The sequence below is a fragment of the Desulfovibrio sp. X2 genome, from assembly GCF_000422205.1.
In the GTDB taxonomy this organism is placed as follows: Bacteria; Desulfobacterota; Desulfovibrionia; order Desulfovibrionales; family Desulfovibrionaceae; genus Alkalidesulfovibrio.
Window position 1 is genome coordinate 1 of record NZ_ATHV01000015.1, and the last position, 115,343, is coordinate 115,343.

86 protein-coding genes, 1 tRNA gene, 2 pseudogenes and 1 CRISPR repeat array are annotated in these 115,343 nt (G+C 65.7%); of the genes and pseudogenes, 40 read left to right on the plus strand and 49 right to left on the minus strand.

Going from position 1 to position 115,343, the window contains the following annotated elements:
• Positions 1-220 precede the first annotated feature (220 nt).
• From DSX2_RS05440 to DSX2_RS05470, 7 genes are all read right to left on the minus strand, one after another.
• On the minus strand, positions 221-1,201 hold the full coding sequence (locus tag DSX2_RS05440; protein WP_020880154.1) for a D-glycerate dehydrogenase: 981 nt from the start codon (positions 1,199-1,201) through the stop codon (positions 221-223).
• A 53-nt stretch (positions 1,202-1,254) separates the two neighbouring features.
• On the minus strand, positions 1,255-2,385 hold the full coding sequence (locus tag DSX2_RS05445; RefSeq protein ID WP_020880155.1) for an ABC transporter permease: 1,131 nt from the start codon (positions 2,383-2,385) through the stop codon (positions 1,255-1,257).
• Positions 2,385-3,512, minus strand: coding sequence for an ABC transporter permease (locus DSX2_RS05450; RefSeq protein WP_020880156.1), 1,128 nt, complete (start codon positions 3,510-3,512; stop codon positions 2,385-2,387). Before DSX2_RS05450 ends, DSX2_RS05445 begins: the two co-directional genes overlap by 1 nt.
• Positions 3,509-5,311, minus strand: coding sequence for an ATP-binding cassette domain-containing protein (locus DSX2_RS05455; RefSeq protein ID WP_020880157.1), 1,803 nt, complete (start codon positions 5,309-5,311; stop codon positions 3,509-3,511). Before DSX2_RS05455 ends, DSX2_RS05450 begins: the two co-directional genes overlap by 4 nt.
• On the minus strand, positions 5,308-6,459 hold the full coding sequence (hlyD, locus tag DSX2_RS05460; protein WP_020880158.1) for a secretion protein HlyD: 1,152 nt from the start codon (positions 6,457-6,459) through the stop codon (positions 5,308-5,310). Before hlyD ends, DSX2_RS05455 begins: the two co-directional genes overlap by 4 nt.
• Complete coding sequence (locus DSX2_RS05465; RefSeq protein WP_020880159.1) at positions 6,456-7,286, minus strand: CerR family C-terminal domain-containing protein; 831 nt, start codon at positions 7,284-7,286, stop codon at positions 6,456-6,458. Before DSX2_RS05465 ends, hlyD begins: the two co-directional genes overlap by 4 nt.
• A gap of 302 nt (positions 7,287-7,588) precedes the next feature.
• Complete coding sequence (locus tag DSX2_RS05470) at positions 7,589-8,506, minus strand: LysR substrate-binding domain-containing protein (RefSeq protein ID WP_201764403.1); 918 nt, start codon at positions 8,504-8,506, stop codon at positions 7,589-7,591.
• A gap of 111 nt (positions 8,507-8,617) precedes the next feature.
• On the opposite strand from DSX2_RS05470, the gene DSX2_RS05475 reads away from it, so the two are divergent.
• Together DSX2_RS05475 and DSX2_RS05480 are read left to right on the plus strand one after the other, a co-directional pair.
• On the plus strand, positions 8,618-9,781 hold the full coding sequence (locus DSX2_RS05475) for an alanine racemase (RefSeq protein ID WP_020880161.1): 1,164 nt from the start codon (positions 8,618-8,620) through the stop codon (positions 9,779-9,781).
• Positions 9,757-10,752, plus strand: a complete 996-nt coding sequence (locus DSX2_RS05480) for an ornithine cyclodeaminase family protein (protein ID WP_236615086.1) — start codon at positions 9,757-9,759, stop codon at positions 10,750-10,752. The genes DSX2_RS05475 and DSX2_RS05480 overlap by 25 nt, the downstream gene beginning before the upstream one ends.
• A 148-nt stretch (positions 10,753-10,900) precedes the next feature.
• On the opposite strand, the gene DSX2_RS05485 is transcribed toward DSX2_RS05480, so the two are convergent.
• A complete protein-coding gene (locus DSX2_RS05485) occupies positions 10,901-11,983 on the minus strand; it encodes an OmpA family protein (RefSeq protein ID WP_020880163.1) in 1,083 nt (360 codons plus the stop codon).
• Between the two features lie 106 nt (positions 11,984-12,089).
• Entirely contained in the window at positions 12,090-13,604 is a 1,515-nt protein-coding gene (locus tag DSX2_RS05490) for an SDR family oxidoreductase (RefSeq protein ID WP_035040910.1), read from the minus strand.
• Positions 13,605-14,065: 461 nt separating this feature from the next.
• Between DSX2_RS05490 and DSX2_RS05495 the strand changes: the two genes are divergently transcribed.
• The 9 genes and pseudogenes from DSX2_RS05495 to DSX2_RS18230 all read left to right on the plus strand — a co-directional run bounded on the left by DSX2_RS05495 (position 14,066) and on the right by DSX2_RS18230 (position 26,040).
• Positions 14,066-14,142, plus strand: a tRNA-Pro gene (locus tag DSX2_RS05495).
• 1,057 nt (positions 14,143-15,199) lie between these two features.
• A pseudogene (locus DSX2_RS18685) lies at positions 15,200-15,364 on the plus strand (type II toxin-antitoxin system RelE/ParE family toxin); the annotation flags it as partial.
• A gap of 11 nt (positions 15,365-15,375) precedes the next feature.
• Positions 15,376-15,675, plus strand: coding sequence for a HigA family addiction module antitoxin (locus tag DSX2_RS05505; RefSeq protein WP_020880166.1), 300 nt, complete (start codon positions 15,376-15,378; stop codon positions 15,673-15,675).
• Between the two features lie 272 nt (positions 15,676-15,947).
• Entirely contained in the window at positions 15,948-18,713 is a 2,766-nt protein-coding gene (locus DSX2_RS05510; protein WP_035040913.1) for a DEAD/DEAH box helicase family protein, read from the plus strand.
• A gap of 11 nt (positions 18,714-18,724) precedes the next feature.
• Positions 18,725-20,479 carry a restriction endonuclease subunit S gene (locus DSX2_RS17940; RefSeq protein WP_020880168.1) on the plus strand — a complete coding sequence of 585 codons (1,755 nt, stop codon included), beginning with the start codon at positions 18,725-18,727 and terminating at the stop codon, positions 20,477-20,479.
• Positions 20,480-20,482: 3 nt separating this feature from the next.
• On the plus strand, positions 20,483-22,066 hold the full coding sequence (locus DSX2_RS17945; protein WP_020880169.1) for an AAA family ATPase: 1,584 nt from the start codon (positions 20,483-20,485) through the stop codon (positions 22,064-22,066).
• A 1-nt stretch (position 22,067) separates the two neighbouring features.
• Positions 22,068-22,883, plus strand: a complete 816-nt coding sequence (locus DSX2_RS17950) for a hypothetical protein (protein ID WP_020880170.1) — start codon at positions 22,068-22,070, stop codon at positions 22,881-22,883.
• Between the two features lie 14 nt (positions 22,884-22,897).
• The gene (locus tag DSX2_RS05525) at positions 22,898-24,376 is read left to right on the plus strand and encodes a class I SAM-dependent DNA methyltransferase (protein ID WP_020880171.1); all 1,479 of its coding nucleotides are present in this window, start codon (positions 22,898-22,900) and stop codon (positions 24,374-24,376) included.
• Between the two features lie 311 nt (positions 24,377-24,687).
• Entirely contained in the window at positions 24,688-26,040 is a 1,353-nt protein-coding gene (locus DSX2_RS18230) for a hypothetical protein (RefSeq protein WP_020880172.1), read from the plus strand.
• Positions 26,041-26,573: 533 nt separating this feature from the next.
• Here the strand turns inward: DSX2_RS18230 and DSX2_RS05530 are convergent.
• Entirely contained in the window at positions 26,574-27,767 is a 1,194-nt protein-coding gene (locus tag DSX2_RS05530; RefSeq protein WP_020880173.1) for a site-specific integrase, read from the minus strand.
• Positions 27,760-28,119: a helix-turn-helix domain-containing protein gene (locus DSX2_RS18935; protein ID WP_084486481.1), complete on the minus strand. Its 360-nt coding sequence runs from the start codon at positions 28,117-28,119 to the stop codon at positions 27,760-27,762. The genes DSX2_RS05530 and DSX2_RS18935 overlap by 8 nt, the downstream gene beginning before the upstream one ends.
• Positions 28,120-28,853: 734 nt before the next feature.
• Here DSX2_RS18935 and secF point away from each other — a divergent pair.
• A complete protein-coding gene (gene secF / locus DSX2_RS17960; protein ID WP_020880174.1) occupies positions 28,854-31,274 on the plus strand; it encodes a protein translocase subunit SecF in 2,421 nt (806 codons plus the stop codon).
• A gap of 521 nt (positions 31,275-31,795) precedes the next feature.
• On the opposite strand, the gene DSX2_RS05550 is transcribed toward secF, so the two are convergent.
• Together DSX2_RS05550 and DSX2_RS05555 are read right to left on the minus strand one after the other, a co-directional pair.
• The gene (locus DSX2_RS05550) at positions 31,796-33,169 is read right to left on the minus strand and encodes a HAMP domain-containing sensor histidine kinase (protein WP_020880175.1); all 1,374 of its coding nucleotides are present in this window, start codon (positions 33,167-33,169) and stop codon (positions 31,796-31,798) included.
• Positions 33,156-33,833, minus strand: a complete 678-nt coding sequence (locus DSX2_RS05555) for a response regulator transcription factor (RefSeq protein WP_020880176.1) — start codon at positions 33,831-33,833, stop codon at positions 33,156-33,158. Before DSX2_RS05555 ends, DSX2_RS05550 begins: the two co-directional genes overlap by 14 nt.
• A 308-nt stretch (positions 33,834-34,141) precedes the next feature.
• Between DSX2_RS05555 and DSX2_RS05560 the strand changes: the two genes are divergently transcribed.
• On the plus strand, positions 34,142-34,552 hold the full coding sequence (locus DSX2_RS05560; protein ID WP_020880177.1) for a hypothetical protein: 411 nt from the start codon (positions 34,142-34,144) through the stop codon (positions 34,550-34,552).
• A gap of 80 nt (positions 34,553-34,632) precedes the next feature.
• Here DSX2_RS05560 and DSX2_RS05565 read toward each other — a convergent pair whose 3' ends face one another.
• The gene (locus DSX2_RS05565; RefSeq protein ID WP_020880178.1) at positions 34,633-35,295 is read right to left on the minus strand and encodes a hypothetical protein; all 663 of its coding nucleotides are present in this window, start codon (positions 35,293-35,295) and stop codon (positions 34,633-34,635) included.
• Between the two features lie 993 nt (positions 35,296-36,288).
• Between DSX2_RS05565 and DSX2_RS18235 the strand changes: the two genes are divergently transcribed.
• Entirely contained in the window at positions 36,289-36,720 is a 432-nt protein-coding gene (locus DSX2_RS18235; RefSeq protein ID WP_152512851.1) for a hypothetical protein, read from the plus strand.
• Here DSX2_RS18235 and DSX2_RS05570 read toward each other — a convergent pair.
• On the minus strand, positions 36,699-37,439 hold the full coding sequence (locus DSX2_RS05570; RefSeq protein WP_152512852.1) for a site-specific DNA-methyltransferase: 741 nt from the start codon (positions 37,437-37,439) through the stop codon (positions 36,699-36,701). The two genes, DSX2_RS18235 and DSX2_RS05570, sit on opposite strands and share 22 nt — an antisense overlap.
• Positions 37,436-37,915: a helix-turn-helix domain-containing protein gene (locus DSX2_RS05575; RefSeq protein WP_020880180.1), complete on the minus strand. Its 480-nt coding sequence runs from the start codon at positions 37,913-37,915 to the stop codon at positions 37,436-37,438. The genes DSX2_RS05570 and DSX2_RS05575 overlap by 4 nt, the downstream gene beginning before the upstream one ends.
• Positions 37,916-38,088: 173 nt before the next feature.
• Between DSX2_RS05575 and DSX2_RS05580 the strand changes: the two genes are divergently transcribed.
• The 12 genes and pseudogenes from DSX2_RS05580 (at position 38,089) to cas2 (ending at position 54,470) form a co-directional block, all read left to right on the plus strand.
• A complete protein-coding gene (locus tag DSX2_RS05580) occupies positions 38,089-39,285 on the plus strand; it encodes a Fic family protein (protein ID WP_020880181.1) in 1,197 nt (398 codons plus the stop codon).
• 377 nt (positions 39,286-39,662) lie between these two features.
• The gene (locus DSX2_RS05585; protein ID WP_020880182.1) at positions 39,663-41,378 is read left to right on the plus strand and encodes a hypothetical protein; all 1,716 of its coding nucleotides are present in this window, start codon (positions 39,663-39,665) and stop codon (positions 41,376-41,378) included.
• Positions 41,379-41,394: 16 nt separating this feature from the next.
• Entirely contained in the window at positions 41,395-42,162 is a 768-nt protein-coding gene (locus DSX2_RS05590; RefSeq protein WP_020880183.1) for an OmpA family protein, read from the plus strand.
• Positions 42,163-42,172: 10 nt separating this feature from the next.
• Positions 42,173-43,537, plus strand: a complete 1,365-nt coding sequence (locus tag DSX2_RS05595; RefSeq protein WP_020880184.1) for an EH signature domain-containing protein — start codon at positions 42,173-42,175, stop codon at positions 43,535-43,537.
• Positions 43,538-43,563: 26 nt separating this feature from the next.
• Positions 43,564-46,452 carry a DEAD/DEAH box helicase gene (locus DSX2_RS05600; RefSeq protein WP_020880185.1) on the plus strand — a complete coding sequence of 963 codons (2,889 nt, stop codon included), beginning with the start codon at positions 43,564-43,566 and terminating at the stop codon, positions 46,450-46,452.
• Between the two features lie 163 nt (positions 46,453-46,615).
• Positions 46,616-48,907 (plus strand): CRISPR-associated endonuclease Cas3'', encoded by a 2,292-nt coding sequence (locus DSX2_RS05605; protein ID WP_020880186.1) that lies wholly within the window; start codon positions 46,616-46,618, stop codon positions 48,905-48,907.
• A gap of 96 nt (positions 48,908-49,003) precedes the next feature.
• On the plus strand, positions 49,004-49,714 hold the full coding sequence (gene cas5c, locus DSX2_RS05610) for a type I-C CRISPR-associated protein Cas5c (protein WP_020880187.1): 711 nt from the start codon (positions 49,004-49,006) through the stop codon (positions 49,712-49,714).
• Positions 49,696-51,624 (plus strand): type I-C CRISPR-associated protein Cas8c/Csd1, encoded by a 1,929-nt coding sequence (gene cas8c, locus DSX2_RS05615; RefSeq protein WP_020880188.1) that lies wholly within the window; start codon positions 49,696-49,698, stop codon positions 51,622-51,624. The genes cas5c and cas8c overlap by 19 nt, the downstream gene beginning before the upstream one ends.
• 25 nt (positions 51,625-51,649) lie before the next feature.
• A complete protein-coding gene (cas7c, locus tag DSX2_RS05620) occupies positions 51,650-52,567 on the plus strand; it encodes a type I-C CRISPR-associated protein Cas7/Csd2 (protein ID WP_020880189.1) in 918 nt (305 codons plus the stop codon).
• Between the two features lie 2 nt (positions 52,568-52,569).
• Entirely contained in the window at positions 52,570-53,232 is a 663-nt protein-coding gene (gene cas4, locus DSX2_RS05625; protein ID WP_020880190.1) for a CRISPR-associated protein Cas4, read from the plus strand.
• A gap of 71 nt (positions 53,233-53,303) precedes the next feature.
• A pseudogene (gene cas1, locus DSX2_RS05630) lies at positions 53,304-54,177 on the plus strand (CRISPR-associated endonuclease Cas1).
• A gap of 2 nt (positions 54,178-54,179) precedes the next feature.
• Positions 54,180-54,470 (plus strand): CRISPR-associated endonuclease Cas2, encoded by a 291-nt coding sequence (gene cas2 / locus DSX2_RS05635; protein ID WP_020880192.1) that lies wholly within the window; start codon positions 54,180-54,182, stop codon positions 54,468-54,470.
• A gap of 183 nt (positions 54,471-54,653) precedes the next feature.
• A CRISPR array of direct repeats spans positions 54,654-58,637; the repeat unit is 32 nt; unit sequence GTCGCCCCTCGCACAGGGGCGTGGATTGAAAC.
• A gap of 95 nt (positions 58,638-58,732) precedes the next feature.
• Here the strand turns inward: cas2 and DSX2_RS05640 are convergent.
• From DSX2_RS05640 to DSX2_RS18540, 10 genes are all read right to left on the minus strand, one after another.
• A complete protein-coding gene (locus DSX2_RS05640; RefSeq protein WP_020880193.1) occupies positions 58,733-59,869 on the minus strand; it encodes a Fic family protein in 1,137 nt (378 codons plus the stop codon).
• Between the two features lie 166 nt (positions 59,870-60,035).
• Complete coding sequence (locus tag DSX2_RS05645; RefSeq protein ID WP_020880194.1) at positions 60,036-60,266, minus strand: hypothetical protein; 231 nt, start codon at positions 60,264-60,266, stop codon at positions 60,036-60,038.
• A gap of 378 nt (positions 60,267-60,644) precedes the next feature.
• Positions 60,645-61,151, minus strand: a complete 507-nt coding sequence (locus DSX2_RS05650; RefSeq protein WP_035040927.1) for a hypothetical protein — start codon at positions 61,149-61,151, stop codon at positions 60,645-60,647.
• 334 nt (positions 61,152-61,485) lie between these two features.
• Entirely contained in the window at positions 61,486-62,181 is a 696-nt protein-coding gene (locus DSX2_RS05655) for a response regulator (protein ID WP_020880196.1), read from the minus strand.
• A complete protein-coding gene (locus tag DSX2_RS05660) occupies positions 62,178-64,922 on the minus strand; it encodes a sensor histidine kinase KdpD (protein ID WP_020880197.1) in 2,745 nt (914 codons plus the stop codon). Before DSX2_RS05660 ends, DSX2_RS05655 begins: the two co-directional genes overlap by 4 nt.
• Positions 64,923-64,974: 52 nt before the next feature.
• Positions 64,975-65,607, minus strand: a complete 633-nt coding sequence (kdpC, locus tag DSX2_RS05665; protein ID WP_020880198.1) for a potassium-transporting ATPase subunit KdpC — start codon at positions 65,605-65,607, stop codon at positions 64,975-64,977.
• Positions 65,608-65,635: 28 nt separating this feature from the next.
• Entirely contained in the window at positions 65,636-67,720 is a 2,085-nt protein-coding gene (gene kdpB / locus DSX2_RS05670; protein ID WP_020880199.1) for a potassium-transporting ATPase subunit KdpB, read from the minus strand.
• Positions 67,721-67,739: 19 nt separating this feature from the next.
• On the minus strand, positions 67,740-69,500 hold the full coding sequence (kdpA, locus tag DSX2_RS05675; protein WP_020880200.1) for a potassium-transporting ATPase subunit KdpA: 1,761 nt from the start codon (positions 69,498-69,500) through the stop codon (positions 67,740-67,742).
• Positions 69,497-69,580 carry a K(+)-transporting ATPase subunit F gene (gene kdpF / locus DSX2_RS17965; RefSeq protein ID WP_369095336.1) on the minus strand — a complete coding sequence of 28 codons (84 nt, stop codon included), beginning with the start codon at positions 69,578-69,580 and terminating at the stop codon, positions 69,497-69,499. Before kdpF ends, kdpA begins: the two co-directional genes overlap by 4 nt.
• Positions 69,581-69,591: 11 nt before the next feature.
• Entirely contained in the window at positions 69,592-69,729 is a 138-nt protein-coding gene (locus tag DSX2_RS18540; RefSeq protein WP_172640010.1) for a hypothetical protein, read from the minus strand.
• A gap of 859 nt (positions 69,730-70,588) precedes the next feature.
• On the opposite strand from DSX2_RS18540, the gene DSX2_RS05680 reads away from it, so the two are divergent.
• Positions 70,589-70,921, plus strand: a complete 333-nt coding sequence (locus DSX2_RS05680; RefSeq protein ID WP_020880202.1) for a TIGR03905 family TSCPD domain-containing protein — start codon at positions 70,589-70,591, stop codon at positions 70,919-70,921.
• Between the two features lie 18 nt (positions 70,922-70,939).
• Positions 70,940-71,149, plus strand: a complete 210-nt coding sequence (locus DSX2_RS17970; RefSeq protein WP_084486487.1) for an ATP-binding protein — start codon at positions 70,940-70,942, stop codon at positions 71,147-71,149.
• A gap of 589 nt (positions 71,150-71,738) precedes the next feature.
• Here the strand turns inward: DSX2_RS17970 and DSX2_RS05685 are convergent.
• Together DSX2_RS05685 and DSX2_RS17475 are read right to left on the minus strand one after the other, a co-directional pair.
• Positions 71,739-72,872 carry a DUF362 domain-containing protein gene (locus DSX2_RS05685; RefSeq protein ID WP_020880203.1) on the minus strand — a complete coding sequence of 378 codons (1,134 nt, stop codon included), beginning with the start codon at positions 72,870-72,872 and terminating at the stop codon, positions 71,739-71,741.
• A gap of 600 nt (positions 72,873-73,472) precedes the next feature.
• Positions 73,473-73,805, minus strand: a complete 333-nt coding sequence (locus tag DSX2_RS17475) for a putative quinol monooxygenase (RefSeq protein WP_020880204.1) — start codon at positions 73,803-73,805, stop codon at positions 73,473-73,475.
• Positions 73,806-74,224: 419 nt separating this feature from the next.
• On the opposite strand from DSX2_RS17475, the gene DSX2_RS05695 reads away from it, so the two are divergent.
• Positions 74,225-78,412, plus strand: a complete 4,188-nt coding sequence (locus DSX2_RS05695; RefSeq protein ID WP_020880205.1) for a DUF748 domain-containing protein — start codon at positions 74,225-74,227, stop codon at positions 78,410-78,412.
• 136 nt (positions 78,413-78,548) lie between these two features.
• On the opposite strand, the gene ablB is transcribed toward DSX2_RS05695, so the two are convergent.
• The 15 genes from ablB to DSX2_RS18545 form a co-directional block, all read right to left on the minus strand.
• The gene (ablB, locus tag DSX2_RS05700) at positions 78,549-79,460 is read right to left on the minus strand and encodes a putative beta-lysine N-acetyltransferase (RefSeq protein ID WP_020880206.1); all 912 of its coding nucleotides are present in this window, start codon (positions 79,458-79,460) and stop codon (positions 78,549-78,551) included.
• On the minus strand, positions 79,447-80,760 hold the full coding sequence (ablA, locus tag DSX2_RS05705) for a lysine 2,3-aminomutase (protein WP_020880207.1): 1,314 nt from the start codon (positions 80,758-80,760) through the stop codon (positions 79,447-79,449). The genes ablB and ablA overlap by 14 nt, the downstream gene beginning before the upstream one ends.
• A 20-nt stretch (positions 80,761-80,780) precedes the next feature.
• Positions 80,781-80,978 carry an ABC transporter-like protein gene (locus tag DSX2_RS05710; RefSeq protein ID WP_020880208.1) on the minus strand — a complete coding sequence of 66 codons (198 nt, stop codon included), beginning with the start codon at positions 80,976-80,978 and terminating at the stop codon, positions 80,781-80,783.
• Positions 80,979-81,287: 309 nt separating this feature from the next.
• Positions 81,288-82,490 (minus strand): LuxR C-terminal-related transcriptional regulator, encoded by a 1,203-nt coding sequence (locus DSX2_RS05715; protein ID WP_020880209.1) that lies wholly within the window; start codon positions 82,488-82,490, stop codon positions 81,288-81,290.
• A 283-nt stretch (positions 82,491-82,773) separates the two neighbouring features.
• Positions 82,774-83,253, minus strand: a complete 480-nt coding sequence (locus DSX2_RS05720) for an asparaginase domain-containing protein (RefSeq protein ID WP_020880210.1) — start codon at positions 83,251-83,253, stop codon at positions 82,774-82,776.
• The gene (locus DSX2_RS05725; protein WP_020880211.1) at positions 83,250-84,860 is read right to left on the minus strand and encodes an aspartate ammonia-lyase; all 1,611 of its coding nucleotides are present in this window, start codon (positions 84,858-84,860) and stop codon (positions 83,250-83,252) included. Before DSX2_RS05725 ends, DSX2_RS05720 begins: the two co-directional genes overlap by 4 nt.
• A 3-nt stretch (positions 84,861-84,863) precedes the next feature.
• Positions 84,864-85,568 carry an ABC transporter ATP-binding protein gene (locus DSX2_RS05730; protein WP_020880212.1) on the minus strand — a complete coding sequence of 235 codons (705 nt, stop codon included), beginning with the start codon at positions 85,566-85,568 and terminating at the stop codon, positions 84,864-84,866.
• Positions 85,561-86,343: an ABC transporter ATP-binding protein gene (locus DSX2_RS05735; RefSeq protein ID WP_020880213.1), complete on the minus strand. Its 783-nt coding sequence runs from the start codon at positions 86,341-86,343 to the stop codon at positions 85,561-85,563. The genes DSX2_RS05730 and DSX2_RS05735 overlap by 8 nt, the downstream gene beginning before the upstream one ends.
• A complete protein-coding gene (locus tag DSX2_RS05740; protein ID WP_020880214.1) occupies positions 86,344-87,408 on the minus strand; it encodes a branched-chain amino acid ABC transporter permease in 1,065 nt (354 codons plus the stop codon).
• Positions 87,408-88,301 (minus strand): branched-chain amino acid ABC transporter permease, encoded by an 894-nt coding sequence (locus DSX2_RS05745; protein ID WP_020880215.1) that lies wholly within the window; start codon positions 88,299-88,301, stop codon positions 87,408-87,410. The genes DSX2_RS05740 and DSX2_RS05745 overlap by 1 nt, the downstream gene beginning before the upstream one ends.
• 123 nt (positions 88,302-88,424) lie before the next feature.
• Entirely contained in the window at positions 88,425-89,558 is a 1,134-nt protein-coding gene (locus DSX2_RS05750) for an ABC transporter substrate-binding protein (protein ID WP_020880216.1), read from the minus strand.
• Between the two features lie 193 nt (positions 89,559-89,751).
• Positions 89,752-90,519 carry an IclR family transcriptional regulator gene (locus DSX2_RS05755; RefSeq protein ID WP_020880217.1) on the minus strand — a complete coding sequence of 256 codons (768 nt, stop codon included), beginning with the start codon at positions 90,517-90,519 and terminating at the stop codon, positions 89,752-89,754.
• A gap of 570 nt (positions 90,520-91,089) precedes the next feature.
• Entirely contained in the window at positions 91,090-92,097 is a 1,008-nt protein-coding gene (locus tag DSX2_RS05760) for an alpha-ketoacid dehydrogenase subunit beta (RefSeq protein WP_020880218.1), read from the minus strand.
• 3 nt (positions 92,098-92,100) lie between these two features.
• The gene (locus DSX2_RS05765) at positions 92,101-93,123 is read right to left on the minus strand and encodes a thiamine pyrophosphate-dependent dehydrogenase E1 component subunit alpha (protein WP_020880219.1); all 1,023 of its coding nucleotides are present in this window, start codon (positions 93,121-93,123) and stop codon (positions 92,101-92,103) included.
• Positions 93,124-93,451: 328 nt separating this feature from the next.
• On the minus strand, positions 93,452-93,916 hold the full coding sequence (locus DSX2_RS18545) for an iron-sulfur cluster assembly scaffold protein (protein ID WP_020880220.1): 465 nt from the start codon (positions 93,914-93,916) through the stop codon (positions 93,452-93,454).
• A 397-nt stretch (positions 93,917-94,313) separates the two neighbouring features.
• On the opposite strand from DSX2_RS18545, the gene DSX2_RS05775 reads away from it, so the two are divergent.
• Together DSX2_RS05775 and DSX2_RS05780 are read left to right on the plus strand one after the other, a co-directional pair.
• On the plus strand, positions 94,314-96,038 hold the full coding sequence (locus DSX2_RS05775; protein ID WP_020880221.1) for an FAD-dependent oxidoreductase: 1,725 nt from the start codon (positions 94,314-94,316) through the stop codon (positions 96,036-96,038).
• 94 nt (positions 96,039-96,132) lie between these two features.
• Positions 96,133-96,486: a DsrE family protein gene (locus DSX2_RS05780; RefSeq protein WP_020880222.1), complete on the plus strand. Its 354-nt coding sequence runs from the start codon at positions 96,133-96,135 to the stop codon at positions 96,484-96,486.
• Positions 96,487-96,679: 193 nt separating this feature from the next.
• Here DSX2_RS05780 and DSX2_RS17980 read toward each other — a convergent pair whose 3' ends face one another.
• The 3 genes from DSX2_RS17980 to DSX2_RS05785 form a co-directional block, all read right to left on the minus strand.
• The gene (locus DSX2_RS17980) at positions 96,680-97,684 is read right to left on the minus strand and encodes a DUF1848 domain-containing protein (protein WP_020880223.1); all 1,005 of its coding nucleotides are present in this window, start codon (positions 97,682-97,684) and stop codon (positions 96,680-96,682) included.
• Positions 97,685-98,593, minus strand: coding sequence for a hypothetical protein (locus DSX2_RS18240; RefSeq protein WP_020880224.1), 909 nt, complete (start codon positions 98,591-98,593; stop codon positions 97,685-97,687).
• Positions 98,594-99,190: 597 nt separating this feature from the next.
• Complete coding sequence (locus tag DSX2_RS05785; protein WP_020880225.1) at positions 99,191-100,645, minus strand: catalase; 1,455 nt, start codon at positions 100,643-100,645, stop codon at positions 99,191-99,193.
• 355 nt (positions 100,646-101,000) lie between these two features.
• On the opposite strand from DSX2_RS05785, the gene DSX2_RS05790 reads away from it, so the two are divergent.
• Positions 101,001-101,993 (plus strand): aldo/keto reductase, encoded by a 993-nt coding sequence (locus tag DSX2_RS05790; protein ID WP_020880226.1) that lies wholly within the window; start codon positions 101,001-101,003, stop codon positions 101,991-101,993.
• Between the two features lie 87 nt (positions 101,994-102,080).
• On the opposite strand, the gene DSX2_RS05795 is transcribed toward DSX2_RS05790, so the two are convergent.
• Positions 102,081-102,638 carry a cysteine hydrolase family protein gene (locus DSX2_RS05795; RefSeq protein WP_020880227.1) on the minus strand — a complete coding sequence of 186 codons (558 nt, stop codon included), beginning with the start codon at positions 102,636-102,638 and terminating at the stop codon, positions 102,081-102,083.
• A 186-nt stretch (positions 102,639-102,824) separates the two neighbouring features.
• Here DSX2_RS05795 and fumC point away from each other — a divergent pair, with 186 nt between their 5' ends.
• Positions 102,825-104,231, plus strand: a complete 1,407-nt coding sequence (gene fumC, locus DSX2_RS05800) for a class II fumarate hydratase (RefSeq protein ID WP_020880228.1) — start codon at positions 102,825-102,827, stop codon at positions 104,229-104,231.
• A 616-nt stretch (positions 104,232-104,847) separates the two neighbouring features.
• Here fumC and DSX2_RS05805 read toward each other — a convergent pair.
• Positions 104,848-105,972, minus strand: a complete 1,125-nt coding sequence (locus DSX2_RS05805; RefSeq protein ID WP_035040934.1) for an NADH:flavin oxidoreductase — start codon at positions 105,970-105,972, stop codon at positions 104,848-104,850.
• A gap of 221 nt (positions 105,973-106,193) precedes the next feature.
• Here DSX2_RS05805 and DSX2_RS05810 point away from each other — a divergent pair, with 221 nt between their 5' ends.
• Together DSX2_RS05810 and DSX2_RS05815 are read left to right on the plus strand one after the other, a co-directional pair.
• Positions 106,194-106,532: a carboxymuconolactone decarboxylase family protein gene (locus DSX2_RS05810; protein WP_020880230.1), complete on the plus strand. Its 339-nt coding sequence runs from the start codon at positions 106,194-106,196 to the stop codon at positions 106,530-106,532.
• 268 nt (positions 106,533-106,800) lie between these two features.
• Positions 106,801-109,869 carry a response regulator gene (locus DSX2_RS05815; RefSeq protein WP_020880231.1) on the plus strand — a complete coding sequence of 1,023 codons (3,069 nt, stop codon included), beginning with the start codon at positions 106,801-106,803 and terminating at the stop codon, positions 109,867-109,869.
• Positions 109,870-109,933: 64 nt separating this feature from the next.
• Here the strand turns inward: DSX2_RS05815 and DSX2_RS05820 are convergent, their stop codons facing one another.
• A complete protein-coding gene (locus DSX2_RS05820) occupies positions 109,934-110,452 on the minus strand; it encodes a PocR ligand-binding domain-containing protein (protein ID WP_020880232.1) in 519 nt (172 codons plus the stop codon).
• A gap of 478 nt (positions 110,453-110,930) precedes the next feature.
• Between DSX2_RS05820 and DSX2_RS18550 the strand changes: the two genes are divergently transcribed.
• Genes DSX2_RS18550 through tmcA form a run of 5 tightly spaced genes read left to right on the plus strand, consistent with a single transcriptional unit; the run spans position 110,931 to position 115,213 of the window.
• Entirely contained in the window at positions 110,931-111,419 is a 489-nt protein-coding gene (locus DSX2_RS18550) for a sulfur transferase domain-containing protein (RefSeq protein WP_020880233.1), read from the plus strand.
• Positions 111,420-111,444: 25 nt separating this feature from the next.
• The gene (gene tmcD / locus DSX2_RS05830; RefSeq protein ID WP_020880234.1) at positions 111,445-112,707 is read left to right on the plus strand and encodes an electron transfer complex subunit TmcD; all 1,263 of its coding nucleotides are present in this window, start codon (positions 111,445-111,447) and stop codon (positions 112,705-112,707) included.
• Between the two features lie 8 nt (positions 112,708-112,715).
• A complete protein-coding gene (gene tmcC, locus DSX2_RS05835) occupies positions 112,716-113,375 on the plus strand; it encodes a TmcC family electron transfer complex membrane anchor subunit (protein WP_020880235.1) in 660 nt (219 codons plus the stop codon).
• A gap of 30 nt (positions 113,376-113,405) precedes the next feature.
• Positions 113,406-114,806 (plus strand): electron transfer complex ferredoxin TmcB, encoded by a 1,401-nt coding sequence (gene tmcB, locus DSX2_RS05840; protein WP_020880236.1) that lies wholly within the window; start codon positions 113,406-113,408, stop codon positions 114,804-114,806.
• Complete coding sequence (gene tmcA / locus DSX2_RS05845) at positions 114,803-115,213, plus strand: acidic tetraheme cytochrome c3 TmcA (protein ID WP_020880237.1); 411 nt, start codon at positions 114,803-114,805, stop codon at positions 115,211-115,213. The genes tmcB and tmcA overlap by 4 nt, the downstream gene beginning before the upstream one ends.
• Positions 115,214-115,343: the final 130 nt, after the last annotated feature.

Here is a 115,343-nt window from a genome sequence, read left to right on the forward strand (position 1 = left end):
CGGAAGACGAAAAAACGGCCCGGTCTTCCGACCGAGCCGACATGCACGACAGGCCTCATGCCTTCCGCCTGCACAGCCCTCCACGCCCAGACCGCCCGTGTCCTTCGCCCGGGCGTGCCGCATGCGGAGCGGGTCCAGGCTCAGCCTGGCGCGGAGGGTGCAGGGAGGGCGCGCAGCCCTCCCTGCCCGCCGGAGGCATCTTCTCTCGTCAGCCTTTCCCTTATTTCTTCAGTACATCGGGATTCAGGCAGGTCGGCGGGGTGTCGCCCTCGAGCATGGCGATGAGGTTCCTGGCGGCCAGCTCGGCCATGCCGTCGCGCGAGGAGCGGGTGGCGGAGCCGATGTGGGGCAGGAGCACGGCATTGGGCAGGGCGGCGAGGCCCTCGGCCATCTTGGGCTCGAACTCGTAGACGTCGAGGCCCGCGCCGCCGATCTGTCCGTCGGTGAGGGCCGCGACGAGGGCGGCCTCGTCGATGACGGGCCCTCGGCCGGTGTTGACGAGGACGGCTGTGGGCTTCATGCGCGCGAAGGCCTGGGCATTGAAGAGGTGGCGCGTGTTGGGGGTCAGGGGGGCGTGGATGCTGATGAAGTCGGACTCGGCCAGGAGCTCGTCGAAGGGGACGCGGCGGGCGCCGAGTTCCTGTTCCAGGGCATCGTTTCGGCGCGAGGAGGAGGTGTAGAGGACCTTCATGTCGAAGCCGCGCGACATGCGGGCCATGGCCGTGCCGATGCGGCCGGAGCCGACGATGCCGAGCGTCTTGCCGGTGACGTCCGCGCCGATGAACTGCAGGGGGCCCCAGCCCGGCCAGCGGCCCGAGCGCATGACGGCGTCGGACTCCACCACGCGGCGGGCCACGGCGAAGAGCAGGCCCCAGGCGAGTTCGGCCGTGGCCAGGGTCAGCACGTCCGGGGTGTTGGACACGGGGATGCCGCGGCGCGTGGCCTCGGCCACGTCGATGTTGTCGAAGCCCACGGCGTAGTTGGCGTAGCCCTTGAGGTTTCGCGCGGCGTCGAAGAATGCGGCGTCTATCCTGTCCGTGAGCAGGCCGAGCACGCCGTCGGCTGTGGCCGCGTTCCTGTGCAGCTCGTCGCGGGAAAGGGGCCGGTCCTCGGGGTTGACCACGAGCTCGGCGTGGTGGGCGAGGAGGTCGAGCCCGGCTTCGGGGATGCGGCGGGTGACGTAGACTTTGGGCTTGGCCATGGGGATCTCCTTGTGGGCGGTGTGCGTGCACGAGGATACCCCGAACGGGCCGCTTATTCCAGCTTGCGGCTGAAGAACCAGCCCGCCAGGGAGAGGGTGGCCAGGGCGATGACGAGGAGCGGCCAGAGGGTGTCGAAGACCATGGAAAGCGGCATGGCCTTCAGGAGGATGCCGCGCACGGCCACGAGGAAGTGGCGCATGGGGTTGGCCAGGGAGATGATCTGCAGGAAGTGGGGCATGGTCTCGATGGGCGTGGCGAAGCCGGAGAGGAGCGAGGCCGGGACCATGAAGGTGAAGGTGCCGAGGATGGCCTGCTGCTGGGTGTTGCACAGGGAGGAGATGAACAGGCCGAAGCCGACCACGGAGAACATGTACAGGAAGAGGCTGACGGCCAGGACGATGATGGAGCCGTGGAACGGGATGCGGAAGAGGAGGATGGCCACGGCCACGATGAGGAAGCCCTCCAGCAGCCCCATGATCATGGCCGGGATGGTCTTTCCGGCCAGGATCTCCAGCGGGTGCAGGGGAGTGACCAGGAGCTGGTCGAAGGTGCCGAGCTCCCGCTCGCGCGCCACGGACAGCGAGGTGACCATGAGGCCCACGACCATGGCCAGCATGCCGATGAGGTTCGGCACGGTGAACCACAGGTAGTCCAGGTTCGGGTTGAACCAGTTGCGGGCCACCAGCTCGGCGGGCGGGCCGCGCAGATTGTAGGTCGAGGCGTAGTCGGCGTTGTACTGCTCCACGATGCGCGAGGCGTAGCCCTGGATGATCTGTGAGGTGTTGCTGCGCCTGCCGTCCAAGAGGAGCTGCACCGCCGCCTGCGGGTGCACGGGGGTGGCGCGCCGGAACTGGGCCACGTCGCGCGAGAAGTTCTGGTTGATGACCAGCACGGCCATGGCGGTCTCGTCTTCCAGGGCCGGGGCCACCTGCTCCTGGCCGTGCAGGGTGATGATCTTGGTGAAGTAGGGCGCGGCGGCGAAGCGCTGCACGAGCTCCACGGCGGCCTGCCCGCCGTCCTTGTCGAGCACGGCCAGGGAGACGTTCTTGACCTCCAGCGTGGCGGCGAAGGCGAAGATGGTGAGCTGCAGCAGCGGCGGCATGATGAGGGCCATGCGGCTCTTCTTGTCGCGCAGGACCGCCAGCAGCTCCTTGATGACCAGGGCTTTCACGCGGCCGAACATCAGGCGATCCTCTTGGCGGTCTTGAGCGTGGAGAGGAAGAGGAAGATGAAGGCGATTATGGCCATGCCCGCCATGTTGGGCAGGAGCAGGGGCCAGGCGTCGCCGACCAGGAAGAGGGTCTTCAGGCACGAGACGTAGTAGCGGGCCGAGATGGCGTAGGAGAGCATGCGGATGGGCGCGGGCATGCCCGCGGTCTCGAAGACGTAGCCCGAGAGGAAGTAGGCGGGCAGGAACGCGGCCAGGATGGAGGTCTGCGCGGCCACGAACTGGTTGCGCGCGGCCGAGGAGATGAACAGGCCCATGCCCAGGGCGGAGACGAGGAAGACCGCCGAGACGGCGGAGAGCGCCAGGATGGAGCCGCGGAACGGGATGTGGAAGACGAGGAGGGTGATGAGCAGGCAGATGAAGAGCGCGGCCATGCCCAGGACGAAGTAGGGCACGAGCTTCCCGGCCAGCATCTCGAAGCGGCCCACGGGCGTGGCCATCATGGCCTCCATGGTGCCGCGCTCCCACTCGCGGGCCACGACCAGGGCGGTGAGCATGGCGCCGATGAGGGTCAGGTTGATGGCCATGCCGCCCGGCAGCAGGCTGTTGAGGCTCAGGAGCTCCTGGTTGAACCACATGCGCGGCGTGAGCTCCACGGGCTGCTGGAAGGGCAGGCCCTTCTCCAGGGCGCGGCCCTGCATCCAGCCGAGCCACACGCCCTGGGCGTAGTTCTGCACGAAGGTGGCGGTGTTGGGCTCGCCGCCGTCCGAGATGACTTGAAAGGGCGCGCTTTCGTCCGCGCGCTCGAGTCGGCGGGTGAAGTCCTGGCGGATGACGACTATGCCGCGGATCTTTCCGGAGACCATCTCGTCGTCGAAGGCGCGGCGGTCGCGGGCCACGGTGGCCTTGAAGTAGGGCGTGGCCAGGAAGGCGGCGGCCAGGGACTGGGCGTCGGACGAGGCGTCCTCGAGGACCACGCCGATGGGCACGCCCTTGATGTCGAGGTTCACGGAGTAGCCGGAGAGCAGCGTGAGGAAGACGGGCAGCAGGAAGCCGATGAGGATGGAGGAGGGGTCGCGCAGGATCTGCAGCGTCTCCTTGACCATGATGGCGCGGAGCCTGCGCAGGCGCGGGGAGCTCACGCGGCCTCCTGCGCGGCGTGCTCGGCCTCGTCGCGCTGCACCAGGGCCACGAAGGCGTCCTCCAGGGTGGGGTCGGGCAGCTCGTCGCCGCGCACGCCGTTCTTCAGCTCGTCAGGCGAGGCCGTGGCGATGACCCGGCCGCGGTAGACCAGGCCGATGCGGTCGCAGTACTCGGCCTCGTCCATGAAGTGGGTGGTGACCATGATGGTCACGCCCTTCTCGACCATGCCGTTGATGTGCGACCAGAACTCGCGGCGGGTGATGGGGTCCACGCCGGAGGTCGGCTCGTCCAGGAAGAGCACGGGCGGCTCGTGCATCACGGCGCAGGCCAGGGCCAGGCGCTGCTTGAAGCCCAGCGGCAGCTCGTCGGCCGAGGAGGAGAGGAAGGGCTCGAGCGCGAAGGTGGAGACCATGTTCTCTATGGTCTGGCGGCGGCGCTTGCCGCTGAGGCCGTAGACGCCGGAGAAGAAGTCGAGGTTCTGGCGCACGCTGAGCGCGCCGTAGAGGGAGAACTTCTGGGCCATGTAGCCGATGCGCGAGCGCGCCTTGCCCGGCGCGTCCAGCAGGCTCAGGCCGTCGATCAGGGCCTGGCCCCTGGTGGGCCTGAGCAGGCCGCACATCATCTTGAAGGTGGTGGACTTGCCCGCGCCGTTGGGGCCGAGCAGGCCGAAGATCTCGCCCTGGCGGATGGCGAAGGTCACGTCGCGCGCCGCGGTGAAGGTGCCGAAGACCTTGGTCAGGCCGCGCGCCTCGATGACGTCCTGCGCGTCCTCGGGCTTCGCCTCCATCTGCACGGCCAGCGGCGAGGTGCCGCCCGGGCCGCCGCCGAGCACGTCGAGGAAGGCGTCCTCGAAGCGCGGCTCCACGGGCACGATCTCCGCGCTCTCCCCGGCCTTGAGCGCGGCGAGGTCCGGCACGGGCGCGCCCTCGGCCATGACCAGGCGCACGTGGCGGCCCTGGATCACGCCGTCCACCACGCCGGGGGTGTCCAGGGCGCGGCGCAGCACGGCGCGGCGGTTGCCCTCTATGCCGCGCACCTGGGCCACGCGGTGGGCCACGCGGCCGGTCAGCTCGCCGGGCGGGCCGGAAAAGACGAGGCGGCCCTCGGAGAGGAGCAGCACCCGGTCGCAGGCCTGGGCCTCGTCCAGGTAGGCGGTGCTCCAGAGCACGCCGATGTTCTCCGCGGCCAGCTCCTGGACCATGCGCCACAGCTCGCGGCGCGAGATGGGGTCCACGCCCACGCTCGGCTCGTCCAGGAGCAGCAGCTCTGGACGGCGGATCATGGCACAGGCCAGGCCCAGCTTCTGCTTCATGCCGCCGGACAGGCGCCCGGCCAGGCGGGAGGTGAAGGGCGCGAGCCCTGTGAAGCCGAGCAGGCGCTCGAAGGTGGCGTCGCGCTCCTCGGGCGGCAGGTCGCGCACGTCCGCGTAGAGGCGCAGGTTCTCGATGACCGTCAGGTCCTCGTAGAGGCCGAATTTCTGGGGCATGTAGCCGATGCGGGCGTGGATCTCGTCCGGGTCCCCGGCAGCGTCCAGCCCCAGCACCTCGACCTTCCCGCCGTCGGCCACGAGCAGCCCGGCCAGGAGGCGGATGAGCGTGGTCTTGCCCGCGCCGTCCGGCCCCACGAGGCCGGTGACCATGCCGGGCAGCACTGCGGCCGAGACGTCGTCCAGGGCCGGGCGCGGCGCGGCGCCGAAGCGCTTCACCAGATGCTCGACCGTGGCCAGGGGGGCCTGGCCCTGGGGGGCGCTCGGAGGCGTCCCGGAAGACGCTGCCTGGGAGGCCGGGTCAAGGCTCATTGCGCGGCCTTGTCCCTGGGAGCGGCGGGCGCGGCCTGCGGGGCGGGCTGCGCGGCGGGTTGTCCGGCGGCCTGTTCCCCGGCCTGCGACGCATTCTGGTCGGAAGCCTGCGGGGCGGCCTGTGTCGTGTCCTTGTCGTCCGTCTGCCGATCCTTCCCGTCCTGGTCCGCGGGCTCGGTCACGGTCACGGGCATGCCCTGCCTGAGCCCCTCGTCCGGGTGGTCCACGATGATGCGCAGCCTGTAGACGAGGTCGGTGCGCAGCTTCTCGGTCTCCACGTTCTTGGGCGTGAACTCGGCCACGGGCGAGATGAAGCCGACGTGGCCCACGTAGGGCTTGTCCGGCCTGCTGTCCGTGGTCACGAGGAACTTCATGCCCGGATGCACGCGGCCGAGGTCGGGCTCGGAGACGTAGGCGCGCACCCAGACCGGAGAGGCCAGGGAGACGACGATGACCGTGTCGCCCGGGGAGACCACGGCGCCCGGCTCGCGCACGCGGGAGAGGACGGTGCCCTTGGAGGGGGCGATGATCTCGGTGTCCGCGAGGTTGGTCATGGCCGAGGCCACGGCGGCCTCGGCGGCGCGCATGTTGGCCTCGGAGGCCGAGATGTCCTCGCTGCGGTAGCCGTGCACCAGAAGCTCCAGGGCCTTGCGCGCCTGGTCGAGCTGGGCCTGGGACTCGTCGCGTTGCGTGACCGCGTCGTCGTATTCCTGCTCGGAGATGGCGCCGCTCTTGACCAGGGCCTCGCGGCGGCGGGCAAGGCGCACGTTGTTCTCCACCGTGGCCTCGCGCTGGGCCACCAGGGCGCGGGCCTGGGCCACGTCCTCCGTGCGGTAGCCGGTGCGCAGCTTGTCCAGGTCCGCGGCGGCCACGTCGCGCTGGCCCAGGGCCTGGTTCAGGGCGTCGCGGTAGGGCTGGGCGTCCAGGCGGGCCACGACCATGCCGGGCTTGACCGGGTCGCCCTCGTCCACGCGCAGCTCCTCCAGGCGGCCGCCGACCCGAAAGGAGAGCTCCACCTGCCGGATGTCCACGTTGCCGTAAAGCCGCAGCCTGCCGTTCGCCTCCTCGGCCCTGCGGCCGAGCGTCCACCACAGTCCGCCCGCCACGGCCAGGACGAGGACAAGGAACAGGAACTTCTTCGCCTTCATGCGTCGTTCTCCAGGGTCGCTTCCTGCGCGCACCGGGCCAGGGCCTCGACCTGGTCGGCAACCAGCCGCGCGATGCATTCCAGATGGTCGTGGTGCAGTCTTTCCGTCCGTAGATAGCGCAGAGTCACGGGCATGCCTATACGGAAGATGACGATCTGCCCCATGACGGCCTGGGCGCGCATGTCCACTTCCGGGCTGCCCTCCCGCGCATGCAGGAGCCGGGCCAGGACCGCGGTCCAGGTCTGGTGCATGGCCTGGAACAGCCCCTGGTAGAGGACGTCGTAGACCTCGGTGGGGGTGATCTGCTCCTGCATGAGCACCCGGCAGTAGTCCAGGGTCACGGACGAGCCCAGGATGGTGTGGACCATGCTGCGGATCATGCCGCGCACGGCGGCCAGCAGCTCGTCCCGCCCGGTCCTCGGGTCGCGGGCCATCTCGCGCACGGAGAGCAGGGTGGCTCCCAGCTGCTCGGACACGGTTTGGACCACGAACTCGACCACGGCCCGGTAGAGCCCTTCCTTGCCGCCGAAATGGTAGGGGATGGCGGCAAGGTTCACCTGCGCCTCCCTGGCCAGGGCGCGGGTGCTCACGCCCTCGAAGCCGTGCCGCCCGAAGAGCTCGATGCCCGCCTCGATGAGCCGCCTGCGCGTCTCGCCCTCGGGGGGGGCGGCGCGCCGCGTGGCCGCGCCGGCCTTGGCTCGCGTCCCCGCTTTGCCGCGTGCCGCCGTCCGCGCCTGCGGATGGGTATCCGGCTGCGCGTCCGCGCGCGCCTTTGCGCTGGTTCCCGCGCGCGTCTCGGCCGCTTCTCCCTGGGCGCGTCGCGCCATGTCTTCCTCCGCGTGCCCGCCGCGGGACAGAGGCCCTGCGGCAAATTGATTCGTTCGTTTTATTCGATCGACTGAATATGTCAAGACGAGGGGGCGGGAAACTGCCGGGGATCGCGCGCGGGACGGCGCAGGGACAGGGTTTCTGCGGGATTGACGCAGGCGGGAGCGGTCAGGACGAGCGGGCGGAGGGGGCAGGGAAGCCGGGCCAGGGCGGCGGGCGGGATATCGACGCATGGCCGGGAACCGCGCCCGGTAGGTTTTTCCCTCCCCGGCCCGGCCGTCCTTCCGTGCGCATGCGGGCCTCAGCCCCCTTGGCTCCCCCGTGAGGCGGTGGCTGCCCGCCAAGGCGCGGGAGTGAACGCGCGCTGGAAGCTTTCGAGGAAATATCGCGTCCGGGCGGCCCGGTTATGGCGCGGACCGAGCAGGGCCACCACGGGCGCATCGGGCGGAGTCCAGTCCGGCAGCAGGCGGACCAGGCGCCCGGATGCCAGGTCGTCTGCGACGTCCCATTCCGAGCGCAGGATGACGCCGAGCCCGGACAAAGCCCAGTCGCGGATGACATCGCCGTCGTTGCACGAGACGCCGCCCGCGATGCGCACGGTTTCGGAACTGCCGTCGCGCCGCTGGAAGCGCCAAAGCGTCACGTCCTCGTCGTTCTCCCGCAGGGCGAGGCAGTCGTGGCCTGCCAGGTCGGCGGGAGATCCCGGAGTGCCGCGGCGTGAGATGTAGTCCGGCGATGCGCACAGTATCCGATCGTTTGGGGCCAGCATGGCCATCTGATAGGGCTGGGAGTGCAATTGGCCGATATGGATCACGATATCCCACGCATCGGGTTTCAGCCGGAGCGGATTGTCCGACAAGTCAAGACTGATGCTGACTTGCGGGTGTCGCCTGTGGAACTGCGCGACCAGCGGGGCGATATGGCGACGGCCGAAGCCGGTGGGGCCTGCAACGTGCAGATGGCCTGAAACCACGCCCCTTCGTTCCTGCAATTCCTCCGTGACCGCCTCAACCTCATTGAGAACGCCGATGGACCGCCTGGCCAGAAGCTCCCCTTCGCTCGTGAGCATGATCCTGCCGGTCCCCCGGTCCACCAGCTGCACGCCGAGCCGGGTTTCCAGGGAACGGAGACGCTGGGTGACGGCGGGAGGGGTCACATTGAGGAGTCGGGCGGCTGCCGCCAGAGAGGATGACCGGCTGACGGCCGAGAAGAAGAGCATGTCATCGGATGTGAGCATTAAGTTCAGATTAATGCCGGATTCTCGGCTTGTAAATTGAGGTTTTTGCTGCGCCGTCCTACTCTTGCCGAAGGCATTCCACAGGATGGTGACATGAAAATTCCACGAGACGACCGACGTTCGACCGATTCCCTCCGGGCCCTGCAGACCCCCTGCCTGCTTCTGGATGAGCAGCGGATGGATGGAAACATCGCCCGTCTGCGGGCACGTCTCGCGGCCGCGGGCGTCGGGTTTCGCCCCCACCTCAAGACGGCGAAATCCATCGAGGTGGCGCGTCGGCTGATCACCGGGGCAAACGGCCCGGCTGCAGTCTCCACGCTGCGCGAGGCGGAGGAGTTCGCCTCGGCGGGTATCACGGACCTCACCTACGCGGTGGGTATTTCCCCCTGCAAGCTGCCCCGGGTCCAGTCCATTCGCAAAGGCGGCGTCGCGCTCACCGTGCTCCTCGACAGTCTCGAGCAGGCCGAGGCGGTGGCGGTCGCGTCCGACCCCGCTGATCCGATCCCTGTGCTGATCGAGCTCGATTGCGACGGGCACCGCTCCGGTGTGAAGCCGGGGGACTCGGAGCTGCTGCTCGCGATCGCGCGCAGACTGGGGCCTTCAGCCTGCCTGCGGGGGGTGCTGACCCATGCCGGTGAAAGCTACGAGGCGGAGAGCGCGGCGGCGCTCAGGGCCGCGGCGGAGAACGAACGCGCGAGCGCGGTCACGGCGGCGCAGATGCTGCGCGCCCACGGCCATGCCTGTCCGGTCGTCAGCGTAGGTTCGACCCCGACCGCGCATTTTGCCGAGAGCTATGAAGGCGTCACCGAGGTTCGTGCCGGGGCATTCGTCTTTTTCGATCTCGTGCAGGCCGGTATCGGGGTGTGCGCCGAGAACGACATCGCCCTGTCCGTGTTGACCACGGTGATCGGCCACCAGCGTGAAAAAGGGTGGACCGTCATCGATGCGGGCTGGATGGCCCTTTCGTGCGACAGGGGCACGGCCGGGCAGCCCGTCGACCAGGGATACGGGGTGGTGTGCGACATGGCCGGAAGGCCGATTCCCGGCCTTGTTGTCGTCAATGCCAATCAGGAGCACGGGATAGTCGCCCTGCGGGCCGATGCCCGGGCAGGCGCGCCGGAACTTCCCGTGGGCACGCGGCTGAGGATTCTTCCCAGCCACGCGTGCGCGACGGCCGCCCAGCATGACCGGTACCACGTGATCGGCGCGGGGGGGGGCGATGCGACTGCCGAATGGCCCAGATTCACGGGGTGGTAGGGGGAATCGCCATGTTGTTCGTTACTGAAGACGTCGCGAGGCGTGTGGTCTCGATGAGCGACGCGATCGAAACGATCGAGTCCATGTTTCGTGAATACGGCCGCGGGGAGGCGAAGGTCTTCCCTGTGGTATCGGGTCATGGTCCCGATCCGGCAACGCGGTTCAGTATGAAGAGCGGGTTGATGCAGACCCGCGGGGTCGTGGGGCTCAAGGTGGGCAGTTATTGGCCTGGAAACAGAGCCCGGGGCGAAGAGGCCCACGCTTCGTCGACGCTTCTGCTGGACCCCGATACCGGCTATGCCCGCGCGCTTGTCGCGGCTTCCCATCTGACCGCCCTGCGGACCGCTGCCGCCGATGCGGTCGCCGTGCGCCGACTGGCCCGCGCGGACAGCTCCACCCTTGCCGTCATCGGGGCAGGGCACCAGGCCTGGTTCGAACTGCTGGCCATTCGCGAAGTGCGACCGATCAACAAGGTCATAATCGTCAACCGCTCCCGGGAGGCGGCAGAGTCCTTTGCCGACCGGGCACGCCGGACGCTCGGCCTCGAGGCCTTTGTCGCGGAACCGAGGGAAGCGGTGCAATGCGCGGATATCATAGTCACGGTCACAGCCGCGTGCGGTCCGCTTTTCGAGGCGGGATGGACGCGTTCCGGCTCCCATGTCTCCGCCATGGGGGCCGATGGAGAAGGGAAGCAGGAGCTCGATCCGCGGCTGGTGGCCGAGGCGTCGTTGTTCGCCGATGTGGTGCAGCAGTCCGTCACCGTCGGCGAGTACGAGGCGGCGTTCAAGGCGGGTTGCATTGAAACGGATCGAATTACCCCTCTCGGAGCGGTCCTGAACGGAGCCCCGGGCCGGACGGGAGAGGAGCAGATAACGATCTTCGACAGTTCCGGGATGGCGTTGCAGGATCTCGCCATCTGCTCCCTCGCCCTCGACAAGGCGCTCGAGCAAGGCCTGGCGACGCGCGTCTGAGCGGGATGCCACGGCGTGATCGGGGCGGACTGGCCGGGGGCCGGAAAAAGACGGGGCGACCCTTGCGGATCGCCCCGTGTCCCCCCGCGGCGCGAGACGCGCCGGGAAGGAGAGGGCGCGCCACCGTCGCGCCCTCTCTCGCTGTCGGCTACTTCTCGTACAGGCCGTTGAAGATGGCCACGACGCGGCGGTTCTGGGCGCGGCCCGCGTCGGTGTCGTTGCTGGCGATGGGCTGGCTCTTGCCGAAGCCCTGGGCGGTGATGCGGTCGGCCTTGATGCCGAGCTTCTTGACCAGATAGTCCCTCACCGCGTCGGCACGGCGCTGCGAGAGCTTCATGTTGTAGGCGTCGGTGCCGATGCCGTCGGTGTGGCCGTCGATGGCCACGGTGGCCTCCGGGTTCTCCTTGAGGAGCTTGGCGACCTTCTCGACCTCGGGCACGTACTTGGCCTTGATGTCGGACTTGTCGAAGTCGAAGAGGATCTCGAGGCGCATGGTCAGCGGCTTGGGCGCAACGACCGGGGCGGGCGCGGGCTTGGAGACCTCGGTCTCGGTGTAGAAGACGTCCTTCACGAACTGGGCGCGCTTGCCCGAGTCGGCCATGTCGGCCGCGGTCACGGAGTAGCCGCAGCCGCCCACGGCCGCGATGTCGTCCAGCAGCTTCTGGGCGGCCGGGGTGGTGGCGTAGCTCACGGTGTCGAAGCAGATGTTGCCGTTCGAGGCCTTGTTCACGGCCTCGGCCGCGGCCACGGCGTCACGGCCCGCGTTCAGGCCGCCGTCGGAGAAGATGATGATGGCGGTCTTGCCCTTGAGGCCCGGGCCGAAGTCCTTGCCCGCCTGGGCCATGCCGTCGCCGAGCGGCGTGTTGGGGCCGAGCAGGGTCTTGGCGTCCACGGCCGGGCCGAGGTCGCCGATGTTCGAAGCGTACGCGGAGCGGCTGTAGGGGGCGAGACCGGCGTACTTCTCGTAGGAGGCCACGGTGGCCAGGCCGGACTTGTAGCCCAGCTCGGGGATCATCTGGTTCATGGCCTTCAGGTCCTCCAGGGCGTGCTGCGCCTTGGACTGGTCCGTTCCGGCGTAGCCCCAGGCCATGGATCCGGACATGTCGAAGAGGACGATGAAGTTGTCGATCTTGGGCGTGAGTTTCTTCTCGGCGTAGGCCGGAACCTGCGCCAGGAGGAGGGCGGCCAGGGCGAGCACGACCGCGAGGCTGAAGTTGTGACGCAATTTCATGGTTCTATCCTTTGGTTGCAATGTGAGAACTCCGCAAAAGTGGATGTCGTATAGCACATATCCCTCGCCATGCTCAACGAAAAAAGGAAAAGGCCGGGTTTCGACGTTATTTGAAGAAGATGGAGCAGGCGTTGCGCAGGACTTTGGTGTAGCGCTTCGGCTCCTCGAGCAGCCTTCCGCCCGCGGCCTTGGCAAGACCCTCGAGCATGGAGGCGAAGACCGCGTGGTGCAGGGGGTAGATTCCGTACCAGTAGGCCAGGCCCGCCAGCCCGCGCGGCAGGAAGCGGGCCAGCACGACCAGCTCCGTGGCGTTGCGGCTGATCTTCTGCACGTGGAACTCGAGCAGGGCATCGCCGGGCAGGCGCATCTCGGAGCGCAGCAGCAGGCGCTTTTGCGGCTCGGCCTTGAGCACGCGGAAGAAGTCCAGGGCGTCGCCCTCGCGCAGCTCGTCCGGGTTGCGGCGCCCACGCGAGAGCCCGGGCCCGGCCACGAGCTGGTCCACCAGGCCGCGCAGCCGCCAGAGCAGGCGGCCGGAATACCAGCCGGTCTCGCCGCCGATGCGCGAGAGGGCGTCCCACAGGGCCTCGGGCGAGGCCTCCACCGTGGCCTTGTAGCCGCACTGCAGCTCGCGGCCTCCGGCATAGGCCGGGTCGCCGCACTGCGTCCACTCCGGAGGGCGGCGGCCGCCCGCGTCGCTCCAGCAGGTGTCCACGCTCTTCTGGCGCACCTTGTCCAGGGCGCGCTCCATGGCCTCGCGGCAGGAGAGCGGCTCCAGCGGGATGATCGCGCGGATCGCGGGGTCGCGGACCACGCACTCGTTGCGCATGCCCTCCACCAGGGGGCGCACCAGGGCCATGGAGACCGGGGTGAAGAGCTTGAGCCAGTAGGACGAGAGGCCCGGCGTGAGCACCGGCACGGGGATGATGATCCGCCGCCTGAGCCCCGCGACCTCGGCGTAGAGCTGCACGAGCTCGGCGTAGGAGAGCACGTCCGGCCCGCCGATGTCGAAGGAGCGGCCCTCGGTTTCCGGGTGCTCCAGGCAGCCCGCGAGGTAGCCGAGCACGTCGCTGACGGCGATGGGCTGGGAGCGGGTGCGCACCCAGCGCGGCGCGAGCATGACCGGCAGGTGCTCGGCCAGGCCGCGCAAAATCTCGAAGGAAGCGCTGCCCGAGCCCAGGATGGCGGCGGCGCGCAGCACGGTCACCGGCACCGGGCCGAGGGAGAGGATGTCCCCGATCTCGGCGCGCGAGCGCAGGTGCTCGGAAAAGTCCGCGGAATCCTCGCCCATGCCGCCGAGGTAGATGATGCGCGAGAGCCCTTCGTCGCGGGCCGCGCGGACCATGGTGTAGGCGGCGTGGCGGTCGGCCGCGGCGAAGTCGTCGTAGCGCGCCCGCATGGAGTGGATGAGGTAGAAGGCCGCGCCGCAGCCGCGCGCCGCCTCGCGCATGGCGGAAAGGTCGTGCGCGTCGGCCTCGGCGAGCTCGACGTTCGGGTGGCCGCCCCAGGGGCGGCAGCGCATCTTGCCCGCCGTGCGGGCCACGGCGCGCACGCGATAGCCGCGCTCGAGCAGCAGCGGCACCAGCCGCCCGCCCACGTAGCCCGTGGCGCCGGTGACCAGCACCGGCCTGTCCCCGTCCGGCCGCCCGGCCGCCCGGGGGGTGGAAGACGCAGCAGATGATTCGGCGGACGGCTCCGCGTGCGGCCTGTCGGCCGCCAGGCTGGCCGATTGCCCGTCCGGCTGTCCGCCCGGCTTCCCGCTCGACTGCCCGCCCGGAACCGAGGCGGACCGCTCCGGTGAATTCCCTGCCGACTTCTCCGACGACACGCCAGAACTCCCGCGTAGAGGTTCGAAAGGCACCGAAACCGGCCCAGTACATACGTGATGCTCGCCCCCGGCGCAACGAAACGGCGGGCGCAATGGGCCGGGAGCAGGGCGCGGCGGACGCCGGACACGCCGGAAAAACGGGCGCCGGGCCGCACTTCCGGGCCGCACTCGTCGGTAGCCGGGGCCCCTCCCGCACGAAAACTTCACATCTCTCGTTGACAGCCCCCTGCGAAAAGTCTACACGAATCCCCCTGCGTCGGGATGTAGCGCAGTCTGGGAGCGCACCTGAATGGGGTTCAGGGGGCCGGAGGTTCAAATCCTCTCATCCCGACCAGTTATTTCAATAGGTTAGGCCGTCCGAAAGGGCGGCCTTCTTTTTTTGCACTACGCTTTTGCACTACAAAATTTCGGGAACAGTGACAGAAGGTGGGGCTTTTTAAATAAAAAATACTGTAATTCAAGACCATTGGATGTGTTGCCCTGAATTTGAAATAAGCCGCCCTGACCCTGATTCAGGTGAGCGGCGGTTCAAGAAATTTTTATATTGTTCATGATTTAAAGCTGTTATCTTGAAATGGTCTCTTTTCTTCCCGCTGTACGCTTTCGCTCTACAAAACCTCCGGGAAAGTGCCGAGATGTAGGGCTGATCCAAATGGCTATGCGGTATCCTATTATCCTTCTTTCCTGACAGATTCGCGGTGGTTGATGGCATCAATGGACGTCATCCCATGTCCCGATAGCCCCGGTGGGGCCGTTCCATGCTGTTGTGGTTTAGCTAGCGGTCGTATTTTCTGGCCATGCCGTGCTTGATGAGGATATTTAGGATGGATGGGGAGCTGACAGGCGGGCCAGCCTGTTTGGGTAGCTCCGACAGGCGCACGCAGCCCCGTGCTGGATGGCCAGACTCATTTCCAGGATTTGTGCGACTACCTCCATGTGGTCATCGGATGGGACTTCGGAATGAGAGGCAGGTCCTTGAGTCCTTCCAGGCCGTACGCTGGAAACGACGTTTGAACTTGTAGAACTGGCTGTAAGTTATGCTCCGCCTCTGGTAGGCCGCGATGACCGTTTACGTTCCTGGCCTACCTTCTCGATCTGCTTGGCGAAGACATCCTCCTCTGTGGCGAAGCCCTGACGGCCCAAGAAACCGCCAAGGCCCGCCTCTGGAGTCTGTCATTTCTCCGGTTGCGGACGCAGCCGGGGCATTCCGCGCTCCATCTTCCTGTCAGATGTCGAACGCTTGATGGTTAAACGCATGGCAGGTATCTGCCGCGCATGATTAGGTTCTTCAAACGCAAGGAAGCGGACGTATCTTCCGCTGAGAGCAGAGCCGCAAGCTACCCGCTGGACACCCAAACAGTGGCGCGGCACAAGCTCGTCATGCTGGAAGCAGCCAGAGTCTGGAGTACATGCGGCTGCCGCCGGGCAACCGGCTGGAGCAGCTGAAAGGCGACTTGGCCCGACAGTGGAGCATCCGCATCAATGATCAGTGGCGGATCTGCTCTGTGTGGCAGGACGGGTATGCCCAGGACGTGAGAATTGTGGACTACCACTAGGAAAAGGGATCATGACCGACAAGCTGCCGCCGATTCACCCCGGCAAAATCCTCATGGAGGAGTTCCTCCTACCTCTGGGGCTCTCGCAGAGCAGCCTGGCCATAGCCCTGCGCGTGCCCCTGCAGCGAGTTCTCGACATTGTGCATGGCAGGCGCGCCATCACCGTGGACGCGGCCGCCCGCCTGGCCCGCTACTTCGGCTCCACGCCAGACTTCTGGCTGAACCTCCAAACTCGCTACAACATGGAGATGGCCAAGGATGCCGGCCTCTTCGACCGCAGTGCCCACGACGTGTGCCCTCGCCAGGAGTAGACGCAGGCGCCTGAGATTCGGTTTTGCAACGAGTGTCGGCCCATTCGAGTCTGGACGGGTGGACACCTAAAGAAGTATAGATGGGCCGAAGAAATCCGTCGGGCAGTGATGCCCCCTGCTCTGACCTGGTGAGCTGCATAGGCAGCAGCTAGATTACGCCTTATAGGGGCCGCCAATTTGTCCAATGGATGGGGGCCATCCTCTCGTATAACTGCCGAGGGCAGTGATTCCTATTGCGACTACAGCTACATATAAAAGGCGTTCTTCCACCCATGAGCAAACCCAATCAAACCCCAGAGCAGAAAGCACGGGACGCTATCGACAAAATGCTTGCTGAGTGCGGCTGGGTGGTTCAGGACAAAAAGAAAATTAATTTCAATGCTGGGCTGGGTATTGCAGTCAGAGAATACCCAACGGATGTGGGGCCAGCTGATTATGCCCTCTTTGTTGACAGAAAACCTGTCGGCGTCATCGAAGCAAAGCGCGAAGAGGAAGGACAACACCTCGTCAATGTCGCGGAGCAATCAGAGGAATATGCCAACGCTCAACTGAAGTGGGTTAAGGACAATTTTCCGCTACCGTTCATCTATGAAAGCACAGGGGTAATCACAATTTTTCGGGATCAGCGGGATCCCAAGCCTCGTTCCCGAGAGGTGTTCAGCTTTCATAGACCAGAGACATTTCAAGAATGGCTGGCGCAACATGATACCCTAAGGGGACGACTCGAAAAGTTGCCTCCTCTTCCAACACAAGGGCTCCGAGACTGCCAAAAGAGAGCAATTCAAAATCTCGAAGGCTCGTTCAAGCTGGCAAAGCCCAGGGCTCTCGTGCAGATGGCGACTGGAGCCGGAAAGACGTACACCGCCATTACCTCGGTGTATCGCCTTCTCAAACACGCCAATGCGAAGCGAATTCTTTTTCTGGTCGATACCAAGAACCTGGGGGAGCAGGCGGAGCAGGAGTTCATGGCGTTTACGCCGAATGACTCGAACGATCTTTTTACCCGCCTCTACAATGTCCAGCGGCTTAAATCCAGCTACATCCCTCATTCGTCTCATGTTTGCATTTCAACGATTCAGCGTCTCTACTCCATCTTGAAAGGTGTAGAGCTGGACGAGGCTGCGGAAGAATCTAATCCCGCTGAGCATGTGGGGCCGAAAGCTCCTATTCCGGTTGCTTACAACGGCAAGATTCCCATCGAATTTTTCGACTTCATCGTCATCGACGAGTGCCACCGCTCTATTTACAATCTCTGGCGGCAGGTTCTGGACTATTTCGATGCCTTCTTGGTCGGGTTGACCGCTACGCCAGACAAGCGCACCTTTGCCTTTTTCAATGAAAACGTTGTCAGCGAATACTCCCATGAGGACGCTGTCGCCGACGGGGTGAACGTCGGATATGACGTCTACACCATCGAGACGCAGATTACGAAGCAGGGAGCAGTTCTCAAGGCTAACCAATCCATTGAGAAGAGGAACCGGCTCTCTCGAAAAAAACGCTGGGAACAGCAAGACGAGGATGAGGAGTATTCCGGCACGCAACTTGACAAGGAAGTGGTCAACCCGAGCCAGATTCGCAACATCATCAAGACATACAAAGACAAGCTGCCTGTCATCTTTCCAGGACGTTGCGAAGTGCCCAAAACGCTCATCTTCGCCAAGACAGACAGCCATGCGGACGACATCATCAAAGTCGTTCGTGAGGAATTCGGCGAGGGAAACGAGTTTTGCAAGAAGGTCACGTACAAAGCCAATGAGGACCCGAAGTCCGTCCTGGCGCAGTTCAGGAACAGCTACAATCCCCGCATCGCAGTGACTGTGGACATGATCGCCACGGGAACGGATGTGAAGCCCCTGGAGTGCCTTCTCTTCATGCGCGATGTTCGAAGCAAGAACTACTTCGAGCAGATGAAGGGGCGCGGCACCAGAACCCTTGATTATGACGGGTTGAAAAAGGTCACGCCTTCGGCATCCAGCAACAAGACGCATTTCGTCATCGTAGACGCCATCGGCGTCACCAAGTCGCACAAGACGGATAGTCGCGCTCTGGAGCGAAAACCCACCGTCTCGCTGAAGGACTTGCTCATGAGCGTGATGATGGGCGCGACGGACGACGACACCCTGACCAGTCTGGCAAGCAGGCTGACACGACTGAACCACCAGCTCACTCCCGAGGATCAGAAGCGCATCGAAGTAAAAACGGACGGGGTTCCCCTCTCGCAAATCACAAAAGACCTGCTGGGGGCCATGAACCCCGACAAGATCGACACCAAGGCGCGGGAGCAATTCAACCTCACGGACGAACAGGAGCCTACGGAAGACCAGAGCACCAAGGCCAGGCAAGAATTGGTCAAGAACGCGACCACGGTGTTCACTGGCGAGGTCTGCGAACTGCTGGACACGATCCGAAGGGAGCATGAGCAGACCATTGACAACCACAATCTCGATACGGTCCTTCGGGCCGAGTGGGAAGGCGACAGCATTGAGAACGCCACCAAGCTCACCACCGAGTTTGCGGAATATGTCAAAGAGCACAAGGACGAGATTGTCGCGCTGAGCATCTATTTTGACCAGCCGTACCGCCGCAGGGAAGTCACCTACGACATGGTGAAAACCCTGCTGACAAAGTTGAAGACCGACCAGCCCAAGCTGGCTCCGGTTCGTATCTGGCACGCCTACGCCTTGCTGGACAAAGTGACTGGAAAGTCGCCTGAAAATGAACTGACAGCCTTGGTGTCTTTGATTAGACGTGTATGCGGCTTGGACACATCCATCGCCCCCTATGGTGACACGGTGCGAGAAAACTTCAAGCGCTGGATTTTCAAACGCCATCAAGGAAGCGGCTCGAAGTTCGATGAAGAGCAGATGACCTGGCTGCGGATGATCCGGGACCACATCTCTTGCTCGTTCCATATGGATCGGGATGACCTGGAACTGGCCCCTTTTGACGGACAAGGCGGATTGGGGCGCATGTGGGAGTTGTTTGGGGAAGATATGGATTCTATGATTTCTGAAATGAATGAAGAACTTGCCGCTTAAAGGCTGTATAAATGAGTAATAAATTGCCAACTGGTTGGATTGAAACAACCCTCTCCGAAGTATTTACTTTTTCTGGCGGTGGAACGCCTGACAAGAACAATCCATTGTTTTGGGGAGGCGATATCAAGTGGGTATCTGTAAAAGATGTTAAAGAAAAATATACATACAGCTCCATTGACTCTATAACACAGGATGGCGTTGACAACAGTGCAACCCAAATTGCCAAAGAAGGCTCCGTCATTCTTATAACCAGAATTTCTCCAGGCAAAGCAACTATTCTAAAAATACCTGCAGCGATCAATCAGGACTTAAAGATTGTAAATAGATTCCAAGGAATTACATCTGAATTCGTGTATTATCTATTTCTTTCTCTTGAAAAAGAAGTCGTGAAACGTTCCAGTGGAACTACTGTTCTAGGAGTTAGCCTCAATCGGCTTGGGAGCATTGATTTTGCACTCCCTCCTTTAAACGAACAAAACCGCATTGTCGCTAAGATCGAAGAACTTTTTTCGGAGTTGGACGCTGGGGTTGAAAATCTCATTACAGCCAAAGAACAACTTGGGGTGTATCGCCAGTCGCTTCTCAAGCACGCCTTTGAAGGTAAGTTGACCGAGGAATGGCGCAAGGAAAACGCTGACAAACTCGAATCCGGCGAAGCCATTCTCAAACGAGTGAAGAAGGAACGCGTGGAGTATTTCAAGAAGCAACTGGAACAGTGGGAGAAAGACGTCACTCAATGGGAAGCGGACGGCAGGCTCGGCAAAAAACCAGCCAAGCCTAAGGGGCTGAAGACGCTTGCTACGATCAGTGAAGAGGAATTGAAGGCGTTGCCGAGACTGCCCGAGTGGTGGGGGTGGGGGCGACTTGGATATATAACCTGTGGCGTCGAATATGGAACTGCTGCCAAGTCCAACAAGCAAGGAAAATACCCTGTGCTTAGAATGGGAAACATTCAAAATGGGGAATTCACATATGATGACCTCATGTTCACCAACGACGAGGACGAATATTCGAAATACAAACTAACATCTGGAGATGTCCTTTTTAATAGAACAAATAGTCCTGAACTAGTTGGAAAAACAGCTGTCTATAAGGCCAATTCCCCTGCGTTATTCGCTGGATACCTCATAAGAATCAACCAAATAAAGACTATAGTAAATTCAGACTACCTAAATTTTTTTCTTAATTCTCCCGTAGCAAAAAATCATGGGGACCAAATAAAGAGTGATGGTGTAAACCAATCAAATATCAATGGTGCAAAGCTCGTTGAGTATCCATTCCCTTTCTGCTCACTCGAAGAACAGGAGCAAATCACCTTCATGCTTTTGGATAGGATGTCTTCGAGTATAGAATCAGAACTGGAAATTGAAATACGACTAAAGCAATGTGAAGTGTTGCGAAAATCAATTTTGGAAAAAGCTTTCTCAGGAAATCTTGTTTCTCAAAACCCGAACGACGAACCAGCCTCCAAGCTTCTCGAAAGAATTAAGCAGGAGCGGAAGAACGCTCCCAAGCTCAAACGGACACGGAAGTCGAAAACGAAAGCCAAGAGGATTACCATGGCGAACTTAATAGACGTTCTTGCCACTACCAAAGATTGGCTTAGTGCCCAAGATGTATTCCGCCAATGTGGTGTTGGCGATGGAACGCCTACAGATGAGGTTGAAAAACTGTATGAAGAATTAAAACAAAGACTCGATCATAAGACCATCGAAATTGAGCGCAGGGGCGATGAAGACTGGCTCCGTTTAGCTGCCGAGGGTTAGACAATGCGCCTGGATTGGTTCTGGGTCGAAGATTTCAAAAACCTCAAGGAGGTCACCATTGACTTTGATGAAAATCATTGGGTGACTGTGGTTATTGGGTGGAATGGCACAGGCAAATCAAATGTGCTCGAAGCTCTTGCGACCCTGTTCCGTGACCTCATCATGATCCATGAGTTCAATGGATCACGAATGCCAACCTTCAAATATAAGCTCATTTACAAATGCCAGAATAACCTGATCGCCATTGATGCTGATCCAAATAGGGCTCAGAATGCCTATCGAATTTCGGTCCGCGGTCTGGCAGAACAAGTGCAATCAAATCTCCCACTGAGCACTTCGGAAGACAAGTTTGAATCTATTTTTGCTCAAGGGAAGACGCTGCCGTTAACTCAATTCATCAAACATCAAGAAGAATATCTTCCACGAAATGTTTTTGGGTACTACTCTGGGTATGCAGGAAGAATGGAAGAAATATTCCAACCCTACCTAGAGAAATATGATAAGGAATTAAGAGCGGGAAAAGACCCAGGATTTAAAAGACTGTTTTTTGCACTTCCCATTCATAGTCAATTCGTGCTTTTGGCATTTGTCCTCAAACATGAGCAAATGATTAAGGATTTTCTTAATAAGCTTCTTTTCCTTGACCCTGTTGATGGTATTGAATCTGTCTTGCTCGTTCTAAAAAAACCAGGATGGGCAAATAGCAAAAGAAAAAATGGAGATAATCGCTTTTGGGGAGCGGAAGGAGTCGTCAAAGATTTTCTTGCCCGACTCTATGACATAGCTCTCGCACCGATCCGTATCACCCGTGAAAAGCAAATAACTCTTTGGAACAGAAGCCGAATAGAATTCCTCTACCTCTTTGTAAAGGACATGAATGCGCTTCGAACGCTCGTCGGTGACCGTGAGCCCAGGTCATTATTCCGAGACATCGAAAGCACCTTTGTTTCTGAAATGATTGAGGAAATAAGAATAAAAATTCGTCTACGAGATGGCAAAGGAAAGGTCACTTTCCGGGAACTCAGTGAAGGTGAACAACAACTCCTTACTGTTCTTGGTCTTCTCTGTTTTACAGCTGAAGATCAAAGCCTGTTCCTCCTCGATGAACCAGACACCCACCTTAATCCAAGGTGGAGCGCCGATTATCTTGAACACCTTAAGAAATTTGTCGGCGCAGATGATGAAGGAAACGAAAGTAGCCATATACTATTTACAACGCACAACCCTCTAGCCATAGCAGAGTTGGTCAAGGAACAGGTTCAAATCCTCAAGCGATCAGAGACCGATTTGGAAACCACTGTTCACACCCCGGCTGAGGATCCCAGGGGCATGGGGTATTCTGGAATCGTGACCAGCGATATGTTTGGGCTAGACGCTGCTTTGGACAGACATACTCTCAATCTGCTTGAAAATAGAAGGAAGATATCCTTGAAAGATAGTCCTCTTTCCCCTGATGAAAAGGCAGAGCTTGCTAGGATCGAAAAAGAACTCAGGCCTTATGGTTTCAGGCACGAAGCCCGCGATCCGAAGTTCCGTGATTATTTAAAAGAGCGATTTGCTGCTAAGTCTGAGGAGGATGCGGAGTAATATGCGCTCAATTGACATCAGACGTCTTCGTTTGCCAGCAGATTGGCAGGATAAAGCCGACAAGGCTCTTGAAGACGTGAAAACAGGGGTGTGCAAGCTAAAAAATAGAGCTAATATCTGGTGTGAAGCGAAAGATAGCTTGGCAGAATTGTCTCATGACAAGTGTTGGTATTGTGAATCGAAACAGATTCGCTCGGACGATGCAGTTGACCATTACCGCCCCAAAGGCAATGTACAAGATACAGAACGAGAGCATCCAGGGTACTGGTGGCTGGCTTTTGATAAACAGAATCTTCGCTATTCATGTACCTTTTGCAATAGCCGACGCAAGAACCCAGCGACTGGTGAGACTGAAGGGAAGGGCGATTACTTTCCATTAAAAGACGAAAAAAAACGTGCATATAATCCTGGTGACGAAAGGAATGAGGAGCCGTTGTTACTTGATCCTTGTAACTCCGCTGATCCTTCTCTTTTAGATTATCGTTCAGATGGTAAACCTTGCTGCAAGTTTCCTGATGATCCTGACTGTGTCCAGCGTGTTAAAGCCTCTATTAAATTGTATCATCTTGATCATGAAGGAACGGCTGAAGAGAGACGTCTACTTGGAGAAGAGATCAAGAGCTGGCTTGAGGAGGCTAATGAGGCCTACGAAGATAAGAAAAATGGTGATCGTCAAGCTGCACGAACATATTCCAGCCGTTTCCGAGATATACAGACAAAGATGCGGCCAGAAGCAGAGTATTCTGTTTTTGCAAAAAGATTTATTGCAAGCTTTAGACATTATGAATGGGTCGATGAACTGTATGAGACATTGTAACTGTTGGATTTAAAATGACCTCACAAGAGATCGTCGCAAAAGTATGGAGCTTCTGCCACGTCCTGCGGGATGCAGGCGTGAGCTATGGAGATTATCTCGAACAGCTTACCTACCTGATTTTTCTCAAGATGGCGGATGAGTATGCTAACCCACCATATAAACGGGATATCGGCATTCCCAAAGAACTGGACTGGCCCAGCCTCAAGAAGCAGCGCGGCGCTGAACTGGAAGCCCAGTACATCAAGACTCTGCGCGAGTTGGGGAAGCAGAAAGGCATGCTGGGCCAGATATTTACTAAGTCCCAGAACAAGATTCAGGACCCGGCCATGCTCTCGAAGGTCATTGACATGATCGACAAGGAGTCCTGGGCCCAGATGGGGGCAAGCGTAAAAGGCGACATCTACGAAGGGCTTCTAGAAAAGAATGCCGAAGATACCAAGTCAGGCGCGGGACAATATTTTACACCACGTCCCTTGATCACGGCGATTGTCGATTGCATGCACCCTGAACCGGGAAAGACGATTAACGATCCTGCCTGCGGCACAGGCGGATTCCTTCTCGCAGCATATGACTTCATCCTGGACAGATACAAAGGGCAACTCGACAAGGCCCAAGTGGCGTACTTGAAAGAGGGGGCTTTCTCTGGCAACGAAATCGTTCCCAACACAAGAAGACTTTGCCTGATGAACCTCTTGCTCCACGGCATTGGCTCCATCGACGGACAACCGCCCATTCTACCTGATGATGCCTTGCTATCCGCACCTGCGAGCACCGTGGATTACGTGCTGACGAACCCTCCCTTTGGCAAAAAGAGCACCATGATGGTGACCAACGAAGAGGGGAAGCAGGAGAAAGAAGACTTCGTTTACAATCGCCAAGATTTCTGGGTGACGACAGGCAACAAGCAGCTCAACTTCGTCCAGCACATCCGCTCCATGCTCAAGAGCACGGGCAAGGCGGCTGTAGTCGTGCCTGACAACGTCCTCTTTGAAGGCGGCGGTGGCGAAACTGTCCGTAAGGAACTGATGAAGACGACGAACCTTCATACCATCCTGAGGCTCCCCACTGGCATCTTCTATGCCCACGGAGTGAAGGCGAACGTCATCTTCTTCGACAATAAGGAAGCCAGCAAAAAACCGTGGACCAAGGATATCTGGTTCTACGATTACCGAACGAATATCCACCACACCCTTAAGCGCAAACCGCTCACATATGATGATCTTGTGCCGTTCATAGAATGCTACCGATCAACCAACAGGGACGAGCTTGTCCATACATGGTCTGAAGGCTCAAATCCCGAGGGGCGATTTCGGAAGTACACCTATGACCAAGTCATTGCCCGAGATAGAACCAGTCTGGATATCTTCTGGCTCAAAGACGCCAGCCTCGCAGACCTGGACAACCTCCCTGAACCAGCAGTCCTTGCAGAAGAAATCATCGAGTCTATTGAAGCCAGCCTTGAAAACTTCAAAAACGTGCTGAATACGTTGTAACGTGGTAGCGCATGGCAATCAGCGGATTCAAACAACACTGATACGAAAGCTTCCTTGGGATGTGCTACTAGTTTTTCTGACAGATTCGAAATGTTAATGTATTTTCCATTACAAGTGGTCGCAAATTGGAAGTCGCCCTATGATCCATAGCCCAACAATCACATCCAGCCGACCCACAACTCTGCGCGGCATTTTGCGCATGGCTTCGCCATTATTGCGCAAACGCCGCACTCCGTTGTGGTCGGCTGATTAAATCGTTAGAAAAATTGTTAATATAAAATTATCGCATAGGGGTCGAAGGGAAAAAAACAATGGAAAGTATAACACATAGGATACCGTCGTTTTGGCTTTTTGCAGACAATTCTTCAAAATTTGGTGCTTTTGAAGATAGTTACAAGAGTTTTCTTGCGCATCTGAAACACGCATTGCTATTCCATGATCAAATATTGCTTACTGATTCGCTTATAGTAAATACCCCAAATCTTAGACGAGTTTTCCAGAGAGAGGAGGAATTAACAAGATATATAAGTAGAGAATCTATTGTTGTTGCAAGAAGGATAGAAAATGAAAAATTTTTAGACTTGATCGAATTGCGTGAACGTTTGCGGACAGGAAACTCTATCAATCCTGGATTTCAATCCGACAGTGATACATTTCTTAATGATAACGATTTAACTCAACTAAATAAATCCAGCAATACAGTTGCTTATAATCTAAGCAGGGCTTCAAAGATTTATTCATCCAATATTCTGTCCTTGACCAATAACATTTCTTTCCTTCAAAAACTCGGTCCACATGCAACTATTGTTGCTGACGCAATTATCTCTCGAATGGAAGAAAAAGGGTGTATTACACAATCTTTTTTGTTTCCGCGATCAAACGACTCAATAAAACATGTTGTTGGTGAAGATGTCTGGAGTGAAATAGCCAAACCAGTGACAGAATATCAGGAGGCATATTATCGAGCAACAATGCCTATGCTCACCGGTGCGGATACGATATACCCGAAACATCTAAAAGGAGATCGGCAAATATTAGGTAAAAATGATCAGCAAAACGAATTCGTAGAGACTCCTGTAGGCATTGATTTTACAAGAAGTGGAAACAAAATGTATGAGTCAATTCTCGAAACTATCTCAACAGAAACATTAAAAGAACTCAGAGAATCAGAACAGTTTAAAATTTTCCAAAAATCACTTTCATCGTTAAGAGAATACTCCAACGTTCAATCCGATGGACTTGAAGAGAAATTACAGACAGCCTATGCAGCGCTTGATTCTTATCATGATCTTATAGACAGGAAATTGAGAATAACAAGATATCTTAACTATGGTTCTGCTCGCCTTGATGGCTGGGTTCTACGTGGATTCCTAAAGGGTGGGCAGTGGATGCTACGGCTAGCCCTTTCAAAGATATCGGATAAAAAGGTACGTACTGCTTCTATGATTGCTGCTGGGGGCTTAATACATGAAAAAGTGCAGCAAGCTATAACGATTTACTATTTGGCGGGGGGGTATAAGCCACTCGAAGATAAATTTGATAATTTGTCTAAATATGAAAAACGTATCGATAAAGTTATCCAACCTTTACTAGAGAAAAGTAGTGAAATTTCAGCTAAATTTGAAATAATCCCAAATAAATTTAAAGATACTGTTTATTTCTAAAAAAAATAGAGGCTGTCCTAGCTAAGCCGAATAGTTTAGCGAGGCCGCCATATGTACCAGCGTCAAAGTCGGCTCAGTGCGAGCAAGCAGAGGTGGTCCCCTTTTTCTCTCTACAGTGCGAATGGACAAAACAGTCCCAAAGAAGGGGAAAGGAACAAGGGGAAAGCGCTCGTTTTGGCCGATGGCTCTACGCGTGGTGATCATGGAGCCGACTTGTTAGCTCTCGACGTCGTTTTCCGATAAGACTTTATCGCCCCGCAGCCCTTGTCGTGCGGGGCTTGCCGCCACATCAGCCCTGCACTACGGATGCGCACTACAAACCTCCTGAAAAAGGCAGAAATTGTAGTGCTATCATAAAAAATATCCTGTTATTTTAGATAGTTAAAGTAGTCGCTCTGAATGGGGTTCAGGGGGTCGGAGGTTCAAATCCTCTCATCCCGACCAGATTACCCCAAGAATTACGGCCGGTTGGCGAAAAGCCATCCGGCCGTTTCTTTTGTGCTCGGGCGATTATGTAGGATATATGTAGGAAGCTAGCCCCGACCGCGCGAACCGCGGGCGCCCGCGCCCTTCCTGCGTCCGCGCTTCCCGCACCCCTCGTCCCCGTCGCTCTCGCCGACACGGGCGTACAGCTCGCCCACGCGCCGCTGCACGTCGGCCACCCGTTCCCGCTCCAGATGGCTGTAGCGGTTGGCCGAGCGGATGTCCCGATGGCCGATCATCTCCATGACGTCCTTGAGCGATCCGCCGACGTTGACGATGCTCGAGCAGTAGGTGTGGCGATTGTCGTGAAAGCGGTAGTCGACCAGGGCGGCCGCCCTGGTCAGGCCCCGCCAGGCGGAGCGGAAGTCCGAGAAACGGCGTCCGTCCGAATGGCAGAAGACCAGGTTCGACGACGGCCGGGTCACGTTTCGGCGCTCGCGCTGTCCGCGCTGCTGCTTCTTCCAGTCCGCGAGCGCCGCGAGGCAGCGCTCGGTCAGATCCCGTGTCCTGACCACGCCGTTCTTGGTGCGGATGAAGGTGATGACGCCCTCTGCCAGGTCCACCCTGTCCCAGGAAAGGTCCAGCAGCTCCTGGCGCGACGCCCCATAGTCCAGGGTGAGCAGGACGATGGGCAGCATGTACCTGCGAACGCCCTTGTCCGCCGCGGCGCGCACGAGCCGTGCGGCCTCCTCGGGCGACAGGCGGCGGGTGCGCATCTGCTTCGCTTCCGAGGCGTAGGTGATGGCCGCATAAGGGTTGCCCGCCACGGCCTTGAGCGCGGCCGCCTTCTTGCCGACCTGCTTCAGGACGAACAGGCGGCGGTTGGCCGTGACAGGGGTGCGCTTCTTCAGCAGCGCGATGTGGTAGGCTTCGACCTCCTCGGCGCTGAGCTCCATGATCAGTCTGTCCCCGAAGTCGCGCACGACGAGCGACAGGAAGTCCTTGTAGCCCTGAAGCGTCTTCGGGCTCAGCCTGCCCTTGACAGCCCTGGTCTCCCAGTCCGCGGCCAGGGCCTCGGCCACGTCCCCGACGGTCAGGGGGCGGTTGCGCTCCTTGGCCTGGCGCAGCTCGCCCAGGCTGCCGGTGTCGATGTAGGCGCGCAGCCGATGCCCCTCGGCCTGGGCGTCCTTCCAGCGCTCGAAGCCCTTGTGATGCACGTTCTTCCCGCTGACGGGGTCCGTGAAGTAGAGATGATACTTCCTTCCGCGGGCACCGTCCCGGGTAACTATCCAGACACTAGCCATGGACGCCTCCTCCGGCGTCCCGGCTTCCGGCGACTACCCCTATGCGGTTTTCAACGAACGCGTGCAGATCCTGCTCGCGGACGAGCCTGCGCGTGCCGATGGAACAGCACGGCAGCTCGCCTGACTTCACCAGTCGCGAGACGGTTGCGCGATGGACGCGCAGGAACGTCGCGACCTCATCAAGCGTGAACAGTTTCAGATTCGAGCAGCCATCCATACAACACACTACCCCCTCTCCAAAGTGATTTTGCCATGGCTCACTCCTGGGGCAATGTGTGCAGACGACCAGCCGGACCAAGGGCACATGCATGGAAAATCCATGTCCGACTCGGGGTGCATTGTAGCACTGCATGCGCGTCTGTCAATGTAGAAGCCAATTTTTATTTAATAAAAAGTATCATAAATTGCACTTTTCGGCATTTTATGGGCCTTGTGGGCGATCGGAAAGATGTAGAAAGAAGAATACTGAAGGGCATTATTCGTTCTCGATGCCGTTCTGCAGTTCGTCGTGGGTCGTCTTCTCGCTTGAAAAGGCACAGCGCGAGTCGCTCGTGTGCATTGCGGCGCGGCCAGTGGAATGAAGGCAGACTGCCCGGCACGAGGTCGGATACACGCATGCGGATCCCATGCCGTGACTTGCGGGCCTGGACGGAGCAACCAGCTGGCTGGTCGTGATGCATGACCTGACGAGTTGGTTGATGGCTTTAAACTAACTAGTTTGTTTAATCCTGCGAATCCTTCCACCCCATCGTGCTCGGAACGAAGCGCAGCGCAGTGACGAGCACTCGCCAAAGGGGTGAATGCCGCCGAAGGCGGCAGAGGGGGCTATGGCACGGAATGCCCCCTCTTGGGCAAGACGCGGGCGCAGCCCGCAACTGTGGTCCTGGATGTGAAGATGCCGACCCGGCGTCACCGCGGTTCCGAAGCCGCGCTTTCGTGGTATGCGGGGAGTGCGTCTGTCCTCTCGGACGGCACATTGCCAAGAGCACCGGATCGTCCCGCCAAACCCGCCCCTAAGCCGCCGCTAAGTTTCGCGCCGCAGCCTGCTCCGGGAGCGCACCCCCATCCCCATTCCCGGAGACGCGTATGGAGCATTTCAACCAGACTCTCTTTCTGCTGCTGAACGCCTCGGCGCATCCGCCCGCCCTTCTCCTGGGCCTCGCCCGGATGCTCGCCGCCCAGGCCATCTGGCTCGTGCCGCTGACACTCGTGGCGGGATGGCTCAGGGGCGCTCCGGCCACGCGGGCGGTCATGCTGCGGGCGGCGGCCGCGGGACTTGCCGGGCTATTCGCCAACCAGGTCATCGGCCTCGCGTGGCCGCATCCGCGCCCCTTTGCCCTGGGGCTCGGCCACACCTTCCTGGCCCACGCCGCGGACCCGTCGTTTCCGAGCGACCACCTGACCCTGCTGTGGGCCGTGGCGTTCAGCCTCCTCACGCACGCGCCGACGCGCGGGGTCGGCCTGTTCCTGGCCCTGCTGGGCCTGCCCGTGGCCTGGGCCCGCATCTACCTCGGCGTGCACTTTCCCCTCGACATGGCCGGAGCGGCGGGCGTGGCCGCCGCGAGCGCCTGGGGGCTCCTTCGCTGCCGCCGCCTGTTCGAAGGCCCGGTCTACGCCTGGGCCCTGGCGGCCTACCATCGGCTCTTCGCGCCGCGGCTGGCCGCAGTGAGCACAAGGTCCGAACTACAATCCCGGAGGTATCATCCCATGAGCAAGGAACGCAGGCTGTTCATCACCGTGGTCGCGGCGCTGCTCGTCGCCATGGCCGCGACGTTTCCCGCCCTGCTGCGGCACACCAACATCGGCCTCGAGTTCAAGGGCGGCTACGAGATCGTCTACCAGGCGCGCCCCCCGGCTCCCGGCGCGGCCGTGACCCACGACCAGCTCGTGCGGGCGGCCACGGTCCTCGAGGAAATCGCCAACGGCCAGGGCGTGTCCGAACCCCTGGTCAACGTCATGGGCGCTGACCAGGTGCGCGTGGAACTCGCCGGGGTCAAGGCCGGCGACCCCGTGATCGCGGATCTGCAAAACGCCAAGGGGCTGCCTGTCCGACTCGCGGAGAAGTATTCCGAGACCGTGGGCGGCGTGCTGGGCTCGAGCGACCTGCACGCCACCCTGTTCGCTGGCCTGATCGCCCTGGGCGCAGTCTACGGCTTCCTGGTCTGGGCCTACCGGGGCAAGGGCCTGATCGCGGTCCTGACGACGACGATCTCGCTGTGGCTCCTGCTCGCGGCCTTCGTGGCTCTGCACGCGCCGCTCTCGCTCTCGGCCATAGTGGCCTTCGTGCTGGCCATCGGCATCGCTTCGGACGCCAACATCATCGCCTACGAGCGCGCCAGGGAGGAGGCGGGCAGCGGCCATCCGGCGCACATCGCCCTGCATCTGGGGGCGCGGAAGTCCTTTTGGACCGTCGTCGACGCCAACGCCACCGTGCTCATCTGCGCCGTGATCCTCCTTCTGGCTGGGCTCGGCCCGATCCGGGGCTTCGCCCTCACGACGCTGCTGTGCATCTTCTTCAGTTTTGCGGCGAACGTGCTCCTGGCCCGCTGGCTGCTGCACCTGTGGTACCGCGATGACGGACGCTCGCACGTCTTCGGACGCCTGATCGCTCCGGCGGCCGCGCCGTCGCATGCGACCGATTTCGTGCGCCTGGGCGGCACGGCCATCGCCGCCAGCACGCTGCTCTTCCTCGCCGGGGCCTACAGCGTGGCCAGTGCCCCGCTCAATCTGGACATCGAGTTCAAGGCGGGCACCGCGCTGGACGTGCAGGTCGACCAGCCAGTCACCCAGGAAGCGGCCACCGATCTGATCAGCCGCTCCGGCATCGATCCGGCCACCGTGGCCATAGGCGGAGCCGGGCGGAACATGGTTGCGGCCCGCTTCGACGACGTGCTGGACACCGCCCAGGTCAACAGCGTGGTGGCCCAGTTCAGGAAGGTCTACGGCCCGAGCGTCACCTTCGCGGAGAACACCGCCGATCCGGCCGTGGCCCGGACGCTGGCGCGCCAGTCGGTCCTCGTGGTCCTCCTCTCCCTGCTCGGCACCGGCCTGTTCATCCTCTGGCGCTTCTCCTGGCGCGTCGCCCTGGCCTCGACCGCCTCGGTGGTCAGCGCCGTGCTCTTCGTCATGAGCGTCTTCGCGCTGGCCCATCTGGAGATAGACATCACCTTCATCGCGGCCATGCTCATCGTCGTGGCCTTCGCCTTAAACGAGGCAGTGGTGGTCTTCGACCGCATCCGGGAGCGCTTGCGCGAGGGAGCGCCGGCCACGGCGAAGACCGTCAATGCCTGCATCCGGCAGGTGACCAGGCGTTCCCTGTTCACCGTGCTGACCGTGGTGGCCGGGGCCGTCTCCCTGTTCACCTTCGGGGCCGAGCCGCTACAGATGTTCTCTCTGGCCATCTTCCTCGGGCTGGTCTGGGGAACCTTCGCTTCGCTCTTCATCGCGCCCAGGGTCTGGCTGACCCTTATTCCTCCTCCGACGCCCGAGCAGTGGAAGGCGGCCTGATCCCTCTCCCTCTCCGTCCCCGGCGTAGCGCCTCCGGAACCGGCATGGTTTCGGAGGCGCTACGCCACTGCAGCCGGACCCGGCCGGACCGTCGCGACCCGTGGGACAACGAAAAAACAAGGCTGCATTTTTCAAGAAACGGAATCGATATGGAATTCATGCGCAAGAAACCGGCCAAGGCCACAGCTGCCCGCTGCGGTCCCTGTAGCGCGTTTCCGACGTGTCCTTCATGCGCTTCCTCTCGTATCGCTCCCCGATATCGGACAGGAGAGCCTTTTCAGGCGCAATGAAATATTCCTGACGAGTGAATGATAATCCTCCCGACCTGTGGCGCAGGGCCTTGAACGCCCCTGTTCGCAGGCGCCGACGTGTCCCTCTTCGCCCTCGTCCGGGTGCGGACCTGCGGGAATGCCCGGCGCATTGCGCAGAGGATGGAGACGAAGAATTACGGGGCAATTAGGAGGCGGGCGGTTGTGCCCGGCTTGCGGGCGCTCGGCGCAGAAGGGAGGCCCCGGTTCCCTTCAGGGCGCAGGAAAGCGGACCCTGACCCAGAGCCCCGGCCCACCATCCGAAAGTTCGATGGACGCTCCGTGCAGGTCGGCCACCGCCTTGGCCAGAGGCAGGCCGAGGCCGGTGCCGGGCGTGCTCCGGCTGCGGTCCATGCGGTAAAATCGTCTGAAGACCTTCTCCCGCTCCTCCTCAGGGATGCCCGGGCCGTTGTCGCGCACCGAGACCATTACGCGGCCATCCTCCGCGCGCAGGGTCAGGGTCGTCGCGCTCCCCCGTGGACAGTGGCGCATGGCGTTTTCCAGCAGGTTGACCAGCATCTGGGCCAGGAGCGCGTGATCCCCCCGGACCGTCAGCCCCTGGGCGATGTCCGCGCAGAGGGTCTGCCCCAGGTCTTCAGCCACGGCCTCGTAGGATTCGACAAGGGAGGCCGCGAGGGCGGACAAATCGACGTCAGTGAAGCGTCGCTTCCCGCTCCCGGACTCGATCTGCGCGATGGTCAGCATGGCGCCGAAGATGTCGAGAATGTCGTCCGTGTCGGTCAAGGCCGAATCCAAGGCTTCGCGGCACATCTTGAGGTCGCGCTCCTCAGATTGCGCGCTTTCCAGGCGCTGCCGCAGGCGCTGCAGAGGCATGCGCAGGTCGTGGGCGATATCGCTCGATACCTGGCGCAGACTCTCCATGAGCGTTTGCACGCGGTCGAGCATGGCGTTGAAGTTGCCCGCTAGCCGGTCCATCTCGTCGTCCGTGCCCCGGACGGGAATGCGGTCGTCCAGATCGCCCGCCATAATGGCCCGCGTAGTGCGGTTGACGGCCTCAAGGCGAGCGAGGAAACCGGACGACAGGAGCATTCCGCCCCCCACGGCGAGGAGAAGCGTCGTGGCCATGCACCAGCCGAACGCTCGGAGGATGGCCTCCTGGGCCTCGCAGATGCGGTATCCGTCCTCGCCCACGATAAGGTGGCTCCCGTCCGCGAGCGCGAGACCGTAGATGATGATCGCGTGTTCGGCCTCCTCCTCGGTGTCCGCGGCGTCGTCCCGGACTGGCCGGGGGATCGTCCCGAACCCCTCGATCCGCCCCAGGGGAGGAAGATTGCCCGTCAGCTTGCGGTTCGAAGCGTCAAGAAGCAGGGCGTAGGCCGGAGGGGTGTCCGCTGCGGCCAGCCCCTTGTCGATGGCCCGGACGAGCCCGGCCCGGCCCTCGGGGTGTTGATCGGCCGCCAACGTCGCGGCCTCGCGCACGAGGGAATCCCTGACCTGATTTTGCAGCGCTTGGCTGGCGATCCAGTAAATGATCCCGAACAGCAGCGATGCAGAGAGGGCGAAGAGTGCCGCGTACAGCGCCGCAAGCCGAAAGCTGGCGGTCCTGAAGAGCCTAGGCGGGCGCATGCAGGCAGTACCCCGCTCCGCGGACCGTGTGGATGAGCTCGCTTGCGAAATCTCGATCCACCTTGGCGCGCAGTCGGCTGATGTTCGTCTCCACCACGTTGGTCCGGGGAACGAAATGGAATCCCCATACGTGCTCCAGGAGCATGGTCCGCGTCACCGTCTGTCCGGCGTTGCGCATCAGGTATTCGAGGAGCCTGAATTCAAGGGGATTCAGCCCCAGCGCCCGGCCGGAACGCGCGGCGGTCCGCGCCATGATGTTTATCTCCAGGTCCCCGACCCGCAGGACGGTCGCTGCATCGGACAAAGGCGGCCGCCTGGAAAGCGCCTCGACCCGGGCCAGCAATTCCGCGAAGGCGAACGGCTTGACCAGGTAGTCGTCGCCCCCGGCATGCAGGCCCTCTACCCGGTCGTCAATGCCGCTACGCGTGGTCAGGAAGATGATCGGGGTCCTGCACCCCTCTTCCCTGGCCCGCCTGACCAGCGTCAACCCGTCCAATCCGGGGAGCATCCGGTCCACGACCAGCACGTCGTAGGAATCCGCGCCGATCAAGCGCGAGGCGGCCGAGCCGTCGGCTGCGTGGTCGATTGCGTGGCCGCGCTCCAGGAAGCCCCTGGATACGGCGGCGGCGGTTTCGGCATCGTCCTCGACCAGCAGAATCCTCATTGCATCTCCTTCATGTATACGGCGCACCGGAGGCCCGAGGCTACCCCAGGCAGCGGCCCCGTGGCAATGCGTCCGCTCTTTCTCCGCGTTCCCCTGGCGTGTCGGGGCTTGCACAGGATCTGCTCCGGGCGCAAGCCGACGTGGCGTCGACATCGTATAAGGACACGACCACAGGGGAGTCATGCGTCCGGAAGTATACAGATGCGCAATGTTGGCCTGGATGGGTAAAGGAAATCGGCGGAAGGGACGATCGAGCTTGCAACAGAGGAACACTCCGGAAACGTTTTACCGCATTCATGGAGGACGCCATGAGCACGATAAACAACATACAGCAGTCCCAGACTCAGGTCCAACAGGCGACGAAAGCGGCCGCTCAGAGGGTCGCCGGGTCCTCCGGGGCCCCCGACTCCCCGCATGACGGCGACAGCGACGACCGAGTCACGATCTCGGTGCGGGGCAAGGAGCTCGCCAAGGCGTCGCAGGGCGGCTCGGACGCTCTGGCCAAGGTGGAGGCCGGCGTGAGTCCGGCCGCATCGAGCAAGGCCAAGCTCACCACCGCTGTCCAGGACACCAAGGTGAAGATCAAGAGCCTGGAGAACAAGATACAAGCGGAGAAGAATCTGCCCGGAGGGGCGGACGACGCCAAGACGATCAATGCACGGCTGAGCACCCTGAACACGACCCTGGCCCAGGACAAGGCTCGTCTCTACACCGTCTAGGACAAGAGCCCCCGTCGACAGGACGGACGGAGTACACAACAGGGCGGCCCGCTGATCCGGGGCCGCCCTTCTGCTTCACTTCACACGCTCGGCGCAGCAATCAGCCGCTTGGAGCCGATGACGAATCTGTCCCGGCCAACGTCCTTTCGCCCCGCCTGCCTGGCCGCATGGACCAGGGCGCGGACGATCTTGCGCTTCTGGGCGAACAGCCCGGCGTAGGACGGCAGCAGCCGCTCCTCCGTCTCCCAGGCCGCGGCCAGGCGCTCGAGCGGGGCATGCACGGCCAGCTCCTCGAAATAGGCTCGCTTGGCCGCGAAGCAGTCCTTGGACAGGCCCACGGTCGCCCGGCCGTCCTTCCCGACGATCTCAAAGACATGCCCTGGTCCGGCGTCGATACGCACCCTGTTCTGTGGCCAGGCCGCAAGCCGCTCGCCGTCCAGAAGACCGACGTCGTCGCGGCCCTGCGTGGCCAGAATGAACAGCCGGTCGTGCCACCAGACCAGGGCAGCATTGAGCAGTCCCTGCTGCTTGCGTCGCGCCCGCTGGTCGCGCGACAGGCCGAAGATGCTTTCGCCCCGGCGGGTGCGGTACTTGTCCGCGATTCGCCGGATGATGCCGTCCCATGTGTCGTGTTTCTTGTGGGGCAGGATGGTCAGGCTGTGCCTGACGTAGCCCCGGGCGACGAGATTGGTGGTCAGATACTGCAGGAGATACAGGACGTCCTGGTCCGCGATGCGCTTCATGGCGACCTCCCGGTCGTGATGTAAAGCGCGGCCTCCCGGCCTCGCTTCCATCGGCCCGGCAAGCCGGAGGGGTGCCACCCCCTCCGTTGACTCGTGGTCGCTTGCCTGGCCTTGGAAACGAAAAGATCACACGCAGCAAGGGTCGGGACTTTCGAAGGCGGCGTTCGTGCAGATTGCCGACCTGCGCCGCTTCCTTCTCCGCTGCCCAGCGGATCGGGAAAACTTCTCATCGTCCCACGCTCCCCCTGTGCGGCCTGCTGCCGGTCCGCTACGACCGGCCCCCGCCTAAAGGCGACAGCCGCACAGGTTCCCCGTCTGCATCGTCGACGTCAAAGTCTGGATCCGGTCGGTCGGTTGGTCAGGGTATGCGCCGCCTCCCGGCAGCCATACTTTCCCTGTTGGATTTCAGCGGGAAGAAGATAGAAAACCCCGCTTACCGCTCCCTGCCAACGTCGTCCCACTCGGGCCACCCTCTCGGGCTATCCGCTTCCAGACACCTACCCGGTTGCGCCATGGTCCCGTCCTTGCGGACGCTCCGACAGGCGCTTGAACGGTTGAGCTCTTCACCGCCCCTGGCTTTCGCCTGGGCGCCGCGTTCGCATAGCGGCAGACGGCCATCGCTGGCCGAATGGCTCCCCGTCCGGGCCAGGTTGCGCAGTTTCCCCACGCCCCCTGGACAGGCTTTCCACCTGCTTCGTCGACGACCGCTACGGTCGCCCATCTCCATGGACCCATCCGGTAGAAGGCCGGGATTACGCTCCCTGGCAGGGGAGGATTACTCCGGCCAGCCCCGGTCGCACCGCACGAGCGCGTCTCCACGCATACGGCGCTACCCGTGCCCGTCTTTCATCCGCTTGGCAGGCGGATTCCCCGACAGGCACACCCGGTCACCCGCTCACGCGGGCCCGAGCTGCTGTGTGTGGCATCTTTTATCGTGGACATAGAGCGGCGTGGCGGGCCGCTGTTCAGGTTCCGGCCATGGCCGGTGGTGTGATGGACGAAGTGGTGCTGGTACGAACGGGCCGCGCGGCGGCCTTGGCTCCCGCAGAACGCGGAAACGGCGAGATCGGTTCCTTCGGACTCTTCTTTCCTTGGTGGTTTCCTTCAGTTTCCTTTGTTTCCTTCCATCTTCCTTATGGTAGTCGCGCACGGCGCGACGATGTCGGATTATCCAACAGCCGTAAGCTGCGAAGGGACTTCAGGCGATTGCTGGAAGTTGCGGTCTATGCCCTAAGGCAAGGACGAAAACTGCGGATTTGGGATTGGTACTTGTGCGTAAAGGAATCTTACGTTCAGATATTATATACACCGTGGGAAAATAAAAGTCAAATCGATGCATGCATGCTCGATACCATCAATCCATCACAGCGTTGTCCATTGATTGTCAGGCAAAAAAAGTCCCGCTACGTCGACTTCAAGTCATGATTTTTAAGCCTGCGGCTTGCCGCCCTGTGATAGCGGTACTGGAACTCGACAACTGCATACCGGCGTCCAAGCTTCGTGGCGGCTTCCGCCAACGTTCCCGTCCCGGAGAAGGGGTCCAGGATCAGATGCCCCATGTCCGTGAGCGCCGTCACGAGCTCCTCGATGAGCTCAAGGGGCTTCTGGGTCGGGTGCAGCGATCTCTGGCCTTTCCCTTTGCCTTTTTCTTCGTCTGCGTCGGGCTTGATCCGCTCCCTTCCGGCGCAGGTCCCCGTGACCTTGTGGTTCCTGTACGGCCTGGATTTGTCGAAATAGGCATCGGGGCCGCAGGCGTGGAGCCCCAGCTCGAAGCTCTCGATGAAGCGGCCCTTGATCCACCCCATGGGGTTGCTGCGGCACCACGCGTACTTGCGCAGGTTAGTGAAATACTTTGAAAGCTCCGTGTACCAGTGCACGAACTGGAAATCGCTGCAGAAGACGAAGACGTTGCCGTTAGGCTTCAGGACGCGGTGGAAGTGGTAGGCAAGCCAGTCGATGGGCAGCGGCTTGGAATCCCACTTCTGCCCAGCAATCCCGATCTGGTAGGGCGGGTCGGTGATGATGGCATCGAATTCGTGCGGCGGCATGCATTCGAGGTAGGAAAACGCGTTCTCGCAGCATCGGGTCCCGTTCTCGCCGCACTCATGGACAAAGGCGCGGCGGATTTTCCGACTCACCATCATTCGTCAACCTTGGTGAAGTGCGGTCTCTTCGACTGTTTGCCCTTTGGAAGCAGATCCTGATTATCGCGCATGAAGTCGCGCATTGTCTTCAGGGCTGCGGACTTCAGCCCCGGGTGCAGCAGCGCTTCCTGCGTCTCCCGTTTTGTCTGATCCCTGGTCGAGTGGCAGCGCGCGGCCGCCTTGGCCATCTCCTCGTCGTGCTTCAGCAGATTGATGAACGCCTCGTAGATGTCAGGATGTGTCGTCGCCACCGCCAGACGGAAGAATTCATTCTCCGGCAGGCCGTAGGCTTCGGCGAACTGGAGGATGCGGTCCATCGGAATGGGCGCTTCCCCGCGCTCAATCCTGGAAATGAAGTTCGTGTTCGTGAATCCCAGCTTCCCGGCGATGTCGTTCATGGAGCGGCGCTTCTTGGTGCGTACGAGCCGCAGGTACAGGCCGAATTCTTCATGAAGTTTCTGCTGTGCGTTCTTCATGGGGATGAGCGTATTCTTACACCCTAGTTGGTGTAAAGCTATCAACCAACTAGTTAGGGGATTATTCCGGCATATAATCCGGCATAAAAAAGATTGTTGCGTTTTATCTTTTGATGCTACAGCAAAGAAAAACAGCAAGTTGAAATATAATCTTTTCGGCAAGGATTCCGGCAATGTTCTCTGCGCCATCCGCCATGGATCCCATGCTCCCCCGCGCCACGAGCGAGCTGCGCGACCTGTCGCTCGACGTCTACAAGGCGTCGTCCAGGCTGGCGGGGCGGCTCCATCCCGTCACCGCGCGCACCCTGGCCGCCGTGCTGCGCAACGTGAACAGCTACTACTCGAACCTCATCGAGGGCCACCGCACCAGCCTGCTCGACATCGAGCGCGGGCTGGCCGAGGACTATGCGCAGGACGCGGCCACACGCGACCTGCAGGTGCTGCATAGGCTGCACGTGCAGGCGCAGGATGCGGTGGACCGGCTTCTCGACGAGCAGCCGGAAACGAACGTCTGCGCACCGGACTTCGTCCGCATGGTCCACCGCCTGTTCTTTGCGGGCGCGCCGGACGAATTCCTGCTGCAGTCCACGCAGGACGGCTCGCGCAGCGCGGTCACCGTGCCGGGCGAGCTGCGCACGCAGAACGTCCGGATCATGCGCCACGTCCCGCCGGACGCCGCAGTCCTTCCCAGGTTCATGGACCGCCTCGCCGAGTCCTATGATCCCACCAGGCTGCACGGCGACGAGAGCCTTCTCGCCGTGGCCGCGAGCCACCACCGGCTGCTCTGGGTCCACCCCTTCCTCGAGGGCAACGGCCGCGTGGCGCGCATGGTCACGCACGCCTTCTTCAGGCGCGTGGGGCTGGACGGCTACGGCCTGTGGACCATGAGCCGCGGACTGGCCCGCCAGGAAGCCGCCTACAAGCAGGCCCTGGCCCAGGCGGACAGCCCCCGCCGGGGCGACTACGACGGCAGGGGGGCGCTCAGCGAGCGCGCCCTGGCCGCGTTCTGCCGCTTCTTTCTGGAGACGGCCCTGGACCAGGCGACCTTCATGGAGCGCACCCTGGCCCTCGACGCCGTGCGCGGCAACATCGAGCGCTACTGCGCGGCCCGCGGCCGCGGCGAGGTCCCCGGTCGTCCGAAGCTCCCTCCCGAAGCGGCCGCCATCCTCACCCAGGCCTTCGAGCAGGGCGAGCTCGCCAAGTCCGCCGTGCCCGGCATCATCCACGCCTCCGAGCGCAAGGCCCGCGACGTGGTCCGCGCCCTGCTCGACGACGGCCTGCTCCGCACCGCCCACCACAAGGCCCCCCTCACCCTCGCCCTGCCGAGCCACGTGCTCGAGGACTACTTCCCGAAACTCTGCCCGGCGTGAGTCGGCTCGCTAATACGAAGGGGCTGCGTCGCTCGGAGCTCTCGATCCCGATTCCGACGTATGTTTCAGCGCGGAGAGGCATGGGGAGATCGCCCCATCTCGGGCTGCTTTTGCATACTGCGTATCCCCCCATCACGAGGTAGGGTTTCCCCTGCCTCGCCATCTCTGGCGGAAACTGCTATCGGCCATTCGTGAGGGGGAGGGCAAAAACGCACTTTTCCGCTCCATAATACGTCTCGTCTAGACAGGTCGGTTGCTTCGCTACGGCAAGCGAGAAATGCATCGTCGGGGCTCACGGTTTCTGGTGATGGCGCATCCGTTCAACGCCCGTGAAGCCGCATGGACTGGTGACGGATTCAGAGAGGGGGCATGAGGGCATGATAGCAGCCATTGCGCAATTCATGACGAGTTCGTGGGGGTCGTGTCTCTGGTGCGGTTCGATCGCCATGTGGTGTGCCTTGTCCTGGATTGCCTTCGCGCGGAAGATGAACCCCAAGATACGCCTTTTGAAAGAGGCCGTCGCCCACATCAAGGAGCAGCCCGACCAACATGGGTTCGCGGCGGTCTACCAGGAGTTCATGGAGTGGGCATCCGCTCATGGACTGATCGGCCACTCGTGGAAGGAATTTTCCGAAACACTGGTCATGCCCGGGCCCACCGAACCGAGCCCCTACATATGCAATACCGACGAAGCCTGCTGCCATTTCAACGAATCAACGGTCGTCAATGGAGAAATAAACCTTCACTATTATAAAGCCCTCCCGAACTATTTCACCGGCCTTGGCATCCTCGGCACGTTTGCCGGGCTCGTCTGCGGCATCTATCTGGCTGGCAAAGGGTTGGCGTCCGATGATCCCACCCTGCTGAAACATGCGCTCCAGCAGCTTCTCGAAGGCGCGTCCCTCGCCTTTTGGACGTCGATCGTGGGCATCATCACCTCGATCGCTTTTTCCATCTATGAGAAGCGGACGATGCAAAAGCTCCATCGCTTCATCGCCACCTGGAACACGGAACTGGACAAGCGCATCGTCCGCCTGACCCCTGAATCCCTCGCCTCACGGCAGCTCGAGCAGCTCGGCAAGCAGACAGAGCACCTGGAGACATTCGTCACCGAGGTCGCGGTCAACATCGCCGATGCGCTCGATCAGCGCATGAGCGGGAGCCTCGTGCCGGTTTTGGAGCGACTGGCGCAGTCGGTGGAGGCCATGCGCTCGGAGCGTAGCGACAGCACCGAAGCGTTGCTGCGGGACGTCGTGGAGAGCTTCAAGACCACCATGACCGGCTCGGCGGGAAGAGAGATGGAGGCGCTGTCCGGCACGCTCGCCGGACTCAAGGAGACGCTCCTCCCCCTGCTGGACGGCATGCGCTCCGCCCAGGCCGAGATGCAGCAGACTGCGGGCCGCATGGCCGCGCAGGTCGGGGAGTCATACGAGAAGAGCAGCCGGCAGTTCGCTGCCGGAGTGGCCGAGGCGACCTCGAGCCTCGGCGACACGGTGCGCGAGGCCGGACAGCTCCTTCACGGCGATCTGACGGCTGCCTTCGGACAGGCGGCCGAACGCATGCAGGCAGCGGTTTCGGCCATGGAGGGCACCCTCGACAGGGTGCGTGAATCCGGCCAGGCGAGCGGGGACGCCGCGGACAAGACGCGCGGCCTGCTCGGGGAGTTGAACGGGATTCTCGATCGTTTGCAGCACTTCCAGCAGGCGGCTTCGTCCGCCGTGGACTCCATCCGCCAGACCGCCGGCTCGCTGACCACATCGAACGGCGCGCTCGTGCAGGCGGCTGGCAGGACAGAGGCATCCGCCGACGCCCTGCGTCAGGCGTCGGAGCAGATACGCGGCACGCAGGAGCTGCTGGAGCGCCAGTGGGGCGGCTATGCCCAGCGCTTCGAGGCGGTGGACGAGTCGCTGGCGACGGTCTTCGGCAAGCTGCAGGACGGTCTCAAGGGATTCGCCGAGGCCACTGGTCAGTATATGTCTTCCCTTGACGGTCAGGCCGAGAAGGTGACGGGCAGGCTCGCCTCGGCGGTCAGCGAGCTGGATGGGGCCATCACCGACCTCACCGACGCGCTCGGATCCGCGCGGCGCTCATAACTAGGAGAGGCGGCGCATGGCCAGGCGCGGGAACAACGAGAGCGGCACGGTCGTCGGCGAGGAGGGGAGCTATCTCGTCTCGGTCAGCGACATGATGTCCGGGCTGCTCTTCATCTTCATCATCACCCTCATGGTCTTCGTCATCAACTTCAACATGCAGCGTATCGACGCCAAGAAGGAGCAGGAGAACCTGCAGGAGAAGTACACCGAGCTGACCGACGCCCGGGAGGCGCGGGCCGTCCTGTTGCGCGACCTCAAGCGCAGCCTCGACACGGCCGGGGTCGAGGTCTCCATAGACGAGGACAAGGGGCTTTTGCACATCCCGGAGGACGTGCTCTTCGCCTCGGGCAGCGCGGCGCTGCCGGCGCAGGGCGCAAGGAGTCTCGACGTGCTCTCCGACCGCCTCTCCGAGGTGCTGCCCTGCTATTCCGGGGCGCGCGACGCGCCAGCCCCCGTCTCGTGCGGCGGGGCCTACAGGCCCGGGCGGCTCGAGGCCGTGTTCGTCGAGGGGCACACGGACAACGTGCCCATGTCCTCGCGCGGCGGCATCCAGGACAACTGGGACCTCTCCACCAAGCGCGCGGTGGTGACCTACCGCCACATGCTCGAACGGACGCCCGATCTCGCCCGCTTCGTCAACCAGGACGGCGCACCGCTGTTCGGGGTCAGCGGCTATGCGGACACGCGGCCCCGCATTCCGCACGACACCCCGGTGGCGGACGCGAAGAACCGGCGCATCGACCTGCGCTTCCTCCTCGCCGCGCCGCGCGCGGACGTACACTGAGGGACCGGCCGTGGCGCTCAGGAACGCGCTCTTGGGCTGGAGCCCGCCGCCTTTCCGCTGCCCCGCGACGCCCGTGGCCATGGGGCGGGCGGAACGAGAGGTTGCAAAAAAGTTGCAGGGCGGAGGTAGCACCCCGCCCAAGCCGTTCGAGCTCGAGGAGATCTATAGGGAGCTGTCCCGCGCCCTGGATTCCCACGGGACGGTCCGCGCCGCCGGACGAAGGGCGTTGCGCCTGGCTCCGTGGGTCCTCTTCAGCTATCCGACGAATCGTCCCGGCTATCTGGCCGCGATGCCGGGAGTCGCACAGGAATACGCCGCCTGGCTCGCGCCGCAAAGCACCTGCCGTCCTCTCCTCGCCTTGCTGCATGCCCTCCTCCTCCACTACCCGCGCACCCTGGCGACGTTCACCGACTGGCTTGCGCTCCTGAACGAGCGGCTCGCGTCGTCCGACTCGCCGAAGCTGCACCTCTGGCAGGCGCGCCGTCGGGATTTCGGCCTGCTCGCGAACGACGGCCCGGAACGGGTCTGGCGCAGGCTGGCGGCCGACGCCGCGCCGGTCTCCGAGCTCCTGGACGCAATGGGGCTGAACGGGGACCTCGGCACGGGCCGATTCGCCGAGCAGGCGTTTCTCGGCCTGCTTGCCCATGTCGCGAGGATGATGGACGACGGCCGGGCGGACGCGCCGCTCGAGCGGCTGTTCGCCTTCGCCGCGCCGATCGGAACGGGATCGGAGGAACTCCTGCGCTTTCCCCTGGCCAGGGAGGTCGCCGAGGGGCTGCTCATGCCCTTCGCCCGCCGCCGGGTCCCGCTGTCATACAAGGACCGGGTGCGTGATTTCCTTCTGAAGCGGCTCGGCGATCCCCGCATGGTGTCGCGCGGCTGGCAGGGCGTGCCGGAGGAGGCGAAGGCCGTCATCAAGGGCTGGCTGGTGGAGAACAGCCTGGAGGACTTCTTCCGCATCCTGACCGCCACGGCCGACCCCATCTGGACGTATCGGCGGGATTTCTGGCGGACCTACCTGCAAAAGGGGGTCATCACGGAGGCCTGGGTGGCGCTCGGCAGCAAGGCCCGGAGCTTGGCGAAGCGAGCCTTCGATGGCGAGTACGGGGAGCTCGTCGGCGCTCTTGGCACCCAATCCGTCCTCCTCATGCGCATCGGCGGATTGACCATCGCCGAATGGAGCCATTCGGGAGCCTGCCGCATCTGGTTGACGCCGACAGGAGTCACCCCGGATTTTTATAAACTCACTTACGGCGCTGCCAGCTTGCGAGGCACGCCTGACGAGAAAATCATACACAACGGTTCCGAAAGATATCGCTGGCAGAACCGGGTGGCCAGGTACATACGGAACAGCACCGGCATCACTTGGCCTTGAGGCGCATCACGCACGGGAGGGGAGACATGGGCATCCGGCTTGAGTGGCGGCGCGAGGGCGAGGCCGTGCGCTTTTTCTGTTCGGAAGAGGACGCGCCGTTGCCTCTTGCGGCCTGGTGGCGGGCATCCGCCGAGCTGCCGAATGGTCGGGCCGCTGCGCTGGGCACGCTGCTCGGGCTCGTGGACGAGGAGAGAGCAACCACGGACGATGGGGGGACATCCGTGGTCGTGCCCGACGCGGCGCTCGCCGTCCTCGAGCCCTGGCAGCTCGCCGGACTCGGCCTGCCCGGGCCTGCGCCCGTGCGGCTCGCCGTCGTCGCACGAGGCACGCTGTCCTCGCCATCATTCAGCCTGGAGTACGGCTTCGTCTACGACAACGGCATACCCGCTTCCGGTGCGATCCGCGACGGCGTGTTCCTGCGCCACGGTGCGCGCGAACATCTTCTGCCCGAGCCGCTGTATACGATCGTGCAGCGCATCGACGCCTACCGCCGCGATCCCATCCGTGACATGGACGAGCGCTTCTTGTGGTGGAGCCGCCTGGCGGACATGCTGCCCTCGGACGTCGGGCTCGAAGGATTCCTGCGTCAGGTTCACGCCGTGCGGCCCGAGGCATTCAGCCTGGATTTCGTCGCCGCGCCCGGCGGGCTGTCTGTCCTTCCGCGCTTCGTGCGCGCCGTGGAAAGCGAGGACGGCAACGCGGCGCACGAGGATGTGCTTCCGGCGGTGGTCGGCGCGAGCTTCCAGGAGCGCTTCGCCCGCCAGCAGGAGCCCGGGGGACGCTACGTCCTGGGGCAGGGCTGGTTCGTGGTCCTGCCGCCGGCCGTGCGCACGGCGCTCGAGGTCGTGCACCGCGTCAACGGCGAGAGCGAGGAGCGCAAGCGGGAGTTCCTGCGCAACCCGCGCGCGGCGATCAGGAGCCGTCTGGAGGATGTCTACGGCGAGGTGACGGACGAGGTGGTCGCCTCGATCTTCCAGGAGACGCCGCTCTTTCTGAGCGAGCGTGTGCGCTACCTCGGCGTCTGGCTGCCCAAGGCCGAACTCTACGTCAAGCCGCCTGCGGGGCAGTGGCTCCCGGACGAGGCGCCGCCGCAAAGCCTGCTCATGCCCATCGGACCAGCGGGAACGCTGATCGAGGTCGCGCCGGCCGATCTGGACGATCTGGCCGTGCGCATCGACGATGCCCGCGACGCCGGGAAGACGACCGTCACTTTCAAAGGCCAGGAAGTGGCCGCCTCGGCGCAAAGCGCTCGGGTGGTCAGCAAGGCCTTGCGCATGTTCGGCTCCGGTGGTGAACCGGAACCCGAGCCGGACGAACCCTCTCCACGCCAGGACGTGCCGATCATCTTCGACCATATCGAGGAGCTCGGCATCCACCTGGAGGCGGGGGGGCTGCGCCCGGAGGCCGAGGCGCAGCCCTCGCTGCACGACGGCGTCCGTCTGCACGAACACCAGCAGCAGGGGCTGGCCTGGCTGCAGGAGCATTGGCGGCACGCCTCGCCCGGGGCTCTCCTGGCGGACGACATGGGGCTCGGCAAGACGCTGCAGACCTTGGCCTTCCTCAGCTGGATACGCAACCAGCAGCAGGCGGGCATGGCCGAGGCCCGGCCGTTCCTGATCGTCGCCCCCACGGGGCTCTTGCGCAACTGGGAAGAGGAGATCGCGAAGTTCCTGATCCCCGGCGCGCTCGGCCAGCTCATCCGAGCGCATGGGAGCGAGCTGCGCGGCCTTGTCGGGCGCGGGGCCCGGGCCGCCGCCTTCGAACTCGGCCACGGCGGCGTGGTGCTCACCACCTATGAAACCTTACGCGACAAGATCATCACCTTCACGGGGGTCCACTGGGGGGCTGCGGTTTTCGACGAGGCCCAGAAGATCAAGAACCCGAGGGCCATGTCCACGGACATGGCCAAGTCGATCAAGGCCGAATTCACCCTGACGCTCACCGGCACGCCGGTGGAGAACACTCTGGTGGACGTCTGGTGCATCATGGACGCGGCCCACCCGGGCCGGCTCGACTCCCTGCGCACCTTCATGAGGCAATACATGCCCGAGGGCGGTCCGGACGAGCGGGCGCTTCGGGACCTCCAGGCCGAACTCGCACGGCCCGCGGCGTTTCCGAGCCTGCTGCGCCGCAACAAGGAGACGCACTGGGCCGAGCGCCCGGAGAAGCGACAGGAGATCGAACGCATTCCGATGCCCCCGGAGCAGGCCGCGGCCTATCAGAACGTCATCGTCTCGGCCATGCAGCATGCGGACGGGCCGGGGGCAGTCCTCAAGGCGCTGCACTCCATCCGCACCGTGTCCCTGCATCCCTACATGTCGTCCTGGGACGGCGCCGCTCCGGACGCCTTCGTGAACGCCTCGGCCCGGCTGCAGGGCATGTTCCGGCTGCTTTCCCGGATCAAGGAGCAGGGAGAGAAGGCCCTCATCTTCATCGAGTCCAAGGAGATGCAGCAGGTCCTGGTCGAGCTCTTGCGGCTGCGCCTCGGCTGCGGCCCGGTGCTCGTCATCAACGGAGAGGTCTCGGGCGCCTTGCGGCAGCAGCGCGTGCACGAATTCCAGGCGCGGAAGGGATTCGACGCCATCCTGCTCTCACCCCGGGCGGCCGGAGTCGGGCTCAACCTCACCGCCGCCACCCATGTCATCCACCTGAGCCGCTGGTGGAACCCGGCCGTGGAGGACCAGTGCACGGACAGGGCGTACCGCATCGGGCAGCATCGCGCGGTGACGGTTCACTATCCCATGGCGATCCACCCCGAGCTCGGCGAGGCCAGCTTCGACGTCAAGCTGCACGAGCTTCTCGAGCGCAAGCGTCGCCTGAGCCATGGTCTGCTCGGTTCGCCGCTCGCCACGGCCGACGATCTGGCCGGTCTGCTGCATGCGGTCGTGGAGCCGGATGGCGAGCCCACGGCCTGAGATGCCGGGTATCCATGTGGGTCCACCAGGCATGATCTTCATCTTCCACGACACGGCACACGGGGATCGGTCGGCTTGACAAGGCGGCGACCGTATGCGCTACTCGTTTTCGTATGGTTGATATAAAGGTGGTCTAGTACCTCCAACATCCGAAGAAGCACCGATGTACCACGCGCGATTCGTCGGAGAAGGGGAGCGGATACGACGGCAGCGGCTGCGCGAACATCTGCTGATGGTCGCGCGGCTTGCGGCGGATTTCGCGCGAGAGGCGCGGCCGGGGGATGGGGAGTTCATCCGGGCTGCTCGCAGGGCGGGGCTCGCGCACGACCTGGGAAAGTACCGGGACGCCTTTCAGCAACGGCTGCATGACGCCGAGGCGGGCCGGCCGGCCGCGGCCGCGCCCCATGCCGTCTTCGGCGCGGGGGCCCTCGGGACCGCGGCGTGGGACCAGGCTCTGGCCGTCCTCGGGCACCACGCGGGGCTGCACGCGGCATCGGACTTCATGAACAAGGTGCGCCCTGAAGACGTCGACATGGGTCGCGAGCTCCTGCTGCGCGCCCGGGCCGACGGTCTGCGGCTCGCCGGGCGCGAGGTCCCCGCCTCCTCCCCCGGCGCGACAGACCGACTTGCACTGGAGTTGCGCGAGCGCATGCTCTTCAGCTGCCTCGTGGACGCCGACCGCAGCGACTGCATGCGCTTTGAGACCGGCGCGCTGCCGACCGGGCCTGCGCTCGCCGCGCAGGCGCTGCTCGACAGCCTCCTCGCCCACATTTCTCAAAAAGCCGGAGAGTGCCCGCCCGGCACAGTGAAGGATTGCCGCGCCGCCGTGCTCGACGCCTGCCTCGCCTCAGCCTCGCTGCCTGGCCGCCTGCTTACGCTGGCCGTGCCCACGGGAGGCGGCAAAACCCTCTCCGGAATGGCTTTCGCCCTCAGACGCGCTGCTTTGCGGGCGGGCGAGGTGCGCCGTGTCATCGTGGTCGTGCCCTACCTGTCCATCATCGAGCAGAACGCGGCGGAATACCGCGCGGCCCTCGGAGCTGACGCCGTCCTGGAGCACCATTCCGGCGACTTCGCATGCCTGCGCACAGTGCGGCGCGCGCACGACCCGCATGCGTTCTCGGAGAACGAGGGCGACGAGGCCTACGTCATCGCGTCCGAGGATGAGGACGCCCATCTCGGAAACGACGACGGTGCCCGCACCCTTGCGCGGGAGAACTGGGACGCGCCCGTCATCGTCACCACCTCCGTGCGCTTTTTCGAGACAATCTTTTCCAACCGGCCGTCGGACCTCAGGCGTCTGCACAACATTGCCCGCTCCGTGGTCGTCCTCGACGAGGTGCAGACCCTGCCGCGCCATCTGCTGACACCGCTCCTCTCGATCATGGAAGGGCTCGCGCGCGACTGGGGTGTGCATTTCGTCTTTTCTACGGCCACGCAGCCCGCCTTCGAGCGGCCCGCGTCCGCGCCGTCCGAGGACGGCCGCTGGGAACCCGGCAGCCTCGTCCCGATCGTCCCACCGGATCTGCACGAGCGCCTCGTGCGCGATCTGCGCCGCGTGGCCGAGCCGGTCTGGCCGCAAAAGGGCGAGACATGGTCCGTGGCGCGGCAGGCCGAGGCCGTGCTCGCGGAGCCGCGCGCCCTGTGCATCCTGAACACCAAGCGCCAGGTGCGCGAACTGTACGAACAGTTACGGGAGCGGGTGGACGGCTGGCTCGTGCATCTCTCCACGCGCATGTGCGCGGCGCACAGGCTCACGGTCATCCGGCGGATAAAGGAGCATCTGCGGACCACGGACGAGCCGTGCCGGGTGGTCAGTTCCCAGCTCGTGGAGGCCGGGGTGGATCTGAGCTTTCCGGCCGTGCTGCGGGCGCTCGGCCCCCTGGACGCCATTGTGCAGGCGGCCGGACGCTGCGACCGCGACGGCCTGCTGACCGCCGCCCTGGGCGCTCCGGCCGGACGGCTGACGGTCTTCGAGCCCGAGGATGGCGCAAGCCCCTATCCGGGCCCCACCTCCATCACCCGCGCCATGCTCGGCCGCGAGGGCATGTCGCTTCATTCGTCCGCGGTCATGCGCCGCTACTTCAACGAGCTCTACCAGGGCGACCTGGACGGCCCCGGCATCCAGGGGCTGCGGCTGAAGCTCGACTTTCCCGCGGTCTCCGAGGCCTTCGCGCTCATCGACGACCGCACACGCTCGGTGCTCGTGCCCCATGGCGAAGGCGCGGACATCATCGCGCGCCTCGCGCGCGGCGAGCCGCCGACGCGCGAGCTCATGCGCCTGGCGGGCCGCCACCAGGTCGGGCTCTACCCGCACGAGTTCCGAACGGCCGAGGGCCTGGGAACGATCTATCCCCTGGACGATGCCGGACGTCTTTGGGCCTGCCGGGTGAGCTGCTACGATCCTGAGCTCGGGCTCGACCTGCGGCCGCCCGACGCGGAGGAGCACATCTTTTGATCGCCCGCGTCCCATCTCTCGATGTCGTCTCGTCGCCTTCCCTCGGCTTTTCACGAACCTTTCTGCATTTCGGTCCATAACCTCAAGGAGATGCACATGGCACCCATCGTCCGAGTCAGGGTCTCGGGTCCGCTGGCCTGCTTCACGCGGCCCGAGGCCAAGGTCGAGCGTATGAGCTACGACCTGCCCACGCCCTCCGCGGCGCGGGGAATCCTGGACAGCATCTGTTGGCGGCCGCAGATGCGCTGGCATGTTCGGGCCATCGAGGTACTCAGGCCCGTGCGCACCATCGCGCTGCGGCGCAACGAGGTGCAGTCCAAGGTCACGGTCAAGGGGAAGACCGGGGTGACGGGCTGGATGGCCGACCCGGCTGGCTACGTTCCCTTCGCCGCCGGCGCGGGCAGCGAGGAGGGCACGCCCCGCGCCACCCTGGCGCTCAAGGACGTGGCCTACGTGATCGAGGCCGAGCCCATGGTCTTCGACGGCTCCGGGGACAACACGCCGCAGAAGTACGCGGCCATGCTCACCCGGCGGGTGGAGAAGGGGCAGTGCCACATCCGGCCCTGCCTGGGTTGCCGCGAGTTCGCGGCCGACTTCTGCCCGCCCGACCCGGCCGAGAGGCCCATCGCCGAGAGCCGCGACCTCGGCCGCATGCTCTACGACATCATCTTCGACCCCGAGGCCGGGAACACCCCGGTCTTCTTCCAGGCCCGCCTCGCGAACGGCCGCATGGAGACGCGCGCGGAAGAGGTCGTTGCCGACGAGGCGTTGCGTAGGAGGGTGCTGGCATGCTCGTACAGGCACTAGCCGCCTACGCGGACAGCTATCTCGCCGACGATCTTGCGGCCATCGCCTTCGAGGAGAAGCCCGTGCGCTATCTCATCGAGCTTGACGACGCCGGAGGCTTTCACGGCATCCGCGAGCGGGTGCGCCAGGAGACGCGGCTCGTGGGCAAGAAGGAGAAGAGCGTGGAGGTGGTGGACACGCTGCGCGTGCCCCGTTCGCCCGTGAACCGCAACAGCGGCGTGCATCCGCTGCTGGGCTGCGACGCCCTGCCCTATCTGCTCGGGCCGAGGCCGGGCGTCTGGACCGCGGAGGGCAAGGAGGAAAAGGAAGGACGCAACCACGCGGGCTTCGTCGAGTTCGTCCGCGCCGTGGCCGAGGAGACAGGCGACCCGTCCCTTGCCGCCTGCGCGGCCTTCTATGCCGATCCGGAGGTGGTGGAGCGCGCGGCGGCCGAGGTGGCCGCGCTGAAACCGCCCCCCGGCGCCCTGGCCTGTCTGAGCGTGCGGCCCGAGCAGCTGGACAGCGACGATCCCGGCGGACCGGTGGTCGACCGCCCGGCGGTGCGGCGCTACTGGACCGCCCATTTCGAGCGCGCCTCCGGAGAGCGCCATGCCAAGGGCGGGGAGGGCATGTGTCTCGTTTCCGGCGAGCACGGCCCCCTGGCCGTGACGCATGGCCTGATCAAGGGCGCAGGCAGCCTGGGGGGCCAAGCCGCGGGCGTGGCTCTCATGTCCTTCGACAAAGCCGCCTTCCGCTCCTACGGCTGGGAGAAGAACGCCAACAGCCCGGTGAGCCCCGGCCGTGCCTCGGCCTACGTGCTGGCCCTGAACGATCTCCTGCGGCCGGGCGCGCACCGCAGGGGCATGTCGCGCGGCGTGAGCCTGCACATGCGCTCGGACTACGGCGGCATGGCCTTCCTCTACTGGACGCGCGACCCCACGGACGCTCTGCCCATCCAGATCCTGCAGGCGCCCGATCCGGACAACGTGCAACGGCTCCTGGACACGCCGCACCATCCCTCGCAGATGCCGCACGGCCTGGCCGGACGCGGCAACGAGTTCTACCTGCTGGCCGTCTCGGGTAACGGAGGCCGGCTCGTGGTGCGCGACTGGTATCCGGAGAGCCTGGAGCAGGTGACGGACAACGTCCGGCAATGGTTCACCGACTTGGCCATGGCGGACGTCTTCAAGGGCGGTGAGCGCGCCCGGCCACCCTCGATCTATGCGCTTCTCTACGCCGTGAGCCCGCCGGGGCGCGAGCCGAGCGACAAGGTCAACGCCCGCCCCTCCCTCGCGCTCATGCGCCGGGCGCTCCACGGTCTGCCGCTCGGGCGCTCGATCCTGGCCGCGGCCCTGAACCGGCTGCGCCGCGAGCAGGGAGACAATCGTCTGGCCGCGGACCGCCTGGCCATCGTGCGGCTGTGCGTGAACGACATCGCGAAAACCAAACAAGGAGGGCCAGTCATGGCCGAATGCCTGGACAACGACCAGAACGACGCCGCCTACCTCTGCGGCCAGCTGCTCGCCGAGTACGAGGCCCTGCAGTACCAGGCCCTGGGCGACGTCAACGTCACCGTGGGGGACCGTTATTACGCCATGGCCTCGACCAGGCCTCTTCTGGCCTTCAAGCGGCTGGAAGATCTGAGCCGTGCCCATCTGAAGCGGCTGCGGCGCGACAAGAAGGCCGCGGGCATTGCCCTGCAGCAGTGCATCACCTCGCTCGTCAAGCGCATCGGGCAGAGCGCCTGCGGGAATTTCCCCGCAGCATTGAGCCTCGAGGAGCAGGGCCGCTTCGTCATCGGTTACCACCACCAGAAGGCCGATAACGCGCGCAAGGCCCGGGAGGCGAAGGCCGCCAAGGAGGCGGGAAAGGCCTCTCCCGATTCCGGTGGTTCTCCGGACATCGTCGATTCCACCCCCGCCATGCCCTAACCGAAACCACGAAAGGAGACGCATAATGAGCACGCCCATCGCCAACCGCATCGACTTCCTGCTGCTTTTCGACGTCAAAGACGGCAATCCCAACGGTGATCCGGACTTCGACAACACCCCGCGCTTCGACCCCGAGACCTTCCAGGGGCTCGTGTCCGACGTCTGCCTCAAGCGCAAGATCCGCGAATGGGTCTTCGCGGCCAAGTCGCAGGGCGGGAAGATCGAGCCGGGCTACGACGTCTTCGTGCTGCAGGGCCATTCCCTGGAGAGCCGCCAGAAGATGCCCTACGAGCATCTCTCCGAGCTCGCGGGCAAGGCCAAGGGCGCCAAGACCACGCGCGGCGACGTCGAGAAGGCCCGGGAGTGGATGTGCGCCAATTTCTTCGACGTCAGGGCTTTCGGCGCGGTCATGAGCACCACGGACTTCAACTGCGGCCAGGTGCGCGGCCCGGTGCAGCTCACCTTCGCCCGTTCCTTCGACCGCGTCCTCTCCACGGAGCACGGCATCACACGCGTGGCCTACACCACGGAGAAGAAGGCCTCGGAGACCTCGGCCCAGACCGAGATGGGACGCAAGCACACCGTGGCCTACGGGCTCTACGCCGCGCACGGCTTCATCTCGCCCGCCTTCGCGGGCGGGCCGAGCGGCACGGGCTTTTGCGCCGACGACCTCGCCGTGCTCAAGAAGGCCCTGGTGAACATGTTCGACCTGGACCATTCGGCCGCGCGAGGGCTCATGCGCACGCGCCGCGTCTTCGCCTTCGAGCACTCCTCGCCCCTGGGCAACGCGCAGGCAGGCAGGCTCTTCGACCTGGTGAAGGTGGCGCGCAAGGAGGGCGTGGAATCTCCGCGCGGCTTCGATGACTACGCGATCTCGTCGTTCGCGGAGATCGCGGCCGCCTGTCCCGCCGGGGTGACGGTCGCGGACTGGGCCGCGGAGTAGCCATGGACGATCCTCTCCCGCTCTCGGCCCTTGCCCATCTGCTGTACTGTCGCCGCCGCGCGGCGCTGGTGCACGTGGAGCATGCCTGGGTCGAGAGCGTGTTCACGGCCGAGGGTCGGGTCCTGCACCACAAGGTGGACAGCGACCCTCGGCTGGAGAGGCGGGGCGACGTGCTCGTCGCCCGCATGCTTCCCCTGCGCTCGAAGAAGCTCGGGCTTTACGGCGTGGCCGACAGCGTGGAGTTTCACCGCGACGGGGCGGGGGCGCGCCTGCCCGGTGTGGCCGGACGATGGCGGCCCTTTCCCGTGGAATACAAGCGCGGCAAGCTCAGGCGCGAAACCGGCTATCTCGTGCAGCTCTGCGCCCAGGGGATGTGCCTGGAAGAGATGCTCGGGGCGGGCGTCCCCGCCGGAGCGCTCTTCTTCGGCACGAACCGCCGCCGTCTGGCCGTGGACTTCGAGCCGGGGCTGCGGGCGCGCGTCCTGGCCGAGGCCGAGGACCTGCAGGGGCTGATCCGAAGCGAGCGAACTCCCCCGGCCGTATATGACCGGTCCAAGTGCGCGGCCTGCTCCATGAAGTCTTTGTGCCTGCCAGGACTTGGCGCGAAAGGGGCTCCCGTGGCGGCCTATCTGAAGCGCACGCTGGGGCGAGAGGAGGATGCGTGAAACCCCTTCTGAATACCTTGTTCGTGACTACGCAGGGCACATACCTGGCCAAGGACGGAGAGGCCGTAGCCGTGCGTGCGGACGGCGAAACCAGGGCCAGGTTCCCGGCGCACACCCTGGACGGCGTGGTCTGTTTCGGCCAGGTCTCCATGAGTCCCGCGCTCATGGCGCATCTGGCCGAGAAAGACGTGTGCGTGAGCTTTCTGTCCGAGACGGGCCGTTTCCTGGCCCGCGTGCAGGGACCCGCGCACGGCAACGTGCTGCTCAGGCGGCAGCAGTACCGCATGGCGGACGATCCGGCCGCCTCCGCAGGCATCGCCCGCATGACCCTGACGGGCAAGCTGCACAACTGCCGCGCCGCTCTGCGTCGCAGCGCCCGCGACCACCCGGAACGTCCGGAGGCCACGGCGTTGTCCGCCGCGGCGGACGCACTGGGGGACCGGCTCCAGCGGTTGCCTCTCGTCGCAGGACTCGAGGACTTGCGCGGGCTGGAGGGGGAGGCCGCCCCTGGACCCGGTGAACTGTCTTCTCTCCTTCCTCTACACCCTGCTGGCGCACGACGTGCGCTCGGCCCTGGAGAGCGTGGGGCTGGACCCGCAGGTGGGCTTTCTGCACCGGGATCGGCCGGGCCGGCCGAGCCTGGCGTTGGACCTCATGGAGGAGTTCCGGCCCGTGTTGGCGGACCGCCTGACGCTCACCCTGCTGAACCGGGGCATGCTCGGTCCCAAGGATTTCAGCACCGTGGTCAGCGGCGCGGTGAGCCTCACGGACAAGGCCCGCAAGACGGTCATCACCGCCTGGCAGGAGCGCAAGCGGGACGAGGTGGAACATCCTTTCCTGCGCGAGAAGATGGCCGTGGGGCTTCTGCCGTTCGCGCAGGCCCTTCTGCTCGCGCGGTTTCTGCGCGGCGATCTGGATGCCTATCCGCCCTACCTTTGGAGGTGACCATGCTCGTGCTCGTCAGCTACGACGTCTCCACCATCGATCCCAAGGGACCGGGCCGCCTGCGGCGCATGGCCAAGATATGTCAGAACTGGGGGCAGCGCGTGCAGAATTCCGTCTTCGAGTGCCTTGTGGACCCGGCGCAGTGGACGGCCCTGCGCGCCAAGCTTCTCGATTGCATGGACCCGGAGCACGACAGTCTGCGCTTTTACTTCCTCGGCGCAAATTGGCAGCGTCGCGTGGAACATGCCGGGGCCAGGAAACCGATTGACCAGGAGGGGAATCTCATCGTCTGAAGCGCTGCGCGGACCCCAAGCGGACACGAAAATCCCGGGAGGTTCGCGCGGGGAAAAATTGATGGAGAATCGGATTGTTAGGCGAACGGGTCCGCTCGTGGAGGCGCTCAACGCTTCCGCTCGGGCGTCGCTCGCGCACCTGCCCCCGGCAAGCCGCACGGATCATGGCTTGCCGGAGCGGGAGTCGCCCCTCGCACAGGGGCGTGGATTGAAACCCGGTCAGCAGGACCGAGCCCGCGGCCGCCGTGGTCGCCCCTCGCACAGGGGCGTGGATTGAAACCTTGCGTCAGGTCCGCCGCGTCCAGGCCCAGGCCAGCGGTCGCCCCTCGCACAGGGGCGTGGATTGAAACATGCCCGCATCGCGCGCGCTGGCGCGCACGGAGGTCGCCCCTCGCACAGGGGCGTGGATTGAAACATCGGAGGGTGGTTCACCTGGTGGCAGATCTCGGTCGCCCCTCGCACAGGGGCGTGGATTGAAACATAGAACCCCACGGTGAAAAGACCGGGGTTGTGTCGCCCCTCGCACAGGGGCGTGGATTGAAACAACCTGACTCATGGCGGGAGACTCGAGCCCGGGGTCGCCCCTCGCACAGGGGCGTGGATTGAAACGCATTCCACGGCGGGCGGGCAGCAGTTCACGCGGGGTCGCCCCTCGCACAGGGGCGTGGATTGAAACGGAATAAAGCCATGCCTCTCCCGCGGCAAACGCGTCGCCCCTCGCACAGGGGCGTGGATTGAAACGAGATCGGCGGCGAGCCCTACGTCATCGCGGACAGTCGCCCCTCGCACAGGGGCGTGGATTGAAACAACGAGGACTCCACCAACGAAATGCGTCGGCGCAGTCGCCCCTCGCACAGGGGCGTGGATTGAAACAGCATCTTGCCAGTGGCCGTTAATCGGGCCGGAACAGTCGCCCCTCGCACAGGGGCGTGGATTGAAACATCCGTGAGGGGCTTTCCCGAGGCGATGGACAGGGGTCGCCCCTCGCACAGGGGCGTGGATTGAAACGCCGTCCTCAGTGATACGGAAGCGGATTTCCGGGAGTCGCCCCTCGCACAGGGGCGTGGATTGAAACTTATCGATTTTGAGATAAAACTCGAGAGGCGCGGCGTCGCCCCTCGCACAGGGGCGTGGATTGAAACACCTTCCTTCTTAAAGGTTACAACCCCAGCTGGCCGTCGCCCCTCGCACAGGGGCGTGGATTGAAACCAGTTCCACGAAAACGGCCACGCGCGCCGCCGTGTCGCCCCTCGCACAGGGGCGTGGATTGAAACGCATGGAGCAGCATCCTCGAGCGTTGGCGACCGGGTCGCCCCTCGCACAGGGGCGTGGATTGAAACACGGTCGGCCTGCAGGTGGCCACCCTGGCGGCCGGAGTCGCCCCTCGCACAGGGGCGTGGATTGAAACATCACCACGGCCGCGCACACCTGGGCGCGCACGGGTCGCCCCTCGCACAGGGGCGTGGATTGAAACCAGGCGAACACGGCCTTGAGGCCGTTCCAGATGTCGCCCCTCGCACAGGGGCGTGGATTGAAACATCGTCCAGCCAAAGGCATGTCCCGTCCTCGCGCCTGTCGCCCCTCGCACAGGGGCGTGGATTGAAACACGGATGGTCGCCCCGGAGACGTACTCGCGCTTGGTCGCCCCTCGCACAGGGGCGTGGATTGAAACATAAATTGCGGCTCGGTTGTACTCTGGCCGCAAGTCGCCCCTCGCACAGGGGCGTGGATTGAAACCTCCTGCCCCGGTGCGGGTGCGCTATGCCGAGGTGTCGCCCCTCGCACAGGGGCGTGGATTGAAACACGAGAAGAGCCCCTGCCGGACAACCTTGATGCCGTCGCCCCTCGCACAGGGGCGTGGATTGAAACCTGCACGATCACGTTGCGTGCGGCCCACTCCGAGTCGCCCCTCGCACAGGGGCGTGGATTGAAACTCTATGATCCTGGTCGGCCATTTCGTGCCTGTAGGTCGCCCCTCGCACAGGGGCGTGGATTGAAACGTCAGCGGCCCGGGCCGCGCGCAGGATGGACGACGTCGCCCCTCGCACAGGGGCGTGGATTGAAACCAGGCTCATGAGCCCGTAGTCCGAAGTGACCGCGGGTCGCCCCTCGCACAGGGGCGTGGATTGAAACGGCGTCCTTGATCGGGCTGTTGTCGTGGCCGTGGAGGTCGCCCCTCGCACAGGGGCGTGGATTGAAACAACCTCCTGCACGGCAATCCGCGGCTGGTGGTGGTCGCCCCTCGCACAGGGGCGTGGATTGAAACAGGTCCAGGGAGCCGCCGACGCTCAGCCCCTCGGGTCGCCCCTCGCACAGGGGCGTGGATTGAAACTTCCATGACGGCCACGCCCCTGTCCGTGTCCCAGTCGTCGCCCCTCGCACAGGGGCGTGGATTGAAACGATAATCTTGAACAGCCAAGCCAGCTTGCCCGAGTCGCCCCTCGCACAGGGGCGTGGATTGAAACAAGTCCTCGCTGCGCTCCATCAGCGCGGCCCTGCGTCGCCCCTCGCACAGGGGCGTGGATTGAAACCTGCCTGGGAGCGCAGAGTACTGCCTGATCCTCGTCGCCCCTCGCACAGGGGCGTGGATTGAAACATCCCGGTCGCCGGTCAGCAGCTTGCGCAGGCGTCGCCCCTCGCACAGGGGCGTGGATTGAAACACGCGGTAGGCGTCGGCCCGCTTGGAGAGCGCAGGTCGCCCCTCGCACAGGGGCGTGGATTGAAACGTAGATGCGTTCCCAGGCCCGGGCCGCGGCCCTGGTCGCCCCTCGCACAGGGGCGTGGATTGAAACTCTTGGCCTCGTGGCCCTGGGCCGTTGGCTGCAGTCGCCCCTCGCACAGGGGCGTGGATTGAAACAGGTCCATGCCGTGGCTCTCCGGCCACTCCCCGTGTCGCCCCTCGCACAGGGGCGTGGATTGAAACGTCCAGGCCGTGCTTGATGGAGTAGAGCTTGATCAGTCGCCCCTCGCACAGGGGCGTGGATTGAAACAGAGGTGACCATGCCGAAGCTGCGCACGGCGTGGGGTCGCCCCTCGCACAGGGGCGTGGATTGAAACAATGTCCGCCTGATCCAGGCGGACGAGGCCGGGAGTCGCCCCTCGCACAGGGGCGTGGATTGAAACATGGGCAGGGGCTCGTCCTGCACCACCGTGATCGTCGCCCCTCGCACAGGGGCGTGGATTGAAACGTGAACCGGCTGCGCGCGCTGCGCAGGCCGAAGGGGTCGCCCCTCGCACAGGGGCGTGGATTGAAACGGGATGAGCAGGCCGCGCTTGATGCAGAGGGAGCGTCGCCCGTCGCACAGGGGCGTGGATTGAAACAACGCCTGCGAAGGCGTGCTCGCGGAGGGTGTGGTCGCCCCTCGCACAGGGGCGTGGATTGAAACGAATTCAGGCCGGGTGGTTTTCTGATCAACGGCTGTCGCCCCTCGCACAGGGGCGTGGATTGAAACAGGAAGTCGGAGTCGATCTCGTACTCGGTCCAGGTCGCCCCTCGCACAGGGGCGTGGATTGAAACATCATGACCGCCGCCATGCTGGCCGTGGGCCTGGGTCGCCCCTCGCACAGGGGCGTGGATTGAAACAAAAGGTACAGGAACTCCGTGAAGCCCTTGTGGTCGCCCCTCGCACAGGGGCGTGGATTGAAACTACCGCAGACAGGTCGGACAGTCTGCCTGGACGGTCGCCCCTCGCACAGGGGCGTGGATTGAAACCAGACCATCAAGTGGGACGATCCAGCCCCGTGCAGTCACCCCTCGCACAGGGGCGTGGATTGAAACCCGTCTCTCCGCTTGCATGGCCCCCGCCAGGGCGTCGCCCCTCGCACAGGGGCGTGGATTGAAACAGCTTGTGCCAGACGCTCGAACTCCGATCGGCGTCGCCCCTCGCACAGGGGCGTGGATTGAAACATTGCTTCGAGCCCATGCAGGCCGAGCATGGCTGTCGCCCCTCGCACAGGGGCGTGGATTGAAACAGATAGGCGTCGAGGACATAGTCCTTGAGGGTGGTCGCCCCTCGCACAGGGGCGTGGATTGAAACTTCTGGAACTCGGCGTCGATGCCGAAATCAGGCGTCGCCCCTCGCACAGGGGCGTGGATTGAAACTCCATGAGCGAATCGGACTTTGCCTCGCTCACCGTCGCCCCTCGCACAGGGGCGTGGATTGAAACCTCACCGAGAAGCATTTCAAGGCCCACGGCACCACGTCGTCCCCGCTCTGGAACACGGAGAGACACTTGCGCCGCTTCTGCCAGGACGCCCCGTCCTACCCGTCCCAGGCCAGGTCGTAGCTCGTCGTGCGCCCGCCGCCTTCGCGGCGGGTCAGCACGCCTTTGTGCAGGAGGTCCTCGATCTCCCTGAAGGCAGTGGCGCGGCTCGCGCCGGTCATGGTCACGTACTTGCGGTTCGAGAGGCCGCCCGTAAAGCCGCCCGGTCCGGCCTCGGCCAGTTTGGTGACGACCTTGCGCTGGCGCTCGCTCAGCGGAGTTCGGCCGTGGGCCTGCCAGAACCTGGCCCGGGCGAAGACCGCGTCCAGTATCTGTCCCGAGCGGGCCAGGGATTTCAGGTGGCAGTCGATGAACCAGCAGAGCCATTCGGTGACGTCGCCATCGCCCTTCTGGGTGCGTTCCAGGACCTCGTAGTACTCTTGGCGGGTGCGCATGATCTGCGACGAGACGCTGTAATACCTGACGCCCTGCCCCTCGTGCTGGGCCAGGGCCATGTCGGACAGGGTCCTGGCCAGCCGCCCGTTGCCGTCGTCGAAGGGGTGGATGGTCACGAACCACAGGTGCGCCATGGCTGCCCTGACCACCCCGGCCATGGTGGCGCGGCTTTGTGCCCACCAGCGGAGAAAGGCGTCCATCTCGCCGGGCACCCTTGCCGCGGGCGGGGCCTCGAAATGCACCTTCTCCCTGCCCAGGGGGCCGGACATGACCTGCATGGGGCCGAGCCTGTCGTCCCGCCAGCTCCCCACGGTGATCTCCTTGAGGCCTGAGGTGCCGAGCGGGAACATGGCCTTGTGCCAGCCAAAGAGCCGTGCTGCGCTCAGCGGCGCGTCGTGCTCCCTGGTGGCATCGAGAAGCACGTCCACGACGCCCTGCGCGCGCCTGTCCTCGGGCGCCATGCCCGCATCGGAAAGCCCCAGCCGCCGGGCGACGGAGGAACGCACCGAATCCCGGCGGAAGAGCTCGCCCTCGATCTCGCTGGTGGTCAGGGCCTCCTCGGTCAGGATCTCGGCCGCGGCCGCGGTCCTGTCCGCCATGCCCAGCTGCCCGATCCTGCCGAAGAACAGCCCCGATGCGTACGCGTCCTCGCTCAGAAGCTTTTCCAGCTCGCGGGAATCGTAGACAAGCTTCGGCCAATCCGGCCGTTCCCAGATGTAGCGCGGTTTTCTCGGATTCATTTTTGTTCCCGGTGAAGCGATTATTTCCACTATTCGCTTCATTTTATGAGGCGAATATAGGGGCTAATCGCTTCATGGGCAAGGAATCTTTGCGGCGAGGTTCCCGAAGGGGCGTGGTTGACCGAGTGCGCGGCCAGCCACCGGGACGGCCGCGTGGGCCTGGCGATCAGATCAGCTCCTCGGGAGGAAGAAGGCCGAGAACCATCCACAGGACGCGGACGGTGAACCGGGCGATGCCGAAGGTGATGAATCCGAGGATGAGCGCTGCGCCCGCCGTTCCGTCCTCGTTCCCGGACGGCAGGTGCGAGAGCACGAACCAGCCGAGCGGGGCCCAGAGCGCGAGCACGAGCAGGCGGTAGATCCAGGTGGACAGGGCGGACGCGTTCGGTTTCGACATCGGCGCAGCCTTTCGGGAAGGGGTTTCTTGTCTCGGTAGACAGCGCGCGTGCTTGCGTCAAGCGCCGGGATGGGCCGATGCGGGCAACGGGCATGGGCGGTGGACGGATTGACGGGGGATGCGCCAGGGCCTATCGGGGAAGTCGAGGTCGGCGCGACACGGTGATGAATCTCCCGGCCGTAGCACGTCGCCAGACGGAGCGCCATGCGGGGTTGCCGGGCTCGGCCCGGACTGAGAGGCCCCGCCGCCGACCTCATCCCCACGCGTTTCATTTTCCCGGCTCCCCCCCAACCCTGTTTTCGCCGCGGGGTAGCCCGGCGTCGCCACGCGCGAGCGCAGCACACTTCGGACGGGGGGGACGGGCGACGCGGGGGCTGGTCAGTCCGACTCGTCCCCGAGAGCGCTCCCGTAGTCAGGCTCAATCTGATGCTCCTTCAGGGTCACGACACAGAACTTTCCGACATCGATCAGACTGCCGTCCGTGCCGAATACAGGCTTCTGGAGAATGAATTCCACCTCGTACGCCCCGCAGTCGCCGAGCGTGTCGATGACCGCCCCCAGCTGCCCGCGGCGCAGATGCACCTCGTCGAGTTCTCCGAAAGAGGGCCTGGCCGTGATGGCGTCCGTCAGGCGCACGGTGTCGTTCTCGCGAAATCGCATTGCAGGCTCCTCGATTGAGGCGGTGGGCAGGCGCGGCCATGCGGCCGACCATCGTTTCGTGACGTTCTCGCCGTATCTCCGGGCGGTGGTCGCGTCAACGGTCGTCGGCTTCTCGAAGAGCAGGGGGGACGACGTCCTTTCCTTCCATTCGCGGCCGCATAAGGTGGATAGGTTCTCCGCTTCCGCGCAGGTACGCTGGACAAGGCCGAAATCCTTGTCCGCCATCCATTCCCATGCAGGAAAACCCCTGCCGCAACCAAGCGCAACTCGCTGAAATCATGGACCGCGTGCGCGTCATGCGCAGGGAGAGGCGGGATGCCGGAAGACGGAACTCTGCCGATAGTTGCAGTGGGCAAGCGGGGAAGTCCGAGCCCGGCTGAATAGAGCGGCTCCAGGCGGCCCAAACCTGCTCGGTCAGGCGTGAGACTTCAATGATGACCGCCTGCTGTCGAAAAGGCAGCAGGCCTTTTGCGCGGCGACGTGAATGGGCGGTTTCGGGATACGTCGCACCCGGGGCGGGCGATCTCGAGGAACTGTGAGGGAACTCCGGCCTTCCAGCTCACTCCAGCCGGTAGCCCACGCCGGTCTCGGTCTTCAGGTGCTCGGGGCGGGCTGGTTCGCGCTCGATCTTGCCGCGCAGCTGGTGGACGTAGATGCGCACGTAGTGGGCCTGGTCCGCGTCGTGGCGGCCCCAGACCTCGCGCAGGAGCTGGGCGTGGGTGACGACGAGCCCCGCGTGGCGGACCATGGCCGCGAGGAGCTTGAACTCGATGGGCGTGAGCCGCGCCTCCTCGCCTGCCACAGTGACCTTGCGCCGCGCGAGGTCCACGCGCAGGTCGCCGGACTCGAAGACCTCCCCGGCGTCCGTGTCCCGCGCCGAGGCCTCGGCGTGGCGCAGGGCCACGCGCATGCGGGCCTCGAGCTCGCCCAGGCCGAAGGGCTTCCCCAGGTAGTCGTCAGCCCCGGCGTCGAGCCCCCTGATCTTGTCCTGCTCCTGTTCGCGGGCCGAAAGGATGATGATCGGCGTCTTCGTCCACTCGCGAAGCCGGGCCAGCACGTCGAGACCGTCCATGTCCGGCAGTCCGAGGTCGAGGAGGATGACGTCCGGCCTGTGGGAGGCGGCCAGGGAGAGGCCCTCCTGGCCTGTCCCGGCCTCGAGGAGGCGGAATCCACGGCCGTCGAGATAGGCCTTGAGGAAGCGCCGGATGGGAAGTTCGTCCTCGATGGCCAGGATGGTGATGTCGTGTCCGCTCATGGCCTGCGCCCGCCCTTTCGCTCGTGCCCGGCAAGCGGCAGCGCGGCCGTGAAGATCGCGCCTCCGCCCGGCCGGTTCTCGGCCCGGATGGTTCCGCCGTGCGCCGCGGCCACGGCGCGGCTGATGGCGAGCCCGAGCCCGTCGCCGCGCACGGCCTCTGCCGGGCCGCGCTGAAAGATGTCGAAAAGCCGTTTCGGATCGCCGGGCGGCAGCCCAGGCCCCCGGTCGGCCACGGAAAGCTCCACGAAGTCCCCCCGAAGGCGCGCGGACACGCTCACCGGGGAATCCGGCGGCGTGTACTTGGCCGCGTTCTCGAGGAGGTTCGCGAGCATCTGCTCCACGAGCGTGCCGTCCATGGGGGCCATGGGCAGGTCCGGCGCGATGTCTATGTCCACGCGGCGCTCGCCGAGCAGGCTCTTGACCGCAGCGAGGGCGGCGCCCACCACCTCCTCCACCGGGGTCGGCTCCTCGTGCAGCTCCATGGCCTTGGACTCGATCTTGGTCAGGCGCAGGAGGTTGCCCAGCAGGCGGCTCAGGCGCGCCGCCTCGTCGTGGATGTTGGCCGCGAGCATGCGCGCCGTTTCGGGGTCGCCGCCCGCGTGGGGGGCGAGCAGGCTCTCGGCCGAGCCCATGATGGCCGCGAGCGGCGTGCGCAGATCGTGGGTCACGGAGCTCAGGAGCGAGGCCTTGAGCCTCTCGGCCTCGGACTCCATCTGGGCCGTGCGCGCGGCGTCCTGCAGCCTCTCCACCTCGAGCGCCAGGGCGATCTGCTTGGCGAACGAGTCGAGGAGCCGCTGCTGCACCGGCAGGAAGGCGGCCTGCTGCCCGACGGGCCTGGCCGCCAGCACGCCCACGGTCCGCTCCCGGCCGAAGAGCGGCAGGAACACGGACCGGGCTTCGGGCAGGGTGTCCGTGCCCCGGCCCGCGGCCCGGCCGTTGGCGAAGACCCACTGCGCCGCGCCGAGCTCGCGATCGTCGAGGGAGAAGCCCTCCTGTCTCCCGCCGTGGCCGCCCCGGGGCCTGGTCAGGCGGCCTCCCTCCTCGGCCACGAGGAGCATGCAGCGGCATTCGAGCAATTCGGAGACCGCCCTCTCGGCCACGGCCACGACCCGCGCCGTGCCGCGCGCCTCGGCGAGGCGGCGGCTGAGCGAGAGGAGCATGCCGGTGTGGCGCTCGAGCCCCCTGGCCGTGCGGGCGTGGCGGCGCATGAGCGTGGTCAGGTGGCTGATGATCAGGGCCACGACGAGCATGATGACGAAGGTCACGACGTACTGCGTGTCCGAAACCGCGAAGGTGAAGCGCGGCGGCACGAAGAAGAAGTCGAAGGACAGGACGCTCGCCACCGCGGTCAGGAAGGACGGCCCGCGACCGCAGGCCACGGCCGCCACGACCACGCCGAGGAGATAGACCATGATCAGGTTGCTCAGCTGGAAGGAGGGGAACATGGCGAAGGCCATGGCCGTGGCGCCTGCCCAGCAGCCGAGCGCGAGGCCGTAGTCCCGCCACGAGGATCTGCCGCCGTGCTCGGACGGCATATCCTCGGTCCGGCCGCCCGCGGCTTCGCCGCCGCCCGCGCCGTGCCCCGCGGCCTCGTCCGAGCCGCGGATGACGTGCACGTCGATCTCGCCGCTTCGGCGCACCAGGTCGTCCACCGGGCTGCCCAGGAAGAAGTCCAGCAGACGCCAGCGCACGGGCTTGCCGATGATGATCCTCGAGACGTTGCGCGAGCGGGCCAGGGCCACGATCTCCTCGGCGATGCCGCTGCCCTTCAGGTGCAGTATCTCGGCACCCAGGTTCTCGGCCAGGCGCAGGTTTTCCATGGCCCGGCCGCGCTGCTGCTCGGAGACCTGAGGGGCCTCCACGAAGGCCGCTATCCAGGGCGCGCGCAGGCTCACCGCCATGCGCTTGGCCGAGCGCACGAGCCTGGCCGAGGTCGGGCTCGGCCCCACGCAGACCAGCAGCCGTTCGGCCGTGGGCCAGGTGGTCTCGATGGCGTGGCCTTCGCGGTAGACGAGCACCTCGGTGTTGATGCGGTCGGCGATGAAGCGCAGTGCCAGCTCGCGCAGGGCGATGATGTTGCCCGAGCGGAAGAAGTTCCTGGCCGCCCATTCGGCCTGCGCCGGAACGTAGACCTTGCCCTGCTTCAGACGCTCGAGCAGGTCCTCGAGCGGCAGGTCGACCATGACCAGCGCGTCCGCGGCCTCGAGGAACGAGTCGGGCACGGTCTCGCGCACGCGCACGCCCGTGATCTGGGCCACCAGGTCGTTCAGGCTCTCGATGTGCTGGACGTTGACCGTGGTGTAGACGTCGATGCCCTGGTCCAGGAGCTCGCGCACGTCCTGCCAGCGCTTCAGGTGGCGCGAGCCCGGGACGTTGGTGTGGGCCAGCTCGTCCACCAGGAGCAGGCCCGGCCTGCGCGCCAGGGCCGCGTCCAGGTCGAACTCGGCCAGCCGCATGTCCTTGTAGTCGACGTGGCGGCGGGGAAGGATCTCGAGCCCGTAGAGCAGCGCCTCGGTCTCGGCCCGGCCGTGGGTCTCCACGAGACCCACGACCACGTCCGTTCCGTCGGAATGCCTGGCCCGGGCCTCCTCGAGCATGGAGTAGGTCTTGCCCACGCCCGGGGCGGCCCCGAAGAAGACGCGAAGCCGTCCCTTGCGCTCGCGCTCCTCGGCCTTCCTGGCGATGGCCAGCAGGGTGTCGGGGTCGGGGCGCCGTTCGGAAGTGCGGTCGGAAGATGCCATGCGCTGCTCGCCGGTTCGCGTGGGTGCTGGAGCCGATGCTCGCCTGATACCGCTATTGCCCGGGCTGCGCCAGGGGGGCGGGCGCGGGACGGGGCGGGCCGCCCGCAAGGCGGTCGAGCGCCATGTTGAGGAGCAGCACGTTGACGCGCGGCTCCCCCAGGATGCCGAACTGGCGCGGCTCTATGCCCGCGCGTACGAGTTCGCGGACGCGCTCGGGCGTGATGCCCCTGGCCCTGGCCACGCGGGGAACCTGGTACATGACCGCGGCCGGGCTCAGGTGCGGATCGAGCCCGCTGGCCGAGGCCTCGACCAGCTCCGCGGGCACGGGCGCGGCATTGCCCGGATCGGCCGCGCGAAGCCGCGCCGCGCGTTCGGCCACGGCGGCGTACAGCGCGGGATTGCTCGGCCCGAGGTTCGAGCCGGACGAGGCCATGGCGTTGTCCGGGCCGGGCGCGGTGGCCGAGGGGCGGCCCCAGAAGGAGCCGGGCGATGCGAACGGCTGGCCGATGAGGGCCGAGCCCACGGCGATGCCGTTCTCCATGACTAGACTGCCGTTCGCCTGTGCGGGGAAGAGGGCCTGGCACAGGCCGGTCACGGCCGCCGGATAGGCGAGCCCGGTGAGCAGGCTGAACACGGCCAGGAGCGTGAGCGCGGGCCGCAGGTGGGGGAGGATGAGGTTCTTCATGTCGCCGTCCTTGTTTCGCCGTCCACGCTCACACCAGGTGCAGGGCGGAGAGGAGCATGTCTATGGCCTTGATGCCGACAAACGGCACCACGAGGCCGCCCAGGCCGTAGACCAGGAGGTTGTCGCGCAGGGCGCGCGCCGCTCCCACGGGCCGGTAGCGCACGCCGCGAAGCGCCAGGGGGATGAGGCAGACGATGATCAGCGCGTTGAAGATGACGGCCGAGAGGATGGCGCTCTCGGGAGTCTTGAGCCCCATGACGTTCAGCGCGCCGAGCGCGGGGTATGTCCCGGCGAAGGCGGCCGGGATGATGGCGAAGTACTTGGCCACGTCGTTGGAGATGCTGAAGGTGGTCAGCGCGCCGCGCGTCATGAGCAGCTGCTTGCCGATGCCCACGATCTCGAGGAGCTTGGTCGGGCTCGAGTCGAGGTCCACCATGTTCCCGGCCTCCTTGGCGGCCTGGGTGCCGGTGTTCATGGCCACGCCCACGTCGGCCTGGGCCAGGGCCGGGGCGTCGTTGGTGCCGTCGCCGGTCATGGCCACGAGCCTGCCCTCGGCCTGGATGCGCCGGATGTAGTCGAGCTTGGTCTCGGGCCTGGCCTCGGCCAGGAAGTCGTCCACGCCCGCCTCGGCCGCGATGGCCGCCGCAGTCAGGGCGTTGTCGCCCGTGACCATGATGGTGCGGATCCCCATGCGCCGAAGCTCGGCGAAGCGCTCCTTGATGCCGCCCTTGACGATGTCCTTGAGCCACACCGCGCCGAGCACCCGCGCCCCCTCGGCCACGAGCAGCGGCGTGCCGCCGTCCTTGGCGATGGTCCTGACCATCTCGCGCACCTGGGCGGGGAACGCGCCCCCGAGCGAGGCCACGTGATGCTCCACCGCGTCCGGCGCGCCCTTGCGGATGGAGCGGCCGGGCAGGTCCACGCCGCTCATGCGGGTCTTGGCCGTGAAGGACACGAAGGAGGCATGCAGCTCGTGGATGTTCCGCCCGCGCAGGCCGTGGCGCTCCTTGGCCAGGACCACGATGCTGCGGCCCTCGGGCGTCTCGTCGGCGAGCGAGGCGAGCTGCGCCGCGTCGGCCAGCTCCGCGGCCGTGACGCCGTCGGCGGGCAGGAACTCGGCGGCCTGGCGGTTGCCAAGGGTGATGGTCCCGGTCTTGTCGAGCAGGAGCACGTCCACGTCGCCCGCGGCCTCCACGGCGCGGCCGGACATGGCGATGACGTTGGCCTGGATCAGGCGGTCCATGCCCGCAATGCCGATGGAGGAGAGCAGCCCGCCGATGGTCGTGGGCGCGAGGCAGACGAAGAGGGCCGCGAGCACGGCCAGGCCGATGACCCTGCCCTGTCCGGCCTGGGTCACGCTGTAGGCCGAGTAGGGCAGGAGCGTGGCGCAGACCACGAGGAAGACGAGGGTCAGCGCGGCCAGCAGGATGTTCAGGGCGATCTCGTTGGGCGTCTTCTTGCGCTTGGCGCCCTCGACCATGGAGATCATGCGGTCGAGGAAGGTCTCGCCCGGATCGCTCGTCACGCGCACCACGAGCCAGTCCGAGAGCACGCGGGTGCCGCCGGTCACGGCGCTGCGGTCGCCGCCTGCCTCGCGGATCACGGGCGCGGACTCGCCGGTGATGGCGCTCTCGTCCACCGAGGCCACGCCTTCCACCACCTCGCCGTCGCAGGGGATGGGCTCCCCGGCCTCCACCAGGACCACGTCGTCGCGCCGAAGCTCCGAGGAGGAGACCTCGCAGGCGGCGGAGTCGCGCGAGGGCTGTGCGAGCTTCTTCGCCGTCACGTCGTGGCGGGCCTTGCGCAGGGCCGCGGCCTGGGCCTTGCCCCGACCCTCGGCCATGGCCTCGGCGAAGTTGGCGAAGAGCACGGTGAACCACAGCCAGCAGGCTATGGCCAGGATGAACCCGGCCGGGGCCTCGGCGCGGCCGAAAAGCGCCCGCCCCAGCCATGCCTGAAGGAAGAGGATGGTGGTCAGGATGCTGCCCACGTAGACCGTGAACATGACCGGGTTGCGCACCTGGCGCGCGGGCGTGAGCTTGCGCAGGGCGTCGACGGCGGCGCCGCGCACCAGGGCGGAATCGAAGAGGGGACGGGCCTGTTTCTTGCTCATGACGGATATTCTCCCGAGCCTACTTGGCGAAGAGCATGAGGTGTTCCGCGATGGGGCCGAGGGCCAGGGCGGGGATGAAGGTCAGCGCGCCCACGGCCAGGACCACGGCCACGAGGAGCCCGGCGAAGAGGGCGGTGTCCGTCGGCAGCGTGCCCGCGCCGAAGGGCGCGCGCTTCTTGGCGGCGAGCGATCCCGCGATGGCCAGCGTCGGCACGATCAGCCAGTAGCGCGCGACGAACATGGCGAGCGCCCCTGCCAGGGCGTAGTAGGGCCTGTCCGCGGCGAGCCCGGCGAAGGCGCTGCCGTTGTTGTTGCCCATGGAGGAGAAGGCGTAGAGGATCTCGGAGAAGCCGTGCGCGCCGGGGTTGGCGACGGCGTCGCGCGCCCCCGTGGCCACGGCCGCGGCCGTGCCGATGAGCACGAGGAAGGGCGGGATGAGGATGACGAGGGAGGCCATCTTCATCTCGAAGGCCTCGATCTTCTTGCCCAGGTACTCCGGCGTGCGGCCGACCATGAGCCCGGCCACGAAGACGGCCACCACGGCGAAGACGAGCATGCCGTAAAGCCCGGAGCCCACGCCGCCGAACACCACCTCGCCGAGCTGCATGAGGAGCATGGGGCCGAGCCCGCCCAGCGGGGTGTAGGAGTCGTGCATGGAGTTGACCGAGCCGTTGGACGCGGCCGTGGTGGCGGTGGCCCAGAGGACCGAGTCCACGATGCCGAAGCGCGCCTCCTTGCCTTCCATGTTCCCGCCCGGACGCGCGGCCTCGAGGGGCGACGACGCGGCCGACTGGTCGACGCCGAGAGCGGCGAGGCGCGGGTTGCCCGCCTGCTCGGCGGAAAGCCCCAGCGCCAGGAAGGCGACGAGCATGACGCTCATGGCCGCAAGCACCGCCACGCCCTGGCGCATGTCCCCGACCATGCGGCCGAAGGTCACGCACAGCGCCGCGGGGATGAGCAGGATGGCCAGCATCTCCAGGAAGTTCGAGAGCGGCGTGGGGTTCTCGAAGGGGTGCGCCGAGTTGACGTTGAAAAAGCCGCCGCCGTTGGTGCCGAGCTGCTTGATGGCCTCCTGCGAGGCCACAGGGCCGAGGGCGATGCGCTGCTCGGAAACCCGGCCGCCGGGCTGCCCGGCGGTCTGTTCAAGGCCCGTGACCGCGACCTCGCCCGAGAAGGTCTGGACCACTCCCTGCGAGCACAGCGCCAGGGCCAGGAGGAGCGAGAGCGGCAGGAGCACGTAGAGGACGCCGCGCGTCATGTCGACCCAGAAGTTGCCGAGCCTGTCCGTCTCGCGCCGGGCGAGCCCGCGCACCAGGGCCGCGAGCACGGCCATGCCCGTGGCCGCGGAGAGGAAGTTCTGCACGGTCAGGCCGAGCATCTGGGTGAGCAGGCTCATGGTGCTCTCGCCGCCGTAGGCCTGCCAGTTGGTGTTGGAGGCGAAGCTCACGGCCGTGTTCAGCGCCACCCAGGGGGAGACGCCGGGAAGTCCGAGCGGATTGCCCGGCAGCGCGCCCTGCAGGCGCTCGAGGGCGTAGACCAGGAGCATGCCCAGGGCGTTCACGACCATGAGCGAGCAGGCGTAGGTCTTCCAGTCCATCTCCTCGTCCGGCCGCACGCCGCACAGGCGGTAGACGAGCCGCTCGAGCGGCCCGGCCAGGCGGTCGAGAAGGAACAGGGGGCGCCCTTCGTAGACGCGGGCCATGTACAGGCCCAGCGGCCAGGCCAGCGCGCCGAGGACCGCGAGGTAGAGCGCGACGCGCGCGATGTCGATGGTGCTCATTCGAAGGACTCCGGGCTCAAAAGGGCGACGAGGAGATAGACGAACAGTCCGGCCGCGACGATCGCCGCGACGACGAGCATGGCGTCCACGGCTACTTCCCCTTGGTCCTGGCGATGATCTCGATGACCAGGAAGGTCACGAAGGTCGGGGCGAGCATGCCGAGGGCCGCCGCGAGATCCTTGAGCTGCGAGAGGTGCATGAGACTCCCTCCGTTGACGGTGTCTGTCATGCGATCATGACGAATACACCGTAGCGGGGGAGATGTCAGGACGGTGTAAAAGAAGGCGGGGCGGGCGTTAAGATTTCATAAAGACGAGCTTCGGGCCACCGGCCGGGATCGTGTCCGCTCTGAGCGTTCGGAGGCTGCTGCGAACCGGGCCAGGGCGGTCCCCTTCCCTTCGCGGTGAAAACCCGGTGCTGCAACGCTCTTAGCCTCCCATTCCCATGTAGGAAATATGTAGGAAACCCTGCCGGCGCCGCTCGCCACGGCCGACGATCTGTCCGGTCTGCTCCATGTGGACGTGGAGCCTCTTGCGGATCACCTGCTCTGCGTCGCCGGGCGTACGCGTGTCTTTGCCGATGCCTTCGGCGCCGCTCGGCCCGCCCCATGCACGGCCTTTGCGTGGGCATGGCCTGCCTGAGCCGTGCGGACCACGGGGCCAAGTCCGCGTATCCCTCCCCGCGCACGACGGGACTGCGCTGCGCACGTTCGAGACACAGGCTCGCCGCCGCTTCCGGCTCCGTTTTCACGCAGGAAATGCGGGGGAACATCAGCCGATCCGTGCCTGTCATGGCCGATCCGCGCGAGGGGGGTCGCGTCCTGCCCGGAAAGGGCGAGGAGTCGCCGCTAGGCCGCGTCCAGGTGCGCGGGGGGCATGCCGCGATCCCCCGGGGAGAAGGCGGGCGCACCGGCGCCAGGCGGAGACGGCCCCCGCCCTCGCCGGCAATCTGCATCCGCGTGGGTTGACACGGGCGATCCCGGCGATAGATCAAGAGGCGACATCATCAGGGAAGACGTCCGGCGCCCCGCGCGTCGGCATCTCCCGGCGCATCCTCCACCACCCTCAATCCTTCGACAGGAACGCAGCATGCAACCCTTTCTCACGCCCCTCGGCATCTCCACCCCCACGAACGACGGCGCCGGCGTCCCCGGCGAGACCGAACTCTTCATCCCCGAGGGCGTCTGCTCCAAGGCCATCCGCTACGAGATCAGCGGGGGCACGGTGACGCGCCTCGACTTCAGCGGCGGATGCGACGGCAACCTCAAGGCCCTCTCCGCCCTCGTCGCCGGCATGAAGGTCGAGGACGTCATCGCCAAGCTCAGCGGCATAACCTGCGGCAACAAGCCCACCTCGTGCGCGGACCAGCTTTGCAAGGCCCTGCGCGCTTCCCTCGAGAGGCAGAAGGCCGTCCGCGCCTGACGCGCAGGAAACGCGACCATCCGCCGCGCTCCCTGGCCACCCGTCCCCCCTCCGTCCCCGGCCACGGGGCTCGGGCTGTTCATCGCCAACAAGGTGGTCACGCAGCACGGCGGGGCCATCACCGTGGAGTCCGAGCCCGGGCAGGGCACGCGCTTCCTGGTCCGTCTGCCCCACGTGCTCCCCGAGGCGATCAAGGCCACGGCCGTGCAGCGTCAGGCCCAGACCTGAGGCACGCGGGGCCAGCGGTCCGGCCTTGGGGCGCGTTCCAGGACCCCGGGCCGGGGGCCTGGTGCGCATGTTCTCCCAGGCCAGCCTTTCGAGACGAAGGGAAGAGCAAAGGGGGGAGTGCTCGTTGCGCCCGCGGAACCCTCGCTGTCCAGGCCGAAATCCATGCTCGCCGCGGCTTCAACCTCGGATTTCTGTGTAGGAAATATGTAGGAAACCCTGCCGACGCCATGCGTAAGCCATTGAAATCATGCACCGCATGCACGCCATGTTCAGGGGTGCTCGGGGGTGCCGGAAGGCGGGACTTTGTTAATAGTTTCAAGGTGGTTAGATGTTGATTTTCAGGTCCGGTGGAACTGAATGGGGTTCAGGGGGTCGGAGGTTCAAATCCTCTCATCCCGACCAGACATTACGCAGAGTTAGGCCGCCCTTTGGGGCGGCCTTTCTGTTTTTGCACTACGGAATTGCACTACTCCATTCCAATGACCACGGCCGGTCGGCGAAACGCCATCCGGCCGTTTTTTTCGTGCCCGCGCGATCATGCGGGGAGAGCGCGGCGGCCAGGGGCGGTGCAGCCCCTGGCCGCCGCGGCCTATTTCACCACGATCAGTTCATACTCTCGAGTCCCCAGGCCGATCTTCTCCGCCTGGTCCAGGCAGCTGCGCCATTCGCACTCGGGCCTGGAGTTCCTGAAGTGGTCGTGGTGGTCCACGAAGCCGGGCTTGGCCATGTTCTTCGCGAGCTGGCTGCCCGGGAGCGGCTTGGCCTTCATGCAGGCGTCCACGCAGGCCTGGTCCAGGGCCAGCGGGTCGAAGGAGGCGAACATGCCGAGGTTGGGCAGGATGGGCACGTCGTTCTCGCCGTGGCAGTCGCAGTTGGGGGAGACGTCCACCACCAGGGAGATGTGGAAGCAGGGGCGGCCGTCCACCACCGCCTTGGTATACTCGGCCATGCGGCGGTTCAGCAGCTCGTTGGCCGAGTCGAGCGCGAAGGAGATGGCGTCGAAGTTGCACGACCCCAGGCAGCGGCCGCAGCCGACGCAGGTCTCCGCGACGACGCGCGTCTTCTTGCTTTCGAGGTCGAACTCCAGGGCTCCGTTGGCGCATTCCTTGAGGCACGAGCGGCAGCCCTTGCACTTGGCCTCGTCGATGTTCGCCGTGCCGCTGCAGTGCTGCTCCATCTTCCCGGCGCGCGAGCCGCAGCCCATGCCGATGTTCTTGATGGCCCCGCCGAAGCCGGTCATCTCGTGGCCCTTGAAGTGGGTCAGGCTGATGAACACGTCCGCGTCCATGACGGCCCGGCCGATCTTGGCGGCCTTCACGTACTCGCCCCCGGCCACGGGAACCTCCACGTCGTCGGTGCCCTTGAGCCCGTCGCCGATGAGCACGGGACAGCCCACGGTCAGCGGGGTGAAGCCGTTCTCCCAGGCGCATTCCAGGTGCTCCAGGGCGTTCTTGCGCTTGCCGGGGTACATGGTGTTGCAGTCGGTCAGGAAGGGTTTGCCGCCCAGCTCCCTGACCACGTCGGCCACGGCCTTGGCGTAGTTGGGGCGCAGGTAGCTGACGTTGCCCAGCTCGCCGAAGTGCATCTTGATGGCGGCGAACTTGCCCTCCATGTCGATCTGCCCGATGCCCGCCTTTTTGATCAGCTTCTTGAGCTTGGTGGGCAGGCCGTCGCCGAAAGCCTTGGTGTGGAAATCCGTGAAAAAGACCTTCGCTTTCTCCATTCTCTTCTTCATCCTCGTGTCGAATGTCATGCCGATACGCGCCGCGCCGCCGGGATCATGCCCCGGAAGGCGCCGCCGCGTTCGCCCCTTTCCCGCGCGGGTGTCCCGAAGCGTCCGAGCGCAGCACATGATAGTGGCAGCGGGGTTCCGGTGATAGGCACGATTTTCCTTTTTCCTTGCACGATCCTGCAGATTTTCCGCTCTTCGGGCATCCGCGTGGGGCCGTGCGAGGCCATGTGAGGCCATGTGAGGCCATGTGAGGGAAGAAGGCGCTCGCGGCCGGTCGGCACCGCGCCTCGCGCCAAGGCGGAAGCGGCCCGGCGCGGAGGGCCGTGGCCGCACGGCTCACGTCCGTGCGGATCGCACGGGCCGTGCCACGGAGGATGAAGGGCTCCCGGCGGCGGCCTGCGACCGCCATGTCGTCCATACGCAGAAGGGCCGCAGGCCCGCGGTCGTCCGGGCGGTGGACGTGCGGACGGCGGACGTGCGGGGCCTCGGCCGGATCACCGCCCCCGAGGCCCCGCGCAAGACGCTGTCATTGCAGGCAGCCCGGCCGGGGGCATCGCCCCCGGCGGCAGGCAGGCCTGGGCTCCTTCCCGCTCAATCCTCGGGCGCGGGACGCTTCTTCCAGGCGTTTTCGGGCGGGTAGAGCGTATTGCAGGGCATGATCCGGAGGGGAGCCGCGAGCCAGTCCTTCGTCTTCTCCAGCCACTGCACGAAGTGCGGCATCTTCCCGTGCGCCTGCACGGCCGCGTCGTCCTTGTAGACCTCGAAGAGATAGAGGACGTCGGGGTCGGAGGCGTCGTTGACGATGTTGAACATCAGGCAGCCCGGCTCGAGCTTCTCCGAGCCGATCGCGTCGGCGCGCATCTCCGCGATGAACTGTTCGCGAAACTCGGCTTTCATGTGAACCTTCACCACAAGTGCTTTCATGGTCGCGACGCTCCTTTTCCGGGCTGCTGGTTTTTCTCGGGCCTGAACGGCCGCTCCGGCAAACAGATTCTCGCTTTACCGTTCCCCAGTAGTTGCAAGCAACGTCCGGCGTCAACCAGTTCCCGCTCCGGGCGCGGGGGGCATCATCCAGGCCCTGCCCGGCGCAAGCGGCTCGCAAAATCGGCCGAACTCGCGTAGGCTGGGCTTGTAGAGGGGAGCCGATGGGCAGGGCCGCGGGGCATGCGGCCCGCCGGGGCTGCCGCGGCGGGGCCGAGCCGTCCGCCATAGCGCCCGTCATTGCGCCCGTCATGGCGTCCGCCATTGCGTCCGTCATGGCATCCGTCAGACTTCCTTCCCTCCGGGCGCCGGAATGCGCTAGGGTGGTCGCGAGACGCCGAAAACGATGCTGGAGTGAGAATATGCGACGGGAGATCGGAACGTCCCTTGCGGCCGCGTGGGCCCGGGTCCGCAGGCTGTGGTCGTCGCGGCGCGTGCGCCGCTGGGTCCTTTGGGCGGCGGGAGCCGTGGCCGCCTGGGGCCTGCTGGCCGGGCTCGCGCTGCCGCCCGTGCTGCGCTCCCAGATGGAAGCCAGGCTGTCCGACGTCCTGGGGGTGCATTGCACGGTCGAGAGCGTGCATTTCAACCCCTACACCCTGCGCCTCTCGGTCGAGAACGTGCGCGTGCCCCAGCCCTCGGGCGAGGGGGAGGCGCTCACCCTCGGCGCGCTCGAGGTCGCCCCGAGCCTCTCCTCCGTGCTGCACTTCGCGCCGATGCTGGCCCACGTGCGCCTCGTCGATCCCGTGCTGCACGTGACCCGCTTCGCGGGCGGGCGCTTCTCCTTCTCGCCGTTCCTCGCGGACGGAGAGGGCGAGGCGGAGAAGGCAGGGCCCGAGGCCCGAACCGGAGATGCGCAGACCGGAGATGCGCAGGCCGGGGATGCGCATACGGCGGAGGAGGGGCAGAAGGAAGCGCAGAAGACGGCGCCCCTGTTCCCCTTCGCGGTCAGCGATTTCGAGATCCGAAACGGCACCGTGATCTTCAACGACGCACCGTTAAAGACCGTGCACACGATCAAGGATCTGCACCTCGTGGTGCCCTTCACCTCCACCCTGGAGAGCGACCGGGACCGCGCCATCGTCCCGCGCCTGACCGCCGTGGTGGACGGCAGGCCGCTGGACGTCACGGGGCGGCTCCTGCCCTTCGCCGACCACCCGCGCACGGAGTTCGACGTGGCCGCGGGCGAGGTGGACCTCACGCGGTACAGCGGCTATCTCGCCGACGTCACGCCCCTGCGCCTCGAATCGGGCATGGTCGGGGCGGACCTGAAGCTGGTGGCCGAGCAGTCCGCCGAGCGCGGCGTGGATTTCAGCCTCTCCGGCACGCTGAACCTGCGCAACCTGCGCGTGGACGCGCCGAGCGGGAAGGGCACGGTGTTCGGGCTCACGTCCGGCCGCGTGGAGGTGGAGCGTTTCTCGCTGTCCGACCGGCGGCTCGACGTGAGCCTCGCGGAGCTGAACGGACTGTCCGCGCGCGCGGTGCGCATGGCCGACGGCCAGGTGGACTGGGAGACCTATTTCACCACCCCGCCGGAATCGGCAGGTGGCTCGGCGGCCGCGGCCCCAGAGCCCGGCCCCGGGGCCAAGGCCGCGCCCGAGCGTCCCTTCGTCACGGCAGTGCGCGAGGCCGAGGTGCGCGACGGAACGCTCGTCTGGAAGGACGAGACCGTGCCCGGCGGCGCGCAGGTGCGGCTCGGCTCCCTGGCGGCGACCCTCAAGGACTTCTCCACGCCCGGCGGCCCCGGCGCCTCCGGTCCCGCGGCCAAGGGCGGCGGCGCGTTCACGCTTTCGCTGCGCGTCGACGGGGGCGATTCCGGCAAGGGGGCGGGCAAGGCGGGCTCGCTCACGGCCGAGGGCGATCTTGCGCTCGCGCCTTTCGGCCTCTCGCTGCACCTGGACGCGAGCGCCCTGCCGCTGCCGCTCGCGCGCGGCTACCTGGCGCAGGCGCTGCCGCTCTCGCTCGACGCCGGGACAGCGGACGTCCGGGGCGAGATCGGCTTCACCGAGGCTGCGTCCGCCCAATCCGCCAAGGCCGACAAAGGCGCGAAATCCCCCAAATCCCCGAAATCCCCGGCATCCGATGCATCGGGCGAGCCGGGGCCCGGCCTCACCGTGCGCAAGGGCGCGGTGCAGCTCGCAAACCTCTCGCTCTCGCGCGACGGGCAGACGCCCGCGCTCACCCTGGGCACACTGGACGTGCCCGACGTCTCCCTCGACCTCGCCGCGCGCACGGTGTCCACCGGGCCGGTGGTCCTGACCAAGCCCGAGGTGCGCCTGGCGCGCGACGAGGACGGCTCCGTGGGGCTCTTCGTGCCGGGTGAGAAGCCTGCCCCCGCTCCCGAGTCAGCTCCCGGGGGCGCGTCCGGCGCCGCTTCGGCCGAAAAGGCGGCCGAGCCCGGCAAGGCCGCCCCCGGCAAGACCTCGGCCGACACGACAGCGTCCGGCAAGGCCGCGCCGTCCGGCAAGGCCCCGCCGTCCGGCAAAACCGCGTCCGGGCACGCCGCGCCTCCCGCCGCACCCCCGGCCGCGTCCCCGGCCCAGCCCCGGGCAGACGGGGAGTCTCCCGAATGGAAGGTGAACGTGGCCTCGCTGCGCGTGGACGAGGGGCACGTCTCCTTCGACGACCGGCATCTGGAGGACCCCGCCGAGCTCGACCTGGACGGCGTGCGCCTGACCACCGGGCCCCTCTCGCTGCAGAAGGACGCGCCGCTCGAGGCGGAGCTCGGCGCGCGCTGGCAGAAGCAGGGCGCGATCTCCGTGAAGGCCAAGGGCACGGTGGAGCCGCTCGACGTGACCCTGGACACGCGGCTGCGCGGGATGGACCTGAAGCCGCTGACCCCCTACCTGGACAATGCCACCGGTCTCGTCCTCGGCAGCTGCGAGCTCTCCTCGCGGCTCACGGTGGCGCTGCGCGAGCGCGAGGGGACGGACGGGGGAGACCGGGCAGGCGGTCCGCACGGCGGGCTGGACGTGAGCGTGGAAGGGGCCACGCGGCTGGAGAACCTCTCCCTGAAGCTGGCCGACGGCGGGGACGAGTTCGCCTCGCTGCGCCGCCTCTCGGTGCGCGGGCTGCGCTTCGAACAGCCCGCGTCCGGCGCCGCCTCCCTGCACGCCAAGGAGGTGGAGCTGGAGAAGCCCCGGCTCTTCGTGGCGCTGTTCAAGGACGGCTCCACCAGCTTCGGCCGCGCCTTGGAGACCGGGGGCCCGGAAAACGGGAACGCCGAGCCCGAAGCCTCCGGCGCCCGGACCAAGCCGTCCAAGACGGCCAAGGGATCGGGCAAGGAACCGGCCAAGGGATCGGGCAAGGAACCGGGCAACGAATCGGGCACCGGGCCGCTCGCCGCGCTGGACGTGGGCAGCCTGTCCATCGACGGCGGCGAGGTGCGCTTTCACGACGAACGGTTCTCGCCCGTCTTCACCACCGAGGCGACCGACATCACGGGGAAGATCACGGGCATCTCGCAGGACCCGTCCACGAGCGCCGACGTCAAGCTGAGCGCCTCCATCGAGGGCGCGCCCCTGAAGGTGGCGGGCAAGGCGAACGCCCTGGCGAGCCCTCCGTCCGCCGACCTGCACGCCGCTCTCTCCGGGCTCGACCTCGTGCCGTTCTCGCCCTACGCGGTCGAATACGTCGCCTATCCCGTGGAGCACGGGCGGCTTTCCTACGACGTGGCCATGCGGGCCAGAAAATGGGTGCTGCGCTCGGACAACCGCATCACCCTGAGCGGGCTCGAGCTCGGCTCGAAGGACGACCGGCCCGGCGCGCCGGACTATCCGGTGAAGCTCGCCCTGGCCCTGATGGAGGATTTGAGCGGCGACGTGGACCTGGACCTGCCGGTGCAGGGCAGGATGGACGACCCCGACTTCCGTTTCGGCGGACTGGTGGGGCAGGCCCTGCAGAACCTGATGCTGCGCGTCGTGACCTCGCCCTTCGCCCTGGTGGGCAACCTGCTGAGCCTCGGGATGAGCGGCGTGGACATGCGGCGCGTGGACTTCTCGCCCGGCTCGGCAGCGCTGAACGACGCGGCGCAAAAGGACCTGAGCGCCGTGGCCGAGGTGCTGCGCAAGCGCCCGCGCCTGAGCATCGAGGTGCGGGGGGTGGCGGACACGGCCGTGGACACCGAGGGGCTCAAGGAGCAGGCGCTGCTGCAGAGCCTGCGCGAGGCCAAGTACGCCTCGCTCTCGCGCCGCGAGCGCGCCCGCACGGACGCGGACCACGTGACCATCGAGCCGGACGAGTACGACGACCTGCTGGAAGAGGTCTACGACGACGCGCCCTTCGACAAGCCGGAGAACCTGCTGGGCATGACCAAGTCGCAGCCCGACGACGTGATGGAGTCGGCCTTGAAGGAGCACCACGAGGTGACGCCCGAGGAGTTCAAGCGGCTGGCCGAGGCGCGCGCCAAGGCCGTGCGCGAGCGGCTGCTGCAGCTGGACCCGGGCCTGGCCTCGCGGGTGCTCCTGTCCGGGGCCAGGGTGGTGTCCGCCCCGAGCGGGGCCGAGACTGCCGGGGAGCGGGGCGGAGGCCATGTGGAGCTGGAGCTGCGCTAGCCCCGCGTCCCCGAAGGGCCTCGCCGTGGTGCGCGGCGAGAGCAGGCGGCGCGCCGCGGGGACGCCGCACGCGACGAGGGGCGGGGAGGGCTTTCCCTCCCCGCCCCTCGCGGGCGTTTTCCCTTCCCCTTGCCTGCTATCCTGAAATGGGCTTGTACCAGACGTTCATGCTCTCGAGCCTGCCGCCGATCTGGGTGTTGTTGGGCAGGGTCCCGGCGTGGCGGTAGCCTGCGCGGGCGAACACGGCGTTGATGCCGGGGTGCTCGGCGCGGGCGATGGTGTAGGCCGTGCGGATGCCCCGGCGGCGCATGGCCGCCTCCATGCGCGCGAGCAGGCGGCCCGCCGCGCCCTTGCCCCGGCAGCCGGGCCGGGTGGCGAAGTCGGTCATCTCGGCGCAGGCCCAGGCGCGGTCGATCTCCGCGGACGCGGCCGAGGCCAGGCGGCCCCGGCGCTCTATGCCGTAGAAGGCCACGTCCGCGTCCATGGCCCGGCGCAGGTAGGCCGGGTCGTTGATGGGAAAGGGATAGGAGGCGAAGACCTCGCCGTAGAGCCGGGCCATGTCCGGGGCGTGGTCCGGTCCCAGGCGCACCACATCCGCCGCGCCCGGGGCCCGGCCCGCGTCCGGCGCGTCCGGCGCCGCGGCCGCTGCCCGGGCCTTTTCACGCGCGATGCGGCGCACGTCCTCGAGCAGGTCCGGGTCGCGGGGCACGGCCCGCTCGCGCGAGAGGTAGCGGCTCATGAAGCAGCCCGCGTCGCGTCCCCGGAACAGGCCGGGCACGCGGGCCTCGCAGTCGAAGCCGCGCGAGGCGAAGAGGGGCTCGGCGCGGCCCGGGACGCGGGCGAAGAGCTTGGTGTAGCCGTGTTCGCGCGCAAGTCCGTCCATGCGCTCGATGATCTCCGGCAGGTCGGCCTCGTCGAGCTTCATGAGGTAGACGCGGCTGTTGGCCGGGCCGTGCTGCAGGAGGGAGCCGCCCAGGCGCACCACGCTGTCGGGCCGCGCCTGGGCCTTGGGCTCCCTGGCGGTGGGCGCCGCCTCAGGACAGGTCATTGCGCCGCTCCATGCGTGCGTTGCCGCTCGGGGTCAGGCTCGTGGTCTCGTCCCAGTCCGAGAGCAGCTTCTGGATGCCGATGGCCTTCTCCTCGCCGTCCTGCTCCTTGAGCTGCAGGTTGCAGCGGGCGCAGTCGCGGTCGCAGAAGGTGGGCTCGTAGGCGTCGGGCTCGCGGTAGGTGGTGATGACGCCCTCGTAGTTGCGCAGCACGGCCTTTCCGGCCCCCCAGGAGACCACGTAGTTGGGCATGACCGGGATCTTGCCGCCCCCGCCGGGCGCGTCCACGACGTAGGTGGGCACGGCGAAGCCGCTGGTGTGCCCGCGCAGGCTCTCCATGATCTCGATGCCCTTGGAGACGGGCGTGCGGAAATGGGTCAGTCCCTCGGAGAGGTCGCACTGGTAGAGGTAGTAGGGGCGCACGCGGTTCTTGACCAGCTTGTGGTTCAGGGTCTTGATGAGCCGCGGGCAGTCGTTGACCCCGGCCAGGAGCACGCTCTGGTTGCCCAGGGGGATGCCCGCGTCGGCCAGGCGCGCCAGGGCCGCGCGCGAGGTGGGGGTCAGCTCGCGGGGGTGGTTGAAGTGGGTGTTCAGCCACAGGGGGTGGTGCTTCCTCAGCACGGCCACAAGCTCGTCCGTGATGCGGTAGGGCAGGACCACGGGCATGCGCGTGCCTATGCGCACCACCTCCACGTGCTCGATCTCCCGCACCCGCGAGAGCAGCCAGTCGAGCATCTCGTCGGAGAGCATCAGGGGATCGCCGCCGGAGAGCAGCACGTCGCGGATCTGCGGCGTCTGCCGGATGTAGTCGAGCCCGGCCTCGAGGTCGGCGCGCGTGGGCGTGGAGTCCGCGTCGCCCACCTTGCGCTTGCGTGTGCAGTGGCGGCAGTACATGGAGCAGGTGTTGCTGACGTGGAAGAGCACGCGGTCCGGGTAGCGGTGGGTGATGCCCGGGGCCGGGCTGTCCTCGTCCTCGTGCAGCGGGTCGGCCATGTCGCAGCGGTCGATGCGAAGCTCCTCGCGCGAGGGGAAGGACTGCAGGAACACGGGATCGTTGGCGTAGTCGCCCGGGTCGATGAGCGAGAGGTAGTACGGGGTCACGGACATGGGAAAGCGGGCCAGGGTCTCCTCGAAGGCCGCCCTGTCCCCGGCCTCGAACCTGACGCCCAGGGCGCGCTCGAAGCCCTCCACGGTCTTCACGCAATGGCGGATGTGCCATCGCCAGTCGGTCCAGTCGGCGGTCCCCGTCTTCGTGCGGATGAGCCTGGCCACTTCCTTGCTGCGGTCGTCGAAAAGAGTCAAAGGCAACTCCTTGGTTGATGTCAGAGTATCCGGCCGAGGAACCGGCGCGTGCGCGCCTGCCTCGGCGCAGCGAACAGCCTGTCCGGCCGGTCCTGCTCCAGTATCTCGCCCTGGTCCATGAAGGCCACGCTGTCCGCCGCCTCGCGGGCGAGGCCCATCTCGTGGGTGACGACGGACAGGGCGGCCGCACAGGCCGCGACGCGGGTGAGGACGTTCATGGTGCTCCCGTGTCTTGAATGTGTGCAATTCGTTTCGCGCGCATCGTGCCTGTCGCTGGTGCCGTAGCATCGCAGGGCGACAGGGCAGCGTTTCTGCACGATGTTTCGGGATTTCGGCTCTTCTTCGGCAGGCCGCGTGCCTGCGCAGCGCCTGCGCGGCATGCCTGGACTGGATTTCATGAGTCGGCATGCGGCGACGTTGCGAAGCTTCGAGACGGCCTTGCTGTGTCGTTGCAGTATGCGCGGCCGGGGGGCCGGAGACAAGGGGGGCTATCGGGGATGTCTCGGGTATGGGGGCATACCCGATACTCAGGACAGGGAGGCCTTGGTCCGCAGGTAGGCGAAGAGCGAGCTCTCCCTGCCGCGCAGGCCGAGCTTCTTGCGGATGTTCTTGCGGTGCGTCTGCACGGTCTCGAAGGAGACCTGCAGGAGCTCGGCGATCTCCTTGCCGCTGCGGCCGAGCTGGACGAGGCGGCAGACCTCCATCTCGCGCGGGGAGAGGCGCAGGAGGTCCGCGTCCAGGGTCTGCGGGCCGCCCTCGATCAGTCCGGCGAGCTGCTCCTCGATCACGCTGCGGTATCCCTCGCGCACCTCGGGCTCGTCGGTCCTGGCGATGCGCTCGAGCGCGGGCAGCATCCGCTTGCGCACCTGGCTGCCGAGCCTGTTGCGCAGCTCCTGGCCCTCGGTCTCCACGGCGCGCATGACCTGGCGCAGGGCGATGCCCATCTCCTCCACCTCGGCCTCGCGGTCGCGCAGCCCTTCCTCCAGCTCCCGCGTGAGGCTCTGGTCGTGCAGGATGAGCAGGAAGAGGCTCGAGTCCGAGAAGGCCACCTTGCGCAGCGCGGCCTCGGCCGGGAAGGCCTCTCCCCGGCAGTCCAGGGCCTCCACCGCGCCGCTCCACAGCCCGTCCGGCCCGAGCCCGTGCATGGCCCGGCGCACGGGGACGCGGGAGCGCGGGGCCAGCAGCCGGGCGTGGCTGCGCCCCACCATGCGCCTGCCCGGGGCCGCGAACCGCCCGACCGCGGCCGCGTTGCCCGCCAGCACCACGCCCTCCTCGTCCACGAGCAGGACGGCGTCCCTGGCCGTGTCGAAGAAGGAGTTGAAGAGGGTGATGGAGTCGGACAGGGCCGTGATTCCCTGGCCCAGCCGCTCCTCCCAGGTCTCGTGCAGCGCGGTCAGGGGGCGGTTGTCCGTGGCCACGACGACGAAGCCGCTCTTTTCGGGCAGGGGGATCACGCGCAGCAGGAAGCTCCGGCCGCCCCGGCAGAGGACCTCGTGCACGCGCAGCGGGGCAAAGCGCCGCAGCGTGGCCGCGAGCGAGCCGGTGCCGAGCCGCAGCGCTTCCCAGAACGGCTGCCCCGCCCGGGCCGAGTCCGGCAGGTGGTCCAGCGCGTCCCCGGCCGATTCCGCGACCGTCCCGGCCGCGTCGCAGTGCAGGACCAGGTCCTGCCACTGCTCGACCACGTCGCCGGGGGCGCAGGGGGGAGAGAGGGGGGATGTGTCTTCTGTCATGATGTCGAAGGAGTCTTTGTTATGTAAACATACAGCTATTTCGGAGTCTTTGCAAACAGGGCGCGGGATCTGGACGATGCTGCGGCAAAACGGACGGCAAGACGGGTGACGAGACAGAGGGAAGATGGCGGAAAGACGGGAAGGGGAGGGGGCGGCAGGCCGGAACCGGCCGGGGCTCTGCCCGGGACGCGCGGCGGACTTTCGCGTTCAGAAAAGAAACGGCCGGGAAGAGGCGTCTTCCCGGCCGTTCATGGCATGCGGAATCGAGACGGAGGACGGCGCCCTACGCGTCCTCGAAGCGCCCGGCGGCGCGGTTCTTGCGGACCTTGTCGGCCTCGAAGATGCGGCCGCTCATGGCGATGTAGACGCCGTCCGGCAGGGACTGGACCGCGCCCACGGCGCAGCCGAGGTTGAAGGGCGCGTCCGAGCCCTTGAAGCGGGCCGGGGTGATGGCGCCGGTGAAGACGATGACCTTGGCGAGGCCTTTGAGTGCCGCGGCGGTCTCGACCATGGTGTCCGTGCCGTGGGTGATCAGGATGTGGCGCTCCTCGGAAGCCTCGATGCGGGAGCGCAGGACGGCCCGGTCCTCGGCCGTGAGGTGCAGGCTGTCCTTGCGCATGACCTCCTCCACGCTGAACTCGAAGGTCACGCCCGCCTCGCGCAGGATCTCGCCCGCCTGGGGCTCGCCCACCTCGTAGGTCGAGAGGTCGTCGAAGTAGATCTTGTCGATGGTCCCGCCCATGCTGAATATCTTGAGTCTCATGAGGGCTCCTTTTCGTTGCGCGCGGGCTGCGCGCCGGTCTCGCAGGCGTCCCCGGCCGCGTCGTTCCCCATCGGCTCGGGCCCGAACGGCTCGGCCGCGGGCTCGGCGGTCGGCTCGATGATCGCCGCGGCGGCCGTGGGCGCGGCCTGGACCAGGGGGAAGCCGAAGTATTCGCGCTTGGGCTGCGTGGGCGCGAGCATGTGCTCCGGGGCCAGGACCTCGGAGAGCTTCTCCTCGTCCCAGTCCAGCAGCTCGCGCGCGGATTCGTGCACGGTCCTGCCGTTCCTGATGGCGTCAAGCGCCACCCTGGCCGCGGTCTCGTAGCCCACGTAGGGCGAGAGCGCCGTGGCCAGCCCCATGCTCTGGGCCACGAAGTCGCGGCAGCGCTTCTCGTCGGCCGTGATGCCGTCGATGCACTTGGCGGCCAGAACCTTGCAGCCGCGGCGCAGGAGCAGGAGCGAGCCGAAGAGGTTGTGCGCCAGCACCGGCTCCATGGCGTTCAGCTCCAGCTGCCCGGCCTCGGCGGCCATGGTCACGGTGAGGTCGCTGCCGATGACCTGGAAGGCGATCTGGTTGACCACCTCGGGGATGATGGGGTTGACCTTGCCCGGCATGATGGACGAGCCGGGCGCCATCTCCGGCAGGTGGATCTCGCCCAGGCCGCAGCGCGGGCCGGAGGAGAGCAGGCGCAGGTCGTTGCAGATCTTGGAGAGCTTCACGGCCGTGCGCTTGAGCACGCCGGAGAACTGCACGTAGGCTCCGGCGTCCTGCGTGGCCTCGACGAGATTCTCGGCCAGCACCACGCGCCGCCCGCTTATCTCCGCCAGGATGCCCACCACGGCCTCGGCGTAGCCCTTCGGCGCGTTGATGCCCGTGCCGATGGCCGTGCCGCCCAGGTTTATCTCGCGCACGAGGTCCAGGGCCTCGAGCAGGCGCTGCCTGTCCTCGCCGACCATGATGGCCCAGGCGCCGAACTCCTGGCCGAGGGTCATGGGCACGGCGTCCTGCAGCTGGGTGCGGCCGATCTTGATCACGTCCGCGAACTCGCGGCTCTTCTTCGCCAGCGACTCGGCCAGCACGCCCATGGCCTCGTGCAGGGCCAGCCCCATGGAGAGGAGCGTCAGGCGGATGGCCGAGGGATAGACGTCGTTGGTGGACTGGGAGAGGTTGACGTGGTTGTTGGGGTGCAGGTGCGCGTAGTCGCCGCGCTTGCGCCCCATGATCTCCAGCGCCAGGTTGGCGATGACCTCGTTGGCGTTCATGTTGCTCGAGGTGCCCGCCCCGCCCTGGATCACGTCCACGCGGAAGTGCCCGCGGTGCCTGCCCTCGATGATCTGGTCGCAGGCCGCGCAGATGGCCTCGGCGCGCGCCTCGTCCAGGAGCTCCATGCGGCGGTTGGCCAGGGCCGCGGCCTTCTTGATGAAGGCCAGCGACTTCACGAACTCCGGATAGTGCGAGATGCGCACCCCGGTGATGGGGAAGTTGCGGATGGCCCGCTCGGTCTGGATGCCGTAGAGGGCGCGCGCCGGAACCGGCAGTTCGCCCAGGCAGTCGGACTCGATGCGGCATTCGCCTGCGGGCCTGGGCCCGCCGCGGTACGGCGACATGGGCTATCCTCCGAGGTATGCCTTGCAGACCCGCTCGTCCCGGAGCAGTTCCTCGCCCGGGCCCTCGAGCACCACGCTGCCCGTCTCCAGCACGTAGGCGTGGTGCGCGACCTTGAGGGCGGCGAAGGCGTTCTGCTCCACGAGGAGCACGGTCATGCCTTTCTCGTTGATGACCTTGATGATCTCGAAGACGTCGCGCACGAGCAGGGGGGCGAGGCCCAGGGAGGGCTCGTCGAGCATGACCATCTCCGGCGCGCTCATGAGCGCCCGGCCCACGGCCAGCATCTGCTGCTCGCCGCCGGACAGCGTGCCGCCCTTCTGCTCGCGGCGCTCGCGCATGCGCGGGAAGAGCTCGAAGACCCACTCCAGGTCGCGGGCGATGCCCGCCTTGTCCGAGCGGCTGTAGGCGCCCAGGTGCAGGTTCTCGAGCACGCTCAGGTGCGGGAAGATGCGGCGGCCCTCGGGCGACATGACGATGCCGGACTTGACGATGCCCACCGGGTCGAGGTGGCTCAGGTCGCGGTCGTTGTAGGTGATGGCGCCCTTCTTGTTCTTGATGAGCCCGGCGATGGCGCGCAGCGTGCTGCTCTTGCCCGCGCCGTTGGCCCCGATGAGGGTCACGATCTTGCCGCGCGGCACGGTCAGGTTGACGCCCTTCAGGGCGTGGATGCCGCCGTAGTAGACGTGGAGGTCCGAAACCTTAAGCATCTGTCGCGCACTCCTCTCCGAGATAGGCCTCGATGACCCTGGGGTTCGACTGGATCGCCTCGGGCGCGCCCTCGGCGATGGTCACGCCGTAGTCCAGGACCCAGATCTGTTCGCAGATGTTCATGACCAGCTTCATGTCGTGCTCGATGAGCAGGATGGTCAGGCCGAACCGTTCCCGGATGTTGCGGATGAACTGCATGAGTTCCTGGGTCTCCTGGGGGTTCATGCCCGCGGCGGGCTCGTCCAGGAGCAGGAAGGAGGGCTCGGTGGCCAGGGCGCGGGCGATCTCGAGCCTGCGCTGCGCGCCGTAGGGCAGGCTGCTGGCCTTCTCGTTCGCGAGATGGGCGAGGCCCACGGTGTCCAGCAGCCCCAGGGCGCGCTCGCGCATCTCCCTGTCCTCGCGGAAGTGGGAGGGCAGGCAGAGCACGGCCGAAAACCAGCCGGTCTTCTGGCGCAGGTGGCCGCCGATGAGCACGTTCTCGAGCACGCTCTCGTTGCCGAAGAGGCGGATGTTCTGGAAGGTGCGCGCGATGCCCGCCTTGCAGGCCGCGTAGGGCGGCTTGCCGGTCAGGTCCTCGCCGTTCAGGAGCACGCTGCCCTCGGTGGGCTTGTAGAAGCCGGTGATCATGTTGAAGCAGGTGGTCTTGCCCGCGCCGTTGGGGCCGATGAGGCCGGAGATGCTGCCGCGCGTAATGGCGGCGGTGAACTCCTTGACCGCGGTCAGGCCGCCGAAGCGCATGGTCAGGGCCCTGGCCTCGAGGATGATGTCGCTCATCTACTTGCCCTCCCCGGCAGCAGCCTGGTTCGCGCCCTTGCGTCCGAAGAGCCCGGCGATGTTTCTCCAGGTGATCTCGCGCATGCCCATGAGTCCCTCGCGGCGGAAGAGGATGATGAGGATGAGCGCCAGGGAGAAGATGACCATGCGCATGCCCGGGATGCCCGGCATCTCGAAGTCGCCGAAGAAGATCGGGTTCTCCACGAAGCGCAGCCACTCGAGCAGCACGGTGATGCCGATGCCCGCGAGCACCGAGCCGGTGAGGGAACCGAGCCCGCCGGTGACCACGATCATGAGCACGTTGAAGGTCAGGGTGAAGAGGAACATCTTGGGGTCGATGGTGGTCAGCAGGCTCGCCAGCAGCGCCCCGCCCACGCCCGCGAAGAACGAGCCGATGGAGAAGGAGAGCAGCTTGTAGCGGAAGACGTTCACGCCCATGGCCTTGGCCGCGATCTCGTCGTCGCGGATGGCCTTGAAGACGTTGCCCGTGTTGCTGGCCAGGATGCGCACGATGACGAAGAGCGTGATCAGGCACCAGCCGAAGTTCCACCACAGGTTGGCGTAGCCCGGGATGCCCTTGAAGCCGAGCGCGCCGTTGGTCACGCGCGGGATGTTGTTGGCGATGACGCGCACGATCTCCGCGAAGCCGAGCGTGGCGATGCCCAGGTAGTCGTCGCCGAGCTTTAAGAGCGGCAGGCCCACGATGAAGCCGGCCAGCGCCGCCGCGAGGCCGCCCGCGACGATGGCCACGAAGAAGGGCGCGTGGGCGTTCTGCACCCAGGGGAGCGCCTCGCCCAGGATGAAGAGCATCTCCTTCTGCCCGGGCGAGAGGATGAGGATGGAGCAGACGTACGCGCCGATGGCCATGAACCCGGCGTGGCCGAGGCTGAACATGCCGGTGAAGCCGTAGATCAGGTTCAGCGACAGCGCCAGGATGATGTTCACGGCGATGAGGTTCAGGATCTGGATCTTGTAGCCGTCCAGCGAGTCCTGGGCCCACCACAGGAAGAGGCCGAGCGCGGCCACGGCCAGGACGTTCAGGAGTGTCGAGGTGGTGCGGTTCATTAGACCTTGTCCTCCTGCCGCGCTCCGAGCAGGCCCGTGGGCCTGTAGAGCAGGACGGCGATGAGCAGGATGAAGGCGAAGGCGTCGCGGTAGCCTGCCAGGGAGGGGAAGAAGGCCACGATCATGATCTCGATGAAGCCGAGGACCATGCCGCCGATGACCGCGCCCTGGATGGAGCCGATGCCGCCGAAGACCGCCGCGATGAAGGCCTTGAAGCCCGGGATGGTGCCCATGATCGGCTGCAGCTGCGGATAGCGCAGCGCCCACATGATGCCGCTGGCCGCGGCCAGGGCGGAGCCGATGCCGAAGGTCAGGGCGATGATCCTGTTCACCGGCACGCCCATGAGGTAGCTCGTCTCGATGTCCTTGCTGATGGCCCGCATGCCGAGTCCCGCCTTGGTGCGGTAGACGATGTACATGAGGCCGAGCATGAGCAGCAGGGCCATCACCGGCACGAAGAGGGTGAGCGGCAGGACGTGCACGCCCTTGACCACGATGGGCGTGGCCAGCCACTCCGGGGTGTAGACCGCGCGCGGAATGGCCTGGAAGAAGACGATGGCCGTGTTCTGCAGGAAGAAGGAGACGCCGATGGCGCTGATGAGGGCCGAGATGCGCGGGGCGTCGCGCAGGGGCCGGTAGGCCACGCGGTCCACGAGCACGCCGAGGAAGGCCACGACGACGATGGAGAGGACCACCGCCAGCGGCCAGGGGACGTGGAAGAGCGTCACGCCCCAGAAGACGAAATATGCGCCGAGCATGAAGATTTCGCTGTGCGCGAAGTTGATGAGCCGGAGAATGCCGTAGACCATCGTGTAGCCGATGGCGATCAGCGCGTAGAGGCTGCCCAGCGTGATGCTGTTCAGGAGATGCTGGATGAACATTGCCAGGGTCATGGGAAGATTCCTTCTGCAGTCCTGCCGACGGTCCGTGTGAGCCGCCCGAGAAGGGGGAGGCCGCGCGGCCTCCCCCCGTTGTCCGCCGCGTCCGGCCGGGCCGGGCGCGGAGGGCGGGAACTCCTACAGCTCGGGCGTGATGCTGTCGATGTAGGTCTTCTTGCCGTTCTTGATCATCACGATGCCCACGGGCTTCTCGGCGTCGTGGGTCCCGTTGATGGTCGTGTTGCCGGTGACGCCGGGGAAGTTCTTGGTCGCGGCCAGGGCCTTGGTGATGGCCGCGGGATCGTCGGAACCGGCGCGCTTCACGGCGTCGAGGATCAGCATGTAGGCGTCGTAGCCGAGCGCGGAGTTCACGTTCGGGTCCTGCTTGGGATACGCCTTCTTCCACTCGGCGGTGAACTGCTGGGCCATGGGGCTCATGTTCTTCATGGACGGGTCGTAGGGGAAGGTGGTGTGCACGAAGCCTTCCACGGCCTTGCCGCCGATGGCGGTGATCTCCGGGTTGTCCATGGCGTCGCCGCCCATGATCTGGAAGGTGGCGCCGAGCTCACGCGCCTGCTTCATGATGATGGCGCCCTCGGCGAAGTAGGAGGGGATGAAGAGGACGTCGGGCTTCTTGCTGATGATGTCGGTCAGCTGCGCGGTGAAGTCCTGGTCGCCGGACTGGTAGTTCAGGGTGGAGACGACCTCGCCGCCGAGCTTGACGAAGGACTTCTTGAAGAAGCTGGCCAGGCCCACGGAGTAGTCGCTGGCGACGTCCACGAGCAGGGCGGCCTTGCGCAGGCCCAGGTTCTTGTAGGCGTAGGTGGCGGCGCCGGCGCCCTGGTAGGGGTCGATGAAGCACACGCGGAAGATGAACTTCTTGCCCTGGGTCACCAGCGGGTTGGTGCAGGAGGTGCCCACCTGGGGGATGCCCGCCCTCTCGGCCACTTCGCCGCCGGCCATGGCCAGGGAGGAGCCGTAGGTGCCGATGATGGCGCGGACCTTCTCCTTGTCCACGAGGCGGGTCACGGCGTTGGCGGCCTCGACCTTGTCGGACTTGTTGTCCACCACGAAGAGCTCGACCTTCTTGCCGAGGATCGTGGGGGCCTTCTGGTTGGCCAGCTGCACGCCCTCGAGCTCGAGCTGTCCGCCGAAGGCGTTCTGGCCGGTGAGGGGCAGGTAGACGCCCAGCCGGAAGGTGTTGTCGGCGCCCATGGCCGTGCCCGCGAGGGCGAACAGCATGGCGGCGCACAGAGCGATGATCCGTTTCATGAAGAGACCTCCTCAAAGCGCGTTGTCCCCGGCCGCCTGCCGGACGTGTCCATCACGCCCGGTCCGTCCGGAAGAGTGTTGTATGCCACCGGACGCTCCGGGCTCCGCGCCGCGGGGAAGCGGGACGCGGGGGCCAGGCCTCCGGTCGTAGCCATGGTCCGGGCCGTCGTCGCGACGGTCCCGCGCGCGGCGCTCACAGGGAGGCCACCGCGGCGATCTTCTTGGCCAGCTCCACGATGTAGCCGCCGTACTGGATCTCGAACTCCTTCATGGAGAAGCGGTCCGTGGTGGCGTCGAAGCTGACGCCGCCCACGACCTTGCCCGTGCGCAGGCTGAAGAGCGGCGCGGCGATGGCGATGAGGCCGGGCACGAACTCCTCGTTGTTCAGGGCGTAGCCCTTCTCCCGCGCCTTCTCGAGGTCCGCGAGCAGGGCGGTCTTGTCGGTGATGGTCTTGTCGGTCTTGGCCGTGAGCGTGAGGTTCTGCAGGCAGGCCTCGCGCTCGTCGGGCTCCATGAAGGCCAGGGCGGCCTTGCCCGTGGCCAGGTAGTGCAGCTCCGAGGTGGAGATGAAGCTGCGGAAGGCGCGGGTGTCGCGCGATTCGCGGCGGTAGACGAGGTGGATCGTGCCGCCCGCCAGGATGCCCACGTCCACGTGCAGGTCGTAGGTCCGGCGCACCTCGTCCACCAGGGGGCGCACCTGCTTCACCAGCTCGCTTCTCTCGAGCATGGCGTGGGCCAGGGCCAGCATGCGCGCGCCCGTGCGGTAGAGCCTGGTGCGCTCGTCCTGGCGCAGGAAGCCCATCTCGCACAGGGTGTTCACGTAGCGGTAGACGGAAGTCTTGTTGATGCCGACCTGCGAGGCGATCTGACCGAGCGTGAAGCCCCCCTCCTCGTTGCCGAAGAGGTCGAGCACGCGCAGCCCTTTGGCCAGGGTTTCGGAAGCGTTGTCCTTGCCGGACACGAAATCCTCCCCAGGTCGGTTTGAAAGATGACGGATACGGTGAAGTCGGAAAACGGACCCGCCATTCCGCTGAGCGAAACAATTGGTCCGTTGGCAAGAACGACTAGTCCGGTTTCACGAACTTGTCAACGAATTCACGCACTCCCGTCACCTCTCAGAACGGGACGATCAGTGGCGAACAGCGGACTGGAGGAAATTTGCCCCGGGAAGGGCGAACGATTTGCGGCGATCGTGCGGCCAGACGAGGCGAACGGCTTTTGGAGCCGGAATATCCAGGGCTGGAATGTTCGGCGCCTGCGCGGCGGGGTGCCCGGGAGGGGGAGGACGGCCCGGAACGGACGCGCCGCGCCCCTTGCGCGGGCCGCCTGCTCGTGCATTTTATGACGAAAAAGTCAAAAATACGGGCGATGCGCAACGGGCAGCCCCGGATTGCGTGCCGGTCGCGCCCCCAGTGCGCCCCCAGTGCGCCCCTTGTCCGTCCCGTGTGCGCCTCTTCGTGCGCCCCTTCGTGCCGGAGACTGAATTCCTGCCGCGGCCAGGGCCGGGGCCGGGACCGGCTTCCCGGTCCCGCTAGGCCCGCATCATCTCGCGCACGGCCTGCGCCACCCGGGCGGCCGAGGGCCTGTAGAAGGCCTCCTGGGGCTGTGAGAAGGGCACCGGGATGTCGGGCGCGGCGACGCGGCGCGGGGGCGCCTTGAGCGCGTCCCAGCAGGACTCCGCGACCGTGGCCGCGAGCTCGGCGCCGTAGCCGCAAAAGCGCGTCGCGTCGTGCAGCGCCAGGAAGCGGCCGGTCTTGCGCACCGAGGCGAAGACGGACGCGGTGTCCAGCGGGTTCAGGCTGCGCAGGTCGAGGACCTCGAGCGAGACGCCCTCGGCGGCGAGCTCCTCGGCCGCCGCAAGAGCGGTGTGCACCGCGCCGCCGTAGGTCGCCAGGGTGGCGTCGCCGCCCTCGCGGGCGATGCGCGCCCGGCCGAGCGGCACGCGGTGGTCGCCCCCCGGCACCTCGCCGAAGACGGACCAGTACAGCGGCATCTCCTCGACCACGACCACGGGATCGGGGTCGAAGATGGCGGAGAGCAGCAGCCCCTTGGCGTCGGCCGGGGTGGAGGGGCAGACGACCTTGAGCCCGGGCACGTGGGCCAGCCAGGCCTCCAGGAAGTGGGAGTGCTGGCAGCCCGCGGAGAAGAGGCCGGACTTGATGCGCACGGTGAGGGGAAAGTGGGACAGGCCGCCGCTCAGGTAGCGCAGCTTGGCCGCGTGGTTGACGAGCATGTCCGAGGCCAGGGTGACGAAGGGGAAGAACATGACCTCGATGACGGGCCGAAGTCCCAGGCAGCTCGCGCCCACGGCCAGCCCGGCGATGGCGGCCTCGCTCACGGGCGTGTCGCGCACCCGGCGCGGGCCGAAGCGCTCGAGCAGCCCGAAGGTGGGCAGGTGCGGGTTGACGTGGATGGAGGTGCCGATGCCCTCGCCCGCGAGGAAGACGGACTCGTCCATCTCCATGGCCAGGCCGAGGGCTTCGGCCACGGCCTGCCCGGTGCTCTTGGCGTTGCCTGCGGCGGTGTTCTGTCCGGTCATGGCTCAGCCCTCCTGCGTCGCGGGCGGCGCGGCGTAAAGGTGGTCGAGCGCCTCCTCGGGCGGCGCGAAGGGGCTCTGGTCGGCAAAGGCCACGGCACGGTCCACGATCTGCTCGGCGCGGGCGCGCAGGGTGCGCAGCTCGTCCGGGAAACCGGCGGGCCCCTCCCCGGCCAGGTCCCGGCGCAGGGCCTCGACATACTGGACGATGGGGTCGCGCTCGGCCCACATGGCCAGCTCGATCTTGTCCACGTAGTGCTGCGGATCCTGCTCGCCGTGGCCGTGCATGCGGTAGGTGAGGCATTCCATGAGCGCGGGGCCGCGTCCCGCCCGGCAGTAGTCGAGGAGCGTGCGCGCGGTCTCGTGCACGCGCTCCACGTCGTTGCCGTCCGCCACCTCGCCGGGCATGCCGTAGGAGGCGGCGCGGTCCGCTATCCTGCCGATGGGGCAGTGCTCCTTGTGGGCCTGGGCCCCGGCCCAGCAGTTGGACTCGCAGACGAAGAGCACGGGCAGCTTCCAGACCGCGGCCAGGTTCATGGCCTCGTGCACGCTGCCCTCGGCCGCCGCGCCGTCGCCGAAGAAGACGCAGGTCACGCCCGCGCCGCCGCTCTCGCCGCCGCGATAGTCCTGGGCGAAGGCCGCGCCCATGGCGAGCAGGGGGGCGGCCCCGACCACGGTGGAGGTCATGAGCACGTTGTGCGCGGGGTCGGCCATGTGCAGGGTGCCGGACTTGCCCCGGTTGAGGCCGTCCCGCTTGCCCATGATCTCGGCCATGAGCGCGTCCGGGGAGACGCCGCGGGCGAGCATGTGGCCGTGGCTCCTGTGGTTGGTGACCAGGACGTCCTCGGGCAGGAGGGCCCGCACCACGCCCGCGGCCACGGCCTCCTGGCCGACGCAGGTGATCTGCATGCCGGGCAGCCTGCCCTGCTCGTGGGCCATGCGGCTCACGCGCTCCTCGAAGGCGCGGATGAGGATCATGTCTTCGAGCAGCGCGATGCGCTGTTCGCGGGGGAGCGGATCGTTGGGCATGGGAACCTCCCTCGGCGAGGCGGCCGGGTCGTGCGGTCGTGCGGTCATGCGGTGAAAGAGAGCGCTGCCGCCTGCATAGCGCATTTTTCCGGCGAGGTCTTCCCCGGCATGGGCCGACGCGGCATGGGGCCGACGGGGCCGCATGGGCCGGGAGGCAACGGGCCGCATGGGCGGGAGGCGGGCGCCGAAAGGCCCGGCCGCGTGCGGGGCTTTTTCGCACGGACGCGCGAGGCAGGCATGGAAAGGGCAGGGGAGCGGACAGGGAACGCCGCGCTCCCTTCCCGGCTTTCCAGGACGTCTTGCCAGGACGTCTGCGGAGAGCGCCTTTCTAGGGATTCCTCGGGCGGGCCAGGGCCCGGACCAGGGCCTCGCCCAGGACGGAGAGGGCCTGGCGGGCGCAGTGCAGGTGGTCGTCGGGCAGGTTGCCCAGGAGGCGGGCCACGTCCTGGGGCTCCACGGAGAGCACCTCGTCCAGGGTCCGCCCCTGGCAGAGGCGGCCCACGGCCTCGGCGCAGAGGATGGTGTAGGCGCAGCCCGTGGGCTGCACGCGGACCGTCTCCAGCACGTTTCCGCGCAGCCGCACCTGCACGCCGATCACGTCGCCGCACTCGCTGGTCGTCTCGGCCGCGCCGTCCGGATCGTCCATGGTGCCCACGTGCTCCAGCTCCTCGAGGGGCGGCACGTCGGGCTCGTCATGGTGGCCATGGGAATGCCCGTGGGCATGGCCGTGGCCGTGGCCGTGGGAAGGGCCCGTCGGCTGGTGGTCGGTCGTGTGGTCGGCCTCGTGCGCCATGCTCGTCTCCTTTGGTGGTTCCGCGCGCCGCGCGCGGGCCGGGTCCGGGAGAACCCGCATACCTTCTTCCCGGGGCAGCGTCCAGGCTGCCGGGAATCCGCGGACGAAAAACGCGCTTTGCGCCGCGGAATGCGTCGCTGCCGCGCGGAAAACGGCTGAAAATGCGCCGCCCTCGGGCGCGAAACGACGCATTCTGCGTCGTCTGCGCACGTCGCGCCTTTGCAACATCCCGGTCCACCGGCCTTTTCCGGATGGCATCAATGCTGCTATACGGACCTGGAAGTCCTGCCCGCGGCCGGACCCCGCCAGGGGAGGGAAGCGCCTCCCCGGCGGTTCGTCGTGCCGCGGGCACGGGCCGCGTCGTCGAAACCAGGGGCGAAACAAGAGGAAGGTGTTTATGGCAACGAAGCGCATCGTCGTCGTGGGCGGCTCGGCCGCCGGTCCCAAGGCCGCTGCCAGGGCAAAGCGCCTGGCGCCCGAGGCCGAGGTCCTGCTCCTGCAGAAGGAGCCCGAGCTGTCCATGGCCTCCTGCGGCTATCCCTATTACGTGGGCACCACCTGCAAGGAGCGCAACCAGCTTCTGTGCACGCCCACGGGCGTGGTGCGCGATCCCGCGTTCTTCAAGGCCGCCAAGGGCGTCGTCGCCCGGGTGCGCACGGAGGTCACGGCCCTGGACACCACGGCCAAGACGCTCACGGCCAGGAACCTGGAGACCGGGGCGAGCGAGACCATCGCCTACGACAAGCTCATCCTGTGCACCGGCGCGGTGCCGAAGCTCCCGCCCATCCCGGGCCGGGAGCTTTCGGGCGTCACCCCGCTGCACTCCCTGGCCGACGCCGACCGGCTGCGCGCCCTGCGCTCGGCCGAGGGCTGCCGCGAGGCCGTGGTCGTGGGCGGCGGGCTCATCGGCATGGAGACGGCCGAGGCCCTGGCCGCGGTGGGGCTCAAGGTCACGGTGGTGGAGCTCCTGCCCCAGACCCTGACCTTCCTGGACGAGGCGCTGGCGCGCCTCGTGGAGAACCACGCGCGCGCCAAGGGCGTCACGATCATGCTCGAGAACGGCGTGGCCGAGTTCACGGGCGAGGACGGCAGGCTCACGGGCGTGCGGCTTCAGGACGGCGGCACGCTTCCCTGCCGGCTGGCCGTTGTGGCCATAGGCGTGGGGCCCAACGCGGCCCTGGCGCGCGAGGCCGGGATCGCCATCGGCGCGACCGGCGGCATCGCGGTGGACGAGCACATGCGCACCTCGGCCCCGGACGTCTACGCGGCGGGCGACTGCGTGGAGCTCACGCACCGCATCACCGGCAAGAAGGTGCTGGCGCCCTTCGGCGACCTGGCCAACCTCGAGGGCCGCGTGGCCGGGGAGAACGCGGCCAAGGGCGACCGCGCGACCTTCCCCGGCACCGTGCAGAGCGGCATCTGCAAGATCTTCGACTTCGCGGCCGGGTCCACGGGCCTTTCCGAGCGCCGCGCCCGGGCCGAGGGCTACGACGTGGTCAGCGTGATCAACGCGGGCCTGGACAAGCCCGGCTTCATGGGCACGGCCAAGCTCCTCATCTCCAAGATGGTGGCCGACGCCAAGACGCGGCGCGTGCTGGGGTTTCAGTGCATCGGCCCGGGCGAGGCCAACCGCCAGGTGGCCGAGGCCGCCGTGGCCGTGAGCGCGGGGATGACCGTGGACGACCTCGCGAACCTGGACCTGCCCTACGCCCCGCCGTTCTCCCTGGCCATCGACCACTTCCTGGCCACGGCCCACGTGCTGCAGAACAAGATGGACGGCCTGCTGAAGGGCGAGGACAGCCTGGCGGTCAAGGCGCGCCTGGACGACCGGGCCGGAGGCGGCAAGCCGCCCGTGCTGCTCGACGTGCGCGCCCCCGACGAGTTCGAGCAGATGCGCCTGGGGCTGGGCGAGGTGCACATCCCGCTCGGCAAGCTGCGCCTGGGGCTCGAGAAGGGGCTCCCGGAAGGGCTGCCCGCGGACAAGGACGCCGAAATAATCGCCTACTGCAAGATCTCCATGCGCGGCTACGAGGCCGAGCGCATCCTGGAGGCGGCGGGCTACACCAACGTCACGGTCATGGAGGGCGGCATCATGGCCTGGCCCTTCGCCCGGGAGAAGTAGGCGCCCCGGGGTCAGGTCACGCATTCACGTCACGAAAAAGGCGCGGGCGGGTCGGTCCGTCCGCGCCGTGCATCGAAAAACAGGGAGAGACAGCATGTCCAAGTTCCTCTTCGTCCTTTCGCGCGGCCCCGAGGACCCGACCCGCGCCGTGCGCTGCTTCCAGCTGGCGAAGATCGCCACGGACAAGGGCCACGACACGACCGTCTTCCTGGTGGACGACGCCGTGTACCTGGCCAACCTCGGCCTCGCCGAGAACATGAAGGCCCCCACGGGCGACGCCCTCATCGGGTACCTGCAGACCGTGCGCGAGAAGGGCAGCATCCTCGTGTGCAAGCCCTGCGCCGCGGCCCGCATGATCGCCGAGGACGACCTGCCCTCGGGCTTCACCATCTCCACCGGCCCCACCCTCATCGACCTCGCGGCCGAGGCGAAGGTCTTTTCCTTCTAGGCCGCCGTGCCTCCCGCGGCCTACCTGCGCGAGGGCCTGCCGCAAAAAAACGGCCCCGGTTGCCCGGGGCCGCCTTTGCATGTGCACTTCTCATGTTGCTTTCTATTCGCTTGCACATACTTGGGATGGGGTGCCGTTTTTTCGCATACTACCCAGAGCAACATCATATTAGGATATATGAACAGGAGGGCTATCATTCAAGAATGATAGATTCACCGTCAGGAGAAAAAGATTTGATATTTTTGGCGACGACGGTATCTGAAGTATTTGCGTAGCAATAAACGCATTTGTGTGGGCATGTATTATATTGCCCTATATCTTTGCTTATTATACAACCACACTCGTTTCTTTGTCCTTGGTCTTTTAAATTTTTTTCTTTAGCCACATGTTCGAATAAACTTAACTGGCTATTTGTGTCCATCCCGAAGAGTTTAAGAATATCCGGATGGTTGTTTGTTATTTTTAAGATAAGACTATCATCGATACATTTGTTGTGTTGGATACCAAATTCCGACAAATCGATACTTTCGCCGCAAGTAAATGCTGGCATGCCCCAGCCAGAACAAAGACTGGATATTCCAGACGACAGGTGTTCAATATCTGATAAAGTAAAGTCTTTATGGATGATATTTTGCCGTTTCAAATTATTTTGAACCTTTTTGTAGTTACAAACGTCTGCAAAACTGAAAACAAGCCTTGATGTATAGCCGTGCAAGATGTCTCCAACGTTTTTTATTTTCTTGAGGAGTTTGTTTGCGTCGATAGATTTTGTAAGAATAAGCGGATCAAATCTCCATATTACTCGGTCTGGGCCAATTTTTTCAGAAATGGTTTTAAACGTTTCAACTCGTGAAGCTAATGGAGGAACACTTGGTTCTAAATTTTCTTCCTCATAGTCGTTTACTGTGAAGTGGATATAATATCCAATTTCATTTTCTTCAAGGATATGAAGGTAGGGTAAAAGAGGTTTTGGATTTTTACTCCAAAAAATAACAGCACGTACATTTTTATAAGATATGAACTGTGACCTTCTGTTGAAAGGGTTAATCCATTTTGAATAACCAGCTTTTAGACGATTGAAGAACCACTTGGAATAAAAGGCAGGAATATCTGTTGATCGACTTGCAGAGATTATTTCCGGGGCAATGGCACTTGCCGTCAGATCATTAATTGTTATCTGATCTTTTCGCCATTCCATTTAGTCATTCCTTGTCAAACGCCTTACGGCGAAGTTGACATATCTCTGCTTTAAAATAGGCCATCTATTCATTGCTGTGCAATCATTTTTGCAGCTTTTTCCATTCTCAATAAAATTTGGACACAGATTGAGAGTTGAATTAATGGTATTTTCTATATCCAATGTATAGTCAAAGCCGTTTACAACTCTGACAAGTCCTTCGTCAGGATTGGTCGCCGTTATATATTTTTCGAGGTCATCCTCACAGGAGTAGTTATGTCTTGCCATTATGGTAGTTATGATTTTTTTTAATCTGCTCCAGTCATAGTTTAGAGCTTGCTCGTCTTGCATTAATGAGCAAACGACGGCAATTCTTTTGCGTTCAAAATTTGTTGATTCAATTGCTTTGACTAACTTTCCAAAAACTTCTGGGTGAAGATCGCTGATAGATTTGGGAAAAACAATTACGTTATAGTCATAGTCTCCAGAATTCAGATTATCTAATTTTGCTATGTCATCATTTATGATGCGAAATTTTTCGTTTCTAAGAGAGTCAGTGTATTCCCATGTATTTATGTCGTATCCAGTGTACGATGTTGTTGTCTTGAAGTCATTAATTTGTTCTTTGGCGATGAAATGGTATCCCCAGTAGTCAATGCCACATCCACATCCTATAGACAAAATATCTAAGTCGTTATGTGGTAAGAAATTAAAATTCAGAAGTTTTTGATACATCAAATAATATTCTGCAAGATAAGCTGGGAAATATTTCAGCATATAATACATTCGTACTAAATGATTTCCGTAATCAGGGCTTGCGCCACCTGCAAATGAAAATTTTTTCAGTTCGCATAACCCGTCAGATTCTTTTGCAGCAATTTGAAAATCAGAATATACCGCCTCAAGCTTATTTTTGATAAAACGTTTCATGTGTTTCTTCCTCTATCAATGACTCTTAATCCATTGTTGTTATGGTGATTTATCAGCCTTCAGAAAGTTCACTCCAGAAAATATTCGTTTCCTTTTTATTAAAAAAACGTGCTGAGCCTGAAATACTGTTTCCTTTTAGACGCCTTTCTCTTCACTTCCATCCATTGAAAAGCCTGCGACTTCGGCTCAAGCCGAGCCACAGTCTATCAGATGTCCTTATTCGAGAAATTTTCACCGTGTTAAGGCTAAGGCATATTTAATATTTGTTTTTTAATTTAAAATTTATAAATATTCAAGTATAAAAATGGACATGCCTTGATTCTCATCATGACGATAACGACACGAATTCGCTGAGTAGTAAGATAATCACTAGCACTTTATTTTCACTGCCCAGATTTCTCGTTGTTTTGAGACGGCTGCCTTTGGTAGGCCATTTTAGCCTTGATCTATTTCGTACCCTTATGTGTTGGCTCCTATATGTAATTTTGTGAGCTGGCTCGCGGGGGCACGTCAAGAATCTTGACTAAAGCAAACGGCCGGTCGGCATTTCGCCGACCGGCCGTCATCGTTCTTGATTCACGCCCTTGGCGGGCCGCCTCAGCCCTTCTTCACTCCCTCCGCGATGCGGTCGCCGAGGGTCTTGTCGACGTTGCGCCAGTATTCGAAGGCGCGCTGCAGCACCGGCTCGGTGACGCCCTTCTTCAGGTGGCCCACGATGTTGGAGACCAGGCGGTCGCGCGCGGCGTCGTCCAGGACCTTGCGCACCATGGTCCCGGCCTGGCCGAAGTCGTCGTCGTCCTTGCGCTTGGTGTAGGCCGCGCGCACGAACTCGCCGCTGGCGCCCCAGACCTCGACCTGCGGGTAGCGCTCGCCGTCCGCCTTGGGGCCGCCCTTGGAGTTGGGCGCGTACACGGGGTCGGAGACGTTCTGCACGCGCATGGCGCCGTCCTTGCTGTAGCTGTGCACCGGCGCCTTGGGCCGGTTCACCGGGATCTGCCTGTAGTTCACGCCCAGGCGCGCGCGGTGGGCGTCGGCGTAGGAGAAGAGGCGGGCCAGAAGCATCTTGTCCGGGCTCGGGCCGATGCCGGGCACCAGGTTGTTGGGCTCGAAGGCCGCCTGCTCGATCTCGGTGTGGAAGTCGGTCGGGTTGCGCGTGAGCGTGAGCCTGCCGACCTCGTGCAGGGGGTAGTCGGCGTGCGGCCAGACCTTGGTCAGGTCGAAGGGGTTGAAGCGGTAGGTCTCGGCCTCGGCAAAGGGCATGATCTGCATCTTCAGCGTCCAACTCGGATAGTCGCCGCGCTTGATGGCCTCGAAGAGGTCGCGGCGGTGGTAGTCCGAGTCCTCGCCAGCGATGCGGTCGGCGTCGGCCTGGGTCAGGAACTCGATGCCCTGGTCGGTCTTGAAGTGGTACTTGACCCAGAAGCGCTCGCCCTTGGCGTTGACCCACATGTAGGTGTGGCTGGAGTAGCCGTTCATGTGCCGCCAGGTCTTGGGGATGCCGCGGTCGCCCATGAGCCAGGTGACCTGGTGCGCCGACTCGGGCGAGAGGGTCCAGAAGTCCCACTGCATGTCGTGGTCGCGCAGCCCGCTGTCCGCGCGGCGCTTCTGCGAGCGGATGAAGTGCTGGAACTTCATGGGGTCGCGCATGAAGAAGACGGGCGTGTTGTTGCCCACCATGTCGTAGTTGCCCTCGGTGGTGTAGAACTTGAGGGCGAAGCCGCGCGGGTCGCGCCAGGTGTCCGGGCTGCCGCGCTCGCCCGCCACGGTGGAGAAGCGGATCAGGGTGTCGGTCTTGGTGCCCGGCTGGAACACGGCGGCCTTGGTGTAGGCGCTCACGTCCCTGGTGACCTCGAAGTGGCCGAAGGCGCCCGAGCCCTTGGCGTGCGGCTGGCGCTCGGGGATGCGCTCGCGGTTGAAGTTGGCCATCTGCTCGATGAGGTAGTGGTCCTGGAGCAGAATGGGACCGTCCGGCCCCACGGTGAGCGAGAACTCGTCGCTCGCCACCGGAATACCGGCGTCGGTCGTCGTCGGCTTGCGCTTGTCGTCTGCCATGATCCTCTCCTCCCGATACGGTTTGTCTCTCGGCAATATCCCGAGATGACAGGATTTTTTGATACTTATGGAGAATCATACTCCATTTCGAGGAGCAGGGTCAAACGACGAGCCGGTCATGCGGGAAGTTTTTCGGCCCGGGGACGGGCGGATCGCGGAAAAGGGCTGCGCGGCGGGTTTTTCGGACCGAAAAAAAAGGCCTGGAGTCCCGGGCCGGCCCCGCGGCGGAGCATCGGACCAGGGTTTCGCACGATCAGGCATTCACACGACGGCCCGCCGGGCATAGAGTGGCCGGAAATCGGCAATCTCCACGGGCCTGGGCCCGCCACGCCGCGATACGGAAGGAGGACGCGCAATGACGCTCGAACGACGCAGACTTGGAACGCAGGGGCTCGCGGTCTCGGCCGTGGGGCTCGGCTGCATGGGCATGAGCCAGTCCTACGGACCGGCGGACGAGGACGAGTGCATCGCCACGCTGCACCGGGCCATCGAGCTCGGCTGCGACTTTTTCGACACGGCCGAGGTCTACGGGCCGTTCGCCAACGAGGAGCTGCTCGGCAAGGCCTTCCACGACCGGCGCGACAAGGTGACCATCGCCACCAAGATCGGCTTCCGCATCGAGGGCGGCAAGCGCGTCGCCGGGCTCGACAGCCGTCCCGAGCACATCCGCGAGGCCGTCGAGGGATCGCTCAAGCGGCTTCGCACCGACCGCATCGACCTGCTCTACCAGCACCGCGTGGACCCGGCCGTGCCCATGGAGGAGGTGGCCGGGACCGTGGGCGAGCTGGTGCGCCAGGGCAAGGTGCGCTACTTCGGCCTGTCCGAGGCGGGCGTGGCCAACATCCGCCGGGCGCACGCCGTGCATCCGGTCTCCGTGGTGCAGAGCGAGTATTCGCTGTGGGAGCGCAACATGGAACAGGAGGTGCTCCCGGCCATGCGCGGGCTCGGCATCGGCCTCGTGCCCTTCGCCCCGCTCGGCCGCGGCTTCCTGACCGGCACGGCCAAACGCGCCGAGGACTACCCGGAGGACGACTTCCGCCGCACGGACCCGCGCTACGTGGGCGGGAACTTCGACGCCAACATGGCCGCCGCCGGGAAGGTGCGGGAGATAGCCGCGGCCGCGGGCGTGAAGCCCGGGCAGATCGCCCTCGCCTGGATCCTGCACAAGGGCGAGGACATCGTGCCCATCCCCGGAACCAAGCACCGCGCCTACCTCGAGGAGAACGTGGCCGCGGCCTCCATCCGCCTCGACGCGGCGCAGCTCGCGGCGCTGGACGCGGCCCTGCCCCCCGGCACCGTCCAGGGCGAGCGCTACACCCCCCAGATGATGGCCACGGTGGACCGCTAGGCCCTCCTTTCCCAAAAGAGCCGCATGCAGAAGGCCGCCCGGGCGTCTCGCCCGGGCGGCCTTCTCGTCGTCGCCGACGCCCTGGGCCTAGCGCAACTCCAAGAGGCGCAGGACGTCGTCCGTGGACGCGGTCTCGCCCAGGCGGGGGAAGATGCGCGCGACGCTGTTCGCGTGCGCCTCGGGGTCGCGGTCGGTCATGGCGTCCGTGACCAGGGCCACGTTGTAGCCCAGGTCGTAGGCGCTGCGCGCCGTGGACTCCACGCCCACGCTGGTGGAGATGCCGCAGAGCACGACCTGGGTCGCGCCGAGCCCGCGCAGCATCTCGTCCAGCGAGGAGCCGAGGAAGGCGCCCCAGCACTGCTTGGTGACGCGCAGGTCGCCCGGCTGTACTGCAAGCTCCGGCACGAGCTCGAACCACTTGGGGTCGGAGGGCAGCTGCCCGGCCGGGGCCTCGGTGCGGCCCGGCGCGCGGGCCGTGACGTTGACCAGGACCACGGGCAGGCCGCGCGCCCGGAAGGCCTCGGCGAGCCGCGCCGCGCGGGCTACGATCTCCTCTGCCGGATCGGCCGTGGGCATGGCCGTGATGCCGTTTTGCAGGTCCACGACGATGAGGGCCGCGACGCGGTCCAGCTTGGTGATGGGCATGGTTTCTCCTTTGCTGTCGTCCTTCCCGGACAGCGCGGGCGCTGCGGCCGGGAACCCCGGCCGGGCGGACGACGCCCCCCGGTTTCTCGAATCCGCTGTTGGAAATTCCCACCCTAATACAGTACTGGATGTTCAACCATCCCCCGCGCCTTTGCGGGGCCGGGCCCGCGCGCAAGGAGGGAGAGCATGGGCGGCTTCAGGATCGAGACGGACGGCATGGGCGAGGTCGAGGTCCCGGCGGACAGGCTGTGGGGCGCGCAGACGCAGCGCTCCCTCGAGTATTTCAGCATCGGGCGCGACCTCATGCCGCGCGAGATGATCGCTGCCTACGCGGTCCTGAAGCGGGCCTGCGCCACGGCCAACCACGCGGGCGGGCGGCTGGACGGCGAGAGGTCCGGCCTGATCGTCCGGGTCTGCGACGAGCTGCTCGCGGGCGAGCACGCCGACATGTTCCCCCTGCACGTCTGGATGACGGGCAGCGGGACCCAGTTCAACATGAACGTCAACGAGGTCGTCTCCAACCGCTGCTGCCAGATCGCGGGCACGCCGCTCGGCAGCAAGGCCCCGGTGCACCCGAACGACCACGTGAACATGTCGCAGTCCACCAACGACAACTTTCCCTCGGCCATGAACATCGCCGCGGCGACGGGCGTGACCGGCCGCCTCCTGCCCGCCGTGGCCGCGCTGCGCGACGCGGTGGCCGAAAAGGCCGCAGAGTGGGACGCGATCGTCAAGATCGGCCGCACCCACATGCAGGACGCCACCCCCCTGACGCTGGGCCAGGAATGGTCCGGCTATGCGGCCATGCTCACGGACGGCCTCGCGCGCATCGAGGACGCCCTGGAAGGGGTCTACCTCCTGGCGCTCGGCGGCACGGCCGTGGGCACCGGGATCAACGCCGCGCCCGGCTTCGGCGAGGCCGCCGCGGCGGAGATCGCGGCCCTCACCGGGCTGCCCTTCTCGAGCGCCCCGAACAAGTTCGCCGTCCAGGGCGCGCACGACGCGCTGGTGCACCTCTCCGGCGCGCTGCGCACCCTGGCCGTCTCCCTGTACAAGATCGCCAACGACATCCGGCTGCTCTCCTGCGGCCCGCGGGCGGGCTTCGCCGAGCTGTCCATCCCCGGGAACGAGCCAGGCTCCTCGATCATGCCCGGCAAGGTCAACCCGACCCAGGTGGAGGCCCTGACCATGCTCGCGGTCCAGGTCATGGCCAACGACGTGGCCGTGGGCTTCGGCGGCGCGTCCGGCTACCTGGAGATGAACGTCTACAAGCCCCTGATCATCGCCAACGTCATGCAGTCGATCACCCTGCTCGGCGACGGCTGCGTGAACTTCCGCCGCTTCCTGGTCGAGGGTACCCGTCCGAACCTCGCGAAGATCAGGGAATACGTGGACCGCTCGCTGATGCTGGTGACCGCCCTGGCTCCGGTGATCGGCTACGACAAGGCCTCGCGCATCGCCCACCACGCCATGGAGCGCGACCTCACCCTGAAGGAGGCCGCGCTGGACCTCGGCTTCGTCAGCGAGGCCGAGTTCGACCACGTGGTGGACCCCGCCAGGATGGTCAGGCCCTACGTGGCCGGAAAGGACTGAGGCGTGGGCACTGAGGCGCGGGCTGGACGAGAGAGAGAAGATGCCTCCGGCGGCCGGAGGGGGCTGCGCGCCCCCTCTGGACTCCCCTGCGCCAGGCTGAGCCTGGACCCCTTTCGCAGGCGGCACGACTGACGACCGGGCGAACGAGGCCTGGGCGTGCGAGGCCGCAGAACGAATATGCCCGGGATTTTCCCGCGAGCCTCGCTGCGCTCGGACCACGGGAAAATCCCGGGCACGGTTGGCGTCGGGGCCCGATTATCGGGACAGTCTCCCCGAACCCCTCGCCCGTAATCGACCGAATCGGCTGAGACGTCTTTTTCTCCCTCTCCTTTGCCGAGGGTCTTCGCAGGCGCTCGCTGTTTTCGCCATGGGCAAAGGAGATGGTGGCGGACCGGATTTTCGCCGTCCGGCGAAAAAACGGTCCGGTTCTTCCCTGGCCATCCGCGGCGCACGACACCCCACCCCGGCGGCCTTCCACGCCCAGACGGCCCGTGTTCTTTTCCCGGGCGTGCCATGCGCGAAGGGGGTCGAGGCAGAGCCTCGCGCGGGGATGGTCCAGGAAGGGGGCGCGCAGCCCCCTTCCTGGCCGCCGGAGGCATCTTCGTGTCTCTCTTCCCTATTTCCCTGCCGCGCGGGCGCGCTTCTTGGCGAAGGTCTCGCAGCGGACGCCCTCGCCCGCGAGGATGGGCGTGTAGCAGGCGTTGTCCGAGACGCACTCGGCGGGCCTCGTGTCGCCCTCGTGCCAGCGTTTGACGAGCGCGGGCTCGCAGATGAGCGGCCGGGAGAGGGAGATCAGGTCGGCCGCGCCCGAGCGCACCAGCTCCTCGGCGATCTCGTAGGAGCGGATGCCGCCCACGAGGATGAGGGGGATCTTCACGCGCTCCTTGTAGAGCCTCGCGGCCTCGCGGTAGTAGACTTCGTCCTCTGGCCCCTTGATGCGGCCCTTGCGCGCGGGCATGCGCTCCTCGCCCGCGGCGCGGCTGCCGCCCGAGAGCTCCACGGCGTCCACCGAGGCCTCCTCGAGCATGGCGGCCACGGCCGCGGCCTCGGCGGGGGAGAAGCCGCCGGGCACGAAATCCTCGGAATTGAGCTTGGCCAGCACCGGATAGTCCGGCCCCACGGCCGCGCGCACCGCTGCCGCGACCTCGAGGAGCAGGCGCGCGCGGTTCTCCAGCGCGCCGCCGTAGCCGTCCGTGCGGCGGTTCCAGGCCGGGGAGAGGAACTGGCTCAGGAGATAGCCGTGCGCGCCGTGGATCTGCACTGCGTCGATCCCGGCCTTCTTCGCCCTGGCCGCGGCCCGGGCGAAGGCCTGCACCAGGGCGCTCATCCCGGCCTGGTCGAGCTCGGCGCAGGCGGGCTCTCCCTCGCCCTTCGGGGCGCTCGGGCCCACGGCGGGCAGGCCGGAGAGCTGCGCGGCGGCCGCCGCGCCCGCGTGGGCGAGCTGCAGGGCGATCCTGCCGCCCGCCCGGTGCACGGCCGAGGCGAGGGCGGAGAGCCCGGGCAGCATGGCGTCGTCGTGCGCGCCGAGCTGCTTGAAGCCCGCCCGGCCCTCCGGGCTCACGAAGGCGTGGCCCGGGATGACCAGGCCGACCTCGTTTCGCGCAAGCTCGGCCAGGAGCTCGGCCAGGCGCGGGGTGGCCGCGCCGTCGTCCCCGGCCAGCCCCTCCCAGGTGGCGGAGCGCACGAAGCGGTTCTGCAGGGTCATGGACTTCAGGCTGACGGGCTCGAAAAGTTCCGGCATGGCGGTTCTCCGTGTCTCTGCGGCCGTTGCCGCGTGCTGGAAACGGGGGCAAGGCATCTGCCCTTTGTAAGCCGCCCGGCGCATGGCCGCAACAACTGACTCGGGTTTCTGGGGATAGTCCGCGGGCCGCTTGTGCATTTTTTCATCCTCCCCGGGGCGCGATTGACTCCCCCCTGCCGCCTGCGTATCAGCATGGCAAACCCTTACCAGTGGAGGTCGTCATGTTGGATTGGAAGGATTACCGGCAGCAGCTGCTCGCCCGCCTGGGCGAGATGAATTCCCTGTCCCCGGACACCATGAAGGGGCTGAACCTGATGGGCGGGGCAGGGGAGAAGACGAGCCATCTCTCGGCCAAGACCCGCGAGCTCATCGCCCTGGCCGTTGCCGTGACCACGCGCTGCGACGGCTGCATCGCCTTCCACACCATGGAGGCCCGCAAGCACGGCGCGAGCGTGGAGGAAGTGGCCGAGGCCCTGGGCGTGGCCGTGAGCCTGAACGCGGGCGCCGCCATCGTCTACACGGCCCGGGCCCTGGACGCGTTCCAGAACCCCGGCGAGTAGGCAGGCCAAAGGCCCCGAGGCCGCCCCGCGCGCTCCGGCACGGCGGGCGCGGCCGGGCAGGGCGCGACCCTCTTCGGGCCGCGCCCTGCGGCATCGGGGGCTCCCGTGCCGCCTTCCGTTCCTCCCCGGCGCGGACCGGGGAAAAATCATGGTCCCACGTTTTCGTGTGTGGGAGATTCGGCCCGAGATTTGACGGGATTCCGGCGGGCGGTTTCCCAAACGCGGGCGCGTCGGACATGCGGCGGCCCCGCAAAAGCCGACGGCCGCCATGCACGAACGACAACTCCGCAAGCTGAAGCGCCTCTACGCCCTGGCCCTGGCGTGCATCGCCCTGACCATCGTCGCCTCGTCGCTCCTGATGCAGTTCGCCATCCGCCAGAACGCGGGCGACGCCAGGATCATCAACCTTTCCGGCCGCCAGCGCATGCTGAGCCAGCGGCTGACCAAGTGCGCCCTGGGGCTCGAGCTTTCGCCCTCGTCCGAGGAGCGCGGCCGCCTCGCGCGCGAGCTGCGCGAATCCCTGGAGAGCTTCACGGCCGTGCAGGCCGGACTGCAGCACGGCGACGCCCGTCTGCTCCTGCCCGCGCAGCGCCACTCGGACGATATCCGCCGCCTCTTCGCCGAGGTCGAGCCCGCCTACCAGGCCCTGTCTGGCTCGGCCCTGGACCTGCTGCAGGCCCTGGCCGCGCGTCCGGGCGACGGGTCGCCGGGGGAGGATGCCCTGCGCGAGGCCGAGATCAGGGCCTCGGCCTCGGCCATGCTGGCCAACGAGCCGCGCTATCTCGAGCTCATGGACCGCATCACCTTCCGCTTCGACACCGAGGCCCGGACGCGCCTGCAGTCGCTGCAGCGCCTGGAGGGCGTGGTCATGGCCGCGGGGCTCGTGGTGCTGCTCCTCGAGTTCCTGTTCATCTTCCGCCCCTCCCTGGGCCAGCTCACGCGCATGCTGCGTTCACTGCGCGAGAAGGGCGAGGAGCTCGAGGCGTCCAACGCGCGGCTCACGGAGTCGCTCGGGACCTCGCGGCGCCTGGCCGAGCTGGCCAAGGCCGCGGACCAGGCCAAGAGCGAGTTCCTGGCGCGCATGAGCCACGAGATCCGCACCCCGCTGAACGCCGTCATCGGCATGAGCCATCTGGCCCTCAAGACCTCCCTCACGCCCCGCCAGCAGGACTACCTGGACAAGATCCGCCTCTCCTCCACCGCCCTGCTCGGGATCATCAACGACATCCTCGACTTCTCCAAGATCGAGGCAGGCAAGCTCTCCGTGGAGCGCGTGGACTTCGACCTGGACGCGGTGCTCGGCAACGTGGTGGCCATCAACAGCCTGAACGCGGAGGAGAAGGACCTCGAGCTCCTGCTCTGCGTCGGCGACGACGTGCCCCAGGACCTGGTGGGCGATCCCCTGCGCCTGGGGCAGGTGCTGCTCAACCTGGTCAGCAACGCCGTGAAGTTCACGGAGGAGGGGGAGGTCTTCATCGGCGTCAGCCGCCTGAATGGGGCGGATGAAGACGGCGGCGGGGAGGGCGGCGAGGTCCGGCTGCGCTTTTGCGTGCGCGACACCGGCATAGGGCTCACCGGGGAGCAGGCGGAGCGCCTCTTCACCCCCTTCTCCCAGGCGGACGGCTCCATCACCCGGCGCTACGGCGGCACCGGGCTCGGGCTCAGCATCTCGCACCGGCTCGTGGAGCTCATGGGCGGCAGCCTGCGCGTGGAGAGCACGCCGGGCAAGGGCAGCGAGTTCCATTTCACCCTCCGCCTGCCCGTGGCCCGCGCCGCCGCCGCGGCCAAGCCCTGCGGGACGCAGGGCTTGGAGGGCACGCGGGTGCTGGTGGTGGACGACAACGCCACTTCGCGCCAGATCCTCTGCGACAATCTCGCCTCCCTGCGCTTCGTCCCCGTGGCCGCGGCCTCGGGCGAGGAGGCCCTGCATCTGCTCGAGAGCGACGCCGAGGGCTTCGCCGCCGTGCTGCTGGACTGGAAGATGCCGCGCATGGACGGCGCGGCCTGCGCCGCGCGCATCCGGGCCCTGCCCCTGCCCAGGCGGCCGGTGGTCGTCATGGTCACGGCCTACGGCCGCGAGGAGGTGCGGCGCGAGGCCGAGAACGTGGGCGTGGAGGCCTTCCTGGTCAAGCCCGTGAGCCGCTCCGTGCTCTTCAACACCCTGGCCGGGAACCTGGGGGCGGCGGCCGCCGTGCGTCCCGCCGCGGCCCGGGAGGAGGCGGCCGCGGGCGGAGGCGAGGCCCTGCCCGAGGAGTGCAGGGGCGCGCGCGTGCTCGTGGTGGAGGACAACGACATCAACCGCCAGATCGCGCGCGAGCTTCTGGAGGACGCCGGACTCGCGGTGGGGCTCGCCTGCGACGGCGAGGAGGCGCTGCGCATCCTGGGGGCGGAGCACGGGCCGCGCTACGACCTGGTGCTCATGGACATCCAGATGCCGGGCATGGGCGGGCTCGAGGCCGCGCGCCGCATCCGCGGGGAGCTCGGGCTTCGCGCCCTGCCCATCATCGCGGCCACGGCCCACGCACTGACCGAGGACCGCGAGGCGAGCCTGGCCGCGGGCATGAACGACCACGTGAACAAGCCCATCGACCCGGACGAGCTCTTCGCGACGCTTACGCGCTGGCTGCCCGCCTGCGCGGGGACCGGGGAACGGAGGCGGCCCGCGCCCCCCGCGCCCGGGCCCGCCGCCGACCCCATGCCGGAACAGGCCGAGGTGCTGGACGTGCGGCTCGGGCTCTCGCGCGTGCGCGGCAACCGGCCCCTCTACCTGCGGCTCCTGCGCGCCTTCCTGCGCGACCAGTCCGGCTTTCCGCAGATGCTGCGCGAGAAGCTCGCGGCGCGCGACGCGGCCACGGCGCGGCGCCTGATCCATTCGCTCAAGGGCGTGGCCGGGAACATCGGGGCCATGGCGCTGTATGCCGCGGCCGTCGACCTCGAGCTCTGCGTGCGCGAGGACCCCTACGGCTGCCGCCCGCTGGAGCAGGCCGCGGCCGAGGCCTTCGCCCGCACGGCCGAGGCCGTGGCGGCGCATCTGGCGGCGGCGGGGGCGGACGAGACGGCCGCTGAGCCCGGGCAGCCGCCCGTGCCCTCGGCCGAGGCGCTGCAGGGTCCCCTGGCCGAGCTGGCCGGGCTCCTGGCGCAGCACGACACGCGGGCGCTGGACGTCTGGGACTCCCTGGCCTCCGAGCTGGGGCAGGGCGCGCCCGCGGCGGCCCATGCCCTCGGCCGGAGCCTGCGCACGCTGAAGTTCCGCGAGGCCGCGGAGCACCTTGCGGCCCTGCGCGCGGCCCTCGCCGAGCGGGACGTGCCTGCGGACAGCGGGAACGCCCAGGGCTGAGGCCCTTCCTTTTCCCTTCCTTCCTTCCTTCCTTCCTTCCTTCCTCGTCTTCCCGCCCGTCCGCTCAGGCCTGGGCAGGCAGCATCCGCTCCACCCAGTCCGCGATCTGCAGCGCGGCGTGCCGGGCCATCGCCGGGGTGATGGTCGGCACGGACGCGGCAAGCTCCTCCAGCCTGTCGGGCGCGAGCCCCGTGACCCTGCCCACGTGGAAGAGGCCGAGGGCGGAGTCCGCGATCCGTGCGCCGCAGCCGCCCGCCACGCCCAGGAACTCGCCGCGCGATCCGTTCCGTCCGGGCGCGAAGATGGGCACGGCGATCTTGCACAGCCCGGCGTCGCACTCCTCCACCACCGGGCCGTCGCGCTCCGCCTTGCGGCTGATGACCTGGTTGGCGCACGAGCAGATCTGCGAGAGCCCGTTCGGCACCGCCCGCACGGCGGGGCAGAGCGGGTTCACCCAGTTGGAGTATCCCGTGACCTTGCGGCCGTCCGCATGAAAAACGCCCGGGTTCAGCCCCAGGCGCGTGGTGATGTTCCTCTCCAGCGCTTCCCAGCGCGAGACGTCCAAGAGATCGGTGAGCGTCATCGTGGCCTCCTTTGCCCGCAGCAAAGAAAAGAGCGTGCCGGGCCGGGCGACGCCGCGAATATCCCCTGAAATCAGTGTGTTGCCGCAAAGGATCGGGCCCGGGCCGCGGCGCGGCGGTTGCGCCGCCGCAACACGTCCCGGTGCCGATGCGCAACCCGGCCGCGACACGGCCCCGCGCCGTCCGCTCCGCCGCCCTTCATCTCCGGTCATTGCCGCCCCTGCGGCCCGGCGCTGCGGCGCGTTGCGGGAAGCGAGCATGCCGTGTTGCACCGCCGCAACCCGGCTGCATCGCGGGCTTCTTCCCTTCGCCTCCGGATTTTTTCAACACGCTGCAATCAAAGAATGTTTTTTCATGGCGTGCTTCGGAACGCCCCTTGCTCAGCGCCGTGCAGGTGCGACGTCCCGGCTGCGGCGCAGCTCGCCGACCGGGGCCCAGAGCCGAGGGCGGCAATCCCGTCCCGCGAAGCGAGGTGTGACCATGAACCGGATCATGACCTGCGAAGGGATCGGCATCAGCGGCGTGCCGGACGACGAAGGCCTGCGCGAGCTGGCCGCCAAGGGCGTGAAGACCCTGGTGGACACCCGCGAGGGCGCGGAGCCCGGCGGTGCGGACATGATGGCCAAGGCCGCGGAGCACGGCCTGGACTACGTCCGCATCCCCATCTCGAAGAAGCGGCTGGACAAGGAGCAGATCGAGCGCTTCCGGCGCACCGTCCTCGATGCGGACAGGGCGCCCGTGCACATCTTCTCCACCGGGGGCAAGAGGCCCATGGGCATCCTCTGCTTCCTGGCCTGCGCGGGCAGGGGCGAGTCCATCTTCGAGGTCTTCCGCAAGGCCAAGAGCTGCGGCTGCAGCATCGACAAGGAATACGCGCTGAAGAACTACATCTTCGATTTCTACCGGGCGAACTGGCCGGAAATCCAACTGAACTACTACTCCAGGCAGCCGGGCTTCACCAGGGGCTAGGGCGTGGAGGAGAAGGGGAGCGCACATGTTGCAAAGCCATGATGTGGACTGGGAGGCCGGCGAACGGACGCTCGCCGACCTCGGTCGGCCGGGCAAGGGGACGCAGTGGGTGGAAGAGCCCCGCTTCAGTCCGGACGGCTCGCGCGCGGCCGCGGTGGCCAGGCTCGCGGACGACGTGAGCACCGTGCGGGTCAACGGGGAGGACTGGGAGCAGTCCTTCGACAAGGTCTGGAACCTGCGCTTCGCGCCCGACGGGCGGCTTTGCGCCCTGGTGCAGCAGGACGGCGAATGGACCCTGGCCGTGGACGGGGAGCCCTGGGAGAACACCTTCGAGTTCGCCTGGAACCCGCTCTTCAGCCGCGACGGGGCGCACATCGGCCTGTGCGTGCAAAACGGCATGCGCTACGGCCTGGCCGTGGACGACGCGCCCTGGGACGAGCTCTTCGCCAACGCCAACAACGCCCTGCTGGCGCCGGACGGCAGCCGCGCGGCCGCGGCCGTGCAGACCGAGCCCCTGGGCCAGGCCGAGATCGAGAAGTTCGGGAAGGGCGTCTTTTCCGCCGCCGTGGACGGCGTGGCCTGGCCGCGCAACTTCGTCAACGTCTGGAGCCTGGACTTCAGCCCGGACGCGAAGCGCCTCGCGGCCGAGGTGCGGCTCTCCCTGCACGAGCACACCATCGCCGTGGACGGCGAGCCCTGGCCCGTCACCTTTTCCGCGGTCTGGGAGCCGCGCTTCTCCCCGGACGGGAAGAGCGTGGTCGCCCCGGTGCGCTCCGGCGGCAAGTGGCGCCTGGCGCGCGACGGCCAGACGCTGTGGAACGGCACCTACGTGCAGCTCTGGCACCAGATGTTCAGCCCGGACGGCGAGCGCATCGCCGCCGTGGTCAGCCCGCGCTTCGGGCAGTGGACCATGGCCGTGGACGACCGCCCCTGGCAGGCCACCTTCGACGTGGTGAGCGACGCGGTCTTCTCCGCGGACGGCTCCCGCCTGGCCGCCGCGGTCTGCCGGGGCGGCAGGTGGACCGTGCTGGCGGACGGCAAGGCCTGGGCGCGCGACTTCGAGCGCGCCTGGCCGCCGGTCTTCAGCCCGGACGGCTCGCGGGTCGGTGCCCTGGTGGAGACGGACGGCCGCCGCGCCCTGGCCGTGGACGGAGAGATCGTCGGCACGGGCGGCGGGGACGTGCACGGCTTCGCCTTCTCCCCGGACGGGCAGAAGGTTCTCGTGAACCGCGTGGACGACGGCGCCTGCATCCGCAGCGTGCAGCGGCTCGGCAACGGCCGGAGGTAGGAGGGGACATGCACGCCATCTATCAATTCGTCAGCGGCCCCCTGGTCTGGGCGTCCTTCACCGTGTTCGTGGTCGGCTCGCTCTACCGCCTGGTCACCATGATCGCCATATCGCGCAGAAAGGACGCCCAGGTCCTGGAGTACATGAGCTTCTACTACGGCCTGCGCTCCATCCTGCACTGGAGCGTGCCCTTCATGAGCGTGAACATGCGGCGCCGCCCGGTCATGACCGTGGTGGCCTTCGCCTTCCACGTCTGCCTGCTCGCGGCGCCCGTCTTCCTGCTGGCGCACCTCGTCATGCTGGACACGGCCTTCGGGATCTCCTGGCCCGCGCTGCCCGAGGGCGCGGCCGACGCCATGACCCTGGTGGTCGTGGCGGCCTGCGTCTTCTTCCTCGTCCGCCGCATCCTGGCGCGCGAGGTGCGCTTCGTGACCCGGACCTCGGACTACGTCCTCCTCGGGATCGCGGCCGCGCCCTTCGTGACCGGCTTCCTGGCCTACCATCAGCTCCTCGACTACCGGCTGATGCTCGTCCTGCACATTCTCACGGGCGAGGCCATGCTCGTGGCCATCCCCTTCACCAGGCTCTCGCACATGATCTTCGCCCCCTTCACCAGGGCGTACATCGGCTCGGAATTCGGCGCGGTGCGACACGCGCGCGACTGGTAACCGCTCTTCAGCCAATCACGAGGTGGAATGATGAACGCCACAGCAACGAGCGCGACGTCGGGCGCAGCGGGTGCGAAGGCGGGCGGGGTCCCCGGCCCGTCCAGGGACCCGTCCATAGACGAGGGGCTGGCCCTCGGCCTTTCGCGCCTCACGCCCGAGCGCACGGAAAAGACGATCAGGGACTTCCTGTCCGGAGAGGTGGGCGCGCGCCTCTCCACCTACCTGGACACCTGCGTGCACTGCGGCCTGTGCGCCGAGGCCTGCCACTACTATCTCTCGCACGACAACGATCCGAGCTACTCGCCCGTGGGCAAGGTCAGCCAGACCTGGTGGGAGATCATGAAGCGCGGCGGCCGCGTGGACCCGCAGTTCATCGGGCAGGCGGCGCGCATCGCCTACACGGAGTGCAACCTCTGCCGCCGCTGCTCCATGTACTGCCCCTTCGGCATCGACATCGCCTATCTGGTGGGCCTCATCCGGCGCCTGTGCTTCAAGCTCGGCGTCACGCCCAAGTACCTGCAGGACACGGCCAACAGCCACTCCGCCACGCTCAACCAGATGTGGGTGCGCGAGGACGAGTGGATCGACAGCCTGCAGTGGCAGGAGGACGAGGCGCGCGACGAGGTGCCCGGCCTTCGCATCCCCCTGGAGAAGGAAGGGGCCGAGATCATGTACTCGGTCATCGGGCCCGAGCCCAAGTTCCGCACCCAGCTCATCTACCAGGCCGCGGTCATCATGCACGCCGCGGGCGTGGACTGGACCATGCCCGCCACCCCGGGCTGGGACAACAGCGACATGGCCATGTACAGCGGCGACTACGAGCTCATGGGCCGCCTCAAGCGCGCCCACTTCGAGACCGCGCGCCGCCTGAAGGTCAAACGCATCGTCATGGGCGAGTGCGGACACGCCTTCCGCTCCGTCCACGACGTCGGCAACCGCTGGCTTGGCTGGCGCGACCGGCCCACCCCGGTCATACACGCCGTCCAGTTCTACCACGAGCTGCTCTCCAGCGGGCGGATATCCATCGCCAAGAAGTACGACGAGGCCGTGACCTTCCACGACCCGTGCAACATCGTGCGCGGCATGGGGCTGCACGAGATGGGCCGCGAGGTCGCCCGCGCCCTCGTCCCGGACCTGGTCGAGATGCACCCCAACCGCGAGCACAACTACTGCTGCTGCGCGGGCGGCGGGGTCATCAACTGCGGGCCGCCGTTCAGGAACACCCGCGTGGAGGGCAACCGGATCAAGGCCGAGCAGCTGGCCGCCACGGGCGTGAAGACGGTCATCGCTCCGTGCCACAACTGCCACGGCGGGCTCGAGGACATCATCCACCACTACAAGCTGGACATGAAGATCAAGTTCCTCGGCGACCTGATCTACGAGTGCATGGACAAACCCTGGGAAGAACAGGACGCGGGAGAGACGGCATGAAAAGGACCCTGATCCTGGCCGCGGCCCTGGCCGTGCTCTTCCTCGGCGCGGCCGTGCCCGGCCGCTCGCAGGACGAGATGCGGCAGCTGGCCGATCCGGCCTTCGCCCCGGCCAAGCGGGCGGCCGTGCCCTTCAACCACGACGCGCACAACGCCGCGGCGGGCATAGAGAACTGCGCCGCCTGCCACCACGCCTACGAGAACGGCGTCCTGCAGAAGGACCAGGACTCCGTGGGCGTGCCCTGCTCGGACTGCCATCCCCTGAAGGCGGGCATGGCCGCGGCGGGCGGGCAGGACGTTACGGCCGAGACCACCCTGATGAACGCCTACCATCGCCAGTGCCAGACCTGCCACGAACAGCGCGGCAAGGGGCCGGTGATGTGCGGGGAATGCCACCCCAAGGGCTGACCGACGCCAGCGAGGGGGCCGCGCCGTCGCCACCGGCCGGCCCCGGGACCGGAAAAAGCCGCCCCGGGATGCACGTTGCATCCCGGGGCGGCAGTGCGTGGGGTGGGTTCCCGTCCGGTCCGAGGGTGCG

Excerpts from the sequence above, each read along its gene's own strand:
- DSX2_RS05440 (WP_020880154.1), bottom strand. The coding sequence starts at position 1,201 with ATGGCCAAGCCCAAAGTCTACGTCACCCGCCGCATCCCCGAAGCCGGG.
- DSX2_RS05445 (WP_020880155.1), bottom strand. The coding sequence starts at position 2,385 with ATGTTCGGCCGCGTGAAAGCCCTGGTCATCAAGGAGCTGCTGGCGGTC.
- DSX2_RS05455 (WP_020880157.1), bottom strand. The coding sequence starts at position 5,311 with ATGAGCCTTGACCCGGCCTCCCAGGCAGCGTCTTCCGGGACGCCTCCG.
- hlyD (WP_020880158.1), bottom strand. The coding sequence starts at position 6,459 with ATGAAGGCGAAGAAGTTCCTGTTCCTTGTCCTCGTCCTGGCCGTGGCG.
- DSX2_RS05465 (WP_020880159.1), bottom strand. The coding sequence starts at position 7,286 with ATGGCGCGACGCGCCCAGGGAGAAGCGGCCGAGACGCGCGCGGGAACC.
- DSX2_RS05470 (WP_201764403.1), bottom strand. The coding sequence starts at position 8,506 with ATGCTCTTCTTCTCGGCCGTCAGCCGGTCATCCTCTCTGGCGGCAGCC.
- DSX2_RS05475 (WP_020880161.1), top strand. The coding sequence starts at position 8,618 with ATGAAAATTCCACGAGACGACCGACGTTCGACCGATTCCCTCCGGGCC.
- DSX2_RS05480 (WP_236615086.1), top strand. The coding sequence starts at position 9,757 with ATGGCCCAGATTCACGGGGTGGTAGGGGGAATCGCCATGTTGTTCGTT.
- DSX2_RS05485 (WP_020880163.1), bottom strand. The coding sequence starts at position 11,983 with ATGAAATTGCGTCACAACTTCAGCCTCGCGGTCGTGCTCGCCCTGGCC.
- DSX2_RS05505 (WP_020880166.1), top strand. The coding sequence starts at position 15,376 with ATGACCGACAAGCTGCCGCCGATTCACCCCGGCAAAATCCTCATGGAG.
- DSX2_RS05510 (WP_035040913.1), top strand. The coding sequence starts at position 15,948 with ATGAGCAAACCCAATCAAACCCCAGAGCAGAAAGCACGGGACGCTATC.
- DSX2_RS17940 (WP_020880168.1), top strand. The coding sequence starts at position 18,725 with ATGAGTAATAAATTGCCAACTGGTTGGATTGAAACAACCCTCTCCGAA.
- DSX2_RS17945 (WP_020880169.1), top strand. The coding sequence starts at position 20,483 with ATGCGCCTGGATTGGTTCTGGGTCGAAGATTTCAAAAACCTCAAGGAG.
- DSX2_RS17950 (WP_020880170.1), top strand. The coding sequence starts at position 22,068 with ATGCGCTCAATTGACATCAGACGTCTTCGTTTGCCAGCAGATTGGCAG.
- DSX2_RS05525 (WP_020880171.1), top strand. The coding sequence starts at position 22,898 with ATGACCTCACAAGAGATCGTCGCAAAAGTATGGAGCTTCTGCCACGTC.
- DSX2_RS18230 (WP_020880172.1), top strand. The coding sequence starts at position 24,688 with ATGGAAAGTATAACACATAGGATACCGTCGTTTTGGCTTTTTGCAGAC.
- DSX2_RS05530 (WP_020880173.1), bottom strand. The coding sequence starts at position 27,767 with ATGGCTAGTGTCTGGATAGTTACCCGGGACGGTGCCCGCGGAAGGAAG.
- DSX2_RS18935 (WP_084486481.1), bottom strand. The coding sequence starts at position 28,119 with ATGCAGTGCTACAATGCACCCCGAGTCGGACATGGATTTTCCATGCAT.
- secF (WP_020880174.1), top strand. The coding sequence starts at position 28,854 with ATGGAGCATTTCAACCAGACTCTCTTTCTGCTGCTGAACGCCTCGGCG.
- DSX2_RS05550 (WP_020880175.1), bottom strand. The coding sequence starts at position 33,169 with ATGCGCCCGCCTAGGCTCTTCAGGACCGCCAGCTTTCGGCTTGCGGCG.
- DSX2_RS05555 (WP_020880176.1), bottom strand. The coding sequence starts at position 33,833 with ATGAGGATTCTGCTGGTCGAGGACGATGCCGAAACCGCCGCCGCCGTA.
- DSX2_RS05560 (WP_020880177.1), top strand. The coding sequence starts at position 34,142 with ATGAGCACGATAAACAACATACAGCAGTCCCAGACTCAGGTCCAACAG.
- DSX2_RS05565 (WP_020880178.1), bottom strand. The coding sequence starts at position 35,295 with ATGAAGCGCATCGCGGACCAGGACGTCCTGTATCTCCTGCAGTATCTG.
- DSX2_RS18235 (WP_152512851.1), top strand. The coding sequence starts at position 36,289 with ATGGACGAAGTGGTGCTGGTACGAACGGGCCGCGCGGCGGCCTTGGCT.
- DSX2_RS05570 (WP_152512852.1), bottom strand. The coding sequence starts at position 37,439 with ATGATGGTGAGTCGGAAAATCCGCCGCGCCTTTGTCCATGAGTGCGGC.
- DSX2_RS05575 (WP_020880180.1), bottom strand. The coding sequence starts at position 37,915 with ATGAAGAACGCACAGCAGAAACTTCATGAAGAATTCGGCCTGTACCTG.
- DSX2_RS05580 (WP_020880181.1), top strand. The coding sequence starts at position 38,089 with ATGTTCTCTGCGCCATCCGCCATGGATCCCATGCTCCCCCGCGCCACG.
- DSX2_RS05585 (WP_020880182.1), top strand. The coding sequence starts at position 39,663 with ATGATAGCAGCCATTGCGCAATTCATGACGAGTTCGTGGGGGTCGTGT.
- DSX2_RS05590 (WP_020880183.1), top strand. The coding sequence starts at position 41,395 with ATGGCCAGGCGCGGGAACAACGAGAGCGGCACGGTCGTCGGCGAGGAG.
- DSX2_RS05600 (WP_020880185.1), top strand. The coding sequence starts at position 43,564 with ATGGGCATCCGGCTTGAGTGGCGGCGCGAGGGCGAGGCCGTGCGCTTT.
- DSX2_RS05605 (WP_020880186.1), top strand. The coding sequence starts at position 46,616 with ATGTACCACGCGCGATTCGTCGGAGAAGGGGAGCGGATACGACGGCAG.
- cas5c (WP_020880187.1), top strand. The coding sequence starts at position 49,004 with ATGGCACCCATCGTCCGAGTCAGGGTCTCGGGTCCGCTGGCCTGCTTC.
- cas8c (WP_020880188.1), top strand. The coding sequence starts at position 49,696 with ATGCTCGTACAGGCACTAGCCGCCTACGCGGACAGCTATCTCGCCGAC.
- cas7c (WP_020880189.1), top strand. The coding sequence starts at position 51,650 with ATGAGCACGCCCATCGCCAACCGCATCGACTTCCTGCTGCTTTTCGAC.
- cas4 (WP_020880190.1), top strand. The coding sequence starts at position 52,570 with ATGGACGATCCTCTCCCGCTCTCGGCCCTTGCCCATCTGCTGTACTGT.
- cas2 (WP_020880192.1), top strand. The coding sequence starts at position 54,180 with ATGCTCGTGCTCGTCAGCTACGACGTCTCCACCATCGATCCCAAGGGA.
- DSX2_RS05640 (WP_020880193.1), bottom strand. The coding sequence starts at position 59,869 with ATGAATCCGAGAAAACCGCGCTACATCTGGGAACGGCCGGATTGGCCG.
- DSX2_RS05645 (WP_020880194.1), bottom strand. The coding sequence starts at position 60,266 with ATGTCGAAACCGAACGCGTCCGCCCTGTCCACCTGGATCTACCGCCTG.
- DSX2_RS05650 (WP_035040927.1), bottom strand. The coding sequence starts at position 61,151 with ATGGCGGACAAGGATTTCGGCCTTGTCCAGCGTACCTGCGCGGAAGCG.
- DSX2_RS05655 (WP_020880196.1), bottom strand. The coding sequence starts at position 62,181 with ATGAGCGGACACGACATCACCATCCTGGCCATCGAGGACGAACTTCCC.
- DSX2_RS05660 (WP_020880197.1), bottom strand. The coding sequence starts at position 64,922 with ATGGCATCTTCCGACCGCACTTCCGAACGGCGCCCCGACCCCGACACC.
- kdpC (WP_020880198.1), bottom strand. The coding sequence starts at position 65,607 with ATGAAGAACCTCATCCTCCCCCACCTGCGGCCCGCGCTCACGCTCCTG.
- kdpB (WP_020880199.1), bottom strand. The coding sequence starts at position 67,720 with ATGAGCAAGAAACAGGCCCGTCCCCTCTTCGATTCCGCCCTGGTGCGC.
- kdpA (WP_020880200.1), bottom strand. The coding sequence starts at position 69,500 with ATGAGCACCATCGACATCGCGCGCGTCGCGCTCTACCTCGCGGTCCTC.
- kdpF (WP_369095336.1), bottom strand. The coding sequence starts at position 69,580 with ATGCTCGTCGTCGCGGCGATCGTCGCGGCCGGACTGTTCGTCTATCTC.
- DSX2_RS18540 (WP_172640010.1), bottom strand. The coding sequence starts at position 69,729 with ATGACAGACACCGTCAACGGAGGGAGTCTCATGCACCTCTCGCAGCTC.
- DSX2_RS05680 (WP_020880202.1), top strand. The coding sequence starts at position 70,589 with ATGCAACCCTTTCTCACGCCCCTCGGCATCTCCACCCCCACGAACGAC.
- DSX2_RS05685 (WP_020880203.1), bottom strand. The coding sequence starts at position 72,872 with ATGGAGAAAGCGAAGGTCTTTTTCACGGATTTCCACACCAAGGCTTTC.
- DSX2_RS17475 (WP_020880204.1), bottom strand. The coding sequence starts at position 73,805 with ATGAAAGCACTTGTGGTGAAGGTTCACATGAAAGCCGAGTTTCGCGAA.
- DSX2_RS05695 (WP_020880205.1), top strand. The coding sequence starts at position 74,225 with ATGCGACGGGAGATCGGAACGTCCCTTGCGGCCGCGTGGGCCCGGGTC.
- ablB (WP_020880206.1), bottom strand. The coding sequence starts at position 79,460 with ATGACCTGTCCTGAGGCGGCGCCCACCGCCAGGGAGCCCAAGGCCCAG.
- DSX2_RS05710 (WP_020880208.1), bottom strand. The coding sequence starts at position 80,978 with ATGAACGTCCTCACCCGCGTCGCGGCCTGTGCGGCCGCCCTGTCCGTC.
- DSX2_RS05715 (WP_020880209.1), bottom strand. The coding sequence starts at position 82,490 with ATGACAGAAGACACATCCCCCCTCTCTCCCCCCTGCGCCCCCGGCGAC.
- DSX2_RS05720 (WP_020880210.1), bottom strand. The coding sequence starts at position 83,253 with ATGAGACTCAAGATATTCAGCATGGGCGGGACCATCGACAAGATCTAC.
- DSX2_RS05725 (WP_020880211.1), bottom strand. The coding sequence starts at position 84,860 with ATGTCGCCGTACCGCGGCGGGCCCAGGCCCGCAGGCGAATGCCGCATC.
- DSX2_RS05730 (WP_020880212.1), bottom strand. The coding sequence starts at position 85,568 with ATGCTTAAGGTTTCGGACCTCCACGTCTACTACGGCGGCATCCACGCC.
- DSX2_RS05735 (WP_020880213.1), bottom strand. The coding sequence starts at position 86,343 with ATGAGCGACATCATCCTCGAGGCCAGGGCCCTGACCATGCGCTTCGGC.
- DSX2_RS05740 (WP_020880214.1), bottom strand. The coding sequence starts at position 87,408 with ATGAACCGCACCACCTCGACACTCCTGAACGTCCTGGCCGTGGCCGCG.
- DSX2_RS05745 (WP_020880215.1), bottom strand. The coding sequence starts at position 88,301 with ATGACCCTGGCAATGTTCATCCAGCATCTCCTGAACAGCATCACGCTG.
- DSX2_RS05750 (WP_020880216.1), bottom strand. The coding sequence starts at position 89,558 with ATGAAACGGATCATCGCTCTGTGCGCCGCCATGCTGTTCGCCCTCGCG.
- DSX2_RS05760 (WP_020880218.1), bottom strand. The coding sequence starts at position 92,097 with ATGACCGGACAGAACACCGCCGCAGGCAACGCCAAGAGCACCGGGCAG.
- DSX2_RS05765 (WP_020880219.1), bottom strand. The coding sequence starts at position 93,123 with ATGCCCAACGATCCGCTCCCCCGCGAACAGCGCATCGCGCTGCTCGAA.
- DSX2_RS18545 (WP_020880220.1), bottom strand. The coding sequence starts at position 93,916 with ATGGCGCACGAGGCCGACCACACGACCGACCACCAGCCGACGGGCCCT.
- DSX2_RS05775 (WP_020880221.1), top strand. The coding sequence starts at position 94,314 with ATGGCAACGAAGCGCATCGTCGTCGTGGGCGGCTCGGCCGCCGGTCCC.
- DSX2_RS05780 (WP_020880222.1), top strand. The coding sequence starts at position 96,133 with ATGTCCAAGTTCCTCTTCGTCCTTTCGCGCGGCCCCGAGGACCCGACC.
- DSX2_RS17980 (WP_020880223.1), bottom strand. The coding sequence starts at position 97,684 with ATGGAATGGCGAAAAGATCAGATAACAATTAATGATCTGACGGCAAGT.
- DSX2_RS18240 (WP_020880224.1), bottom strand. The coding sequence starts at position 98,593 with ATGAAACGTTTTATCAAAAATAAGCTTGAGGCGGTATATTCTGATTTT.
- DSX2_RS05785 (WP_020880225.1), bottom strand. The coding sequence starts at position 100,645 with ATGGCAGACGACAAGCGCAAGCCGACGACGACCGACGCCGGTATTCCG.
- DSX2_RS05790 (WP_020880226.1), top strand. The coding sequence starts at position 101,001 with ATGACGCTCGAACGACGCAGACTTGGAACGCAGGGGCTCGCGGTCTCG.
- DSX2_RS05795 (WP_020880227.1), bottom strand. The coding sequence starts at position 102,638 with ATGCCCATCACCAAGCTGGACCGCGTCGCGGCCCTCATCGTCGTGGAC.
- fumC (WP_020880228.1), top strand. The coding sequence starts at position 102,825 with ATGGGCGGCTTCAGGATCGAGACGGACGGCATGGGCGAGGTCGAGGTC.
- DSX2_RS05805 (WP_035040934.1), bottom strand. The coding sequence starts at position 105,972 with ATGCCGGAACTTTTCGAGCCCGTCAGCCTGAAGTCCATGACCCTGCAG.
- DSX2_RS05810 (WP_020880230.1), top strand. The coding sequence starts at position 106,194 with ATGTTGGATTGGAAGGATTACCGGCAGCAGCTGCTCGCCCGCCTGGGC.
- DSX2_RS05815 (WP_020880231.1), top strand. The coding sequence starts at position 106,801 with ATGCACGAACGACAACTCCGCAAGCTGAAGCGCCTCTACGCCCTGGCC.
- DSX2_RS05820 (WP_020880232.1), bottom strand. The coding sequence starts at position 110,452 with ATGACGCTCACCGATCTCTTGGACGTCTCGCGCTGGGAAGCGCTGGAG.
- DSX2_RS18550 (WP_020880233.1), top strand. The coding sequence starts at position 110,931 with ATGAACCGGATCATGACCTGCGAAGGGATCGGCATCAGCGGCGTGCCG.
- tmcD (WP_020880234.1), top strand. The coding sequence starts at position 111,445 with ATGTTGCAAAGCCATGATGTGGACTGGGAGGCCGGCGAACGGACGCTC.
- tmcC (WP_020880235.1), top strand. The coding sequence starts at position 112,716 with ATGCACGCCATCTATCAATTCGTCAGCGGCCCCCTGGTCTGGGCGTCC.
- tmcB (WP_020880236.1), top strand. The coding sequence starts at position 113,406 with ATGAACGCCACAGCAACGAGCGCGACGTCGGGCGCAGCGGGTGCGAAG.
- tmcA (WP_020880237.1), top strand. The coding sequence starts at position 114,803 with ATGAAAAGGACCCTGATCCTGGCCGCGGCCCTGGCCGTGCTCTTCCTC.